This window comes from Pseudofrankia saprophytica (genome assembly GCF_000235425.2).
Taxonomy (GTDB): Bacteria; Actinomycetota; Actinomycetes; order Frankiales; family Frankiaceae; genus Pseudofrankia; species Pseudofrankia saprophytica.
Map to the genome: position 1 here is coordinate 6,864,035 of NZ_KI912266.1, position 114,931 is coordinate 6,978,965.

General features: G+C 72.3%; 95 protein-coding genes (1 of these 95 only partly in view). 48 read left to right on the forward strand and 47 right to left on the reverse strand.

Translation table 11 applies throughout. The features are described from left to right. Positions 1–497 precede the first annotated feature (497 nt). Complete coding sequence (locus tag FRCN3DRAFT_RS0228935; RefSeq protein ID WP_232794181.1) at positions 498–1,355, forward strand: L,D-transpeptidase; 858 nt, start codon at positions 498–500, stop codon at positions 1,353–1,355. A 98-nt stretch (positions 1,356–1,453) separates the two neighbouring features. On the opposite strand, the gene FRCN3DRAFT_RS0228940 is transcribed toward FRCN3DRAFT_RS0228935, so the two are convergent. Together FRCN3DRAFT_RS0228940 and FRCN3DRAFT_RS0228945 are read right to left on the reverse strand one after the other, a co-directional pair. Then, positions 1,454–1,594: a hypothetical protein gene (locus FRCN3DRAFT_RS0228940; RefSeq protein ID WP_232794182.1), complete on the reverse strand. Its 141-nt coding sequence runs from the start codon at positions 1,592–1,594 to the stop codon at positions 1,454–1,456. A gap of 295 nt (positions 1,595–1,889) precedes the next feature. Then, positions 1,890–2,093: a hypothetical protein gene (locus FRCN3DRAFT_RS0228945; RefSeq protein ID WP_007518207.1), complete on the reverse strand. Its 204-nt coding sequence runs from the start codon at positions 2,091–2,093 to the stop codon at positions 1,890–1,892. 253 nt (positions 2,094–2,346) lie between these two features. Between FRCN3DRAFT_RS0228945 and FRCN3DRAFT_RS0228950 the strand changes: the two genes are divergently transcribed. The 3 genes from FRCN3DRAFT_RS0228950 (at position 2,347) to FRCN3DRAFT_RS0228960 (ending at position 5,959) form a co-directional block, all read left to right on the forward strand. Then, entirely contained in the window at positions 2,347–3,117 is a 771-nt protein-coding gene (locus FRCN3DRAFT_RS0228950; RefSeq protein WP_232794183.1) for a neutral zinc metallopeptidase, read from the forward strand. A gap of 172 nt (positions 3,118–3,289) precedes the next feature. Continuing rightward, a complete protein-coding gene (locus tag FRCN3DRAFT_RS0228955; RefSeq protein WP_007518209.1) occupies positions 3,290–4,246 on the forward strand; it encodes a tRNA-dihydrouridine synthase in 957 nt (318 codons plus the stop codon). 348 nt (positions 4,247–4,594) lie between these two features. Further along, the gene (locus FRCN3DRAFT_RS0228960) at positions 4,595–5,959 is read left to right on the forward strand and encodes a VWA domain-containing protein (protein WP_007518211.1); all 1,365 of its coding nucleotides are present in this window, start codon (positions 4,595–4,597) and stop codon (positions 5,957–5,959) included. Between the two features lie 171 nt (positions 5,960–6,130). Here the strand turns inward: FRCN3DRAFT_RS0228960 and FRCN3DRAFT_RS0228965 are convergent, their stop codons facing one another. Continuing rightward, a complete protein-coding gene (locus tag FRCN3DRAFT_RS0228965; RefSeq protein WP_007518213.1) occupies positions 6,131–6,406 on the reverse strand; it encodes a GlsB/YeaQ/YmgE family stress response membrane protein in 276 nt (91 codons plus the stop codon). Between the two features lie 244 nt (positions 6,407–6,650). Then, entirely contained in the window at positions 6,651–7,229 is a 579-nt protein-coding gene (locus FRCN3DRAFT_RS0228970) for a TerD family protein (RefSeq protein ID WP_007518214.1), read from the reverse strand. 280 nt (positions 7,230–7,509) lie between these two features. On the opposite strand from FRCN3DRAFT_RS0228970, the gene FRCN3DRAFT_RS0228975 reads away from it, so the two are divergent. From FRCN3DRAFT_RS0228975 to FRCN3DRAFT_RS0228995, 5 genes are all read left to right on the forward strand, one after another. Beyond that, on the forward strand, positions 7,510–7,923 hold the full coding sequence (locus FRCN3DRAFT_RS0228975) for a TOBE domain-containing protein (protein WP_027141042.1): 414 nt from the start codon (positions 7,510–7,512) through the stop codon (positions 7,921–7,923). 251 nt (positions 7,924–8,174) lie between these two features. Continuing rightward, a complete protein-coding gene (gene modA, locus FRCN3DRAFT_RS0228980) occupies positions 8,175–8,960 on the forward strand; it encodes a molybdate ABC transporter substrate-binding protein (RefSeq protein ID WP_051467262.1) in 786 nt (261 codons plus the stop codon). A 349-nt stretch (positions 8,961–9,309) separates the two neighbouring features. Further along, a complete protein-coding gene (locus FRCN3DRAFT_RS46880) occupies positions 9,310–10,089 on the forward strand; it encodes an ABC transporter permease (RefSeq protein ID WP_007518217.1) in 780 nt (259 codons plus the stop codon). Next, entirely contained in the window at positions 10,086–10,934 is an 849-nt protein-coding gene (locus FRCN3DRAFT_RS0228990; protein WP_007518220.1) for a sulfate/molybdate ABC transporter ATP-binding protein, read from the forward strand. The genes FRCN3DRAFT_RS46880 and FRCN3DRAFT_RS0228990 overlap by 4 nt, the downstream gene beginning before the upstream one ends. 204 nt (positions 10,935–11,138) lie before the next feature. Beyond that, positions 11,139–11,699 (forward strand): hypothetical protein, encoded by a 561-nt coding sequence (locus FRCN3DRAFT_RS0228995; protein ID WP_007518221.1) that lies wholly within the window; start codon positions 11,139–11,141, stop codon positions 11,697–11,699. Here FRCN3DRAFT_RS0228995 and FRCN3DRAFT_RS0229000 read toward each other — a convergent pair. From FRCN3DRAFT_RS0229000 to FRCN3DRAFT_RS0229015, 4 genes are all read right to left on the reverse strand, one after another. Continuing rightward, positions 11,696–12,007: a putative quinol monooxygenase gene (locus FRCN3DRAFT_RS0229000; protein WP_007518223.1), complete on the reverse strand. Its 312-nt coding sequence runs from the start codon at positions 12,005–12,007 to the stop codon at positions 11,696–11,698. The two genes, FRCN3DRAFT_RS0228995 and FRCN3DRAFT_RS0229000, sit on opposite strands and share 4 nt — an antisense overlap. A gap of 79 nt (positions 12,008–12,086) precedes the next feature. After that, positions 12,087–13,736, reverse strand: a complete 1,650-nt coding sequence (locus FRCN3DRAFT_RS0229005; RefSeq protein WP_007518225.1) for an AMP-binding protein — start codon at positions 13,734–13,736, stop codon at positions 12,087–12,089. Next, positions 13,733–15,550: an AMP-binding protein gene (locus tag FRCN3DRAFT_RS0229010; RefSeq protein WP_007518226.1), complete on the reverse strand. Its 1,818-nt coding sequence runs from the start codon at positions 15,548–15,550 to the stop codon at positions 13,733–13,735. Before FRCN3DRAFT_RS0229010 ends, FRCN3DRAFT_RS0229005 begins: the two co-directional genes overlap by 4 nt. 45 nt (positions 15,551–15,595) lie before the next feature. Next, positions 15,596–17,068, reverse strand: coding sequence for an ABC transporter substrate-binding protein (locus FRCN3DRAFT_RS0229015; RefSeq protein WP_007518227.1), 1,473 nt, complete (start codon positions 17,066–17,068; stop codon positions 15,596–15,598). A gap of 450 nt (positions 17,069–17,518) precedes the next feature. On the opposite strand from FRCN3DRAFT_RS0229015, the gene FRCN3DRAFT_RS0229020 reads away from it, so the two are divergent. Beyond that, positions 17,519–19,321, forward strand: a complete 1,803-nt coding sequence (locus tag FRCN3DRAFT_RS0229020) for an N-acyl-D-amino-acid deacylase family protein (protein ID WP_232794327.1) — start codon at positions 17,519–17,521, stop codon at positions 19,319–19,321. Positions 19,322–19,984: 663 nt separating this feature from the next. Then, positions 19,985–20,350 carry a transglycosylase family protein gene (locus tag FRCN3DRAFT_RS0229025; protein ID WP_007518229.1) on the forward strand — a complete coding sequence of 122 codons (366 nt, stop codon included), beginning with the start codon at positions 19,985–19,987 and terminating at the stop codon, positions 20,348–20,350. A 160-nt stretch (positions 20,351–20,510) separates the two neighbouring features. Here FRCN3DRAFT_RS0229025 and FRCN3DRAFT_RS56650 read toward each other — a convergent pair whose 3' ends face one another. From FRCN3DRAFT_RS56650 to FRCN3DRAFT_RS0229040, 3 genes are all read right to left on the reverse strand, one after another. Continuing rightward, positions 20,511–22,424, reverse strand: a complete 1,914-nt coding sequence (locus tag FRCN3DRAFT_RS56650; protein WP_007518230.1) for a patatin-like phospholipase domain-containing protein — start codon at positions 22,422–22,424, stop codon at positions 20,511–20,513. Positions 22,425–23,042: 618 nt separating this feature from the next. Continuing rightward, entirely contained in the window at positions 23,043–24,125 is a 1,083-nt protein-coding gene (locus tag FRCN3DRAFT_RS0229035; RefSeq protein WP_007518231.1) for a Zn-dependent alcohol dehydrogenase, read from the reverse strand. 44 nt (positions 24,126–24,169) lie between these two features. Then, positions 24,170–25,630: an aldehyde dehydrogenase family protein gene (locus FRCN3DRAFT_RS0229040; protein ID WP_007518232.1), complete on the reverse strand. Its 1,461-nt coding sequence runs from the start codon at positions 25,628–25,630 to the stop codon at positions 24,170–24,172. Positions 25,631–26,053: 423 nt separating this feature from the next. Here FRCN3DRAFT_RS0229040 and FRCN3DRAFT_RS0229045 point away from each other — a divergent pair, with 423 nt between their 5' ends. Continuing rightward, positions 26,054–27,193: an LLM class flavin-dependent oxidoreductase gene (locus FRCN3DRAFT_RS0229045; protein WP_232794184.1), complete on the forward strand. Its 1,140-nt coding sequence runs from the start codon at positions 26,054–26,056 to the stop codon at positions 27,191–27,193. Positions 27,194–27,370: 177 nt separating this feature from the next. Here the strand turns inward: FRCN3DRAFT_RS0229045 and FRCN3DRAFT_RS0229050 are convergent, their stop codons facing one another. The 3 genes from FRCN3DRAFT_RS0229050 to FRCN3DRAFT_RS0229060 all read right to left on the reverse strand — a co-directional run bounded on the left by FRCN3DRAFT_RS0229050 (position 27,371) and on the right by FRCN3DRAFT_RS0229060 (position 30,919). Further along, entirely contained in the window at positions 27,371–27,736 is a 366-nt protein-coding gene (locus FRCN3DRAFT_RS0229050; RefSeq protein ID WP_007518229.1) for a transglycosylase family protein, read from the reverse strand. A 602-nt stretch (positions 27,737–28,338) separates the two neighbouring features. Next, positions 28,339–30,048 (reverse strand): MFS transporter, encoded by a 1,710-nt coding sequence (locus tag FRCN3DRAFT_RS0229055; protein ID WP_007519769.1) that lies wholly within the window; start codon positions 30,046–30,048, stop codon positions 28,339–28,341. A 223-nt stretch (positions 30,049–30,271) separates the two neighbouring features. Next, positions 30,272–30,919 carry a TetR family transcriptional regulator gene (locus tag FRCN3DRAFT_RS0229060; protein ID WP_007519768.1) on the reverse strand — a complete coding sequence of 216 codons (648 nt, stop codon included), beginning with the start codon at positions 30,917–30,919 and terminating at the stop codon, positions 30,272–30,274. A gap of 496 nt (positions 30,920–31,415) precedes the next feature. Between FRCN3DRAFT_RS0229060 and FRCN3DRAFT_RS0229065 the strand changes: the two genes are divergently transcribed. After that, complete coding sequence (locus FRCN3DRAFT_RS0229065) at positions 31,416–32,327, forward strand: SAM-dependent methyltransferase (protein ID WP_007519766.1); 912 nt, start codon at positions 31,416–31,418, stop codon at positions 32,325–32,327. Positions 32,328–32,414: 87 nt separating this feature from the next. Here the strand turns inward: FRCN3DRAFT_RS0229065 and FRCN3DRAFT_RS0229070 are convergent, their stop codons facing one another. The 4 genes from FRCN3DRAFT_RS0229070 to FRCN3DRAFT_RS0229085 are packed head-to-tail and all read right to left on the reverse strand — an operon-like array spanning position 32,415 to position 35,912. Beyond that, positions 32,415–32,993, reverse strand: coding sequence for a hotdog family protein (locus FRCN3DRAFT_RS0229070; protein WP_007519764.1), 579 nt, complete (start codon positions 32,991–32,993; stop codon positions 32,415–32,417). Then, a complete protein-coding gene (locus FRCN3DRAFT_RS0229075; protein WP_007519762.1) occupies positions 32,990–34,135 on the reverse strand; it encodes an NAD(P)H-dependent flavin oxidoreductase in 1,146 nt (381 codons plus the stop codon). Before FRCN3DRAFT_RS0229075 ends, FRCN3DRAFT_RS0229070 begins: the two co-directional genes overlap by 4 nt. After that, positions 34,132–35,001, reverse strand: a complete 870-nt coding sequence (locus FRCN3DRAFT_RS0229080) for a CoA-transferase subunit beta (RefSeq protein ID WP_007519761.1) — start codon at positions 34,999–35,001, stop codon at positions 34,132–34,134. The genes FRCN3DRAFT_RS0229075 and FRCN3DRAFT_RS0229080 overlap by 4 nt, the downstream gene beginning before the upstream one ends. Further along, positions 34,998–35,912, reverse strand: a complete 915-nt coding sequence (locus FRCN3DRAFT_RS0229085) for a CoA transferase subunit A (protein ID WP_007519760.1) — start codon at positions 35,910–35,912, stop codon at positions 34,998–35,000. Before FRCN3DRAFT_RS0229085 ends, FRCN3DRAFT_RS0229080 begins: the two co-directional genes overlap by 4 nt. A gap of 297 nt (positions 35,913–36,209) precedes the next feature. Here FRCN3DRAFT_RS0229085 and FRCN3DRAFT_RS0229090 point away from each other — a divergent pair, with 297 nt between their 5' ends. From FRCN3DRAFT_RS0229090 to FRCN3DRAFT_RS0229120, 7 genes are all read left to right on the forward strand, one after another. Further along, complete coding sequence (locus FRCN3DRAFT_RS0229090) at positions 36,210–37,118, forward strand: SDR family oxidoreductase (protein ID WP_007519758.1); 909 nt, start codon at positions 36,210–36,212, stop codon at positions 37,116–37,118. A gap of 162 nt (positions 37,119–37,280) precedes the next feature. Continuing rightward, entirely contained in the window at positions 37,281–38,291 is a 1,011-nt protein-coding gene (locus FRCN3DRAFT_RS0229095; RefSeq protein ID WP_007519756.1) for an LLM class flavin-dependent oxidoreductase, read from the forward strand. Positions 38,292–38,847: 556 nt separating this feature from the next. Next, positions 38,848–40,230, forward strand: a complete 1,383-nt coding sequence (locus tag FRCN3DRAFT_RS0229100) for a sensor histidine kinase (protein ID WP_027141043.1) — start codon at positions 38,848–38,850, stop codon at positions 40,228–40,230. An 8-nt stretch (positions 40,231–40,238) separates the two neighbouring features. Next, positions 40,239–40,685 carry a roadblock/LC7 domain-containing protein gene (locus tag FRCN3DRAFT_RS0229105; RefSeq protein WP_007515172.1) on the forward strand — a complete coding sequence of 149 codons (447 nt, stop codon included), beginning with the start codon at positions 40,239–40,241 and terminating at the stop codon, positions 40,683–40,685. Positions 40,686–40,778: 93 nt separating this feature from the next. Then, positions 40,779–41,165 carry a DUF742 domain-containing protein gene (locus FRCN3DRAFT_RS0229110; protein ID WP_035925355.1) on the forward strand — a complete coding sequence of 129 codons (387 nt, stop codon included), beginning with the start codon at positions 40,779–40,781 and terminating at the stop codon, positions 41,163–41,165. Between the two features lie 132 nt (positions 41,166–41,297). Then, a complete protein-coding gene (locus FRCN3DRAFT_RS0229115; RefSeq protein WP_083401637.1) occupies positions 41,298–41,939 on the forward strand; it encodes an ATP/GTP-binding protein in 642 nt (213 codons plus the stop codon). Next, positions 41,932–43,158 (forward strand): styrene monooxygenase/indole monooxygenase family protein, encoded by a 1,227-nt coding sequence (locus FRCN3DRAFT_RS0229120; RefSeq protein WP_007515168.1) that lies wholly within the window; start codon positions 41,932–41,934, stop codon positions 43,156–43,158. Before FRCN3DRAFT_RS0229115 ends, FRCN3DRAFT_RS0229120 begins: the two co-directional genes overlap by 8 nt. Here the strand turns inward: FRCN3DRAFT_RS0229120 and FRCN3DRAFT_RS0229125 are convergent. The 4 genes from FRCN3DRAFT_RS0229125 to FRCN3DRAFT_RS0229140 all read right to left on the reverse strand — a co-directional run bounded on the left by FRCN3DRAFT_RS0229125 (position 43,140) and on the right by FRCN3DRAFT_RS0229140 (position 47,046). After that, a complete protein-coding gene (locus FRCN3DRAFT_RS0229125; protein ID WP_232794185.1) occupies positions 43,140–44,030 on the reverse strand; it encodes a hypothetical protein in 891 nt (296 codons plus the stop codon). The two genes, FRCN3DRAFT_RS0229120 and FRCN3DRAFT_RS0229125, sit on opposite strands and share 19 nt — an antisense overlap. A 172-nt stretch (positions 44,031–44,202) precedes the next feature. After that, on the reverse strand, positions 44,203–45,051 hold the full coding sequence (locus FRCN3DRAFT_RS0229130) for an SDR family oxidoreductase (protein ID WP_007515166.1): 849 nt from the start codon (positions 45,049–45,051) through the stop codon (positions 44,203–44,205). Then, entirely contained in the window at positions 45,044–46,243 is a 1,200-nt protein-coding gene (locus tag FRCN3DRAFT_RS0229135; protein ID WP_007515165.1) for an acyl-CoA dehydrogenase family protein, read from the reverse strand. Before FRCN3DRAFT_RS0229135 ends, FRCN3DRAFT_RS0229130 begins: the two co-directional genes overlap by 8 nt. A 134-nt stretch (positions 46,244–46,377) precedes the next feature. After that, positions 46,378–47,046, reverse strand: a complete 669-nt coding sequence (locus tag FRCN3DRAFT_RS0229140) for a TetR/AcrR family transcriptional regulator (RefSeq protein ID WP_007515164.1) — start codon at positions 47,044–47,046, stop codon at positions 46,378–46,380. 152 nt (positions 47,047–47,198) lie between these two features. On the opposite strand from FRCN3DRAFT_RS0229140, the gene FRCN3DRAFT_RS0229145 reads away from it, so the two are divergent. Both FRCN3DRAFT_RS0229145 and FRCN3DRAFT_RS0229150 read left to right on the forward strand, forming a co-directional pair. Then, a complete protein-coding gene (locus tag FRCN3DRAFT_RS0229145) occupies positions 47,199–47,870 on the forward strand; it encodes a BlaI/MecI/CopY family transcriptional regulator (protein ID WP_232794186.1) in 672 nt (223 codons plus the stop codon). Then, a complete protein-coding gene (locus FRCN3DRAFT_RS0229150) occupies positions 47,871–48,971 on the forward strand; it encodes a M56 family metallopeptidase (RefSeq protein ID WP_007515162.1) in 1,101 nt (366 codons plus the stop codon). Between the two features lie 177 nt (positions 48,972–49,148). Here FRCN3DRAFT_RS0229150 and FRCN3DRAFT_RS0229155 read toward each other — a convergent pair whose 3' ends face one another. Then, positions 49,149–49,574, reverse strand: a complete 426-nt coding sequence (locus FRCN3DRAFT_RS0229155; protein ID WP_007515161.1) for a PPOX class F420-dependent oxidoreductase — start codon at positions 49,572–49,574, stop codon at positions 49,149–49,151. Positions 49,575–49,692: 118 nt separating this feature from the next. Beyond that, the gene (locus FRCN3DRAFT_RS0229160) at positions 49,693–50,391 is read right to left on the reverse strand and encodes a TetR/AcrR family transcriptional regulator (protein WP_063630307.1); all 699 of its coding nucleotides are present in this window, start codon (positions 50,389–50,391) and stop codon (positions 49,693–49,695) included. Positions 50,392–50,518: 127 nt separating this feature from the next. Here FRCN3DRAFT_RS0229160 and FRCN3DRAFT_RS0229165 point away from each other — a divergent pair, with 127 nt between their 5' ends. The 3 genes from FRCN3DRAFT_RS0229165 to FRCN3DRAFT_RS0229175 all read left to right on the forward strand — a co-directional run bounded on the left by FRCN3DRAFT_RS0229165 (position 50,519) and on the right by FRCN3DRAFT_RS0229175 (position 53,765). Further along, positions 50,519–52,012: an NAD(P)/FAD-dependent oxidoreductase gene (locus FRCN3DRAFT_RS0229165; RefSeq protein WP_007515158.1), complete on the forward strand. Its 1,494-nt coding sequence runs from the start codon at positions 50,519–50,521 to the stop codon at positions 52,010–52,012. Between the two features lie 102 nt (positions 52,013–52,114). Next, positions 52,115–52,693: a GNAT family N-acetyltransferase gene (locus FRCN3DRAFT_RS0229170; RefSeq protein ID WP_007515157.1), complete on the forward strand. Its 579-nt coding sequence runs from the start codon at positions 52,115–52,117 to the stop codon at positions 52,691–52,693. Between the two features lie 709 nt (positions 52,694–53,402). Then, positions 53,403–53,765 carry a hypothetical protein gene (locus FRCN3DRAFT_RS0229175; protein WP_131803554.1) on the forward strand — a complete coding sequence of 121 codons (363 nt, stop codon included), beginning with the start codon at positions 53,403–53,405 and terminating at the stop codon, positions 53,763–53,765. A gap of 88 nt (positions 53,766–53,853) precedes the next feature. On the opposite strand, the gene FRCN3DRAFT_RS52010 is transcribed toward FRCN3DRAFT_RS0229175, so the two are convergent. The 5 genes from FRCN3DRAFT_RS52010 to FRCN3DRAFT_RS0229200 form a co-directional block, all read right to left on the reverse strand. Further along, positions 53,854–55,080 carry a helix-turn-helix domain-containing protein gene (locus FRCN3DRAFT_RS52010; RefSeq protein ID WP_007515155.1) on the reverse strand — a complete coding sequence of 409 codons (1,227 nt, stop codon included), beginning with the start codon at positions 55,078–55,080 and terminating at the stop codon, positions 53,854–53,856. A 1,401-nt stretch (positions 55,081–56,481) separates the two neighbouring features. Next, a complete protein-coding gene (locus FRCN3DRAFT_RS55450) occupies positions 56,482–56,934 on the reverse strand; it encodes a hypothetical protein (RefSeq protein ID WP_007515154.1) in 453 nt (150 codons plus the stop codon). Continuing rightward, the gene (locus tag FRCN3DRAFT_RS46890; RefSeq protein WP_007515153.1) at positions 56,931–57,833 is read right to left on the reverse strand and encodes an ABC transporter ATP-binding protein; all 903 of its coding nucleotides are present in this window, start codon (positions 57,831–57,833) and stop codon (positions 56,931–56,933) included. The genes FRCN3DRAFT_RS55450 and FRCN3DRAFT_RS46890 overlap by 4 nt, the downstream gene beginning before the upstream one ends. Further along, positions 57,830–58,651, reverse strand: coding sequence for an ABC transporter ATP-binding protein (locus FRCN3DRAFT_RS0229195; protein ID WP_007515152.1), 822 nt, complete (start codon positions 58,649–58,651; stop codon positions 57,830–57,832). The genes FRCN3DRAFT_RS46890 and FRCN3DRAFT_RS0229195 overlap by 4 nt, the downstream gene beginning before the upstream one ends. After that, positions 58,638–60,866 (reverse strand): ABC transporter permease subunit, encoded by a 2,229-nt coding sequence (locus FRCN3DRAFT_RS0229200; RefSeq protein WP_007515151.1) that lies wholly within the window; start codon positions 60,864–60,866, stop codon positions 58,638–58,640. The genes FRCN3DRAFT_RS0229195 and FRCN3DRAFT_RS0229200 overlap by 14 nt, the downstream gene beginning before the upstream one ends. 493 nt (positions 60,867–61,359) lie before the next feature. Here FRCN3DRAFT_RS0229200 and FRCN3DRAFT_RS0229205 point away from each other — a divergent pair, with 493 nt between their 5' ends. The 6 genes from FRCN3DRAFT_RS0229205 to FRCN3DRAFT_RS0229230 all read left to right on the forward strand — a co-directional run bounded on the left by FRCN3DRAFT_RS0229205 (position 61,360) and on the right by FRCN3DRAFT_RS0229230 (position 69,983). Then, positions 61,360–62,412, forward strand: a complete 1,053-nt coding sequence (locus FRCN3DRAFT_RS0229205; protein WP_007515150.1) for a Zn-ribbon domain-containing OB-fold protein — start codon at positions 61,360–61,362, stop codon at positions 62,410–62,412. Beyond that, a complete protein-coding gene (locus FRCN3DRAFT_RS0229210; RefSeq protein ID WP_007515149.1) occupies positions 62,412–63,626 on the forward strand; it encodes an acetyl-CoA acetyltransferase-like protein in 1,215 nt (404 codons plus the stop codon). Before FRCN3DRAFT_RS0229205 ends, FRCN3DRAFT_RS0229210 begins: the two co-directional genes overlap by 1 nt. Continuing rightward, the gene (locus FRCN3DRAFT_RS0229215; RefSeq protein ID WP_007515148.1) at positions 63,623–64,777 is read left to right on the forward strand and encodes a thiolase domain-containing protein; all 1,155 of its coding nucleotides are present in this window, start codon (positions 63,623–63,625) and stop codon (positions 64,775–64,777) included. The genes FRCN3DRAFT_RS0229210 and FRCN3DRAFT_RS0229215 overlap by 4 nt, the downstream gene beginning before the upstream one ends. Before the next feature lie 54 nt (positions 64,778–64,831). After that, positions 64,832–65,758, forward strand: coding sequence for a cyclase family protein (locus FRCN3DRAFT_RS0229220; protein WP_007515146.1), 927 nt, complete (start codon positions 64,832–64,834; stop codon positions 65,756–65,758). A gap of 131 nt (positions 65,759–65,889) precedes the next feature. After that, positions 65,890–68,958 (forward strand): helix-turn-helix transcriptional regulator, encoded by a 3,069-nt coding sequence (locus tag FRCN3DRAFT_RS0229225; RefSeq protein ID WP_007515145.1) that lies wholly within the window; start codon positions 65,890–65,892, stop codon positions 68,956–68,958. A gap of 191 nt (positions 68,959–69,149) precedes the next feature. Next, positions 69,150–69,983, forward strand: a complete 834-nt coding sequence (locus FRCN3DRAFT_RS0229230) for an alpha/beta fold hydrolase (protein WP_198536049.1) — start codon at positions 69,150–69,152, stop codon at positions 69,981–69,983. Between the two features lie 78 nt (positions 69,984–70,061). Here the strand turns inward: FRCN3DRAFT_RS0229230 and FRCN3DRAFT_RS0229235 are convergent, their stop codons facing one another. The 4 genes from FRCN3DRAFT_RS0229235 to FRCN3DRAFT_RS52020 form a co-directional block, all read right to left on the reverse strand. Then, the gene (locus tag FRCN3DRAFT_RS0229235; RefSeq protein WP_007515143.1) at positions 70,062–71,795 is read right to left on the reverse strand and encodes a PhnE/PtxC family ABC transporter permease; all 1,734 of its coding nucleotides are present in this window, start codon (positions 71,793–71,795) and stop codon (positions 70,062–70,064) included. Next, positions 71,792–72,670, reverse strand: a complete 879-nt coding sequence (gene phnC, locus FRCN3DRAFT_RS0229240; RefSeq protein WP_007515142.1) for a phosphonate ABC transporter ATP-binding protein — start codon at positions 72,668–72,670, stop codon at positions 71,792–71,794. Before phnC ends, FRCN3DRAFT_RS0229235 begins: the two co-directional genes overlap by 4 nt. A 41-nt stretch (positions 72,671–72,711) precedes the next feature. Next, entirely contained in the window at positions 72,712–73,707 is a 996-nt protein-coding gene (locus FRCN3DRAFT_RS0229245; protein WP_007515141.1) for a phosphate/phosphite/phosphonate ABC transporter substrate-binding protein, read from the reverse strand. 686 nt (positions 73,708–74,393) lie between these two features. Next, the gene (locus tag FRCN3DRAFT_RS52020) at positions 74,394–74,522 is read right to left on the reverse strand and encodes a hypothetical protein (protein WP_007515140.1); all 129 of its coding nucleotides are present in this window, start codon (positions 74,520–74,522) and stop codon (positions 74,394–74,396) included. Positions 74,523–74,663: 141 nt separating this feature from the next. Between FRCN3DRAFT_RS52020 and FRCN3DRAFT_RS0229255 the strand changes: the two genes are divergently transcribed. After that, on the forward strand, positions 74,664–76,094 hold the full coding sequence (locus FRCN3DRAFT_RS0229255) for an aminotransferase-like domain-containing protein (protein ID WP_007515139.1): 1,431 nt from the start codon (positions 74,664–74,666) through the stop codon (positions 76,092–76,094). A 409-nt stretch (positions 76,095–76,503) separates the two neighbouring features. Beyond that, complete coding sequence (locus FRCN3DRAFT_RS0229260) at positions 76,504–78,174, forward strand: S8 family peptidase (RefSeq protein WP_007515138.1); 1,671 nt, start codon at positions 76,504–76,506, stop codon at positions 78,172–78,174. Positions 78,175–78,285: 111 nt separating this feature from the next. On the opposite strand, the gene FRCN3DRAFT_RS0229265 is transcribed toward FRCN3DRAFT_RS0229260, so the two are convergent. The 3 genes from FRCN3DRAFT_RS0229265 to FRCN3DRAFT_RS0229275 form a co-directional block, all read right to left on the reverse strand. Next, positions 78,286–79,920: an AMP-binding protein gene (locus FRCN3DRAFT_RS0229265; RefSeq protein WP_007515137.1), complete on the reverse strand. Its 1,635-nt coding sequence runs from the start codon at positions 79,918–79,920 to the stop codon at positions 78,286–78,288. A 270-nt stretch (positions 79,921–80,190) separates the two neighbouring features. Continuing rightward, positions 80,191–81,969 (reverse strand): TIR domain-containing protein, encoded by a 1,779-nt coding sequence (locus FRCN3DRAFT_RS55455; protein ID WP_007515136.1) that lies wholly within the window; start codon positions 81,967–81,969, stop codon positions 80,191–80,193. Between the two features lie 263 nt (positions 81,970–82,232). Further along, entirely contained in the window at positions 82,233–83,459 is a 1,227-nt protein-coding gene (locus FRCN3DRAFT_RS0229275) for an amidohydrolase family protein (RefSeq protein ID WP_007515134.1), read from the reverse strand. A 177-nt stretch (positions 83,460–83,636) separates the two neighbouring features. Between FRCN3DRAFT_RS0229275 and FRCN3DRAFT_RS0229280 the strand changes: the two genes are divergently transcribed. The 4 genes from FRCN3DRAFT_RS0229280 (at position 83,637) to FRCN3DRAFT_RS0229295 (ending at position 87,040) form a co-directional block, all read left to right on the forward strand. Continuing rightward, positions 83,637–84,716 (forward strand): alcohol dehydrogenase catalytic domain-containing protein, encoded by a 1,080-nt coding sequence (locus FRCN3DRAFT_RS0229280; RefSeq protein WP_007515132.1) that lies wholly within the window; start codon positions 83,637–83,639, stop codon positions 84,714–84,716. 203 nt (positions 84,717–84,919) lie between these two features. Beyond that, positions 84,920–85,174, forward strand: coding sequence for a type II toxin-antitoxin system Phd/YefM family antitoxin (locus FRCN3DRAFT_RS0229285; protein ID WP_027141052.1), 255 nt, complete (start codon positions 84,920–84,922; stop codon positions 85,172–85,174). Continuing rightward, entirely contained in the window at positions 85,171–85,608 is a 438-nt protein-coding gene (locus FRCN3DRAFT_RS0229290; RefSeq protein ID WP_007515128.1) for a type II toxin-antitoxin system VapC family toxin, read from the forward strand. The genes FRCN3DRAFT_RS0229285 and FRCN3DRAFT_RS0229290 overlap by 4 nt, the downstream gene beginning before the upstream one ends. 76 nt (positions 85,609–85,684) lie before the next feature. After that, positions 85,685–87,040, forward strand: a complete 1,356-nt coding sequence (locus FRCN3DRAFT_RS0229295) for an MFS transporter (protein WP_232794187.1) — start codon at positions 85,685–85,687, stop codon at positions 87,038–87,040. Here FRCN3DRAFT_RS0229295 and FRCN3DRAFT_RS0229300 read toward each other — a convergent pair. The 3 genes from FRCN3DRAFT_RS0229300 to FRCN3DRAFT_RS0229310 all read right to left on the reverse strand — a co-directional run bounded on the left by FRCN3DRAFT_RS0229300 (position 87,037) and on the right by FRCN3DRAFT_RS0229310 (position 90,703). Beyond that, the gene (locus FRCN3DRAFT_RS0229300) at positions 87,037–88,128 is read right to left on the reverse strand and encodes a Gfo/Idh/MocA family protein (protein ID WP_007515124.1); all 1,092 of its coding nucleotides are present in this window, start codon (positions 88,126–88,128) and stop codon (positions 87,037–87,039) included. The genes FRCN3DRAFT_RS0229295 and FRCN3DRAFT_RS0229300 overlap by 4 nt on opposite strands. A gap of 36 nt (positions 88,129–88,164) precedes the next feature. After that, a complete protein-coding gene (locus FRCN3DRAFT_RS0229305; protein ID WP_007515123.1) occupies positions 88,165–89,409 on the reverse strand; it encodes a flavin reductase in 1,245 nt (414 codons plus the stop codon). A gap of 175 nt (positions 89,410–89,584) precedes the next feature. Beyond that, positions 89,585–90,703: a nitronate monooxygenase gene (locus tag FRCN3DRAFT_RS0229310; protein ID WP_232794188.1), complete on the reverse strand. Its 1,119-nt coding sequence runs from the start codon at positions 90,701–90,703 to the stop codon at positions 89,585–89,587. 366 nt (positions 90,704–91,069) lie between these two features. Here FRCN3DRAFT_RS0229310 and FRCN3DRAFT_RS0229315 point away from each other — a divergent pair, with 366 nt between their 5' ends. Then, positions 91,070–91,825, forward strand: a complete 756-nt coding sequence (locus tag FRCN3DRAFT_RS0229315; RefSeq protein ID WP_007515121.1) for a sulfite exporter TauE/SafE family protein — start codon at positions 91,070–91,072, stop codon at positions 91,823–91,825. A 54-nt stretch (positions 91,826–91,879) separates the two neighbouring features. Here the strand turns inward: FRCN3DRAFT_RS0229315 and FRCN3DRAFT_RS0229320 are convergent, their stop codons facing one another. The 3 genes from FRCN3DRAFT_RS0229320 to FRCN3DRAFT_RS0229330 all read right to left on the reverse strand — a co-directional run bounded on the left by FRCN3DRAFT_RS0229320 (position 91,880) and on the right by FRCN3DRAFT_RS0229330 (position 95,499). Beyond that, a complete protein-coding gene (locus FRCN3DRAFT_RS0229320; RefSeq protein ID WP_131803555.1) occupies positions 91,880–92,761 on the reverse strand; it encodes a hypothetical protein in 882 nt (293 codons plus the stop codon). Between the two features lie 95 nt (positions 92,762–92,856). Beyond that, complete coding sequence (locus FRCN3DRAFT_RS0229325) at positions 92,857–94,089, reverse strand: cytochrome P450 (RefSeq protein WP_007515119.1); 1,233 nt, start codon at positions 94,087–94,089, stop codon at positions 92,857–92,859. Between the two features lie 417 nt (positions 94,090–94,506). Then, the gene (locus FRCN3DRAFT_RS0229330; RefSeq protein ID WP_007515118.1) at positions 94,507–95,499 is read right to left on the reverse strand and encodes a hypothetical protein; all 993 of its coding nucleotides are present in this window, start codon (positions 95,497–95,499) and stop codon (positions 94,507–94,509) included. A 98-nt stretch (positions 95,500–95,597) separates the two neighbouring features. On the opposite strand from FRCN3DRAFT_RS0229330, the gene FRCN3DRAFT_RS0229335 reads away from it, so the two are divergent. Beyond that, complete coding sequence (locus tag FRCN3DRAFT_RS0229335) at positions 95,598–96,560, forward strand: TIGR03619 family F420-dependent LLM class oxidoreductase (protein ID WP_035925364.1); 963 nt, start codon at positions 95,598–95,600, stop codon at positions 96,558–96,560. Between the two features lie 116 nt (positions 96,561–96,676). On the opposite strand, the gene FRCN3DRAFT_RS0229340 is transcribed toward FRCN3DRAFT_RS0229335, so the two are convergent. The 3 genes from FRCN3DRAFT_RS0229340 to FRCN3DRAFT_RS0229350 all read right to left on the reverse strand — a co-directional run bounded on the left by FRCN3DRAFT_RS0229340 (position 96,677) and on the right by FRCN3DRAFT_RS0229350 (position 99,403). Then, positions 96,677–97,645, reverse strand: coding sequence for a COG1361 family protein (locus FRCN3DRAFT_RS0229340; protein WP_232794189.1), 969 nt, complete (start codon positions 97,643–97,645; stop codon positions 96,677–96,679). Between the two features lie 59 nt (positions 97,646–97,704). Beyond that, positions 97,705–98,199 (reverse strand): hypothetical protein, encoded by a 495-nt coding sequence (locus FRCN3DRAFT_RS0229345; protein ID WP_007515115.1) that lies wholly within the window; start codon positions 98,197–98,199, stop codon positions 97,705–97,707. A 187-nt stretch (positions 98,200–98,386) separates the two neighbouring features. Further along, positions 98,387–99,403, reverse strand: a complete 1,017-nt coding sequence (locus tag FRCN3DRAFT_RS0229350; RefSeq protein WP_007515114.1) for an LLM class F420-dependent oxidoreductase — start codon at positions 99,401–99,403, stop codon at positions 98,387–98,389. A 287-nt stretch (positions 99,404–99,690) separates the two neighbouring features. On the opposite strand from FRCN3DRAFT_RS0229350, the gene FRCN3DRAFT_RS0229355 reads away from it, so the two are divergent. From FRCN3DRAFT_RS0229355 to FRCN3DRAFT_RS0229375, 5 genes are all read left to right on the forward strand, one after another. Next, positions 99,691–101,217 carry an aldehyde dehydrogenase gene (locus FRCN3DRAFT_RS0229355; RefSeq protein WP_007515113.1) on the forward strand — a complete coding sequence of 509 codons (1,527 nt, stop codon included), beginning with the start codon at positions 99,691–99,693 and terminating at the stop codon, positions 101,215–101,217. Then, a complete protein-coding gene (locus FRCN3DRAFT_RS0229360; RefSeq protein ID WP_007515112.1) occupies positions 101,214–101,936 on the forward strand; it encodes an EthD domain-containing protein in 723 nt (240 codons plus the stop codon). Before FRCN3DRAFT_RS0229355 ends, FRCN3DRAFT_RS0229360 begins: the two co-directional genes overlap by 4 nt. A 56-nt stretch (positions 101,937–101,992) precedes the next feature. Continuing rightward, the gene (locus tag FRCN3DRAFT_RS0229365) at positions 101,993–103,111 is read left to right on the forward strand and encodes an NDMA-dependent alcohol dehydrogenase (protein ID WP_007515111.1); all 1,119 of its coding nucleotides are present in this window, start codon (positions 101,993–101,995) and stop codon (positions 103,109–103,111) included. Between the two features lie 14 nt (positions 103,112–103,125). Further along, positions 103,126–104,292: an NAD-dependent epimerase/dehydratase family protein gene (locus FRCN3DRAFT_RS46900; protein ID WP_007515110.1), complete on the forward strand. Its 1,167-nt coding sequence runs from the start codon at positions 103,126–103,128 to the stop codon at positions 104,290–104,292. A 95-nt stretch (positions 104,293–104,387) separates the two neighbouring features. Then, positions 104,388–105,269, forward strand: a complete 882-nt coding sequence (locus tag FRCN3DRAFT_RS0229375) for a TetR/AcrR family transcriptional regulator (RefSeq protein WP_007515109.1) — start codon at positions 104,388–104,390, stop codon at positions 105,267–105,269. Between the two features lie 265 nt (positions 105,270–105,534). Here the strand turns inward: FRCN3DRAFT_RS0229375 and FRCN3DRAFT_RS0229380 are convergent, their stop codons facing one another. Continuing rightward, positions 105,535–106,014: an Hsp20/alpha crystallin family protein gene (locus tag FRCN3DRAFT_RS0229380; RefSeq protein WP_007515108.1), complete on the reverse strand. Its 480-nt coding sequence runs from the start codon at positions 106,012–106,014 to the stop codon at positions 105,535–105,537. Between the two features lie 451 nt (positions 106,015–106,465). Here FRCN3DRAFT_RS0229380 and FRCN3DRAFT_RS0229385 point away from each other — a divergent pair, with 451 nt between their 5' ends. From FRCN3DRAFT_RS0229385 to FRCN3DRAFT_RS46905, 3 genes are all read left to right on the forward strand, one after another. Continuing rightward, entirely contained in the window at positions 106,466–109,189 is a 2,724-nt protein-coding gene (locus FRCN3DRAFT_RS0229385) for an ATP-binding cassette domain-containing protein (protein WP_007515107.1), read from the forward strand. Positions 109,190–109,473: 284 nt separating this feature from the next. Then, positions 109,474–110,655 carry a ferritin-like domain-containing protein gene (locus FRCN3DRAFT_RS0229390; protein ID WP_007515105.1) on the forward strand — a complete coding sequence of 394 codons (1,182 nt, stop codon included), beginning with the start codon at positions 109,474–109,476 and terminating at the stop codon, positions 110,653–110,655. A gap of 75 nt (positions 110,656–110,730) precedes the next feature. Further along, positions 110,731–111,660 (forward strand): exodeoxyribonuclease III, encoded by a 930-nt coding sequence (locus FRCN3DRAFT_RS46905; RefSeq protein WP_007515103.1) that lies wholly within the window; start codon positions 110,731–110,733, stop codon positions 111,658–111,660. Positions 111,661–111,767: 107 nt separating this feature from the next. Here the strand turns inward: FRCN3DRAFT_RS46905 and FRCN3DRAFT_RS0229400 are convergent, their stop codons facing one another. Then, positions 111,768–112,379: an Hsp20/alpha crystallin family protein gene (locus FRCN3DRAFT_RS0229400; protein ID WP_007515101.1), complete on the reverse strand. Its 612-nt coding sequence runs from the start codon at positions 112,377–112,379 to the stop codon at positions 111,768–111,770. A 586-nt stretch (positions 112,380–112,965) separates the two neighbouring features. Between FRCN3DRAFT_RS0229400 and FRCN3DRAFT_RS0229405 the strand changes: the two genes are divergently transcribed. Then, positions 112,966–114,931 carry the 5' portion of an alpha/beta fold hydrolase gene (locus tag FRCN3DRAFT_RS0229405; protein ID WP_007515099.1) on the forward strand. It continues 947 nt past the right edge of the window, so the window shows 1,966 of its 2,913 coding nt (coding positions 1–1,966); its start codon is at positions 112,966–112,968; its stop codon lies beyond the right edge, outside the window.

The following is a 114,931-nucleotide window of genomic DNA, read 5'->3' on the forward strand; positions in this document are numbered from 1 at the left end:
GCGGCGGCGAACGCGGCGGCGGCGGCCAGCGAGGCGGCAGTGGCGGCGGCGGACGTGGCGGCCAGCGGGGTGGGCGTTCGGCGCCCCCGCCGACCGGCGCGATCGCTGACGCGCTGCGCCGTGCCGGCCTCGTCGACGAGAACGGCGTTCCCCGCACCGGTCGCTGACCGGAGGCCGCCGCGCCCGACCCGTCGGCGCGGATACCCGCACCGACACCCTGATGGCGCCCGGACCGGCTCACACCCCGGTCCGGGCCGCCCCCCAGTCCGGGCCGCCGAACGGCGGGGAAGGGGTTGTCCCGGCGGTTCACGCCCGAACACCACGGCTAACCCGAACGGACGACTACGCACAGTAGTCTGCGCGAGGCGAGCGGTGAGGCGACGGGCGGGAGGGCCGGAGCAGTGCTGGGACGGCGAGACGACCAGGCGGCGACGGCCCAACCGATCGGGTGGGGAGCGCCGCGCTCCACCCGATCCCGCGCCAGGCGTCGGGCCGGCGTGCCCGTGGTGCTCGCGGTCGTCGCGGCGCTCGGCGCGCTCGCGACCGGCTGCGGGAAGAGCCATGACGAGGCCAAACCGGCGGCGCGGCCTGGCCCGACGGCGAGCCCGCCACGGCCGGCGGCCACGGCGGGTGCCGATGACGATCTCGACCCCGCGCACCTGCCGAAGGGATGGAGCCTCGTCGCCTGGCCGCTGGATCACGACGTCCCGATCTTCGCCGAGTCGGCACCCGACGACGAGGCTGGCGGCGAGGCGGGCGGCGGCTCCGGCGCGCGGGCGACGGCTGCGCCTTCGACCTCGCCGCCGACCGGCGCGGCCGCGCAGATGGCTACCCGCACTCTCACCAACCCGAACGCGCAGGGCGCCCCCTTGGCCCTGCTCGTCGAGCACTACGACGCCGACTGGCTGCGGGTCTCGCTACCGGTACGGCCGAACGGGACGAGCGGCTGGATCCGGCGAGCCGGTGTACAGCTCGGGGCGACCCCGTTCTCGCTCGCCGTCGACCGGGCGAGCCACGTCCTCACGGTCTTCAAGGACGGAAAGCCGGTGCGGGCATACCCCGTCGGCATCGGCACCGGAAGCACCCCGACCCCGGCGGGACGGTTCTACCTGGCCGAGCTGCTGAAGCCCGCGAGCCCGGCCGGGCCGTGGGGACCGTATGCCTTTGGCCTTTCCGGTTTCTCCGACGTCGTGACCACCTTCAACGGCGCTGACGGAATCATCGGACTACACGGCACCAACCAGCCGGAACGCGTCGGCACCGACGTGAGCATGGGCTGCATTCGGCTACGTAACGAGGACATCACCGAACTGGCCGACCTGCTTCCGGTCGGAACGCCGATCACCATCACCTGACTTCCCTCCCCACGCACGCCGCGGGGCCCCGCCGCTGGTCCAGGTAAGGCGGACCGGCGGCGGGGCCATGGCGGGCTGAGGCAGGAATGCTCAGCGGTTCATCGCTGGGTGAGAATGAAGTTGTAGAACAGCGCGATCGGCCAGAGCACGGTGGCGACGAGGGCGGTCAGCAGGCTGGACCAGAAATGCCCGTCCCACCGGTCCACGTGCCAGTATCCCTGGTTCACCGTTATGATCAAGCCAATGACTAGGTATACGAGCGTCGCGAGCGACGCCCTCGTGTAGCTACGAACCGCGACCATTGTCACTCCCGGAGAGAGCCCCATAATGTGGCTTGTTTCCGGAATTTACCCACAATCGACTGGCCATACACCCCCGAGGCACGATGAGTTGGGCGGAAAGCGCGGGCCGACCTCGCCCGCGGCGGTACGGACGACCTCGCGGGCGCGATCCGGTTCGTCTCTGGGCCGATCGGCTGCCCCGGCAGCACGGACATGACCCGCATCGCCAATTTCGGCGCGGGAGAGAAGCTGCTCAGGTGCTGGTGAGAATGAACGTGTAGAACAACGCGAGCGGCCAGAGCACGGTGGCGACAACGCCGGTGAGCAGGCTGGACAGGAAATGGCCGTCCCAACGATCCGGATGCCAGTAGCCCTGGTTCACCGTGATGATCAGGCCGACGACTAGATAGATAAGTACCCCGACGGTCGTTCTTTTGTACGTCCGAGTGTCGGCCATCGATTCTCCCCACCGGAAGGCCATGCGGGCGGTCGCCCCCGGGCTGGAAATTACCCACTATCGGCGGTTCTACACTCCCGAGGCACGATGAGTCGGGCGTCGCCGGACCCGTGAGCGCCTGCCCACCAGGCGTCCTGTCGGGCCAGGTTCGGTGTCGCCGGGCCGACGGGGCCACCGCGGACGGGTCCCAAACCGGTACGGTCGCGACGTGCGTACGAGATGGGCGACAATCGCCGCTATTACGGTTTCGGTGGTGTTGACGGCGGGAATGCTAGCTGCCTGCCAGCCGACGGACACCGCGACGCCGGACCCGACTACCCCGGCGACAGCCGCGGGCGGCGGCGGGGGTGGCGGGGGCAGCGCCGAGTGCGGCGGCTCCGCGGACACCGCGGATGGCGCCCTCAAGGTCATCACAGGACCGATTGGCTGCCCGGGCGGCGTCAACACGTTCTGGGCGCAGAAGCTGGGCAGCGTCTGGACGGTGCCGCGCTTCATCGAGTACCACGACGGCGACATCCCGCCGGACGAGTGCGGGGCGCAGAGCGATGACCCGGACGACTTCGCCAGCAACGCGTTCTACTGCAGCCTCGACGACACGGTCGCCTACAGCGCCGAGTTCATGGCCTCGCTCTCCGAGCAGGACACGGCCTACCCAATGCTGGTGCTCATGCACGAGCTGGGCCACCGGGTCTCGACGCTGACCAGCAAGGAAGGCGTGGTCTCCCGGTCCGAGGAGAACCAGGCCGACTGCCTGGCCGGCGTCCAGGCCAAGTTCGCGCGCGACGCCGACCGGCTACCCCTCTCCGATGCGGTCGAGGGCATCGGCCTCTTCTTCCAGCTCGGCGACTCCGGCGGCTCCTGGTTCTCCGTCGGCGAGCCGAACGCCGACCCGAACGCGCACGGGAACCCGTCCCAGCGCGTCGCCGCCGCCCTTCTCGGCTACGGCAAGGGTGCCGACACCTGCTTCAAGATCGGCAAGTCGCCCACCGGCGGGATCTCGCTGTCCGACACGATCGGCGGCTGACGGCCGCCGGACCCATCGGTCGGCGGGAGGCGCCAACCACACAGCTCCGCTACCCCCGCTACTTCCCCGCCGGGCGCCCCTTGGGCTTCCGGCGGGGATTGGCGCCGCCGCGAGGCAAGATGGAGCCGCCGCGGGCGGCGGGCGCCGGCGGCTCGCCGAAGGGACTTCGCGGATGCCGACGCTGTGCGGGATCGACCTGGAACACCCGGTCATGAACGCGGCAGGCACGGGCAAGTCGCTCGAGGACGTCTCGCGGCTCGCCCGCTCGGCCGCCGCCGCGGTCATCGTCGGATCGATCACCGTCGCCGCCCGGACCGGCAACTCCGGGACCACCTACCACGCCGGTGACGGCTTCTCGCTCAACGCGCTCGGCCTGCCCAACCGAGGCCTGGACTACTACGTCGAGCACCTGCCCGCGATGACACGCCTCGCGCACGATGCCGGCAAGCCGCTGGTGCTGAGCATCGCCGGTTTCTCCGTCGAGGACTATGCCCGGGCCGCCGCCGCGGTCGCGCCGACCGGCGTCGACCTGCTCGAGCTCAACCTCGCCTGCCCCAACGTCTGGGACGGCGGCACCCAGAAGCGCATCGCCTGTTTCGACCCGGGCCAGACCGCGACGATCTGCGCCGCCGTCGACGACGTGCTGCGCGCCACGCCGGCCCCGATCCCCTACGGGGTGAAGATCTCGCCTTTCTCCGACCCGGAGGCGCTCGCGAGCCTGGCCGACGTACTCGGCAAGCCGGCCAGCGGCGCGACGAGCGGAACCGTTGCCACGAGGGGGGCAGGGCGCGGCGGTCCGCGCTATGTCTGCTCGACCAACACCTTCCCGAACGCGCTGGCCTTCGACGAGGCGGGGCGGCCGGTGATCGGGGTGGAGCTCGCCGGGCTCGCGGGGCCGGCGCTGCGCCCGGTCGCCCTCGGCCAGGTTCGCCAGCTGCGCCGGCTCCTGCCCGCCGACATCGAGATCGTCGGCGCCGGCGGGGTGACGACCGGTCGCGACGTCGCCGACTTCCTGCGGGCCGGCGCCACCGCCGTCCAGGTCGCCACCGCCTACTGGAACCGCGACGGCGACCCGGCCGTCTTCGGCGAGATCGCCGCCGACTGGGCCGAGAATCTCGCCGAGTACTGAGCCGCGATCTCGAACCGTGGCGGCTGGGCAGGCCTATACGCACGCTGAGGCACCACGGTTGCTCACCAGTGATGGGAACTGTGGCTGGGGAGCGAGTCCATGGACTCGCTGGCCAACCACGGTTCGCGTTCGCGGCGGCGGGCCGGCCGGAACACGCCCGCCTGGTGACGTCGACGGTGCAGGGGAGCACTCCGGCCTGCCCTCGCGAACGCGCCTACGGCCCTTCCAATGGCGCACGTACTGCACACTTATGGCGCTAGCTAGCGAGAGACCGTCGCGCTCAGCGGTGTGGGTTCCGGTGGGGACCAGCCTGCGCGGCTACTCCCCGACGGGGGCACTATTACGCGCGTGGAGTTGACCAAAGGCGCGAATGCCGCGCTTCCGGACCGGGCGCTCGAGATCACGGTTGGCTGGCGGCCGACGGACTCAAGCGGCGCCAACACCTCGCTGGATGTCTGCGCGCTGCGGCTAGGAGCGAACGGCAAGGTCCGCGTGGACACCGATATGATCTTCTTCAACGCGCCGAGCAGCCCGGACGGGTCGGTCCGCCACATCGGCCGCACGCCGGACGGAGCCGCCGAGGTGGTCACCGTCGACCCGCCGGCCCAGCCGGCGGACGTGCAGTCGATCGTCGTGACCGCGACGATCGACGTCGTCACCCCTCTGCTGACCTTCGGCGGCCTGGGCGTCTGGGCGACGGTCAGGGACCTAGCGAACGGCACGGAGGTCGCGAGTTTCACCGCGCCGCCTCTCGGCCCGGAGAAGGCACTGGTCGTGGTCGAGCTCTACCGGCGCGCCGGTGCCTGGAAGGTCCGGGCCGTCGGCCAGGGCTACGCCTCGGGCCTCGCGGGCCTGGCGACCGACTACGGCGTGGACGTCGGCGGCGACGAGGACATCTCCGCGCCCACGCCGGCCGCCGCCGCGGACCTGCCCGCGACCGGGGACCCGAGGATCGACATGCGCAAGCGGCTCGACCTGCGCAAGAAGACCGTCCAGACGATCCTGGCCAAGCAGGGCATCGCCGGCCGGCAGGCGCGGGTCGCGCTGGCACTCGACGCCAGCGGGTCGATGCGCGGGCTCTACAAGGCGGGCACCGTGGCGCGCGTCGTCGAACGGGTCGCCGCCGTCGCCGCGACCATGGACGACGACGGGACGCTGGACGTCTGGTCCTACGCGACGGAGCCGCTCGCGCTCCCGCCGCTGCGCGTCGACTACCTGGCCGACTGGATCCCGCTCTACGTACGGATGCGCAAGGCGACGACCGGCCAGGGCGGGGCGGACGCGACACTCGCCCGGGAGCAGGCGGCACGGGCCGCGGGCTGGCCGATCCCGAACTGGGACGGCATCGGCGGGCAGAACGAGGAGCAGAAGGTGATGGCGCTCATCGTGGAGCACTTCCGCCGGTTGCCCTCGCCGCCGCCGGCGCTCGTGCTGGTGCTCACGGACGGTGGCCTCTACCGCGACCGGCTGATCGCCGACCTGCTGCGGCGGGCCGCCGACCTGCCGATCTTCTGGCAGTTCATCGGAGTCGGAAAGGCGCGGTACGGCATTCTCGAGAAGCTGGACACACTTTCCGGCCGGCTCGTCGACAATGCCGGGTTCTTCGCGGTGGACGACCTCGACGCGATCGACGACGAGACGCTCTACCGCCGGATGCTTGGCGAGTTCCCTGCCTGGCTGAGCTCGGCCCGCGCCGCCGGCGTTCCGGTCTGACGGGCTCGTTCCCTGGCCGGCACCGCCGTCGGGAATGGCCTTGTCATTCCGAAACGCCGCTCGGGGTGTGGCCTTTGGCCACACCCCGAGTCTGCGTAACGCCTCTTGCTCCCGTCAGAAGTCGCCCCGGCGGGACGGACGGGCCGGCACCGTCGGATATTCGCCAGTGGCTCAGCGCAGCACGCGCCCGCGGCGGGTCGCCCGGACAATCAGCACCAGGATGATGGCGCCGACGATGGAGCCGACGATGCCGGAGGGCTGCAGCGCGCCCTCCCCAAGGTCCTTGTCGAACAGCACGTAACCCAGGAAACCGCCGACGAACGAGCCGGCGATACCGAGCAGGATCGTCGCCAGGATGCTCATCGGGTCCGGGCCCGGAACCAGCAGGCGGGCAACCGCGCCGGCGATGAGGCCAAGAATGATCCAGGAGATGATGGTGACTAGCACGGGAATCCCTCCGACGGGAGACAGTGGATCGGTCGCTATCTACCTCGTCTCGCGCCTTCCCAAACAAGGACAAGGAAGACGAACAGCCGACAGGTCCGACTCGGCCGCGCGACTCGGCCGCGCCGGGGGTCAGAAGATCCGAGCGGCCAGGAGACTCTGGCGACTCAGGTGACAACGACCGCCGGCGTCTGTCCAGCGCGGTCGCGCGCGAGCGCGCCGCCAGGGGGCGTGAAGGTCGCCAGGCTCAGACGTCGAAGCCGAACTGGCGGGCGATGCCGGCGAGGCCGTCTTGGCGGCCCTGGCCGAGCGCGCGGAAGTGCCAGCCCCTGTCGTCGCGGTAGAGCTCCCCGAAGAGCATCGCGGTGTCGGCGGCCGCTTCGTGCGTGAGGTCGTAGCGGGCGAGCTGGACACCCCGGACGGCGTCGACGACCCGGATGAACGCGTGCTGGACGTGTCCGAAGTCCTGGCGGCGGTAGTCGGCGTTGTGGATGGTGACCGCGAAGACGACGCGCTCGACCGTGGGGGGCAGCGCGTCGAGCTGGACGTCGATCTGCTCGTTGTCGCCGTCGCCCTCGCCGGTGAGGCTGTCGCCGCGGTGGGTGATCTCGTTGTGCGTGCTGGACAGATTGTTGAAGAAGACGAAGTAGTCCCGGGACACGATCCGGCCGTCGGCGCGCAGCGCGAGCGCGCTCGCGTCCAGGTCGAAGTCCTCCTCGGAGCCCCGCGGAGCGGGATCCCAGCCGAGACCGACGGTCACACGGGTGAGGTCCGAGCCCTCTTTGGTGAGCGCGATGCTGGCGCCCTTGGTGACGTCGACGGTCATCGACGGTCTACCCCCACAGCGTAGGGGCCGCCGGGAACACGAATGCGAACGAAGCACACCAGCCTGGCCAAAGGCGTGTGGACGTCGCTGTCGTGCCTCCTTCGGCCAGTTCGGATCAGGGAAACCTGGAGATACCAGGCAACCACACCCAAGTGGCCTATGCGGCCGGATGGTCCACTCCACGGCCCTGATCATGGCGGCGAGCGTTTGCTGGCGCCAGTCCGCGCTTGCGGCGCCAACTGGCAGGCAGCTCCGTTAATGCGTCGGTATGGTGACCATCGTGCCGAACTTTCGGATCAGCGAGGCCGCCGCCCTGCTCGGGGTCAGCGATGACACGGTTCGCCGGTGGGCGGACAGCGGCCGGCTGCCGACGGTCCGGGACGATGCCGGGCGGCAGGCGATCGAGGCGGCGGAGCTGGCCCGGTTCGCACGCGAGGTCAGCTCGTCGAGCGAGCCGGCGCTCGGCCGGGCGCCGATCGCGGGCGAGTCGGCCCGCAACCGCTTCCCGGGGATCGTCACCCGAGTCCTGCGTGACGGCGTGATGGCCCAGGTGGAGCTGCAGTGCGGCCCCTACCGGGTGGTCTCGCTGATGAGCCGGGAGGCGGCCGACGAACTGGGGCTGGAGCCCGGCGTGCTCGCGGTCGGGGCGGTGAAGGCGACCAACGTCGTCGTCGAGCTGCCGGTCAGGCGGTAGGCGGTAGACGCGCCGCTCCGGCGCGGGTCGCTGGTGACGGCGCGGTCACCCGGCAGCCAGTCACTCAGCAGCACAGTCACTCGGCGTCGGCGGCCCGTCCGGCCGGCCGGCCTCTTCTCGGGACAGGCGGGGGCAAAATGATCAGACTGTGGACTGACACGAGAGGTCTGGCTGCCGGGCCGTCGGCGGCCGAGCCGCGACGGCGGCGAGGACTCCGGGGCCGCGACGCGCTGACCGTGTTCCTGGCCGCCATGACGCTGGCGCTGGGCGCCGCCGCCTGCGGCGACGACACGACCGGCTCGGAGGCGTCCACCGGGGCATCGACGGCCGCGTCGGCGTCACCGACGAAGGACCCGGTGGCGACGTCGGTCACGGTGTTCGCCGCCGCCTCACTGACCGAGACGTTCACCGCGCTCGCGGACCAGTTCGAGGCCGCGCACCCCGGCGCCGATGTGAAGCTGAACTTCGCGGCCAGCTCGGCGCTCGCCCAGCAGATCATCGCCGGCGCCCCGGCCGACGTGTTCGCCGCCGCCAGCAACGCCACCATGAAGCAGGTCACCGACGCCAAGCTGACCGCGGGCACCCCGACGATCTTCGTCCGCAACAGCATGGAGATCGCCGTCCCGCCGAGCAACCCGGCGCGCATCACGAGCCTCGCCGATCTCGCCAAACCCGGCGTCAAGGTCGCCCTGTGCGAGGAGCAGGTGCCCTGCGGCGCCACCGGCCTCGCGGCGCTGAAGAAGGCCAATGTGACGGTCAAGCCGGCCACGCTTGGCCAGGACGTCAAGAGCGTGCTGTCACTCGTCCAGCTCGGTGAGGTCGACGCGGCACTGGTGTACAAGACCGATGTCGCCTCGGCCGGTGACAAGGTGCTCGGCGTCGAGATCCCGGACGCGCAGAATGCCTCGACGGACTACCCGATCGCCACCCTGACCGGCGGCGATCACCAGGCCACCGGCAAGGCGTTCGCCGACTTCGTCCTTTCGACCACCGGCATCGACGTCCTCGGCAAGGCCGGCTTCAGCAAGCCGCAGTAACCCATCCATGACAGCTTCCGGAGCCGGCGGCCGCCGCCGCGCTGCTGGGCGGCCCATGCCGCGCAGCAGCGGACCGGGCGACGCGTCACCCAGCTCCCCGGAACCCGGCCTCCCGGAATCCAGCGCCCCCGGACCCGGAGCCCCGGAGCCCAGCGCCTCGGCCGCCACGCCGGCGGTCGAGGCCCCCACGGCCGGCCCTGGCCCTGGCCGTGGGGCTGGCCTTGGCCGTGGGGCTGGCGCGGGTGCTGGCCGTGGCCGTGGTCGGGCCCGCCGTGCGCCGAACCGGAGGGTGTGGCGGCTGCGACGGCGGCGTGGCCACCGGGATGGCGGGCTGCCGTGGCCTCTGGTCGTGCCGGCGGCGCTCGGCGCGTTGTTGCTGCTGCTGCCGCTGGTCGGGCTGGTGTGGCGGGGGCCGTGGGACGAGCTGCCCCGGCTGCTGCGCGAGGAGGGCGTCCGCCAGGCGCTGTGGCTGTCGATCCGTACGGCGACCGCGGCGACCGTGCTTTCCCTCCTGCTCGGCGTCCCGCTGGCGTGGCTGCTCGCGCGGGTGGAGTTCCCCGGGCGGGGGTTGGCCAGGGCGCTGGTGACCCTGCCGATGGTGCTGCCGCCCGTCGTCGGCGGCGTCGCGTTGTTGCTGGCCGCCGGCCGGCGCGGCGTCGCGGGGCGCTACCTGTACGACGCGTTCGGCGTCAGCCTGCCGTTCACCACCGCCGCCGTCGTGGTCGCCCAGACCTTCGTCGCGATGCCGTTCCTCGTCGTCGCCGTCGAGGGCGCGCTCCTCGGCGCCGACCGGCGTTACGAGGACGCAGCGGCGACGCTCGGCGCCTCCCCCTGGTACACGTTCCGCCGGGTCACGCTGCCGTCGGTCGCGCCGTCGGTCGCCGCGGGGGCCGTGCTGTGCTGGGCGCGGGCGCTCGGCGAGTTCGGCGCGACGATCACCTTCGCGGGCAGCCTCCCCGGCACTACCCGCACGATGCCGCTGGCCGTCTACTCGGCGATGGAGAGCGACTCGGACGCCGCGATCGCCCTTTCCCTCGTCCTGCTCGTCACCTCCGTCGTCGTACTCTCCGCCCTGCGCGGGCGCTGGCTGCCCACCGCGCGCGACGCCGTCAGCCGGGCGGCGGCATGACCGCGGAGGCGCGCGACGCGGAGGCGGGGGCCGTGGAGTCGGGGTCCCTGGAGCCGGCGGCCATGGAACTGGGATCCCCCGAGTCGACGGCCGTGGAGTCGAAGGCGGCGGGGCTGCGGGCACGGGTGGTCGTCGGCCGCGGGGCGTTCACCCTGGAGGTCGCGCTGGACGTCGCGCCGGGTGAGGTCGTCGGGGTGCTCGGGCCGAACGGGGCCGGCAAGAGCAGTCTGCTGGCGGCGCTCGCCGGGTTGCTGCCCCTAAGCGACGGCCTGGTGACACTCGACGGCGAGGTGCTCGACGACCCGGCGACCGACCGGTTCGTCGAGCCTCGTCACCGGCCGGTCGGCGTCGTCTTCCAGGACTACCTGCTGTTCCGGCATCTGTCGGTGCGCGACAACGTCGCCTTCGGCCTGCGCGCCCGGCGGCTGGTCTCCCGCCGCGACGCGCCCGCGGCGGCGGACACCTGGCTCGACCGGATGGACCTGTCCGGCTTCGGCCCGCGCAGGCCGGCGACCCTGTCCGGCGGGCAGGCGCAGCGGGTCGCGCTGGCCAGGGCGCTCGCGACCGGTCCCCGCCTGCTGCTGCTCGACGAGCCGCTCGCCGCCCTCGACGCGACCACCCGCGTCGACCTGCGCGCGTTCCTGCGCCAGACGCTGCCCGCGACCGGCGCCGCCGTCCTGGTCGTCACCCACGACCCCACGGACGCGGCCGCCCTCGCCGACCGCCTCGTCATCCTCGACGCCGGCGCCGTGGCCGCCGAGGGAAAGCCCGCCGATCTCGCCGAGAACCCGCCGACCCGCTACGTCGCTCAGCTCTTCGGCGCCGCCGAGCCCAGGCGACGGTAGCCGCAGCGGGCATCATCGACATCAAGATCAGCCAGACGGCCCGCGTCACCAACGACCCGCGACGCCCGGCTGATGACGCGACCGCCAGCGCCGGCCCGTTGACATGATCGCCGGTCGTGCACTCTAGTGGTCATGGAACGGCAGCAGGTGCAACCGCCAGAGGGCTGAAGTCGCGATCATGCCGGCGTCACCGAGGAGGTGCGGGTGGACGACGTCTTCCGGTCCTACCTCGACCCGTCGATCCGCTACGTCTTCTCCCAGAGCCCGGCGCGGGTCCGCGACCGGAGGGACGCCGAGCGCGACGGGCTCAACTGCGTCACGCTGGCCCACCTGGTGATCCGTGACCTGTTCGGCTACGTGCTTCCCGCCGAGTTCCAGTCCTTGGAGCTGTTCTACGACCTGGATCGCTTCGAGCCGGTCCCGGCGCTGGCAGGACTGCGTGCGGGCGACCTCGTCTGGCTCGGCACGGACCGGCCGCGGGTGCGCCTGGAGGAGTTCGTGCCGCGCTACCAGGGCGGTGAGCTGCTGAACTTCGGGGACTTCCCGGTCAACCACGTCGCCGTCTGCACCGGCGTCCGTGCGGCCGGCCACGACCTGCTGCTGCACGCCAGCCCAGTCGAGGGCACCACCGCCCTGTGGCCGCTGCACCGCTTCCGCGGCCACGCCAGATACCGCGTGATCTACGCGATCCGCCGTCTGCGCCCGGATTTCCGCTCTCAGCACGGAGGAGCCCAGGAGCGGACGGCCCTGGGTGACGCCGGCTAGGGGCGCAGCTGGCCCTGTTCGGGGGTGCCGGCCGGGAGGGGGTTGAGGATGGCGAGGTCGAAGGCGCCGTCGGTCAGGCCGTCGAGGCGCTTGACCATCTCGACGAGGGCGGGCGACTTGGAGTGGGCGGCAAGCGCCGCGTCGTCCGCCCACTCCTCGATGAAGTAGAACTTCCCGGGCGCCTCGTGCACCGAGTAGAGCTTGCAACCCACTTCCTTGTGCACCTCGGGCACGGCTGCCAGCAGGGCCGCGCGCACCTCGTCGACGTGCTCCGGCTTCGGGACGACGCTGGCGACGATGACGGGCATGACGCTCCTTGGCTCGGTCCGGTGGTCTGTTTGTACCGCGACCGCGCGGGGCCGCGCTCGGCACGCGTGCCCCGCGCGCTCAGTTGACCTGGCGGGCGGTCGTGGACCAGTACTGGGCGCGCAGTGCCTTCTTGTCGGGCTTGCCGAGGGCGCTGACAGGGATCGAGTCGGCGAAGTCGACCGTCTTCGGCGCGTGGTGGGAGCCCTTGCGGTCGCGGACGAGCGCGGTCAGCTCCGCGGCGAGCTCGTCGTCGGGGGTGGGGACACCCGGCCGGCGCACGACGATGGCCTTCACCGCCTCGCCCCACTTCTCGTCGGGGACGCCGATGACGGCGGTGGCGGCGACCGCCGGGTGGGCGGACAGGACGTCCTCGACCTCGCGCGGGAAGATGTTGAAGCCGCCGGAGATGACCATGTCCTTCTTGCGGTCGACGATGTAGAGGTAGCCCTCCTCGTCGCGGCGCGCGATGTCCCCGGTGTGCAGCCAGCCGTACCGGAACAGCTCGGCGGTCTGCTCGGGCAGTTTCCAGTAGCCGCCGCAGTTCAGCGGCCCGCGCACGCAGATCTCCCCCGGCTCGCCGTCCGGCACCTCGTTGCCCTCGTCGTCGAGCAGCGCGAGCCGTACCCACGGCACCGGGCGGCCGCAGCTGGCCAGCCGCTCCGGCCGGGCCAGGTCGTGCTCCTCCCGGCGCAGCACGGTGATCGTCATCGGCGACTCGGACTGGCCGTAGTACTGGAAGAAGATCGGGCCGAGCCGATTGATCCCCTCGATCAGCCGGGTCGGCGACATCGCGGCGGCGCCGTAGTAGATGGTGCGCAGGCTGGAGACGTCGGCGGTGGCGAGCTTCGGGTGGTCGAGCAGCACGTAGATCATCGTCGGGACCAGCATGGTCGCGCTGATCCGGTACTTCTCGATCGCGTCGATCACCGCGCCCGGCTCGAAGCCGGGCAGCACCACCAGGCAGCCGCCGCGCAGCAGCACCGGGATGAAGAAGGCCGCGCCCGCGTGGGACAGCGGGGTGCACATGAGGAAGCGGGGCTCATCGGGCCACTGCCACTCGGTGAGCTGGATGTGCGTCATCGCGGCGGCGTTGCGGTAGGTGCCGAGCACGCCCTTCGGGCGGCCGGTGGTGCCGCCGGTGTAGGTCAGGCCGCCGACATCGTCGGGGCCGACGGCCGGGGCGCGCAGCGGTGCCGGGGTGAAGCCTCCGGCGAGCGCGAGCAGGTCGGGCCCCAGATCGGTCGGGCCGAACGTGAGGACCTGGCGCAGCGTCGGCACCCGCTCCAGGTACGCGGCGGCGCGGTCGGCGAACTTCTCGTCGACGACGAGCGTCTCCACCTCGGCGTCGGTGAGCACGTAGACGTGGTCGTCGATGGAGCCGAGCGGGTGCAGCGACGTCGAGCGGCAGCCGGTGATCATGTTCGCGCCCATGGCGAACAGGACCTCGGGCCGGTTCGGCGCGAGCATCGCCGTGCGGCTGCCGACCCGCAGGCCGACGGAGGCGTAGGCCTGCGCGTAGCGGCTTATCTCCGCGGCCACCTCGGCTGCGGTGAGCGCGACGTCGCCGATGTAGACGGCCGGCCTGTCGGGGTTGCGCCCGAGCGCGGCGATGAGCAGGTCGGGCAGGAACGACGGCCGGTAGAGATCGCCGGACTGCGGCGCCTGGGTCGTGGCGGTGGCCGTGGCGGTGGCCGCGCCCGCGGTGGACGTCTCGGCGGTGGTGGTCACGTGTTCACATCCTCCGGAGTCTGCGCCGCCGCTACCGGCTCAGCCGCGGTCGCGGTCGCGGCGCGGGCCGCGGCGGCCTCGTCGGACAGGCGCCGCGCGGTCTCCCGGCCCCAGACCGTGTCCGGCTTGCCGGCAGGGTTGCGGACGATTGTATCCAATATATATATCTCCTTGGGCGCCTTGTACCCAGCGAGGTGCTGACGGGTGTGAGCGATGAGCTCCGCGGCGCTCGGCGGCGCCGTCGCCGGCGCGCGCAGCGCGACCAGCGCCACGACCCGCTCGCCGTACCGCTCGTCCGGCACGCCGACGACCGCGACGTCGAAGACCGCGTCGTGTGTCTTGAGCGCGTCCTCGACCTCGTCGGGGAAGACCTTCTCGCCGCCGGTGTTCACCACCGTGCTGCCGCGGCCGAGCAGCTGGACGGTGCCGTCCTCACGAGCCAGGGCGAGGTCGCCGGGCACGACCCAGCGGACGCCGCGGGTGTCGCGCAGGAACGTCGCGTCGGTCTTCTCGCTGTCCTTGTAGTAGCCGAGCGGGATGGCGCCGCGCCGCGCGATCCGCCCCGGTTCCGGCGAGCCCGGCGGGACCGGGTCGAGGTTCTCGTCCAGCACCGCTGTGTCCCCGGTCAGCTGGAACACCCGCTTCCCGCCGTTCGCGCTGCCGTTGTGGCCGAACTCGGACGCGCCGTAGGAGTCGAGCAGGAACACGTTCGGCAGCGCGGCGGCGAGGTCGTCGCGGACCTGGCCGGACATCGGCGCGCCCGTGTTCGAGAACGCCAGCAGCCCGGACAGGTCATAGCGGCCCGGGGCCGCCAACAGCGCGTCGGCGATAGGCCGGGCCATCGCGTCGCCGACGACCGTCATCGACGTCGCCCGTTCCTCGGCGGCCAGGCGCAGCACGCCGTCGGCGTCGAAGTGGCGGCCGCACCAGATCACGGCCGTCCCAGCGGTGCCGACGCTGATCAGCAGGCTGAGCTCGGCGGCGCCGTGCATGAGCGGCGCCATGATCAGATAGTTCAACGGCGGGTTCGCGGTGTGGGCGAGGATGTCGGCAAGCGCCCGCGGCGTGGACCCGTCCGGCAGCGGGCGGCCGATCGCGGCGTGGAACAGGTCCTCGTGCCGCCACAGGACGCCCTTGGGCATACCGGTGGTGCCACCGGTGTAGAGGACGAACACGTCATCCCCGCTGCGGGCGGTGCGCACCGGGCCGTCGTCGGCCGGCTCGTCCTCGTATCCGACCAGCCGGATCCCGCGGTCGGCGAGCGCGCCGCCGGGGCCGGCGAGCGTGCCGAGCCCGCCGTCGTCGGCCGGGTCGGTGCCGTCCTCGAGGACGACCAGCACCCGCAGGTCCGGCGCGTCGGCCAGGATCTCGGCGACGGTCGGCAGGTAGCGGCGCTCGACGACCATCGCCACCAGGTCCGCGTTGACGGCGAGATAGCGCAGCTCGGCGGGTACGTAGCGAAAGTTGATGTTGATCGACGACGCCCGCAGCTTCATGCAGGCGAACATCGACTCGACCCACTCGGCCCGGTTGACCGCGTAGATCCCGACGTGCTCGCCGGCGCGCACGCCGGCCCCGCGTAGCAGCCGGGCCGCCCGGTCCATGCGGGCGTCGAGCTCGCCGAACGTCAGCCGGACCGGCGGGGCCACCAGCGCGAGCCGGTCGGGCACCGCGTCGGCCATCAGCTCGAGCATGTCCGCGAAGTTGATCGGCTCGGGCTCGGGCTCCGACCCGGTCCCCGGCCCGGCGCTCCGGCTGAGCTCCGACCCGCTTCCCGACTCGTTCTCCGGCTCGTTCTCCGGCTCGATGCTCACGCCACCGCTCCAAAGTAGATCATGCCGACGCCCACGCGGGACCGCTCAGCCGGAGACGTCGGTGAAGGTGTTGGCGAGTGTCGCGACGTTCTTGTCGTCGCAGTTGAAGAAGCCCTTGTTCGGGCCGGTGGCGTCCTTGTCGTAGACGAAGCCGTCCGGCGTGACCTTCATCAGCAGGTAGCAGTTCGTGGTCTTCTGCTGGCCGGCGACGAGGTTGCGCTCCGGGTAGAGGCCGCCGGCGGTCCAGGCACTCTCGGCGCCGGCCTTGCCGAGCACGCAGTCCACGGTGAGGTCGTCGCCGCAGGCGGTCGCCGACTTGGCCCACAGCACCCAGGCGTTGAGGGACAGCGCGGTGAAGTCGGTGAGCTTCGCGTTCGGGACGGTCGCGTGCACGAGGTCGACGGCCTCCTTGGTCACCGGGCTCTGCGAGGCCAGCTCCCAGGGGATGTGGTCGATCACGACGTACGTCGTCGGGAACTTGGTCGCCTTGGCGGCCTGGATCGTCAGCGGGTCGTACAGCTGGTTCTCGAAGATCATGAACTTGAGCGACAGGCCGACGTCGTTCATCGCGGTGACCAGCGGCGACGGGTCCTGCAGGCCGATCGGCTGGTAGCCCTGCACGCCCTTGTTCTTGAGCTGCTCGACGAACGGGCGGAAGTTCGTGACCAGCGGCGGCAGCTCCTGGTAGTCGGCCACCGTGTAGCCGGTCTGGGTGAGCGCCTCCTGCAGCCGCAGGCCCTGCGGGCGCAGCGTCCCGAGCGTGCTGCCGCCGACGCCGAGCGACTTCATCGCGTCCGGGTACAGCCGGGCCATCGACTGGAAGCCGCCGATCGGGTACCGCGCGGCCGTGTTCGGCTGGGCGCGCACCTGCAGCTTCGCGTTCAGCGCCTCCGGGGAGACGCCGTAGGCCGGGACCGAGCCGAGCTTGCACTCCTCGCGCGGCTGGACGCCGGGGGCGTCGACGGCGTTGCCGCCACCGACGATCATGAAGTCGGTCTGGCAGGCGTCGATCATGCGGGCGGCGACGTCGGTCAGCTTGCCGTCGTGCTTGTTGAGGACCAGCTCGCGGCCGTTGATGCCTCCGGCCTTGTTGCACCAGGCGACGAACGCCTCGCCGACGTCGAAGAACTCCTGGCCGAGGCCCGGCGTGATGGTGCTGCCGGGGTCCCCGAAGGTACCGAGCGTGATCGAGCTGGCGGTGACGCCGCGGCCGGTCGCCTTCGAGGCGGTGCCAGGGCCGCAGATGCCCTTCTCGGTGCCGAAGTCGCCGGCAGCCGCGGCGGCCGGCGCCGACGTGGCCGGGGCGCCTGAGCCGCCCCCGCCCGTCTCGGTCTCGTCCGTCGAGCGGGTGCAGCCGGCGACGACGACCAGCAGCACGCTGGCCGCGGCGAGAACCGGGACGAGCCGTGCGCGCCGGCGGTCGGCTGGCGGGCCAAAGGGCGTGCGAAAATGATCTTTCTTCGCACGCCCGGCGGCCGTTGTCCCGAGCAACACCGGGAGGACGTGTCTGCGGGCCATCGGACCTCTCCGTCGTCAGTCCTGCGGTCGTGTTCGTTCCAGCGGTCTGTTCGTTCCTGGGAGCGCTCGCCGCCGGGCGCGGCCTGCGGGGCCAGGTCGGTCCGGTCGATCTGGCGGTCCGGTCGGCGCGGCGGTCCGGTCAGGCCGGGCCGCGCCCACCGGGTGGCGGGCGCCGTCGGCCTGCCGTGTCGGGCCATGGCCCCACACGGGTGGTCGAGGCAATACTCCCTGGTGACGTGAGCGCCGCCACAGACTAGAACAGGTTCCCCTCCAGGCGAAAGCGAATCCGGCGAACTCCTGACCGATCGTCAGGGCACGGTCCACCCGGCAGCACGCACCATCGGCCACCAGCCGGGGACGTCGTGCCAGCATCGGCCCGATGACCTGACGGGTCGTCAGATTCAGCGCTACTGTCGGGACGTCGCGTGGGAGGAGAGCGCAGTGCTCGAGATGGTCGTGCGGGGTGGGTTGCTCGTCGACGGCACCGGGGCGCCGGCACGCGCCGCCGACGTGGGCATACGAGACGGGCGGATCGTCGAGGTCGGCGCGCCCGGCACCATCGGGACCACCGAGGCGCCGGCCGGCGGCACGACCGTCGACGCCACCGGTCTGGTCGTCTGCCCCGGGTTCATCGACGTGCACACGCACTACGACGCCCAGCTGTGGTGGGACCCGTACGCGACACCATCGAGCCAGCACGGGGTGACGACGGTCCTCGGCGGCAACTGCGGCTTCACCCTGGCTCCCCTGCGCCCGCGCGGTGCTGGGCCAGCCGGGCCCAGGGGGGTGGACGGGCAGGGCGGGCCGGACGGGTCCGGCGGGCAGGACGAGGCCGACTACCTGCGCCGGATGATGGCGAGGGTCGAGGGCATGCCGCTGGAGGCGCTCGAGTCGGGTGTCGCATGGGGCTGGGAGTCCTTCGCCGAGTACCTGGACGGGCTGGACGGCCGGACCGCCGTCAACGCGGGCTTCCTGGTCGGGCACTGCGCGCTGCGCCGCTACGTGATGGGCCCGGCGGCGGTCGGCTCGGCGGCGGACGAGGAGGCGGTCGCCGCGATGACAGCCATCCTGCACGCCGCGCTCGAGGCGGGGGCGCTGGGCCTGTCCACCACCCTGTCCGGGTCCCACAGCGACGGGGACGGTCAGCCGGTCGCCTCCCGCTGGGCGGACCGCGCCGAGCTCACGGCGCTCGCCAGCGCGGTGGGCGGCCACGAGGGGACGTTCTTAGAGGGCATCGTCCCCGGCTGCCTGAACATGTTCAGCGACGACGAGATCGAGCTGCTCGCCGGGCTGTCGGCGGCGGCCGGGCGGCCGCTGAACTGGAACGTGCTGACCATCGACGCCGCCGCGCCCGAGCGGGTGCCGCGCCAGCTCGCCGCCTCGACCCGGGCTCGTGAGCTGGGCGGCCGGGTGATCGCGCTGACCATGCCGACGCTGGTCCCGATGAACATGAGCCTGCGGACGTTCTGCGCCCTGCACCTCATCCCCGGCTGGGGCGATGTGCTGAGCCTGCCCATCCCCGAGCGGATCGCGGCCCTGCGCGGCGCGGACGTCCGGGAGCGGTTGCTCACCGCCGCGAACGCCCCGGAGGCCGGCGTCCTGCGGCGCCTGGCGAACTTCGGCCGCTACGTCATCGGTGACACCTACTCCCCCGCGAACGAGGGCCTGTCCGGCCGGGTCGTCGACGACATCGCCGCCGAGCGCGGCCAGGACCCGTTCGCCACCCTGGTCGAGATCGCCGCCGCCGACGAGCTGCGCACCGTGCTCTGGCCGATGCCGACCGACAACAACCCCGAGTCCTGGGCGCTGCGCGCGGAGACCTGGGAGCACGAGGACGTGCTGCTCGGCGGCTCCGACGCGGGCGCCCACCTGGACCGGATGGCCGGCGCCCCCTACCCCACCCGTTTCCTCGCCGACTGCCTGCGCGGGCGCGGCCTGGTCAGCCTGGAACGGGCGGTGGCGATGATGACCGGCGAGCCCGCCGCGGCGTTCGGCCTGCGCGGCCGCGGCGTCGTCGCCGAGGGCAACGCCGCCGACCTCGTGATCTTCGACCCGACGACGGTCGACTCCGAGCCCGCGCGGCTCGTGCACGACCTGCCGGCCGGCTCCGCGAGGCTCACCGCGGGCTCCGTCGGCGTCAACGCGGTCTTCGTGAACGGCGTCCAGATCGTCGCCGGCGGCCAGCCGACCGGCGCCACCCCCGGAACCCTGCTGCGCTCCGGCCGCGACACCGTCACCGTGCCCACCCGCTGACCCAGCGGCCGAACGCGCCGAACGCGCCGAACGCGCCGGGCGCAGGGGCGCAGGGGGCTGATTCTGCTCAATAGCCCCAAGACGGGCGGGCGCCAGCGGAAGTCGCCGGGATTGGCCCGGCCCAGAAGGCCGGCGAGTCCGCCGGCAAAATGGGGCTAATAACGTCGATGTCGGATGCCGGCCGTTAGCCGTGGCGCTCGTCACACCCGCCGACGGGGCGTGGCGGGTGAGTGGACGGATTGCACAGGCCCGCGGCGGGCCGGTCACGCGGGCGAGGTATTGCCACGCCGCGACGGCGACCGGATGCGCGGGGCGACGAATACCAGCTGGTTTCCCAGCCGAGCCGGGATTGTTTTTGGTTTCCCGTGCCAGGTGGGGTGGGTCACGTTGTTGTTGGGGTTTGCCAGCCCGCCGGCTGGCTGTCATGGTGTTTGCAGTGCCCGATCGGGGCACACGCCGGGCGGGACGCCGTATCACTGCCCCCGCCACACACGGCGCACAGGCTTCGGACCCGATGGCAGGGACCGAAGACGGACCGTCGGACACCTTCAGCGTGTCCCGGCCAGCGCAGCATTTTCACGGTCTCCGCCGAACCCTTTCCATCCGGTGGTGGCCTGCCGTGCGTGTCCGTCTTCGTAGGCGTGGGAAAGGACCAGAAGACTCTTGGCTCGTCGTGGCATCTCCAACCGCGTCCGCGCGCTCGTCCTCGGCCCGGCCCTGGCCGCCGCCGTCGGCACCGGCATCGCCGTCACAGCGCCCGCCCACGCGGCCAGCCACCCTGCCTCGGCCCAGCGGTTCCTGTCCGCCGTGATCCCGTGCGAATCCGGCGGCAACCCCCGCGCGGTCAACTCCATCGGCGCCGGAGGCCTCTTCCAGTTCCTGCCCTCCACCTGGCACGGACTCGGCGGCTCAGGCCTCCCCCAGAACGCCTCCACCAGCGAACAGTGGGCCAAGGCCATGAAGCTCTACAACCAGCAGGGCACCAACCCCTGGTACGCCTCCAAGGCCTGCTGGGGCAAGCGAATCTGAGCTCCACCAGGCCTGGGCGAGGCTGAATAGCCGCGCCAGCGGCACGCTGAACACGCACACGAGGCCCCGCGCCAGCCGGCGCGGGGCCTCGGCGTGTTCCAGTCCAGCTTCGGCCGTGTCAGGCGGCAGGCCCGGCTCACTTTTCGGGTAACGACTGGCATCAGACCTTCGGCGTCATGCGCATGACCGGAGGCGGGGTCGGGTCATCGCCCTGGATGAAACTCAGCGACGGAGCGGCGGCCCAGCCCTGGGCGAATCCGAGCAGAGCGAGCGTGCGGTCACGCGCCGAGACTCCCCAGGCATTGTTGTAGAGGCCCGCATCGCCGTCCCCGAACCGCTCACCCAAGGTCGCGAGCATCTCCTGGAACTCGGGCGTGAAAGCCTTCGACATCGCTGTCGATTCGGTGGTCCCCACCAGGTTCTTCTGCAGTTGGCGCATGAGCAGGGTGAAACGGGCGAAAAGGTGGTCCTCCCAGCTGAAGGTGCTCAGGAAATCCTCACCCACGGCCCCGCCACTCGCGGCCAGGTGCGCGATCTGGTCCGGCGACATGGTGATGTGAATACCGCCCGTGCCGTCGGGCAGCTGGATGGAGCGGATCCGGTCCCGGAAGCCGGGCAGCTCGGCTTGCAGCGTGTCCCGCCAGTTCAGCGACGTGTCGAGAATCTGCAGCAGGAACCCGACGAGACTCCGGATCTGCGCGACCGTCCGCACCCGCTGGCCGGCGTTCGCGACGACCACCGCCGGGGCGAGCGTCACGGGCGCGGCGGCGGCCGTGGGAGCCTCGGCGGAGAGCGCCCCAGACGCGGCGGAGGGCACGGAGGACGCGGACGGGGTCGGCGGCGTTGACGATGCGGGCGGCGCTGAGAACCCCGCGGGCACGTCCGCCGTCGGCGCGGCGCGGCGCGGCCGGCGGACCCGCTCACGCCTGCCCTTCTCGCCGCGCGGCGACGGGACCAGGTCGATCCCGAAGGTCGGGCGGCTGGGCAGCCAGGCGTCGAAGAAGTGCACCGGGAAGTTGCTGGCGATCCCGCCGTCGGAGAACCAGTGCCGGATGGGCCCGGCGCCGCCGGACCCCTGTACCCACAGCGGAACAGCGCAGATCAACACGGGGAAGCTCAGACTCATCCGGGTGGCGACGATGACCGGCAGGTCCCGGGCCGGGAAGGTGCGCAGGTCGGTGGGCGCGCCCGGCACCGGAACCGTCGTCACCGGGGCGCTGACCCGCTCCAGATGCCTGAGCACCTCGAGCGGGAACAGGCGGGCGAACTCGGTCGGCGAGTAGAGGAACGCCTCGCCGACAAACGGCAGGTTCAGCGGACGAGCCGCGCTGACGTCCGTGGTCATCATCTCAAGGACGATCTTCTCGTTCGCCCGGCGCGGATGGCCAAGGTCGGCGAAGGTCAGCGGGGCGTCGCCGACGTCGTGGCCGGCACACGTCTGGATCTGCCGGTGCAGCCATTGCGTCAGCGCCTCCGGGCCGTCCTCCGCGGCCGGCATGCCGGAACAGGCACCGTAGAAGGCCGCGGGTAGGCCGCGCGCGGTCCACAGCACCCTGGCCAGGATCGCTCCGACCAGGCCGAGCAGCGCGGTGACGACGACGCCCGGTACGAGCAGCGGCCAGCCATACCAGCGCTGATCGCCCAGCCTGCCGCCGAACCCATACAGGACACCGAGAAGGCCGCCGAATGCGATCCCGGCCGCCACCAGCATCGGCAGCCAGAAGTAACGCGCCGCCCACACCAGCGCGACCCGGACGCGGCCTAGCCACGACCCGCCGACGCTCTGTAGGCCGAACACCAGGCAGAACAACCAGCTGGTCCCCCGACTCGGTTGGAAAAGACCCTCCAGCACGCCCGGCCCGGCGATCTGCTCGCTCGCCGCCGTCAACGCACCGAACCCGCCGGGCCGGCCCGGATCGCGGCGCTGCTGGTATTCGCCGTACTGCGCGGCGGCGGTCAGTGCCGCCCCGATGGCGCCCGCCGACGCGCCGCCAATGCTGTGGAAGTCGTACCTGTTGTGCAGCTCGGCGACCGCCCGGGGATACACGATCCCGCTGGTGATCCCACCTTTCATGATCAGATCACACTGCTCCCGCGAGCCGAGGGCGCCCGGGTTCGCACCAGAGCCCTGGCCCGAACCTGGGAGCGGACTCGAATCAGGGCCTTGGCCCTGACCCTGGCCCGGGAGCGGGCTCGGACCAGGGCCAAGGCCTGGGCCCGAGCCGCCGTCGGGTGTTCCCCCGCCAGGGCTCGCTGGATCGTCCGCACGGGTGCTCGGTGCGCTCATCGCGGCCTCCCCGACCGCCGGCAGGCCGCCTCCCGGCCCACGATCGACGATCACTACCCAAGCTAGCGTGCCGCCACCCACCGGTCTTCCGGGGCGTCGCACCGCGGCGGGCGCCCGTGGCGTCGGCTGTGGCACCTGAGCAAGCCCATGGGCTTCTTCATCCGACACGCTTTCACTGGCCGATGAGTGACCGTGTCGGTTGAGCGTGTTCATAGACGTGCTGATCCGACACGGTCTGGGTTGGCAGGGGCAGCGCGGTCGGGGGGACACCGCGGGCTGGCACGGACCGGGGCAGGCCAGGACACCGGGAACCCAGTTCGGCGCCGCTGCGGCCAGCTCAGCCGCACCCGCTCAACTACTCTCCGTACCCCTACTCGGTGGGTCCCGCGGCGCGGCGCCCGGACGCTATGAGGCGAGCGTGAGGACGCCGCGGGCCAGATCGCCGTGCTCCAGATCCTCGATCGCGCGGTGGAAGTCGGCGACGGGGTAGGTGCGGGTGACCAGCTCGTCCAGCAGCAGCCGGCCGCCCCGGTACAGGTCGACGTACTGGCGGATGTCGGCCTGTGGCCGCGACGAGCCGTACCGGCAGCCCATGATCGACTTGTCGAGGTAGAGGTCGAACGGCGAGAACGTCGACTGCGTGTCCGCCGGCGCCACCCCGAGCAGGACGGCCGTGCCGCCCCAGCCGAGCGAGCCGATCGCCGCCTGGATCAGCGCCGGGTGGCCGACGCACTCGAAGACGTAGTCGTAGCCGAGCGGCGCCGCATCCTCGACGGCGGCCTTCGCCGCGACCGCCGTGTCCTGGCCCGCGGGGTTGACGAAGTCGGTCGCGCCGAACAGCCGCGCGGCCTGCTCCTTCGCCGGGTTCACGTCCACCGCGACGATGCGCGCCGCGCCGGCGATCCGCGCGCCCTGGATCACGTTGAGCCCGATGCCGCCGACCCCGAGCACGGCGACCGTCGACCCCGGTTCCACCTTCGCCCGCCGCAGCACGGCGCCGACGCCGGTGACCACCCCGCATCCGACCAGCGCCGCCGACGTCAGCGGCACATCGGCCGGGATCGGCACGCACTGGTTGGCCTTCACCACCACCTGCTCGGCGAAGCAGGAGATGTTGGCGAAGTTGTAGGCCGGTTCGCCGCGCCAGGTGAACGGCTGGGGCCGCAGGCCGAAGGTCGACCGGCACATCGTCGGCCGGCCGGCGTCGCAGTGCTCGCAGGCCCCGCAGTTGCCGAGCGTCGAGAGCACCACGTGGTCACCGGGTCGCACGTTGCCGACCGAGTCGCCGACCGCCTCGACGACCCCGGCGCCCTCGTGCCCGAGCACGACCGGCACCGGAAAGGGAATCGTTCCGTTGACCACCGACAGATCGCTGTGGCATAAGCCCGCCGCGGCGATGTTCACCAGCACCTCGCCGGGCCCCGGGCCGCGTACCGCCAGATCGTCGACCAGCTCGGCCTTCTGGCCGTCCCACACAACACCCCTCATCGTGCGCCCCTCTCCTGGAACTTGGATCAGCTGGTGAACGTGGTTCAGCCGGGCCAGACGACGCTCTGCAGCTCGCTGTAGGCGTGCAGCGCGAACACGCCGCAGTCGCGGCCGACGCCGCTGTGCTTGAAGCCGCCGAACGGCGTCTCGTGGTTGCGGGCGACGGTGTTGACGCCGACGTTGCCGGTGCGCAGCCGGGTGGCGACCCGGTAGGCGCGCGCGGTGTCCCGGGAGAAGACGTAGTCGTACAGGCCGAACGGCGTGCCGTTCGCGATCGCGAGCGCCTCGTCCTCGTCGTCGAAGGGGAGCACGACGACCACCGGGCCGAAGAACTCCTCCTGGGCGACGGTCATGTCGGGCCGGACGCCGGTCAGCAGCGTCGGCTGCGCGTAGAAGCCGCGTTCCATCGCGGGACGCTCGCCGCCGACGGCGACGGTCGCGCCGGCGGCGACCCCATCGGCCACCAGTTCCTCGACGCGGGTGCGCTGTGCGGCCGAGATCAGCGGACCGACGACGGTGGACGGCTCCATCGGGTCGCCCACCTTGCAGAACCCCGCGTAGGCGACCAGCTTCTCGACGAGCTGGTCGTGGACCGAGCGGTGGACGAGGGCCCTGGTCGGCGCGGTGCAGATCTGGCCGGAGTGGAAGGCCCAGGCGCTGCCGATGCCGGCGGCGGCCTTGTCGAGGTCGGCGTCCTCGAACACGATCGCGGCGCCCTTGCCACCGAGCTCCATGAGCTGGCGCTTGATGTCGCGGCCGGCGGCCTCGCCGATCCGGCGGCCGACGGCGGTGCTGCCGGTGAAGCTGACCATGTCGACGTTCGGGGAGGCGACGAGGGCGGCGCCGGTGTCGGGGGTCGAGCCGGTGACGACGTTGATGACGCCCGCGGGGACGCCGGCCTCGTGGGCGATCTCGGCGAACCGCAGCACCTGCAGCGGGTCCTGCGGAGCCGGCTTGATGACGACCGTGTTGCCCATCGCCAGCGCCGGCGCGACCTTGCCGGCCATGTTCACCAGCGGGAAGTTGTACGGGGTGATGCAGGCGACGACGCCGACCGGCGCGCGGCGGGCCACCGCGCCGACCAGCCCGCCCGGGGCCAGCGGGGTCGCGTCGATGGCCTGCGGCGGGAGCGGCACGAGCGCCGACTCCAGGGCGTGGCGCGCGTAGCGCTGGAACCGCTCGACCGCGACCGGGACCTGCATCGTGGACGCGACCCGCATGGTCGCGCCGGTCTCGGCCTGTACCAGCGGCACGAGGTCGTCGTTGTACTTGGTGAGCAGGTCGCCGATCCGGGCGAGCACCTCGGAGCGGTGCGCCTGGCTCGCCGACGCCCAGCCGTCGAAGGCGGCCCTGGCGGCGGCGGCCGCGTCCTCGGCCTGGGCGGCGCTCGCCTCGGGTGCCTCGCCGACTAACTGCTCGGTGGCCGGGTTGATGACGCCGTAATGGCCGCCGGCCGGTTCCACCCACTCGCCGCCCACGTAGATCCGGCTGCTCGGGACGCCCATGGCGTGTCCCCCCTTGTGCTCGGGGTGAGCCGACGGCCGCGCGTGCTCGGCAAGCCTGGTCGCGCGGCGGGCGGCCCTTGGTCCTCATGCTCCTGACGGCCCGCTGCCTGGTGTCCCTTGGCCGGTACGCGTCCAGAGTTGCGGGCTGACGGTTTCTGACGGTACGTCAGGCCCGCTTGCGCGGCAGCCCGTCGCGGCTAGAGTGTAGAACAGGTTCTAGTCTGAAGCCGACCGGTCGAAGCACGCGATCGGCGGAAGGCTGTTCGCGCGCGGAGCGCGCTCCCAGGCTCCCGCGTGATGTTGCTCCGGGGCCGAGCTCCGGACCCACGTCCAGGGGCTTCGCCCCCAAACCCCGATGGGCGGGGCGCGCGGACACCGCGCCGACGCCTGCCCACGCACCAGACACCAGACACCACGCGAAGGGTGGCCGCGCTCATGGAGTTCGGGATCTTCAACTCGCTCTACCTGCCGAAGCGGCTGTCCGAGGCGGACCCGGTGGGCGCGGAGCACAGCCGGCTGATGGACGAGGTCACCTGGACGCAGGCGGCGGACCGTTCCGGCTTCAAGTACACGTGGGCGACGGAGCACCATTTCCTGGAGGAGTACTCACACCTGTCGGCGAACGAGGTCTTCCTCGCCTACGTCGCCGGCACGACCAGCAACATCCACATCGGCAGCGGCATCATGAACATCACGCCACCGGTCAACCACCCGGCGCGGATCGCCGAGCGCGCCGCGATGCTCGACCACCTCTCCGGCGGCCGCTTCGAGCTGGGCATGGGCCGTGGTTCCTCGAGCACCGAACAGCAGGGCTTCGGCATCGAGGACCCGGCACTGACGAAGCTGATGTTCGACGAGGTCGTCGCCGAGCTGCCGAAGATGTGGAAGGACGAGCCCTACTCCCACGAGGGCCGGTTCTTCACGATGCCCGAACGCAATGTGCTGCCGAAGCCCTTCACCAAGCCGCACCCCCCGCTCTGGGTCGCGGCCGGCAACCCCAGCACGTTCGAGAAGGCCGCCCGGATGGGCCTGGGCGTGCTCTGCTTCGCGAACAGCTCGCCCGATGAGCTGGCCCCGCTCATCGAGCTCTACAAGAAGAACATCGACAAGGCTGAGCCCGTCGGCGGCTACATCAACAACAACATCATGGTCACCAGCCAGATGCTGTGCCTGGAGGACGGCGCCCGGGCCAGGCAGATCGCCACCGACATCACCATGAGTTATCAGCACACCCTGGTCTACCGGTACCTCGACACCTTCCCGAAGCCCGACTGGGTGCCCGCCTGGCCGGCGACGCTGCCCGAGCCGACCGTCGAGGTCCTCGAGCTGGGCGTGCGCGCCGGCACGATCCTCATCGGCGACCCGGACGAGTGCGAGCGCGCCGTCCAGACCTACGTCAACGTCGGCGCCGACCAGCTCACCTTCGGCATGCTGTCGACCACCATGCCGATCGACGTCGCCGTCGAGGCGGTGGAGACGTTCGGCCGCCATGTCCTGCCGAAGTTCGACACCGACCCGGTTCACAGCACCACCCGCCAGCGCGAGGCCCAGCTCGGCGCCTAGGCCGGCCCGGTCTCGGTCGCGCCTCGGTCGGGTCTCGGTCGGCCGGTCGGGACAGGGCGAGGCCCCGCGTCAGCGGACGCGGGGCCTCGTGGTGTGGCGGGACCTGGGTGGTGGCAGGCCGGCCCCGATCCGCGCGGCGGGTGGGGTCGGCGGCTGCTCGCCCAGGCCTGGTGGAGCTCAGATTCGCTTGCCCCAGCAGGCCTTGGAGGCGTACCAGGGGTTGGTGCCCTGCTGGTTGTAGAGCTTCATGGCCTTGGCCCACTGTTCGCTGGTGGAGGCGTTCTGGGGGAGGCCTGAGCCGCCGAGTCCGTGCCAGGTGGAGGGCAGGAACTGGAAGAGGCCTCCGGCGCCGATGGAGTTGACCGCGCGGGGGTTGCCGCCGGATTCGCACGGGATCACGGCGGACAGGAACCGCTGGGCCGAGGCAGGGTGGCTGGCCGCGTGGGCGGGCGCTGTGACGGCGATGCCGGTGCCGACGGCGGCGGCCAGGGCCGGGCCGAGGACGAGCGCGCGGACGCGGTTGGAGATGCCACGACGAGCCAAGAGTCTTCTGGTCCTTTCCCACGCCTACGAAGACGGACACGCACGGCAGGCCACCACCGGATGGAAAGGGTTCGGCGGAGACCGTGAAAATGCTGCGCTGGCCGGGACACGCTGAAGGTGTCCGACGGTCCGTCTTCGGTCCCTGCCATCGGGTCCGAAGCCTGTGCGCCGTGTGTGGCGGGGGCAGTGATACGGCGTCCCGCCCGGCGTGTGCCCCGATCGGGCACTGCAAACACCATGACAGCCAGCCGGCGGGCTGGCAAACCCCAACAACAACGTGACCCACCCCACTCGCGCATTTCCGGCCTCACCGAAACGCGCGGTGCCAGAAATCAGCCGGAAATTCTCGCGCGCCGTGCAGGGGGGTTTTCGCCATGCACCGGTCGCTCGTTTACGTGACCGGTCGGTTCCCACCTGGTGCGTGGCGTTCACGGGTCCCGCACGCTGCGTTCATGGATGTGACGGCCCCCACGCACCGGCGGGCCAGTCCGGCATAAAGCGATATGTGGACCTCTCGAATGCGGGCCTCCCCGACCGACGTCGCCGGTCGGGGAGGCCGGGATACCTCGATACCTCGATACCTCAGTCCGCGGTCAGACCGATCAGTCCGCGGTCAGACCGAGGCGTGCGGTCTCGGCGGCCACGGCACGCTCATGGGCCTGTTCGCGTTCCCGTGCCTTACGGGGGTTCCACTCACCGGCCATCGTGAAGATCAGCGGGATGAAGACGACCTGGCCGCCCAGGCAGATCCAGAACCAGGTCCGCCACTGGTCCGGGGCCTTCCGCTGGGCGTCGACCACCTGTTGGCCGTGTTCCTGGAGGAAGGCCAGGTCGGCGGCCGGGACCTTCTTCGCGTCCAGGAGCCGCTGGATCGCCTCGGCCTGGGTGAGGTGCGCTCCGGCGGCGACCTCGTTCGCGGCCTTGAGCCCCGCCGTCAGGTCGTTCGGGTTCTTCGCGAGCGCCGCGGCCGTGTCGGGGTCGATGAGCTGGATCGTCGCGAGCTGGGGCCCGTACTGGGCCTGGATGGCCTGAGCCCGCGGCCCGTTGTCCACCAGCGGGTCCAGCGCGTTGACGACCAGCGGCGCGGTGAACGCGAGCGCCGCGACGATGAGGCGCAGGATCAGGCCCCACACCGCCAGTCCGGTGGCCGTCAGCGCCGGGTTACGCCGTTCCACCGTCTCGGTGAAGCTCGCCATCCAGGGCGCGTAGGTGACTCCCAGGAACGCTCCCAGGCCCATCAGGATGAAGGCCAGGTGGTAGTAACCCGTGTGTGCCTGGCCGGTCTGGTTCAGCAGGACGAGGGTCATGGCGATCGTGCCGAGCGCGCCGACCAGCATGAACGGTTTACGCACCCGCAGCCTGTCGGAGGCGAACCCGATTCCTACCAGCAGGATGGCCTCGAATCCCCACATCCAGTTCCCCACGCCGTTGGCGTCCTGGTCCGTAAGGCTGAAGGTGGTCTCGAAGTAGACGACGAAGAACCCGACCGCCGTGTAGTAGATGAGCAGGAAGACGGCGATGGCGAACGCCGATCCGATGACGTCGGGCTTCAGCACCTGGCGCCACGGATTCCTGCGCGCCGCCTCGACATCGAGCCCGCGTGCCCGGGCCTCGACCAGCGCCCGGTCGCGCAGCGACATCATCAGCTGGTCGCGCAGGGGCGGGGACAGCTCCCGCAGCCCGACGAGGGCCACGACGAACACGACCAGGCCGGCCACGCCGCAGATGTAGAACTGGTCCTGCCAGGCGTGCAGGTGGCGCAGAGTGTTGCTGGCCACCGCGGAGACGACGAGGCTGCCGAGCACGGGCCCCAGCGTCCAGAAACCCATCGCCGCGGCACGGCCGACCTGCGGCGAGAAGTCCCGCACCAACGCCGGGGTCGCGACCAGGATCATGCCCTCGACGAGACTCAGCAGCGCGACCAGGACGCCGAACGTCATCTTGTTCGGCGCGTTCGGCAGGCCGAAGAGAATGATGGCCCCGGTGAACCCCAGGCCATAGGCGACGAGGTTCGCCCGGCCCCACCGGTCCGCGAGGCCCGCGACCAGCGAGGCGAGCGCGCCCACCACGCTGGCGACACCGGTCGTGTAGACGTAGAACATGAACGACATGTCGTACTGCCGCAGGATCGCGGGGGCGACGGCGCCCTGCACATAGAGCTCGTAGTACTGGACGATGGTCGCGACGACGACGATGCATAAGTAGAGGTATCGCCGCGCGTTTGCCGGATAGCTGTGGAGCTGCCGGCGCCACAGGCGGTGCAACGGGCTGATGGACGACCGGGAATCCAGGGGGAAAGCGGCGGTTGTCACGGTTGGCGTCCCTTCTCCGCGCAGGCGGAAAAAACCGGGCTCGCCACCGGCCTGTGCTCGTTTCCGGTGTCAGGTTGCCTCGTCGAACCGAAGGGCTCGCGGATCGTCTCCAGATGTGTTCATGGCCGGCGGGGTACTCATCGGACACGGCTCGGTTACTTGATCGTAACGGTGCGGTTGTCGAATGCAACCCCTCACGTCAGGGGTCGGCAGGCGCCGAGAACTACCTGCTGAGAGCCTGCTGGCCGGCGAGAACGACGGTGACGGTGTCGGCCAGCGAGGCGCGGACGCCGTCGAGGGTCATCCGGTCGCCCAGCCAGTACCGCAGGTCGCTGAGGAAGACCTTGCCGATGATGTTGGTGATCAGCTTGTCCCGCTCGTCGATGACGTGGTCCGGGCCGAAGGCGGCCACACCGATGAGGCCGATCATGGCCTCGTCCACGTCGTCGATCTCGGTGCCGATCGTGGCCGACGCCAGCGTCATCGCCTGGATCAGCGCCTCGGCCACCAGCCGGTCGCGGCTGAGCTCGTCGACCATCCGGTTCATCATCGCGAGCACCCTGGTCGCCGGGTCCTCGAAGCCGGTCGGCTGGGGCAGCACCGCCTCGCGCAGGCCGGAGAGATGGCGTGCCAGCGCCGAGGCCAGCAGATGCACCTTGGACGGGAAGTAGCGGTAGAGGGTGCCGAGGGCGACGCCGGCCTGCTCGGCCACCTCGCGCATCTGCACCTCGTCGTAGCCGCCCCGGCTGGCCAGGGCGAGCGCGGCCGTGAGCATCCGCTCCCGGCGCGCCTGCTGGGACGGCGTGGCCGTCGTCGCCGGTACGCCCTTGGGCGACGGCGACGCGGCCGCCGAAGTCACGGCCTCGCTCACCGCAGCCTCCTCGCCGCCAACCAGTCCGCCGACCGTCAAGAAACTAGATCCTGTTCTACTCTAGGCCCGCGCCCCACACCCCGCAGGCGCACGCGCCGTATCGGAGCATCGAACCGACCGAAACCAGCCAGCCAGTCGGGCGGCCACGGTGCGGCGGAGCAGCCCGACCAGATCGGAAAGGGCGATCTCCCATCGTTACCGGACGGTCGGGCGAGATGTCCAATTTTGTTACGTAGCTCGCGCGCCTACACCGTCCATCGCCTGCCAGGTATCACCAGCCGGCCTGGACGAGTCATGACCTCGGCGCCACCGATGCACCCGGTGTGGCGCCTGTCACTCGCGATCGTTACTATTCGCGGCAACTGTTCAGGATGCGTTGCATTGGCCCGCTTCAGATCTGTTCGCGGATGTCGTCCGCCAGCGCCAAGCTACGAGCCGGCCTTCCAGGCCCGCATCCACGTTGTCCACTCTGTAGGGATGGAGATCGGGGGGTCCCATGGCCGACAGCGACGTCGCCCAGAACACGACGGGGAACACCGGATCGGCTCCCACCGACGAGCCCACTGGACGCTCGGACGGTGAACCCGCGGAACCCGCGGAACCCGCCGATTTCGTCGACCTACGCATCGACATCCCGCACGGCGCCCGCGTCCACGACTACTTCCTGGGCGGCAAGGATAACTACCCCGCCGATCGCACGGCAGGCGAGGCGATCCTTGCCTCGGCGCCCTGGATCACCGAGAACGTCCGCGCTGGTCGGAACTTCCTGGGCCGAGCCGTGCACCTGCTGGCCACCGAGCGCGGAATCCGCCAGTACCTCGACATCGGCGCGGGCCTGCCGACCGCCGGCAACACCCACGAGGTCGCCCAGCGGGCGGCGCCGGACGCCCGCGTCGTGTACATCGACCGCGACCCCATCGTGCTCGCGCACGGGCGGCCGCTGCTGACCAGCACCCCCGAGGGGACCACCGACTACCTGCTGGGCGACGTCCGCGAACCCGCCGACATTCTCACCCGCGCGGCGGACATCCTCGACTTCACTCGACCGGTCGCGCTGGTCCTCGCCGGGATCATGCACTATCTCCACCAGGCAGATGGTCCCTGGGCGGCGGTACGAACCCTGTCCGCAGCGCTGCCCGCCAACAGCTACCTGGTGCTCACCCACCTGGGCATCGCCGACGAGATCCCGAGCCTGGATGGCGCCGTCACCACGCTGGACGCGTCGGGCTACTCGCGGCCGCTCACGTCGATGGTCGAGCACTTCTACCCGCGCCCGCTCGACGAGATCAAACGGTTCTTCTATGGGTGGGAGCTGCTCGACCCCGGCGTCGCACTCGCGCCACACTGGCGCGCCGAAGATCCGGACCTTGCGGGCGTCTGGGCCGCCGTGGCCCGCAAGCCGGCCTGACGGGCATCCTCACGCCGGTCGTGCCCAGCTGCCAGCCGCCCTGGTCGGGGCCGTCGGGGCCGTCGGGGCCTGTCGGGGCCTGCCCCCTCACACCAGGTAACGGGCGAGAGCGTCGGCCACACAGACGGGCTGGCCAGTCGTCTCAGCCGTCAGGGTGACGCGGTAGGTGGCCTGGAGGCCGCCGGGGACGTCGGCCACGTCAAGGATGACCAGCCCACCGCGGACGGCGCCGCCGACGGGAAGCGCCGACGGGAAGCGCACCGCGCCGGTGCCGTAGTTGACACCCATCGCGAAGCCGCGGACGTCGACGAGCCTGGGCAGCACGAAGTTCACCAGCGAGAGCAGGAGCAGCCCTGGCACCGGCCGCTCGGCCCCCGACCCGGGCCGCCCGGGCGCGCCCAGCGCGCCGGCCGCCCAGCCGGGTCGCGGACCGGCGGTGGCGGCCTCGAACCCGTCGACCCGGTCGGCGCCGACCACCAACAGGTCCGTGGGGCCGACCATCCAGCTCGCCGAGGTCCGCAGCTCGTCCGGCCCGGTCAGCGTCAGCGGCCCCGGCGCGGGCTCTCGCCCCGGCGGCATCTGCCCCGGCGGCGTCCGTCCTGGCGGCGAGGCCGGCTCGGCGAGGGGCGCCGACTCGACGGAACGCGCCGGACGCCCCGTGGTCATCGGGCGCGCCCGTCCTCGGTCGACGCGCCGGCCCCGGATGACGCGACCGCCTCGACGGCGCGGAGCTGACCCATCCCGCCGAGGCGGTCGAGCACCCCTGTGGCCTCCGCGATGATCCTCTCGACCAGCTCGGCGACCGACGGCGTGTCGTCGATCAGCCCCGCGACCTGTCCGGACGTCATCAGGCCGAGGTCGGCGCGGCCCTCGACCATCGACGCGCGCAGCAGCATCGGGGTGTTCGCGCTCATCAGGACCTGGCTCCACGACAGGCCGCCGTGGGCCCGCGACGCCCGGCCCTCGCGCAGCAGCCCACGCCAGCTGGCGCCGGTGTGCCGGCGGAACGCCGCCGCGTTGCGGACCGCGCGCGGCAGCCGGGTGAGCGGGCTGGCCGCCGTCAGCCCGTCGACGAGCGGCGTGCGCAGCACCCGGTGGGGGACGCCGTCGACCCGGGTGGTCACGACGGTGCCGTCGAGGCCGGCGGCGAGGTAGTGGGCCTTGACGTTGTCGGCGACGGTGCTGTCGGCGGTCAGCAGGAAGCGGGTGCCCATGCCGATGCCGGCCGCGCCGTAGGCGAGGGCGGCGACCAGGCCGCGCCCGTCGAAGTAGCCGCCGGCGGCGACGACCGGGATGTCGACGGCGTCGACGACCTGCGGCACGAGCAGCGACGTGGGGACGGCGCCGGTGTGGCCGCCGCCCTCGCCGCCCTGGACGAGCACCGCGTCGGCTCCCCAGGAGGCGACCTTCTCCGCGTGCCGGCGGGCGCCGACGGACGGCATCGTCACGATGCCGGCATCGTGCAACCGGAGAAAGAGATCCTTGCGGGGCGCGAGCGCGAACGACGCGACCCGCACCCCTTCGGAGATCATGAGGCTGACCCGGTCCTCGACGTCCTCGGCGTCCGAGCGCAGGTTGACGCCGAACGGCGCGTCCGTGCGCTCCTTCACCGAGCGGATCGCCGTGGCGAGCTCGTCGAGGGTCATCGTCGCCGAGCCGAGGATGCCCAGCCCCCCGGCGGCGGCGGTCGCGGCGGTCAGCCGCGCGCCGGAGACCCAGCCCATCCCGGTCTGCACGATCGGGTACCGGACGCCGGTCAGCTGGGTGAACGCCGTCTGGAGCCTCGGGTCCGCCGCCGGGGCCGTCATGCCGGCACCTCCCGGAAGCGCAGGCCCGTCGGGTCGAACGCGTCGAGGAGGTCCAGCTCGGCCGAGGTCGGAGTCGCGGTCGTCGGGACGGCGCCAGGGCCGCCGTCGGGCAGCGCGAGCGCGAAGCCGGTGGCGGCGAGGACCTCGTCGACGGTGACGCCGGGGTGCACCGAGGCGAGCCGCAGCCGGTGCTGACCTCCCCGATCGGCTTCGTCGATCGGGGAGGAACCCTGGGGGGCGGCGAAGTCGAGCACGGCCAGGTCGGTGACGACGCGGCCGAGGCCGTGGAAACGGCGCGCGGCCGGCCCGGCGGCCTGCGCCCGGTCGTAGCCGACGCCGCAGACGACGTCCACCCGTTCGACGAACACGCGCGGGCTGTGGCGCGCCACCCAGTAGCTGGTGCGGTGGTTGACGGTGTTGCCCGGGGCGCCGCGGGTGCCGATGAGCTGAACCTTGGGACGGCCGTGCGGCCCGACGGCGGAGATGTTCATGTTGCCATGGGCGTCCAGCTGCGACGGGATCATGATGACGTGGCGGCGGCCGGAGGCGACCACGTCGAAGACCGAGCGGAACGGCAGCCAGCCCTCGACGACGGCGCCGGCCGGAGCCGCGCCGAGCGGCGGCGGGTCGGCCAGCAGCATCGCCTCGCCGTCGGAGAGCAGCAGGTCAGGGGCGAAGGTGCGCCGGGCCAGGCGCACGCCGAGCGCTGGCGCCGTCCCGAAGGCGCTGGCGAGGATCTCGCCGTCGCCGCGGAACGCCTCGGCGCACGCGAGCGCGCAGACGTCCGCCCGCCGGGCGGCGCGCGCCGCGGTCCCGGCGGCGTCATCGGTCCCGGCGGCGGCCGTCGTCGCGTCGAGCTGGGTCATCGCGCGCCCTCCTTCTCCTGCGTCTCCGGGGTGCGGTCGCCCGCACCCCGCGCCGGACCGTGGTCGGCGCGGACGGCGGCCTGGTATGCGGCCTCGTCACCGGCGAGATAGCGGTCCTGGAACGCCGCCCAGCTGGAGCCGTTGCCGCCGGCGGCGGTCACATATGCCCGCTGGAAGGCCTCGTCCCGGTCGTAGTCGGGCACGCAGCTGGTGAAGTGTGCGCCGTTCGGCGTCTCGACCACGGCGTCGACCATCATCCGGTTGATCCGCAGGGCCTGGACGGGGGCTTCCTTCGTCAGCTCCGCGGTCTCGACGACCCGTTCGCAGGAGAGCACCCGATGCCGGGCGGCCAGGCAGAACAGGTCGTCGAAGTACGGGTCCGGGCCGAGGAATGCGGCGTTGCCGGCCGCGTCGGCCCGGTTCGCGTGCACGAACGCCACGTCGAGCGACAGCGCCGGCATCGCGAGGAGCTCCTCACCGTCGTCGTAGGGCGAGGTGACGGTACGCAGGCCGGCGAACGTGGCCGGAACGTCGGAGCCGAGGCCGGCGCGGATCGGCAGGAACGGCAGCCGGTGCGCGGCGGCGAGCAGGCCCCACTGCAGCATGCCCTCGTCGAGCTCGGCGAACTCGATCTCGCCGCGCTGGCGGGCGGCGCGGAAGTGCGGCTCCAGCGGGACCGAGTCGAGCGAGACGAAGCCGCTGACCAGCTTGCGGACCTTGCCGGCGGCGGCGAGCAGGCCCACGTCCGGGCCGCCGTAGGTGACCAGCGTGAGGTCGGTCGCCGGACCGCGGGCGAGCGCCCTGACCAGGGCCATCGGTTTGCGGCGCGATCCCCAGCCACCGATGCCGACCGTCATGCCGCTCTCGACCACCGCCACGGCGTCGGAGACTGTGGCCAGTTTGGCGCCCATCAACCGTCCCTGTGTCGTCGGTCAGTGATCTGTCATCTGGCCAGACATGTGCCGTCTGGTCAGTCATCTGTCGTCCGGTCGGTCCGGGCGCGGGTCAGGCGCGGCCAGGTACCGGCCCGCGCCCCGCGGGCGGATCGGCCGGATTCCGAGAGGAACATCTACACAAGCGCTTGCTTGGTTGGGTAAGTTACCAGCCGTCGACGGCCACCGCGAGAAACTCCGACCGGGCTCGGGCTCGGGCTCGCGCCGGGCCGGTGGGCAATCGGCGATCGGCGCCGAGGTGAAGGGTGGGCCAGGGTGAGCGAGAGCGGGATCTGCGCCGGCCGGGTGGTGATCGTGACCGGCGCCGGCCGCGGCATCGGCCGTGGGCACGCGCTGGAGTACGCCCGCCAGGGTGCGCGCGTCGTCGTCAACGACGTCGGCGTGGCCCGCGACGGGGCGGCCGCGGGCGAGCCGGTGGCCCGGGCCGTCGTCGAGGAGATCAGGGCGCTCGGCGGCGAGGCGGTCGCGAACACCGACGACGTCGCCGACTGGGACGGCGCGAAGGCCCTGGTGGCGAACGCCCTCGACGCCTTCGGCCGGCTGGACGTGCTCGTCAACAACGCGGGTTTCGTGCGCGACCGGATGATCGTCTCGATGACCGAGCAGGAATGGGACGCGGTGGTGCGCGTCCACCTCAAGGGGCACGCGGCCCCGCTGCGGCACGCCGCCGCCTACTGGCGTGACGAGGCGAAGGCTGGCCGGCGCCCGGACGCCCGGGTCGTCAACACCAGCTCCGGCGCCGGCCTGCAGGGCAGCGTCGGGCAGGCCAACTACGGCGCGGCCAAGGCCGGCATCGCCGCGCTCACGCTCACAGCGGCCGTCGAGCTGGCCCGCTACGGGGTGACGGTCAACGCGATCGCGCCGTCGGCGCGCACCCGGATGACCGAGGGCGTGTTCGCGTCCATGGACCGGCCGGAGTCCGGGTTCGACGCCATGGACCCGACGAACATCGCGCCGCTCGTGGTGTGGCTCGGCAGCGAGCTGTCGGCGCACGTCACCGGGCAGGTGTTCGAGGTGGAGGGCGGCAGGATCGCGGTCGCCGCCGGCTGGCACCACGGCGTGCCGGTCGACCGCGCCGCCCGCTGGGACCCCGCCGACGTCGGTCCCGCCGTCGACAAGCTGCTCGCCGCCACACCCCCGGCCGAACCTGTCTACGGAGCCTGATGGGCCTCCAGGCGCGCGAGGCTCCGCCATCGTCGCGCACCCTTCGGCCAAGGCGCCTGATGGGCCTCCAGGCGCGCGAGGCTCCGCCATCGTCGCGCACCCTTCGGCCAGGCGCCTGATGGGCCTCCAGGCGCGGCCGACCTCCCACGAAAGGCTGTCCTCATGCTGTCCGTGCTTCGGTTCAACTTCGCGGTGCCTGGCCTCGACCGGGGCGCGCTCGCGGCGTCCTACCAGGCGGGCGTCGAGATGGCCCGGTACGCCGACGAGAACGGGTTCGCGATGGTCTCCCTCGAGGAGCACCACGGCGCCGACAACGGCTGGAGCCCGGCGCCATTGACCAACGCGGGACTCGTCCTCGGAGCGACGAAGAAGGTCCACGTCATCGTCCAGGCGCTGCTGGTGCCGCTCTCCGACCCACTGCGGCTGGCCGAGCAGCTCGCGGTGCTGGACCTCGCCGGCCGGGGACGGCTCACCGCCGTCGCGGGCCTCGGGTACCGACCAGAGGAGTACGCCGACGCCGGGCTCGACTGGTCGCGGCGCGGGGCGCTGCTGGACGAGTCGCTGGCGGCGATCCTGGCCGCCTGGACCGGCGAGCCGTTCGAGTACCGCGGCCGCACGGTGCGCGTGACGCCGCCGCCGGCCAGCGCGCCGGCTCAGCTCATGTGGGTCGGCGGGTCGGTTCGGGCGTCGGCACGCCGGGCCGCCCGGCTGGGGCTGCCGCTCTGCCCGCCGAACACCCTGCCGGACCTGGAGGCCTACTACTACGAGCAGTGCGCCGAGCACGGCACGTCCGGGTTCGTCATCATGCCGCCGGCGGACACGGCGTTCGTGCATGTCGCCGAGGACCCGGAGAAGGCCTGGGCCGAGCTCGGCGAGTACTTCCTGCACGAGGCGCTGCTCTATTCGTCCTGGCAGCCGGCGGGGCAGACGTCGGCGGCGCACTCGCACGCGGCGACACTCGAGGAGCTGCGCGCCGAGGGCCGCTACCGCATCCTCACCCCGGACGAGTGCGTCGAACGGGCGGGCAACGTCGCCGAGGGCGGAATGCCACCGGTCACCGTCCTGCATCCGTTGTGCGGCGGGATGCCGCCGGAGAAGGGCTGGGAGAGCCTGCGGCTCTACGCGGAGGCGGTACTCCCCCGGCTCGCCGCCGGGGCGCGGCCGGTCGGCTGAGCCCGTCCGGCCGGCCGTGGGGCGCCGGGCACGCTACGCCACGGCCTACCCGTCGGCCGGTCGGCGGGTGTGGTCGGCGCGGCAAGCTCGCGGCCTGCACAGTTGGTGACGAAAGACTGGCGAGTAGCGGGGCGCGCTGGCCGTGCCCGGCTGGGACTGTGAACGCGCGAATGCCGGCTGCCGGGACTTTCGACCCGGTATTTTGCGACCCGAGTCCCGTTGGGGACGCTTTGTCGTGTTTTGGTTGTCGATGCGTGAACGCGGCCTTCCCCCTTGCGTCGCAGCCGCGCCAGCGCGGCATGTACGCCGCGTGTTGTCCCACGTGGTCTGTCCGATGCGCGCGATACGCCAGGGATGACGACCGGTAGGCTCATACGGAACGCACCGGACAATAACGGTCAGTAACCCTGAAAGCCGCCAACGGGGGAAAGTCGGCGAGGGCGAGCGCGCGGGCACCACGGAGGGACGCCACCCTGGCGTCCGTCCTCCGCCGCTTTCCGTGTCGGCGAGGGGACGTGGGGAACGCCGGACACGACGAGAGAGCGCTCGGGGTGGGATGACGACGCGGGCTCGGGAACTCCTGAACCGATCACGTGCGCTGCTGGGCGGCCCCCGCGCGGCGGCCTCGCAGCTGCTCGGCCCGCAGCAGCCAAGACCCGGCCCTCCCCGGACCGGCACGCCGGCCGGCACGGGGGCGCCCCGCCGGGCCGACGGGGCCGGCGGCCGGCCGACGGAGGCCGAGGAGGCGCTGGGCGCCATCTGCGCCGATCTGGCGCTGCGTGATCTGAACCTGGTCGACTCGCTGCTCGCGCAGCTGGAGGAGATGGAGTCCCGGGAAGAGGACGCCGACCGGCTGGCGGAGCTCTACCGGCTGGACCACCTCGCCGCCCGGCTGCGGCGCAACGCCGAGAACCTGCGGGTCCTCGCGGGCCGCGACGCCGGGGACAGCACGTCGGACACGTCGTCGCTGGTCGACGTGATCCGCGGCGCGATGTCGTCCATCGACCACTACCAGCGGGTCACCGTCGGGAGGGTCGTCGCCCTGGGCGTCGTCGGGTTCGCGGCCGAGGACGTCAGCCGGCTGGTCGCGGAGCTGCTCGACAACGCGACGAAGTCGTCGCCGCCGCACTCGCCGGTGCGGATCGGCGCCCACCTCACCGAGCAGGGCAGCGCGCTGCTGCGGATCGAGGACGAGGGCATCGGGCTCCCGCCGGACCGGCTGAGCCAGCTCAACGCGCGGCTGGAGGCCGAGCCGGTCCTCGACGACGACGCGGTCCGGCACATGGGGCTGGCCGTGGTGCGCCGGCTCGCGGCCAGGTACGAGATCAGGACCTGGCTGGACCACCGCCACCCGCACGGCACCACCGCGACGGTCCTGCTGCCGGCTCCCCTCGTCTGCGAGCTGTCCGACATCGGCTGGTCGGGACTGCGGACCGTGGTCACCCCGCCGTCCGCCCCCGGCGAGGAGCCGGTCGAGGCGCACTCCGCCGCCGCACCCTCCGTCGAGGCGATCTCCAGCAACGGCAATGGCAACAGCGCTGTCACCGCGTTGCCCAGCCGGGCGGGGCCGAACGGCCGGGCGGGCTCGCGGACCGCCGCCGCGGTCGCGGGGGCGCGCGAGGGACGGCCGGCGGGCACGGTCGAGCGCCCGGCCGGCGGGCTCACGGCGTCGGCCACCGGCCCGATGCCCGCGGCGACCGCGTCCGGGACGACGGCGAGCGGGCTGCCGCGGCGGGTGTCCCACAGCCTGCGCGACCCGAGCGGCGAGGGGGACGGCCCACGGACCGCCGCGGCGGGACCGGTCGGCGCGCCCGGCGCCGGCGCGGCCCCGGCACCGACGGAGGCCGACGTGCGTGCCGGCCATCAGAAGCTGCTGGCGGATCTCGGCGCGTTCTCCGAAGGAGAGCAGGCTGCCCTCGACGAGTTGCGACGGGACTGAGGCCGACGATGGTTACCCAGGAGCACAACCGCCACGCCAACCCGGACTTCACCTGGCTGATCGACGACTTCGTCCGGAAGGTGCACGGCGTCACCCACGCCCTGATCATGTCGTCGGACGGGCTGGCGCTGACCTCGTCCCAGTCGATGAACACCGAGGAGGGGGAACGTCTCGCGGCCATCGCCAGCGGGATGCTCAGCCTCGCCCGCAACAGCGCGGTCCTCTTCGGCAAGGGAGACTGCGAACAGATCATCGTCCGGCTCTCGCATGGCTACTTCCTCTTCATGGGAATCGACGCCGGCGCCGGGCTCGCGGTGCTGACCGGACCGGACTGTGACATGAAGGTCGTCGGCTACGAGATGACCCAGTTCGTGCTGCACGCCGGGCACGCCCTCACGCCGGAGCGGCGCGCGGACCTGCGGCGCGTCCTCGTCGGGCGCCGTCCGGCCGGCTGAGCCGCCTCGAGTGATCTGGGACAACGGCCTCCGGGCGCGCGAAGGAAGATCCCTTTCGCACGCCCTTCGGCCTTCGAGGAGACAGGGATCGTGATGGCGGTGCCGCAGGATTCGAGGCCGGCGAGGCCGGTCCACACCGCGCGCAGCAAGCGGGTTCGGCCGTACGCGCTGACCGGCGGGCGAACCAGGTCGCGCTACCACCTGCTGGTGGAGACCCTGGTGTCCGTACCGCGGTATGACCCGGCACTGAGCGAGGCGCTCATGCCGGAGTCGCAGGCGCTGTACGAGCGCGCCCGCTCGCAGCTGTCGATCGCCGAGCTGTCGGCCCTGCTGGCGATTCCGCTCGGTGTCGTCCGCGTTCTGATCAGTGACCTGGCGACGCAGGGCGCCGTGCTCATCCACCCGACGGCGCATGCCTTCCGCGACGACCGCAACGTGCTCGAACGCATCCTCAGCGGCCTGCGGGAGCTTCCCGTCTGACGGCCCTCGCCGCGCCGGTGCCCTCTCGCGGACGGGAGGCCGGCCGCGGCCGCCGCCAGGTGCGCCGCCACCAGACCGCGCCGGACATCCAGGCGCCACGACTACAGGAACGCGGACGTGAGCTCTGCCGACATGACCATCAGAGATCCGCGCCGCCCGGGCGCGAGGCATAAGGACGACGCAAGCAGCGGTTCACTGACGATCTCGGCGAAGATCGTGGTCGCCGGCGGTTTCGGCGTGGGGAAGACGACCCTTGTCGGTTCGGTGTCCGAGGTCGCCCCGATCAACACCGAGGCGTGGATGACCGAGGCGAGCGAGGGCGTCGACGACCTCCCGCCCGGCGGCGGGAAGACGACGACGACCGTCGCGATGGACTTCGGCCGGATCACGCTCGACCCGGACCTCGTGCTCTACCTGTTCGGCACGCCCGGGCAGGCGCGTTTCTGGTTCATGTGGGACGACCTGTCGCGCGGCGCACTGGGCGCGATCGTCCTGGTCGACACCCGTCGCCTGGACCAGTCCTTCGCGGCGATCAACTATTTCGAGAACGACTCCGACGTGCCCTTCATCGTCGCCGTCAATCTTTTTGATGGAAAACTGTGGCACGACCTCGCCGAGGTGCGGGAGGCTCTTGCGCTGAGCCCGCGAACCCCGCTGGTGACCTGCGACGCGCGCGATCCCGCTTCCGCCGTCGCGACACTGCGCGAGCTTGTGCTCTACACGATGTCGCTGACCGAGACAACGGAGCCTGGGAGGGCACGAACACATGCGTAAAGTGCTGGTCGTCGGGGCTGGCCAGTCCGGGCTTCAGCTCGCGCTGATGCTTCAGGAACGTGAATACGACGTCACCGTGATGTCGGCACGCACGCCGGAGGAGATCCGGGGCGGCCGCGTCATGTCCACCCAGGCCATGTTCCACACGTCGTTGCAGCATGAGCGCGACCACGGCCTGAACCTGTGGGAGAAGGACGCCGTCCGCATCGAGGGCCTCGGCGTTTCGGTCGCCGCGCCCGACGGCGGCCGCGCGCTGGACTGGTTCGGCCGCCTCGACGACTACGGCCAGTCCATCGACCAGCGCGTGAAGATGGCGGGCTGGGCGGAGCTCTTCGAACAGCGCGGCGGGAAGCTGCTCATTCACGGCGTCACCACCGCCGATCTGAACTCGCTCACGTCGCTCTATGACCTCGTCGTCGTCGCGGCGGGAAAGGGCGAGCTGGTCCAGCTGTTTGACCGCAACCCGGAGCGCTCGCCGTTCACCAGCCCGCAGCGTGCGCTGTCGCTGGCCTATGTGCACGGCCTCGCACCTCGCCCCGAGCATCCCGACCACCCGGGCGTCCGGTTCAACATCGTCCCCGGCGTCGGCGAGCTGTTCATCATTCCGGCGTACACGACCAGCGGAAACTGCGACATCCTCTTCTTCGAGGGCATTCCCGGCGGCCCGCTGGACTGCTGGTCCGACCAGCCGGGCCCGGACGAGCACCTCGCGCGCCTGCTCGACCTGGTGCGGACCTTCCTGCCGTGGGAGTACGAGCGCTGCGCGGACGTGGAGCTCACCGACGCGCGCGCCACGCTCGCCGGCGGCTACACCCCGGTGGTGCGCAGGCCGGTCGGCGAGCTGCCCGGCGGCGGCATCGTGCTCGGCATGGCGGACGTCGTCGTCGCCAACGACCCGATCACCGGCCAGGGCTCGAACAACGCCTCGAAATGCGCCGTGTCCTATCTGGACAGCATCCTCGAGCACGGCGACAAGCCGTTCGACCGCGTGTGGATGACGGCGACCTTCGAGAAGTACTGGGACTATGCCCAGTACGTGACCACCTGGACGAACGCGCTGCTCGGCCCGCCCCCGGAGCACGTGCTGCAGATCCTCGGCACCGCGCAGGCCAAGGACGCCGTCGCCCGCCGGTTCGCCAGCGGCTTCGACAACCCACCCGAGTTCTTCGAGTGGTTCATGGACCCGGCGAAGACGGCCGCCTACCTGGCGACCGTCTGACCGGTGAGCAGGGGCATGACCCTGCCCAGCAGCGGCCCGAGCTGGTCCGCCAACGGCGCGAGCTTGCCGAGCAGCTCCGGGCCGAGCGCCGGCGCATCCGCGCCGCCGTTCAGCGAGGCCAGCATCGGCGCGAAGATCGGCCCCAGGGCCGGCCCGACGACGTCCATGAGGCTGATGCCGACGTCCGCGCCGGGCCACTCGGCGGCGCCCGGGTCGAGCAGGCCAAGCCATGGGTCGTTCGCCGCGTAGGTGACCGGTCGAGGCGGGCCGGCCGGCCACATCGCGCGCAGGATGAGCGCGAGGTAGGCAGGGTCCAGCCCGGTGAACAGGCCGCGCACGGCGGTCCGCGGGGCCATCGCGGCCGGCACGTGCGCGGCCACCTCGACGGCGCCCCACGACGGGAAGACCGCGACCCGGTACTGCGGCCGGGAGAACAGGTAACCGGGTGTGCCCGGCACCACCACCTCCCAGGAGCCGTCGCCGAACACCAGGTGCCCGGGGCCCGGCAGGTACGGCGCCAGCTCGTCGATCGGTCCGACGTGGGCGATCTCGGCGATCGCGGTCCTGATGCTCACCCTGCCGTCGAGGGTCCGGATCCCGTGGGCCTGCAGCCGCCCCACCGTGTAGAGCTCGCCGGGGCCGGCCGGCACCTGGTCGAGCGCGGCGACCAGCGGCCCGGTGGCGAGGAACCCGGGAACGTCGAGTGTCCCGAGCGGGATGGTCACCCGTTCGAGCCCGATCGGCCCGAACGGCGGCAGCCGCCCCGCGTCGGAGGCCGCCGGAACCGGCACCCCCACGAGGGCCGACGCGGCGGGCGTGCCGGCGACCCCGGCCGCTCCGACGCATCCGACGGCGACCAGGGACGCGGCCACGGCACGAACAGCCCGGCCAGCCCAGCCAGCCCAGCCAGCCCGGCCATGTCGACTACGCACAGTAACCATCGGCACGTAGGCTAACGGCGGCACGCCGGCCCTCCCGTCCGCCCGCTCCCCGGGCGTGGCGTCAGGGCCGTGGCCTGGTGGCGCCGCGGACGCGGCGGCGCGGCTATGGGTGCTGGCTGCTCACCGAGACGATCTCGCCGGTCATGTAGGTCGAGTAGTCGCTGGCGAGGAAGGCGATGACGGTGGCGACCTCCCAGGGCTCGGCGGCCCGGCCGAACGCCTCCCGGCGGGAGAGCTCGGCGAGGAGGTCCTCGTCGCTGACCTTGGCGAGGAACGGGTGCATGGCGAGGCTCGGCGCGACCGCGTTCACCCGCACCCCGTGGGGGGCCGCCTCCATGGCGGCGCACCGGGTCAGCGCCATGACGCCCGCCTTGGCGGCGGCGTAGTGCGCCTGGCCGGACTGGGCGCGCCAGCCGACGACGGAGGCGTTGTTCACGATCACGCCGGCACCGGCCGGCAGCATCCTGCGCAGGGCGGCCCTCGTCGCCCGCATGGTGCCGGTCAGCGTCACGTCGAGCACCGTCGACCACTGGTCGTCGGTCATCTCGGTCAGCGGCACGTCGCCACCGAGGCCCGCGTTGTTGACGAGCACGTCCAGCCGGCCGTGGGTGTCGTGGACGGCGTCGAACAGCGCGCCGATCTGCTCCTCGCTGCGCACGTCGCACGGCACCGCCAGCGGCGGCGCGCCGGTCAGCTCGCCGAGCTTCGCGGCGGCCTCGCCCAGGCGGCGGACGTGGTGGTCGGAGACGACGACGGTCGCGCCCTCCAGCGCCGCGCGCCACGCGGTGGCGAACCCGATGCCGGTGCCGGCGGCGGCGGTCACCAGGACGACCTTGCCGCGCAGCAGGTCCCGCCCCGGCGGCGGCTCCGGCGCGGGGCGCGGGCCCGCGGCCAAGGGCGCGCCGGCAGCCGTGGCCGGGGACGTGGTCTCGGCGATCTTCGGGTCAGGCACGCGGCAGCCCCAGCGTTCTCTCGGCGATGATGTTGCGCTGGATCTCGCTCGACCCGGCGTAGATGGTGTCGGCCCGGCTGAACAGGAACAGCGACTGCTCAGGACGCAGCTCGTAGGGCTCGCCGCAGGTGAGCATCGCCTCGGCGCCGAGCACGTCCATCGCGAGCTCACCCAGCTGCTGGTGCCACGTCGACCAGTAGAGCTTCCCGATCGACGACGCCGGGCCGGGCGGGATGTCGGCGGTGGCGTCCGCGAGCGTGCGCAGCGCGGTGAAACGCATGATCTCGACGCCGATCCACGCGCGCACCAGGCGGTCGCGCAGGTGCGGTACCTCCCAGCCGCCGTTGCGCTTGGCCAGGGCGATGATCCGCTCCAGCTCGCGCTTGAAGCCGACCTGCTGGCCGAGCGTGAAGGTGCCGCGCTCGAAGCCGAGCGTGGCCATCCCGATCCGCCAGCCGTCGCCCTCGGCTCCGACCAGGTTGGCCGCCGACGTGCGCGCGCCGTCGAAGAAGACCTCGTTGAACTCCGACGTGCCGGTCATCGACACGATCGGACGAATGTCGATGCCGGGCTGGCGCATCGGGACCAGCAGGTAGGACAGGCCCTTGTGCCGCGCGGAGCCTGGCTCGGTGCGCACCAGCGCGAACCCCCAGTCGGCCTGATGGGCGAGCGAGGACCAGACCTTCTGCCCGTGGATGACGTAGTCGTCGCCGTCCCGGCGGGCGCGGGTGGACAGCGCGGCAAGGTCGGAGCCCGCGCCCGGCTCGGAGTACAACTGGCACCACAGGGCCTCGCCCGCGCGGATCGGCGGCAGCAGCCGGCGGCGCTGGTCCTCGGTGCCGAAGGCGATGAGCGTCGGGCCGACCATGCCGTCGCCGATCAGCCCGACCCGCGCCGGCGCGTCCGCCCGCGCGTACTCCTCGTGGAAGACGACCTGCTCGGCGACCGACAGCCCCCGGCCGCCGTACTCCTTCGGCCACGACAGACAGATCCAGCCAGCCGCGGCTAGCTGGCGCTCCCAGTCGAGGCGCAGCTCGAACGCCTCGTGCTCGCGGCCGGGTCCGCCGAGGCCGCGGGCCTTCGCGAACTCGCCGGTCAGCGCGTCGGCCAGCCACGCGCGCACCTCCTCGCGGAAGCCGGGCGCCTCCGCGCCCGCCGCGCCGGTCGGCCCTGACGTCTCGCTCGACACCACGTCCGACAGGTTAGCGCCCAGACCAAGCTAGCGCTTGGTTTGCCGTGGGCCCCGCGACAACGCGGTCACCGGCCCGAGGCACAGGGCACAAAACGCAAGGCACCAGGCACCAGGCACCGGCCGCTGGTGTCGCGCTAGCCGGCCGGGCGGACGCGGATGCCGTCGAAGACAGTGGTGAGGAACTGCTCGGCCAGCTCCGCCGGGCCGAGGGGCCCATCAGGGGAGTACCAGTGCACCGACACCCAGATCGCGTCGCGCAGGAAGCGGTGCGTGAGCCTGGGGTCGAGGTCGGCGCGCAGCTCACCGGCGGCGACGCCGTCGCGCAGCGCCGCGAGCCACAGCCGCTGGCTTTCCGCCTCGGAGGCGCGCAGGTAGGCGAACCGCGGCAGCGTCGCCAGGTAGCCACGCTCGTTCTGGAACACGGTGACGGCGGCGCGGTGCCGCGCGATCGTGACGAACGCGGCCCGCACCAGCGCGGCGATCGTGTCACTCGGGCCCGCCTGGTCGGCGGCTATCGCGGCGTGCCGGGCGTGCAGGTCGTCGAGGAAGCTCGACAGGAGCTCGTCGACGATCGACTCCTTGGAGTCGAAGTGGTGGTAGAGGCTGCCGGAGAGCATGCCGGCGGCGTCCGCGATCTCCCGGACCGTCGTCGCCCGGTAGCCCCGCTCCGCGAACAGGCCGGCGGCGATCTCGACGATCGCCGCGCGCCGCTCCGACTCGCCCCCCGCCGCCGCTCGCCCACTCCCGGCGGCGCGGCCGCCGGAACGTCCCCGGGTTCGACCACGCGTCGGTGAGGTGTCCACCTCCGCATTATCGCCCGTCAACCAAGCGCTTGGTCGGTTCGCTTCCTCACAGCCGCCCGAGCGCGGCGACACGCCGGGGATTCAGGTGGCTCGGCGCGTCAGGGGCGCACCTGCCCTCCCGTCACCGCATCCGGATACGTATGGTCGTGGGCGTGGTTCCCGATGCCGACGGATTCGCGGACGATACCGGTGACGACCGCCTGGGCGCTGGTGGCCTCCTCGACGAGGCCGTGACCGACGCCGACCTCTTCGGCGGTGACGTCCTGACAGACCAGACAGCGGGGGACACGGTCCTCACCGCCCGGATACGGCGGCGCTCGCCGGGCTCGTTGGAGGCGGAGATCCTCAACGTGCTGCACACCGCGCGCCGCGAGCTCTCCCCCGGCCAGGTGCGCGAGCGTCTTGCCAGCGGCGCCACGCTGTCCTACAGCGCCGTGGTCACGACACTGACCCGTCTGCACGGCAAGGGGGTCGTCACCCGCCGCCGGGCCGGCCGCGCCTTCCTCTACCTGGCGGAGTCCGACGCGGCGAGCCTGGTCGCCTGGCGCATGAACCGCCTGCTCGACGAGCAGGCCGACCACCGCCCGGCGCTCACCCACTTCCTCGCCGCGCTCTCCCCCGGCGACGAGGCGGTGATCCGCCAGCTGCTCGCCGAAAGCCCCGCCGACCCGGTCGAGCCGGCCACCGGCCACGCGCCGGGCGAGGACGAGCCGGACGGCGCCGCCGGGCGCGTCCCCCAGGACGGGCGGGGCGCTGGCGAGACGACAGGCCCGTGGGACGGGAGGCACGGCTCCGGCAACGGCCGCGCACCGGCCGGACGCTAGATGGTCGGCGAGCTGGTCCTCTGCGCGCTGGTCGCTCCGTTGCTCGGCACGTTCGTGATGCGCCTGCTGGCGGACCGGGTGGCCGCGGGCATCGCCGTCGTCGCCTTCACGGTCTCCGCCTGCCTGCTCGCGCTCGGGACGGCCCTGGTGCTGCTCGCGGGCGGCATCCACACGACGACGGCCCTGGTCAACACCGGTAAACGGGGATGGACCGCCGAGGCCTGGGCCGACGCAGGCCAGGACATGTGGCTGTCCGGGCCGTGCGCGCTCGTCGCCGTCCTGGCCGGCGTCTCGGCGGGGCGGGCGTGGCGCCGGCAGCGGACCGCCCTGCGGGCCGCCGGGGTCGAGGCGGCCGCGCTACCCGGCGAGGACGTCGTCGTGGTGGTCCCCGGCAAGCACCCGGACGCGTTCACGCTGCCCGGCTCACCCGGCCGGATCGTGGTCACCGAGTCCATGCGCGCGGCGCTGAGCCCGGACGAGCTCGGGGTGGTGCTCGCGCACGAGCGCGCCCACCTGCGCGGCCGCCACCATCGCTACGTCGACGCCACGAGGCTCGCCGCCGCCGGCCAGCCGCTGCTGCGCCCTGTCGCCCGGCTGGTCGAGTACGGCGTCGAGCGCTGGGCCGACGAGCGCGCCGCGGTCGAGGTCGGCGACCGGGTGCGGGTCGCCCGCGCGATCGGCACGGTCGCGCTGGTCACCGCCGCGACCGGCCCGCCCTCGTCCCCTGGCTCCGCCTCGACCGGCTCCCGCTGCCCGGCCGGTCACACGTCGCTGGGCGCCGCTCCCTCCGCGCTGCGCATCGCCACTCCCGACTGGCTGGCGGAGCCGGAGCCCTCCGCGGCCACCGTGTCCCGCCGCGCGCGGCGGGGCGATCCGGTCCGCCGCCCCCCGCGTGCCAGTCGCACCGGTCGGGCCCCCCGGCCGGGTCCGGTCCCGCGCCGGGTCCGCGCCCTGCTGCGCCCGCTGCCCGCCTCCAGCCACCTGATGCTGCTGACGATCCCGGCCTTCCTGTCGCTCGGCTCCTGCTTCTTCGCCGGCAACATCTGCTACGACCTCCACCTCCCCCTGGCCATGGCCCTCGAGCTCGAGGCCCAGTTCTAGGAGAGCCTCGGCGAAGGCGTGGCCGGCCGTGTCCGCGCCATGATCACGATTTCGGCCCTCGGGTGGTTGCGACTGCCACCGTTCCGCGACCAGCAGAGGGCAGGACCGGCGATCACGCCAACGGGCGGGGCTTGGCTGAGGCGAGGCTTGGCTGAACGGCGCTGGTCGGCGACGGCGCTAGTCGGCGACGGCGCGCTGCGCGGTGATGCTGGTGGGCGTGAGGCGGACGAGTAGCTCGCCGGGTACGCCGTTGCGGCGGCCGAACTCCTCTGCGCGGTCGGCGCCCATGTAGCGGCCGCCGATCGCGGTCGCCCAGCGACGGACCTCGGCCAGATCCTCCGACAGGGTCACGGTGCCGCTCACGATCACGAACGCGTACGGCGGCGTGTCGTCGTCGACGCACAGGCTCGCCCGGCCGTCCCTGCGCAGGTTGCGCCCCTTGACGGTGTCGGCGCCTGTGTTGAACAGGATGTCGTCGCCGTCGAGCACGAACCAGATCGGCGCGATGTGCGGCCGCCCGTCCGCCCGCACGGTGGCAAGCTTCCCCGTCCGTGTCCCCGCCGCCGCGAACTCCCGCCACTCCCCCGCACCCATCGCCACCATGCCCCCACCCTCGCACACGCCGCGGGAGGCCAGGGAGAACCTCCACCGGCCCCGGCCCAACGGCCCCGCCAGGCCGAGCCTGGCTGGCTGGCTGGCTGGCTGGCTACCGACGGTCGCGTCAGCGGTCGCGGCGGGCGGTGACACCCGGGGCGTAGGCGCGGACGAAGAGGCTGACATTCGAACGGATGGCCAGGTCCAGTTCGTCGGAGTCCTGAGCCGGTGGTGGGGAGATCGCGAACGTGCCGAGCTCCGTCATCGCCCACGAGACCCCGGTGACCAGGGTGACGAACTGGCCGGCCGCGCGGGCCGGGTCGTCGATGTCGAGGGCTCCGGCGTGGGCGAGACGGGCCAGGCTGCCGATGAGGGTGGGCCAGACGGGCGTCGCCGCCCGGGACCGCCACAGCGCCTGGAGGGCGGCATGGCGTGGCGCCTCCGTCTGAACGAGCAGGCGCAGCGACGCAGTGCCTGGGCTGGCATAGACGTCGTTGATGCGCCGGGCGAGGTCGACGAGGTACTTCTCGGCTTCGTCGGTGCCGTCCACCCGGTTGGGAAACGCGAGTGTCGCTTCGCGCAGGGCCTGCAGGTTCGCCGTGATCCGCTCATCCACGACCGCGAGGAAGAGCTTTTCCTTGTCGCCGAAGTGGTTGTACACGGTCTGGCGTGAGGCGGGAGTCGCCGTCGCGATGTCGTCGAGGCTGGTCGCGGCGTAGCCCTGGCGGGCGAAGACCTCGAACGCCGCCTTCATGATCGCCTCTCGTTTGGCCTGCGTGCCGCGGCCTGACGCCCCCGCGCCGACACCGCCTGCGTCGCCAGCCACGGGCACAGGCTACTCTCCTGGACCCAGGCGACTGAATCTCTGGACAACGATGTCCAATTTGATGGTCGTACTTGTCTCGCCGGGTTACGTACCCGGCTGCCAATCAAGGAGAGGTCGAGGAGAGGCTGTGTCCACACCCAGGGTTCCGCACACGGTGGTCATCGGAGCCGGGCCGGCCGGCCTGACCGCCGCGTACCAGCTGGTGGCACGTGACGCCGCCGTCACGGTCTTCGAGTCCGACGACGTGGTGGGCGGCATCAGCCGCACCGTCGAACGTGACGGCTGGCGGTTCGACATCGGCGGCCACCGGTTCTTCACCAAGGTCGCCGCCGTGGAGGCCCTGTGGCGGGAAATCCTGGCCGCCGACGACTTCCTGGTCCGGCCCCGGATGAGCCGGATTTACTACCAGGGCAAGCTCTATGACTACCCGCTGCGGGCACTCAACGCCCTGCGCAACCTCGGGCCGGGCCAGGCGGCGCTCGCCATCGGGTCCTACGCCCGGGCACGCGTCCGCCCGCCGAAGAACCAGGCAGACAACTATGAGGCCTGGCTGGTGGCGCGGTTCGGCTGGCGCCTCTACCGCAGGTTCTTCAAGACCTACACCGAGAAACTGTGGGGTATCCCGGTCAGCGAGATGCCGGCCGACTGGGCCGCGCAGCGGGTGAAGAACCTCTCGCTGTCCTCGGCCATCGTCAACGCCGTCCTGCCCAGGCGGAACCAGAAGGAGATCACCAGCCTCATCGAGGAGTTCCACTACCCCAAGTACGGTCCCGGCATGATGTGGGAGGAGGCCGCCCGCAAGGTCGAGAAGATGGGTGGCACGGTCACGATGAACACCTCGGTGACGGCCGTGCACCGCGCGGACGGCGGCGCCGTCGCCGTCACCGTGACCACGAGTGCCGGCGACCGGAGGCGGGTACCCGCCGACCACGTCATCTCGTCCACGCCGCTGTCGACGCTGGTGCTGGGCATGGACCCGCCAGCGCCTGCCCGCGTGGTCGAGGCGGCGCGTGACCTGCGCTACCGCGACTATCTGACGGTCGCGCTCGTGGTCCCGGCGGAGTTCAGCTTCCCTGACAACTGGATCTACATCCACGATCCCGGGGTCCGCGTCGGCAGGATCCAGAACTACGGATCGTGGTCCCCCTACCTGGTGAAGGAGGGGAGGACGTGCCTCGGCCTCGAGTTCTTCGTCTTCGAGGGCGACGACATGTGGACGAAGCCGGACGACGAACTGATCGCCCTCGGCACCCGGGAGCTCGAGACGCTGGGACTGGTCCGACGAGGGGTCGTGGAGAAGGGCTACGTCGTCCGGGTCCCCAAGGCATATCCGACCTACGACCAGTACTACCGAAACAACGTCGCGATCATGCGGAAGTGGCTGGCGGAGAACGTCCCGAACGTTCACCCCGTGGGCCGCAACGGCATGCACCGGTACAACAACGCGGACCACTCGATGCTCACCGCCATGCTGACGGTGGAGAACATCGTCGACGGCACCAGCCACGACGTCTGGACCGTCAACGTCGAGGAGGAATACCACGAGGAGAAGCGCCCGGCCGGCCGCGCGCGCCCGACGGGCACCGGCCGCGACGCCCCCATCATTCCTCGACGGTCGTGACGGCGGGCCCTGGCCGGATCAGCGGCGACCCACAGTAGGCCGGGCCCAGGCTGGTGGACACCAAGGGCGGCGCGGTTCTGGCTGGGCCAGGTCGAGTTGGATATGGGTGTGAAAAACGAGGTTCGCCGTATCACCGAGTCCGACGGCACGCGGCTGCGCGAGGTGCGGCTGGCCGCGCTCGCCGACGCGCCCGCGGCGTTCTGGCAGACGTTCGACGGCGAGGCCGCGCGACCACACGACGACTGGCACCGCCGGGCCGTCCGGGCCGCGACGGGGGACGGGCACGCGACGTTCCTGCTGGAGCGCGACGGCGAGCCGGCCGGGATGGTCGACGTCCACCGGCCGTCGATGGCCCCGGAGTTCCGCGAGTTCGCCGCGATGTGGGTCGCGCCGGCCGTGCGCGGCACCGGCGCGGCCGACCTCCTGATCGAGGGCGCGCTGGCCTGGGCGCGCTCGGTCGGCGCGATCGGGATCCGGCTGTGGGTGGAGGTCGCGAACCACGCGGCGCAGCGGGCGTACCGCCGGCACGGGTTCCAGCAGATCGGTGGTCCCGACCGTGACCACGCCGACCCGGCCGGGAAGTCCTACCTGCTGATGGCGCTCGCGCTGAACGCCGAGGCGGCGGCGTCGCCGACCTTCCTCGCCCGCGCGAGCGCCCCCTGGACCGACGAGTCCGCCTGAATCACCGCCGGCGCCGCCAGGGCCCGCGGTGTCGCACTTCATGATCTGGTGGGATTTTCGGAGCCATGGATATGCGTGTCTCAGGACATACAGTCATACGACTGTCCAGACCTGCGCTTGCTTGACGCTTGCTAGAGCAAGCGCCGCTCGGGTCGATCCGTTGGCGATCTTAGTGCGTGCTGCTGTCGGCGGGGCGTGACAGTCGCTGTAGGCGGGGCGTGGTGGAGGCATCCAGGTGGGTCCAGAGAGGCAGTTTGAGGGCTGCGGCCCATGTCCCCCGCTACCTGCTACAGAATGCGGTGTGTGGTGGTCGGTGGGGGTGCGGGGTGTAGCGGCGGGTGTAGCGCTGTCGCGACCCCGCCGCATGTCGCTCCACGTCGGCGCGTTCGCGTCGCGGACTGGACCAGCGTAGCGGCCGCTGTTGCATTCGGTTCGCTTTAATAGCCGGAGCACTTGCGCCACAGCGGAGGTCTTCGACGGCCGGAGCGATCGCATGCCGATACCGCGAAGCATAGAATGACACTCCGAGGCGGTCTGAGCGAAATTCTGACGCGAACCCGGCCCTGAAGGGGTCGAGAAATAGGCCAACGCCGTACAGCCCTCCGCCCGCAGCCACCAACCGAACAACCCTCCAACTCACCCAGCAAGACTAATTACCGAAAAGCATTGTCATCGAGAATCGCCTATAGCGAGGGAAAGGTTAAACCTAGTGGCCATACGGCCGGGGAAAAGGAACGGAATAATTCTGAAACTCGAAGTGGAGCGTACGCTCATCGAGGCAGGTCTTCTCATGGCGCCGCCGCTCCAGATGGCTCTCTGCTCTGGGTTCTATATCGAGCCGTCCGATCTCCGGCCGCTGGAGGAGATCCCGGACCCGAGTATCGCCGTAACGTGGCTGGTTCACCCAAATCTGCGAGAGAAATATCCCACGGCATGGCCAGAAGCGCGCGAGATGCAGAGCGCGCGAGATACTATGCTCGTCGCCATAAAAAGTATTTTGGAGTTTGCGGGCTTCGAGGTTGAGGTGGACGACAATGAAATGCCCGACTTTCTCTTTGTGAGCTATCCGTGATGGATGCCATCCGGGCGTGATGGAGCGATCGAATCGGCACGTGACTGCCACCGGGTCGGGCGCCCTGGGTGCGGCGCTTTCGCTGACGCTAGTCCTCCCCCCTTGGGCGCCGCATCGCTTCGTAAACAGCTTTTAGATCGCTGGCCCTGGAAAAACGCTCCTCCTGCATGGCGTCCGCTACTTCCAATATTCGCCAGAAATGCGAAGGCACGATCTTTCCTGATTCGACTGCTCCCATTGCCGCGTGGAGCGCCTCATCACTTTTTCCCATGTAGGTAAGCGTCAGTGCAAGGTCGATGCTTGCCATCGCGGCCCGCCGTGGCCAACGAGCGGGAGCGGACATCGGGGCGCCAATCTTGGTGATCACTTCGCGGGCGAAGTCCTCGGCGGCCGAGTCACGTATCCATGTCAGTGTCGTGGCCGTGTAGGAAACGGCTTTCGCAGGATCGTACCGATAGTGATGTTCCGGGCGGGTAGGATCACTGAGCGATGATGCCATCTTCTGAACGCGGCCGATCGCCCTGTACGTATCGCCGCGTGATCCCAGGCGTGCCCATCCTCGGCCTTCCTGTGCTGCCGCTTGTATCATGATCGAACTTCCGTGTGGAGCGAAACTTTGCGCTGCGCGTGACAGGTCGACGGCCATGCGGAAGTCGCCGGAGGTCAGCGCCTGCCACGCTCGCGTTTCATAGCACCATGCGATGATCTCGGGGTTCTCTGCCTGCTCCGCAAGGCTCATCGCGGTGGCCAGATAGGTGGACGCGGCACGGTCGCGTTTCAGGTCGATAAGAACCGTCGCGCCCAACAGCGACAGCCAGCCCCCGACCAGCAGAAGCCGACGGTGCTCATGAAGCGTTTTCCGAGCATCCAGCAGTTTCCCGACGTTGCTTAACGACTGGTTGATCTCCAGCAGGATCCGGCTGGGGTGCTCGAACTGATACCGGCACGCCAGATCGTCGAATCCGGACTCAAGATAGGTGAGCGTCGCGTCTCCTACGTCGCTCGCCGCGACCCGTCGAGCAAGTTCTCCCGCTTCATCCGAGTCTTCCTGCGCCGAGGCCACGGCGATAGAAAAGACGTCCGATGTGTGCCGCGTAGGTGGCGCCGCCGAAATAAGCCGGTCAAGTTCGTGGTAGTCGACGCCCAGCGCCTTGGCTAGTCCGCTTCGGTGCTCGGGGTAGGGTTCCGTTCTTCCTTGTTCCCAGCGTGCGACTGTCGATCGATCGACGCCGACGGATTCGGCTAGCCCTTCCTGGCTGTAGCCCATGGCCTTCCGCCGCGCGGCAAGCGCGGGTCGCTTCTGGGGAGTCGGCACGCTGGTCCTCCGCGTCGGCTGCCGGGCTCATGGAACGGTGCTCGCCTCAGTATGCGCCGAACGCATGCCCTGCACCGAGGATGCGCCACAGACGCCCTCGCCGCACTCGCGCGGATACCTGACGCTCAGTGACAAGCCCCCGGGCCGGCCAAACCACCACCCGACCGGCCCGGGGTGCCCGAACGGATGACAGCCACGCTCAGGTCCTTGGGCACGTCAAAGGTGGATGTGTGAAATGGGCAGTAGGTATCGGCGCAGACGTCGCCCTCGGCGTCAGCTTGGCTCGTGGACCGTCGCCATCGTCGACAACGGAAAAGGCCCAAGACTCACATGGGTGCGGCTCTACCACCCCCATGAACACAATCATCGAGACACCGCGAAGGCCGCTGGTTTAACCCGCCCACTTCAACCCTGAAGCCATTCATCGCGCCCATGGCCACGCCGCGCGCGCCGCGCGCCGGGACGGGCAAGGGGTGTAACCGCCGGCCCACAGCGTAACCGCAGGGTTACCCCCCTGGTTACCTCCCGTACCATCCCTGACCAGCGCAGATGCCACCGTGTAACCGGTAACCGCGCAGCCCGACACTCGCTCCGAACCGCCTCTAACGCGGTCCAGCCCACCGCCGACGTGGTTACCCGCTACCGCCCGCACGCGCTACCGCACGGTGTTGGGGGTGCATACCTCGTCAACCATAACCGGATTCATCAACAGCACGGATCACTTCAGTTCGCACCACAATTATGATCTTCATATGGTCCCATGCCCCTGCCCCTGCCCCGGCGGCGTCCGCCTTGGACCGTCGGCGAGATCGCGTTCATCCTGTCCGACGTCGCGGCGAATCCTGTCCGACGTCAGGGGCGCGGCCGGTGCGATCTCGTGCCCCTGACGTCGGACAGGAAATCACGATTGCCTCAGACGTCTGACACGACGCGAGACAGGAAGGGCGGGCGGGCATTGCGAGGCGGCGCTAACTCTTGTTAGCAATTCGCTTGCGCCAGCTAGCATTTTGGCCCGGTGGCTCAGTCGGGATTCCATCGCCTCACCTGCGCTTGCTGAAGTAAGCGCAGGTCAGAACCCCGCTTCTCACTGTATGTGCCGAGACACGTAACGCTATGACTCCGAAGATCCCACCAGATCATGAACGGCTCGCGTGTCTGGGGCAGGGGCGCGGGGGCGGTGGGCAGGAAGGGAGCAGGAGAGCGGGAGAGCAGGAGAGCAGGAGCGGGAGCGGGAGAGCAGGAGCAGGAGCGGGAGCGGGAGAGCAGGAGCAGGAGCGGGAGCGGGAGAGCAGGAGCAGGAGCGGGAGCGGGAGAGCAGGAGCAGGAGCGGGAGCGGGAGAGCAGGAGCAGGAGCGGGAGCGGGAGAGCAGGAGCAGGAGCGGGAGCGGGAGAGCAGGAGCGTCAGGCGGGTGGGTTCTGGCGGTCGAAGAGGATGCGGGCGAGCCAGAAGCGCAGGAACGCGGCCATCGAGTAGCGCACGAACAGCGCGGCGCCGACGACGCTGAGCGACACTCCGACCGTGCCCAGGACGATCGCGTCGCGTTGCTGCAGCGGGTTCGTCGTCCCGTGCGAGATCACGTACGCGATGATCCCCAGCACGGGCCCGGCCGCCAGCAGCAAGGCGCCCAGCCGCAGCAGCGCCCCCTCGGTCCGAGTCCGCGGGTCGCGGATGCGCAGCGCCGCCATCTGGGCCCGGAAGTCGTCGGCTCGGCCGGCGCCGCCCGCGTCACCCGCCCGTCTGGCCACGGCCGGTGGCGGCTGCCCGGCCTCCCCAGCGGGGCCGGCCGTGCCGGCGGCGCCGGTGGTGTCGGCGGTGCCGGTGGTGTCGGCGGTGCCGGTCGTCTCGATCGTCACGATCTCACCTCGTCGATCGTCGTCATCGCGTCATGCCTGACCGCGGGCGCCCGGGCCACGCGGTGCCGCACCTGGCCGGGGGCGGCATCGGGACTGCTCTCGTCGCGGGCGGACCGGCCGCCCAGGTAGGCGCCGGAGAGACCGCCGGCGATGTCGGCCGGCCGGCCGGCGGCCGCGATCCGGCCCTCGACCAGCACGGCCGCGGTGTCCGCGACCTCCAGGACCGCGGCGGCGAACTGCTCGACCACGATGATCGTCACGTTCTCGGCGGCGATCGCCCGGACGGACGCGTACAGCTCCGCCACCACCAGGGGCGCGAGCCCCATCGACAGCTCGTCGAGCAGGAGCACCGCCGGGTCGGCGACGATCGCCCTGGCGAGCGCGAGCATCTGCTGCTCGCCGCCGCTCATCGTGCCCGCCGGCTGGTGCAGCCGTTGGCCCAGCTTCGGGAACCGGGCGACCGCCCGTTCCTCGACGTCGGCCCGCGACCGGCCGCCGCGGTAGGTCATCATCCGCAGGTTCTCCCGGACGGTCAGGCTCGGGAAGACTCCCCGTCCTTCCGGGATCAGGCACAGCCCGCGCCGGGCCAGGTCGACCGGGTCGGCGCCGGTCACCCGCCGGCCGCCGAGCACGACCTCGCCACCGCTCGGCGCGTGCAGACCGGCGACGACGCGCAGCAGGGTCGACTTGCCGGCGCCGTTCGGGCCGAGGACCGCGAGCACCTGGCCCGCGCCGACGGCGAGGTCGACGCCGTGCAGCACCTCGACCCGGCCGTAGCGGGCGCGCACGCCGCGGGTCTCGACCAGCGGCGCAGGCGCGCCGCCCGCAGCGGCGCCGGGCACGGCACCCGCGCCCGGCCGTGGCCTGGTGGTCGCTCCGGCCGGTGGGACGACGGTCATCGCGGTTCCTTCCCGCCCGGACCGGCCGTGGCGGTGAGACCCGCACCGCCCGGGTCAGCACCGGAGGCGCTGGCGGCAGCGCCGATCCCGGCGGTCGCGGCGTCGGGGACGGTGCCGAGGTAGGCCTCGCGGACGCGGGGGTCGGCGCGCACCGTCGCCGGGTCGCCCTCGGCCATCAGGGTGCCGAAGTCGAGCACGTAGAGGTGCGCGCAGACGCCCATCACCAGCGTCATGTCGTGCTCGACGAGCAGGATGGCCAGGCCCTCGCCGGCGAGCTCGCCGAGCAGGTCCGCGAAGGCCGCCGTCTCCTCCTCGTCCTGGCCGGACGCCGGCTCGTCGAGCAGCAGCACCCGCGGGCGCACGGCCAGCGCGCGGGCGAGCTCCAGGCGCCGGCCGAGGCCGGTGGGCAGCGTGTCCGCGCGGCGGTCGGCGAGCGCGGCGAGGCCCACTCGGGCGAGCAGCTCTCGCGGGTCGGCGCCGCCGCCGGGCGCCGAGCGGCGGCGCAGCCGGGCTGCGAGCTGCACGTTCTCCAGGACGGTGAGCTGCCCGAACAGCTCCAGGATCTGGAAGGTCCTGGCGAGACCGCGCCGGGCGCGCCGGTAGGGGGCAAGCCGGGTGATCTCCTTCCCGTCGAGCAGCACCTGGCCGGAGCTGGGTGGGAGCAGGCCGGTCAGGACGTTGAACAGCGTGGTCTTGCCGGCGCCGTTCGGGCCGATCAGCCCGGTGACCCGGCCGGCCTCCACACCGAGGTTGACGGAGTGCAGCGCGACGTGGCCGCCGTAGCGGACCGTCACGTCGCGGACCTCAAGCAGCGCCAACGCGAACCTCCCCGAGGCTGGGCTCGTCGACGCTGGCCAGGGCCAGCCGGGCGTCGAGGACGTCGAGGTCGGCCTGGCTGACCGGGGCGTCGAAGCCGAGCCATTCCAGCGGACCGGACAGGCCCTCATCCGGCCCGGCGGGGGCGGTGGCCGCCTCGGACAGGGCGGTGGGCACTCCGGACGCGCGGTCGGCGAGGGAGCGGGCGAGCAGGGGCGCCGCGACGGCGACCACCAGGATCCCCAGCAGGAACACCCCGCCGTCGACCGCGTGCACCAGCCGCAGCACCCACAGCCCGGTGACGACGCCCAGGGAGCCCACCAGTACCGCCGGCACCCGGCGCACCGGCTCGTAGGCCGGCCGCAGCACCGACGGGATCAGCCCGTTCGGGTTGGCCGCGAGCGCCAGCGCGGCGAGGCCGGCGAGGGTGGCGGTCACCCGGGCGGCGGAGTCGCCGGCGGCGCTGCTGACCGCGGCGGTGCCGAGCAGCAACCCGGCGGCCAGGCCGCTGCCGATCGAGCTCACGCCGGCGACGACGACGAGCAGCAGCAGGGTGAGCCCGGTGAAGAAGCTGAAGGAGTCCGCGGTGGTGGAGCGCACCGCGGAGGCGTAGACGCCGCCGCCGAGCCCTGCGAGCCCGGCCGACAGGGTGAACACGGCGAGCGTCGTCAGCCGGACGTTCATCCCGAGGGTCGCCGAGGCGGCCGGGCTCTCCTTGACGGCGATGAGCCGCTGGCCGAGCTCGCTGCGCCGCACCGCCACGACGACGAGCGCGGCGAGCACGAACAGCACCGCACCGGTGATGAAGAACGCCTTCGCCGAGTCGGTGTGGAAGCCGCCGACGCGGAACCGGTCGGCGGACAGCGTCCCGCCCTGGAACAGGTCGAACCGGTGGCCGGCCACGGTGAACGACGGCAGCTGGAAGATCCAGTTGTCGAGGGTGACGGCGAACGCGCCGGTCAGCAGCGCCAGGTAGATCCCGGAAAGCCGCAGCGCCGGCAGCGACACCACGGCGCCGACGACGGCGGCGACCGCGACCGCGAGCAGCAGCGCCGCCGGGTTGCCGCCGTTGCCGGCATGGGCGACGACGGCCGCGCCGATGCCGGCGAAGCTCAGCTGGCACAGCGAGATCCGCCCGGCGTAGCCGACGAGTGGGACCATCGACACGCCTACGATCGCGAGCCCCCACATGGACGTGGAGGCGTAGAGGTCGGCCTTCGACAGGGTCGTCGCCGCGATGACCGCCCCGAAGACGACGGCGGCGCCGAACCACAGCCCGCCGCCCCAGGTGGGTGTCGGGGTGATCTCGCGCACGGCGAGCGCCGGCCGGCCGCGCAGCCGGGAGGCGCGCAGCACCAGCAGCGCGACGAGCAGCACCAGCACCGGCACCACCGGCAGCGCGCCGCGCAGGTACTGCTGGCCGTAGTGGACCTTCGGCAGGTAGCCGACGGAGTAGTCGGCGGCGAGGCCGACGGCGAGCGCCCCGACGAACGTCATCGGCAGGCTGCGCAGCCGGCCGATGACGGCGGCGGCGTAGGCGTTCACGATCAGCAGCGTCAGCGGGATCGCCGACATGGTGAGCTTCGGCGCGATCAGGATCCCGGCGAGCGCGGCGAGCGCGGTGCCGGCCATCCAGGCCAGGCGCGCCGACGTGCTGGGGCGCGCGCCGTTGAGGGTGGCCAGCCCCGGGTCGTCGACGCGGGCGCGCATCGCGATGCCGGCGCGGCTGTGGTGCAGCAGCAGCCACAGGGCGAAGGCGACCGCCGCGGCGACGCCGAGCACGAGCACGTCGTTGTAGGGCACCGAGATGGTGCCGAGGTGGAAGCCCTTGCCGGCGAACAGCTCCTGGCTGCGCCGGAACGTGCTCGGGTCCCAGAGCCACTGGACGAGCGAGACGAGCACGACGAGGACGGCGACGGTGACGACCAGCCTGGTCGACTCCGGGGCGCCGGCGAGGCGGCGCATCACCACCCGCTCGAGCAGCAGGCCGAACAGCGGGGCGGCGACGAGGACGCAGAGCGGCAGCGCGAGCGGGGCCGGCAGCCCCCAGCCGACGGCCAGCTGCCAGTAGGTGAAGGCGGCGAGCATCCCGGTCGCGCCGTGGGCGATGTTGAACACGCCGGTGGTGACGTAGGTGAGCGTCAGCCCGGACGCGCTGATCGCGTAGATGCCCGCGGTGGTCAGGCCACTGATGGTGAAGACCAGGAACTCGTGCACGCGCGACCTCCCGTCCCCCTGCCCGCCGGCTGGCGGTCTCCAGCCGGCCTGGGTCGCCGGGCGACCACGGCCGCGCCGCACGGCGCGGCCAGCCCGGCGATCACGGCCGCCCGCACGGACGGCCGGCAATCGCTGTGGCCTACGCCACAGGACGCTCGGGGACATAGAACACGTTCTTAATCGATCATGCAAGGTTTTCACCCGAGTCGCCCGCCAGCAGCCACGAGCCTCGCCGAAAGGCGGCACATAGTAATCATGCAAATACTATGCGCGATATGAGGGCAGTCCGAGATGCCCGTCTCGCGCGGACGACCGGCACCGTCACCGCCAGCGCCCTACCGAGGCATCACTAGAACACGTTCTCGTTGTGCGGTAGAACGCGGTAGAAGTAGGAACACGTTCTCGTCGCGGCGCACTCGTCGCGGGGTTCTCGTCGCTCTCCCGCCCGGCAGGTCCGCGCGGGTGGGCGCGACGCCGGGAGGCAGCCTTGCCTGTGTCAGCTGGTGCCAGGTCTGGACCAAGGATTGTCACCAACACCGTCGAGTTCCCCTACCGCCGCAGCCTCGGGCCGGTGGTCGGCACCTTCGTCGCCGCGCTCGCCCGGGGCCAGATCCTCGGGGTGCGCAGCGGCGAGCGGGTGCTCTGCCCACCGCTCGAGTACGACCCGGACACCGGCGCCGCCACGTCCGGCGAGTTCGTCGCCGTCGGGCCCGCCGGCACTGTCCGCTCGTGGACGTGGGTGGGCGAGCCGAGCACGCGCCACCCGCTGGACCGGCCGTTCGCGTTCGCCCTCATCCAGCTCGACGGGGCCGGCACGAGCCTGGTGCACGCGGTCGACGCCGGCGGTGAGGACGCGATCCGCGCCGGCCTGCGGGTCGTCCCCCGCTTCCGCGCCGAGCCGGCCGGGCGCACCGACGACCTGGCCTACTTCGTCCCCGAGGGTGTCGAGACCGTCCACGCGGGCGTCGTGGACGGCGCCACGCTCGCGGCCGCCGCCGGCGAGCCGCGCGCGCCACTCGAGCCCGTGGAGACGATGGAGTTCTGGTCGTCGCTGACCTACAAGGAGGCGCTGTCGGCCGCCACCGAGCGTTACGCGCGCTCCCTGCTCGCCGGCCAGCTGCTCGGCCAGCGGTGCCCGACGTGCGGGAAGGTCTACGTCCCGCCGCGCGACTTCTGCCCGATCGACGGGATCCCCCTGGACGAGGGCGACGACCTGGCGCTGCCCGACCGCGGCGTCGTCACCAACTTCACGATCGTCACCCCGGTGAAGTACCCGGGCCAGAAGGAGACCGAGCCGTTCGTAAGGGTCTCGGTGCTGCTCGACGAGGTCGATGCCCTCATGGGCCTGCAGCCCGTCGTCGACGTCTCCAACGAGGAGGTACGGGTGGGAATGCGGGTCGAGGCGGTGTGGGTGCCGATGGCGGAACGCAACTCCGACGAGATCGGCAACCGGGGGTGGGGATCCGCGTCCGGCGCGATCACCGGGTGGCGACCGACCGGCGAGCCTGATCTGCCCGCCGAGCGCTACATCGACCGGGTCTTCTGATGGGCACCGATCTGGGCTCGAACGGAACCAGGGAACCGGTCTTCGGCGAGCCGATCGCCATCGTCGGTTACGCCATCTCGCCGATGACCGAGTTCGCCGAGGACACCGAGGTGCGGCTCTGCCTGGACGTCGTCACCCGGGCGCTCGCCGCCTCGGGTCTCGGCCGCAAGGAGATCGAGTTCACCTGCTCGGGCAGCGCCGACTACCTGTCCGGCGGCACGTTCACCTTCGTCGCCAATCTCGACGCCGTCGGCGCCTGGCCGCCGATCCGCGAGTCCCACGTCGAGATGGACGGCGCCTGGGCGCTGCACGAGGCGTGGGTGCGGCTGCTGATCGGCGAGGAGCGCACCGCGCTGGTGTTCGGCTCCGGCAAGTCGTCCACCGGCGACCTGTCCCGGGTGCTCGCCCTGCAGACCGACCCCTACTACCTCGCGCCGCTGGGAGCCGACCCGCTCTCGCTGGCCGCACTGCAGGCGCGGGCTCTGCTCGACACCGGCCGGGCGACCGAACGCGACCTCGCCACCGTCGCCGCGCGGGCGCGCCGGGCGGCCGCGACCAGCCCCCACGCCCTGCCCGCCTTCGCCGCCGCCGGCGCCGCCGGCTCGGACGGCGGGAGCGGCGGCGACAGCGAGAGCCTGGACACCCAGGTCGACGCGCTGCTCGCGGCCGACTACGTGCGCTCGCCGCTGCGCGCGCACGACACCCCGCCGGTGACCGACGGCGCGTGCGCGCTGGTGCTCGCGACCGCCTCCGTGGCCAACCGGCTCGCCGCCGAGAAGGGCATCACCCCGGTGTGGATCACCGGCCTCGAGCACTTCGTCGAGCCGCACCAGCCGGGCATGCGGGACCTCACCGACTCGGTGTCGACGAGGCGCGCGGCCCAGGCGGCCGGGCTCGCCGACGGCGGCCCGGTCGAGGTGGCGGAGCTGTCCGCGCTCTACAGCCACGAGGAGATCATCCTGCGGGACGCCCTGGGCCTCCCGGACGACTGCGAGATCAACCCGTCGGGCGGGCCGCTGGCCGCGAACCCGACGATGGCCACCGGGCTGGTGCGCGTCGCCGAGGCGGCCAGGGCGATCCACGAGCGCGGCGTGAGCCGGGCGCTCGCGCACTCCACCTCCGGCCCGTGCCTGCAGCAGAACCTCGTCTGCCTGCTGAGCGGCCAGCCCTTCGGCCAGGAGGCAACCACCAGCCAGGAAGGAGGGGCGCGGTGAGCGGCGAGCCGTGCGCGGTCATCGGGATCGGCCAGACCCATCACAAGAGCAAGCGCCTGGACGTGTCGCTCGCGGGCCTCGTCCGGGAGGCGGCGGCCCGCGCGCTCGAGGACGCGGGCCTGGACTGGCCCGACATCGACGCCGTCGTCATCGGCAAGGCACCGGACGCGTTCGAGGGCGTCATGATGCCCGAGCTCTACCTCGCCGACGCGCTCGGCGCCGCGGGCAAGCCCATCCTGCGGGTGCACACCGCCGGCAGTGTCGGCGGCTCGACCGCGATCGTCGCCTCGCACCTGATCCACGCGCGGCGCCACCGCCGCGTGCTCGCGGTCGCCTTCGAGAAGCAGTCGGAGGGCAACGCCCAGTGGGGCCTGGCCGGCGGGAAGTCCGGCGGCATGGGAGCGGGCGGCATCTTCGCGCCGTGGATCCGCTCCTACATCCGCCACTCCGGCGCTCCCGAGCACATCGGCTGGCAGGTGGCGGTCAAGGACCGGCTCAACGCGCTGAAGAACCCGTACGCCCACCTGAAGATCGCCGACATCTCGATCGAGAAGGTCCGCGACTCCTTCATGCTCTGGGACCCGCTGCATTTCCTGGAGTCCTGCCCGAGCTCGGACGGCGCCTGCGCGATCGTGCTGACCGACGAGGCCGGCGGCCGGGACGCGGCCGCCGCGGGCCGCTCCCCCGCCTGGGTCGCCGCGACGGCGATGCGCAGCGAGCCGACGTCGTTCCCCGGCCGCGACCCGGTGCGCCCGCGGGCGGGCGTCGACTGTGCCCATGACCTGTACCGGGCGGCCGGCATCACCAACCCGCTCGCCGACATCGACGTCGCCGAGCTGTACGTGCCGTTCAGCTGGTACGAGCCGATGTGGCTGGAGGGCCACGACATCACCGGCCCGGGCGGCGGCTGGAAGCTCGTCGAGAGCGGCGAGACCGAGATCGGCGGCTCGTTCCCGGTGAACCCGTCCGGCGGCGTGCTCTCGTCCAACCCGATCGGTGCCTCCGGCATGCTGCGCTTCGCCGAGGCGGCCCTGCAGGTCCGCGGCCGGGCCGGCGAGCACCAGGTCGAGGGCGCCCGCACCGCCCTCGGCCACGCCTATGGCGGCGGTGCCCAGTACTTCGCCATGTGGATCGTGAAATCCTCGCTGTGAGCCGGGCGGCCACGGGCCCCGCCTAGCAGCGGTTGCGATCGAAGGAGATCACCGGTGCCGTTACCCGACGAGTTTCACGCGCTGGCTCGGAAGGTCAACAACTGGGGCCGGTGGGGGCCGGAGGACGAGCGGGGAACGCTGAACCTGCTCACCGACGAGGCGATGCGCCGCGGCGTCGCGTCGGTGCGGTCGGGCAGGCGCTTCCCGCTCGCGATCCCGCTGTCCCAGAACGGCCCGCAGGTGGGGTTCATCCCGGGGCGGATCAACCCGATCCGCACCATGATCTCCCTGAACGAGCCGCTGACCGGCGACCCCGCCCAGGTGTGCTTCTCCGACGACATCTTCGTGATGGGGGCGCAGGCCGCGACCCACTGGGACGCGCTCGCGCACGCCTCGTACGACGGCCGGATCTACAACGGCTTCGGGTCGGCCAGCGTCACCGCGGCGGGCGCCGCCCGCTGCGGCATCGACAAGGCCGGCCCGGTCGCCGGGCGCGGGGTGCTGCTCGACGTCGCCCGGGCCAAAGGCGTCGAACGGCTCGACGGCGGCTACGCCATCACCGGCGACGACCTGGACGCCGCCGCCGACCTCGCCGGCGTCACCGTCGAGCCGGGCGACATCGTGCTGGTCCGCACCGGCCAGATGCGGCTCCTGCACGCCGGCGACAGGATGGGCTACCTCTACCCGGTCGCCGGGCTGTCGCTGCGCTCGGTGGAGTGGATGCGCGGGCACGACGTCGCTGCCGCGGCCACCGACACGATCGTCTTCGAGGTCTACCCCTGCGAGCTTCCGGACGTCGAGCTACCCGTCCACCTGCTGCACCTGGTGGAGATGGGCCTGACCCAGGGCCAGAACTTCGACCTGGAGGCCCTCGCCGCCGACTGCGCCGACGACGGCGCCTACACCTTCCTGCTGGCGGCGACCCCGGAGCCACTCACCGGCGGCCTGGGCGGCCCGGTGGCTCCCATTGCCATCAGGTAACCCCTGAGGCGCGCCACGCGCCGCGGCAACAGGCACGGCCCGGGAGAGCGAGTCCCCTGCCGCGCTCGGCGTCTCCGGTGTGGCGTCGCGGTTGCGGGTTTCGCGGCCCTGGCCGTCCCTATTCTGGCGTCGTGGGACGCCCGCGGTTCTGCCTATCGCTGGTCGGCCGGGACGCCGAGGTGCGTCAGCTGCGCGCGGCGCTGGCGGCGGCTCGCGGCGGGGCAGGGCGGGCGGTCGCGGTGGTCGGGCCGGCCGGGAGCGGCAAGTCCCGGCTGGTACGCGACGTGCTGGCCGAGGACGCCCGCGGCGCACGGGTCCTCACCGGCCGCTGCGTCGACCGGGAGGAACGGGCGAGCCTGCGCCCGCTGGTCGAGGTCCTGCTCGCGGTCACCCGCGCCGGGCCGTGGCCGGCGGACGCCGGGCTCGCGCCGTTCGTGCCGGTGCTCGAGCACCTGCTCGCCCAGCCGACGGTCTCCGCGCTCGGTTCACCCGGCGAGAACGCGGCCGTGCTGGTGGGCGAGGGCCTGCTGCGGCTGCTGCGCGGACTCGCCGAACACCCGGCGGGCCCGGCGGGCAGGCCCGCCCCCGACGACCCGCCGGCGCCGGCGGGCTACACGGTGCTGGTCGTCGAGGACGTGCAGTGGGCGGACACGGAGACGCTGACCGTCCTCGACTACCTCAGCGACCATCTCGCCGACCAGCCCGTCCTGGTCGTGCTGACACAGCGGTCGGAGGTCACGGGCCCGGGCGCCGGGCTGCTGGACGCGATGCGCCAGCGGCGCGCCCTCGACGTGCTGGAGCTCGGCGAGCTCGGCCCGGCCGAGGTCCACGCGATCGCGGCCGACTGCCTGGGCGGCCAGCCGCCTCCGCCGGGATGCGACCGGCTCCTCGCCAGAGCCCAGGGCCTGCCGTTCCTCATCGAGGAGATCCTGGTCGCCGCCTACGAAGACGGGCTGCTGCGTGAGACGGCGGACGGCTGGGCGCTCACGGACGCGGACGCGAGCGTGCTGCCCGCCGGCTACACCCGGGCGGTCGAACGACGGCTCGCCGCCCTGGGCCCGTCCGTCTCGACACTGGTGCGCGCCGCGGCCCTCTTCGGGCAGCTCAGCGACTGGCCGCTGGTGGTCGCCGCCGCCGGGGCCGACCAGGACGCCGGGCTGCGCGCGCTGCGGGCGGCGGCGAACGCCGGGCTGATCGTCTTCCGGCACGATCCACCGGGCGTCGCCTTCCGGCACGACCTGGTCCGGGAGTCGGTGCTGGCCACGTGCCCACCCGGCGAGGCCACGCGGCTCGCGCGGGCGGCGCTCGCGGCGCTCCAGGCGGCGCGCCCGCGGCCGGCGGGCCGCTGGCTGGAGACCGCTGTGGCGCTCAGCCTGCGCGCCGGCGAACAGGCGGGCGCGGCGCGGATGACGGTCCAGCTGGGCCGTGACGCTCTCGCGGACGGCGGAACGGCGAGCGCCCGGGAGGCGGGGCTGCGCGCGATCGCGTGGACCGACGACTCCGACGTCCGGGTCGAGGCCGCCGGCCTGCTGTTCGACGTTGCCCAGCGGGTCGGTGACGTCGGTCTGGCCGAGACGGCCGCGGCTGGCCTGGCCGGCGCCGAGGTCGAGGCAGGGATCCGCGGCGGAGGCCGAACGGCGGTGCTGGCCCACCTCGGGGTCGCCGCCGCGGCCGTCGCCGCCACCGACTGGCGAGCGGCGACGTCCCGGCTCGCCGCGGCGGCTCTCCTGCTGGCCCCCGCCGCCCTCGACATGCCGGACGACGCCGCTACGGACGACGCCGCCCTCGACCAGCCGGCGGTCGTGAGGTCGGCGCACGAGGCCAGCCGTTACCACGCCCTGCGCGCGGAACTCGCCGCTGCGCGCGGCGACGAGGATGGTGCCCGCCGGCACGCCGCGGAGGCGGTGCGGCTGGCGGACGCCGGCGGCAGCCCCGTCGCGGTATGCCAGGCGCTGCGGATGCTTGGCCGGCTGACGCGCAGGTCCGATCTGGACGGGTCGGTGGCCGCCTTCACCGAGGCGTTGCGGATCGCCCGGGCGCACGGTCTCGTCGACGACGAACTGCGCTGCCTGTCCGAGCTCGGCATCGTCGACATGCTGCGGCGCGGGGACGTCGACGGCCTGCTCGCCGCCCGTGAGCGGGCGGCCGCGTTGGGCGCGCTCGCCACCGCGGCGCTCGTCGACCTGCAGATCGCCGGAGCGGCGGCGCTGTGCTTCGACCCGGCGACGGCTCTGGAAGCCGGGCGGCGTTGCCTGGACGTCGCGCGGCACTATCCTCTGCCGTCGGTCGTGCCGATGGCGCTCGTGCAGGTCGCCACCGCGCACGTCGTCGCGGGGCGGGCGCGGGACGGCGAGGCGGCGCTGCGCGAGGCGTTCGGGCTGGCGCCCGACGAGCCCGACGTCGCCGCGTCCGGCTGGGGCCATGCCCGCCTGCTGGGCGCGCTGCTGCGGGACGACCGGGCCGCGGCGCTGGACGCGGCCGACAGGGCCGTCGCCGCGAGCCGGCTCGCGGGCCGCACCATCCCCGGCCTGTTCTGGGCGCCGTGGGCCCTGCTGCACCTGGCGCCGGGCAGGGCGCGGGAAGGCGGCCGGGTGGCGAGCCGCCGCCGGGCGGACGAGGCGCGGGTCGCGGCAGTCGTCGGCGCGGCGGACGCGAGCGGGATACCGGCGAACCTGGCCCTGCGGCGTCTCCCCCAGGCCGTGCTCGCCGCGGCGCGGGGCGATGTGGGCACCGCGGACGAGCTGGTGGCCGAGGCGGACGACGCGATGCGCGCGCTCGGGAGGTTCGAGGGCTGGTACCAGCTCTGCCGCTGGCTCACCGCCGAGGCGGCGCTCGCCGGCGGCTGGGGCGATCCGGCGAGCTGGCTGCGCGGCGCGCTGGGGTTTTTCGAGGACGGCGGGCACACCCCGGTCGCCGCCGCCTGCCGCGGCCTGCTGAGCCAGGCCGGAGCCGCGGTGCCTCGCGGCGGACGGCGTCTGGCCGCGCTGCCTTCCGCGCTGCGGGCGGCCGGCGTCACGAGCCGGGAGGCGGAGGTCCTTCGCCTCGTCGCGGGCGGCCTGTCCAACCGCCAGGTCGCCGCCGTCCTCGTCCTGTCACCACGCACCGTCGAGAAGCACGTCGAGCGGCTGCTCGCCAAGACCGGCGCGGCCAGCCGCACCGGGCTGGTCGCCTGGGCCAACACCCACCACGTCGTGGGGTAGGGCGGCACGCGGGCGAGGCGGCGCGACCAGGCGGCGCGTCGGCACCGGTGAAGCAGGCCCGGGTCGCGGGCGCTACGTACCGGACCGTCCAGGGCGGTGGCGCTGCGGGCGCTGAGTACGTGGTCGGCCGCCGGAAAGATACGTGATCTCACCGCTGTGGTGGACCAGCGCCGGCGGCGACAGTCATGGCCATGACGAACATGCCTCCCGCTGCTGATCGGACCGTCGACCATGACGACCTCGGCGTCGACGCCGGACCGGGCGAGCCGGCCCTGCTCTACCTGAGTGGTCTGGGCTCCCCCCGCTCGATGTGGCGCCCCCTGGCCGGGACGACCGCCTTCTGGCGGCGCAGCGTCGCCGTCGACTGGCGCCGCCATGGGACGAACCCGCCCGGGCCCCACGACTACGAGTGGGACGACCTGTTGGCCGACGCCGTCGGTGTCGTCGACGCGCTGGGCGTCGGGACGTTCGTCCCGGTGGCGAACGCGCATGCCGGCTGGGTCGCGCTCGAGCTCGCCCGCCGGTTCCCCGACAGGGTGCCAGGCGTCGTGCTCGTCGACTGGATGGTGCTCGGCCCGCCGGCGCCGTTCCTCGGTGGTCTCGCGGCGATGCGCGACCCGGCCCGGTGGGAGGCCGCCGTCGCGGCGCTCACCGCGTCGTGGGTTCACGGCCACGAGGACGTCCCTGGGCTGGTGGACCTCGTCGAGGGAATGCGGGCGAACGGTTTCTCGACGTGGTCGCGCGCCGGGGAGCTGATCAGCGGCGCGTTCGCGCGCCACGGGAGCCCGCTCGCCGCCTTCGGCCGGCTGCACCCACCGGTGCCGACGCTGCACCTGTACGGCGACCCCGCCGACGAAGGCTATCTCGTCGCCCAGCAGGTCTATGCCCAGAGCAACCCGTGGTTCCACGTTCGCCGGCTCGAGGGGGCACGCAGCCACTTCCCGATGCTCGAAGCCCCGGGCGAGATCGCCGCCAGCGTCGAGGACTTCATCAGGACGTGCGTCCTGGCGCCCGCCGCGGGCTGACCGGCCGGGTCGCACCCTGGGCGACGAGCGCGGCCTCCCGTCAGCAGGTGGAGAGAATCCGCGCCTGGGCCGCGCTCGTCAGCGGAACACCCGACGCAGCCATTGTGAGATGCCCTCGAGGAGGAGCGTGGTGACGACGATCATGATGACGAGCGTCGTGACCTGGCCGTGCAGCTTCAGGACGGGCGAGGCGACCGTCAGGAAGTAGCCGATGCCGCTGCCGCCGACGATGCCGAGGATCGTCGCCGCCCGCAGGTTCGTGTCGACGAGGTACAGCGAGTTGCTCAGCAGCGACGGCAGTCCCTGTGGCCAGGTCGCGGCGAGGTAGCGCTGGCCCCTCGTCGCGCCCGCGGCGGTGAGGGCGCGCTCCGGTCCGGCCGGCACCTCCTCGAAGGAGTCTGCGATGAGCTTGCCGAGCAAGCCGACGCCGCCGAACGCGAGCGCGACGACGCCCGCCTGGTTGCCGAGACCCGTGACCATGATGAGGAAGATCGCGAGCACCAGCTCCGGCACGCCACGGAAGATCACCAGGATGACGCGGAACACGCTGCGCACGCGGCTGTTCGGGGCGACGTTGCGGGCGGCCAGCGACCCGAACAGCAGCGAGAAGAACAGCGAGAGCACCGCGGCGGCGAAGGCGACCTCGATGGTCACGAGCAGGGCGTGCATGTACTCGCTGAAGGTGTGGCTGCCGAGGTTCGGCGGCCAGAAGCTGTCGAGGGTCGGCCGGACGTACTCCCACGTGATGTCGCTGAACTTGACGTCCGCCATCCAGTAGCTGCCGATGATGAGCGCCACGGCGGCGAGCGACCAGGTCAGGTTGCGCACCCGGGGGCGGGTCCACGGGCGCTTCATCATCGACTCGGCAGCCGTGGTACCCGTAGCCGTGCCGAGCTTCGGTTCTGGCGCCGGCGCGTTCTTGGTCGCCCGGCGCACGATGCGGTCGCCGAGGCCCTTGCCGGTGGGCTGGATGCCGAGCAGGTTGCGCCGGATGGTCGACGAGACGATCTCGAGCACGACGCAGAGCACGAAGATGACGATGGCGATGCCGAGGCCGCGGCCGTATCCCTCCGGAAACCTCTCGAAGGAGATCTTCATCGCGTAGCCGAGGCCGCCCACGCCGGCGTAGCCGAGGATGGCCGAGCCGCGAAGGTTGATGTCGAAACGGTGCAGGACGGTCGCGATCCACGACGGCAGCACCTGGGGGAAGACCCCGGACCAGAACTCCTGCGCCCGCGACCCGCCCGCCGCCCGGATCGCGAGGCGCGGGCCGTCGTCGATCTGTTCGATCGCGTCGGCGAACAGCTTCGAGATCATGCCGATCGAGTGGATACCGATCGCCAGGATGCCGGGCAGCGGGCTGCCTAGGACGAACATCAGGGCGAACGCGAGGGCGAGGACGACGTCCGGCAGCGCGCGGGTGAGGACGCCGATCGCCCGGCCGACCGGGCGCAGCCAGCGCGCCGGAGTCGTGTTGTGGGCCGCGATCCACGCCACCGGGACCGAGATGAGCGCGGCGATCACGGTCCCGAGGATCACGATGCCGAGCGTGAGCCCGATGAGGTAGAACAGGTCGCTCGGCCCCGGAACGCTGATCGGGTCCATCTGCCCGAACACCTTCGCGGCGTTGTCGAAGCTCGAGACGGTGTTGCTCCACGAGAAGTCGAGCGTCGTCAGCGAGTAGATCGAGAAGCCGAGCATCGCCAGGATGAAGGCGCCGCCGATGATCTTGCTCACCGGGACGGGCCGGCGCGGCGCCCGCTGCGCGACGTCCGGCGCGGCGGTTGCCCGGGCCGCCTCGACAGTGGTCATACCGTGCCGTCCTGCACCGGCACCGAGGGGTGCGCCGCGCCGTCCCGGACCGGCAGGTCGATCGGCACGTCGGACAGCTCCGTCGCGATCGCCTTGAGCTCGGCGGTCGAGGTCGCCACCCGCCCGTAGATCTCCATCACCTGGGCCTTGCTGAGGCCGTCGGTGGTGGTGTCGAGGACGACCCCGCCCTGGCGCAGGCCGACGATCCGGTCGCCCCAGTCGAGCGCGAGGTCGACCTGGTGCAGGCTGCAGACGACGGTCAGGCCGTCGTCGGCGGCGATCTCCCGGATGAGCCGCATGACCTGTTCACTCGACTCGGGGTCGAGGCTCGCGACGGGCTCGTCGGCGAGCAGGATCTCGGGGCTCTGCATCAGCGCGCGGGCAATCGCGACGCGCTGCTGCTGGCCGCCGGAGAGCTGGTCCGCACGCTGGTAGGCCTTTTCGAGCAGGCCCACGCGGTCCAGGTGGGCAAGCGCCGTGAGTCTCAGGCTCTTCGGGTACGACCACAGGCCGATGCGCGGGCCCGAAAGACGCGAGAGCGCGCCGGTCAGCACGTTCTCGAGCACCGTGAGGGAGGGAACGAGCTCGAACTGCTGGAAGATCATGCCCACGCGTCCACGCAGCGCGCGCAAAGCCTTCGTCTTCAGGGCGGGAACGTTCTGCCCGAGGACCTCGACCGTCCCCCTGGTCGGGAACTCGAGGCCGTTGAGATGCCGGAGCAGCGTCGATTTTCCCGAACCAGAAAGTCCGAGTAGCACGACGACCTCCCCGGGCTCCACCGTCAGATCGACATCGCGGAGTGCTCGCGTGGAGGAGCCGAAGTCCTTGATGACTCCGCTCACGGAGATGATCGGGGAGGTCGCCGTGCCGCTCATGAGCTACCTGTCTCTTCTATCCGACTAGGTGACGCAGTCCGTTACTTGGCGCAGTCCGCAGCGGTGACCTTCGAGCAGATGTCGCGGATCGTGTCGTAGTAGGAGTCGTCCTCGGGCTTCGCTCCCTGGAAGGCATCCTTGAAGCCGTCGGTGACGGTGATGCCGGCCTTGGTGATGTCGTCGAGCGTGACGCTGCCCAGAACCGACTTGAGCTTGGTCTGGACGCTCTGGGGCAGGGCGGTCGAGTAAGTCAGCGGTCCGCCAGGCACGTACTGCTTGTCCACCGACACCAGCGCGCCGTCCTTCACGCCAGGCTCGACTTCCGAGTCCTCGGCGAAACCCGCGTCGCACTGCTTTGAGGCCACGGCCTGGACCGACTTGTCGTGGGCGCCGGCGAAGGACGCCTTGAAGTCGGCGAAGGTCGGGTTACCGCTGGCGTCCGTGCCCGACGGGGTGATGTTGAGGCCCGCCTTGCTGAGCGCGAGCATCGGGAAGAGGAACCCGGAGGTCGAGCTCTTGGAGACGAAGCAGACGGTCTTGCCCTTGAAGCCGGCCACCGAGGTGATGTCCGAACCCTTCGGGACGATCGCCTCCGAGTAGTAGCCCGGGTCGGTCAGGCCCGCCGAGGCGATGACGGCCGACGCGACCGTCTGCTTGGCGCCCTTGTTGGTGGCGTTGACGTAGGTGAGGCCCGAGAACGCCGCGACGTCGACCTTGCCGGCGACGGCGGCGGCGATGAGCGCCGTGTAGTCGGCGGTCGGGAAGTACTCGACCTTGAGGCCGGTCTGCTTGGCGATGTACTCCTCGAGCGGCTTCCAGTTCGAGTCCGAACCGGCCTGGTCCGGCACCGTGCCGAAGATGAGGGTTCCCTCGCTCTTGGCGAACTTGCCCGCCTCGGCCGGGCCGCTGGCCCCGGCGGTCGCGCCGGCCGCGTCCGTGGAGTCGTCGTCAGAACCACAGCCCGCGAGTGCCACGACGGCGAGCAGCGCGCCGACGACGGCGCCAGCCATGGCCCGCTTGGTGCCGATGAAACGCATGTGGACCCTTTCGATGTTTTTTGTTGGTTTGGCCCGTACGAGTGCCCCAGCGGGTTCGCCGCGCTGGATGCGTGACGGTTCGGGGGCGGATGGTGGTCGTGGATGCGTGGGTCTTCTCGGGACCGGGTCGCCGGTCCGGGTGGGGTGGCTGGCTGATCAGGGAGGAGCCGCGGCCCGGTGGGCCGCGGAACGGTCAGCGGGTGGTCAGGGGACGACCGCCAGGACAGGCGCGCCGGCCGGGACTCGTATCGCCACGGCAGGATTCGCAGGATTCGCTCCCGCGCTCACGCCGCCGCCCCGGGAACGCGAGGCCGTCGATATCGGCGCGCAACTCGTCATCGGCGCGCCGCTCGCCGGCGCGGGATTCCGGTGCGCTCGATCCGCGGAGAGCGGCCCCGGCGTGTGCCGATGCGGCGCCCCGCCTTCATCCGGGCAGCCTCGCGGGACCCCTCGTCCGTCCACGTCGAGAACCTTGATGGCCCTCTCTGAACGGGCTGTGAACCGTAAGCGTTGCGCCAGCAACGTTCATGTGTCGCCGGCAAGGCGATTTGCGCATGCTAGGCGTGACCGTCTGCGCACGTTACGAACAGATTTCCACCGCGAGGCGCAGCCGCCAACCGTGACGCAACGATGACGCTACGACGCCAAGATCCGGCCGTTCACTCGACCGGATTCACGTAAAGGGTTCAGCGCCCAGTGGGCGGGCGTCGAGCGCGCGCCCGCATGGAGTAGTCCGGGTCCCGCGTGTCCGGACCGGCGAACCAGCCGAGCACCCCGGCCAGGGTCAGCACACCCAGGACCACAAGGGCGATCATCGCCGTCCACCCAGCGACCGTCCGCCGCGGAGCGGGGCCTCCACGAGAACAGGCGGGGTCGCGGGGACGGGCCACCCCACCGGGGCCGATGTCCCGAAAGCGCCTGACGGGTCCGGAACGGTAGCGCTATCCTCTGTCCTCATGAAAAATGGTAGCAGTAGGGATGCCGGCGGCGTCGAGAAAGTCGCCGACGAGCTGCGCTCCCTGGCTGATGCCCGGGCCGTCGGCGCCCGCCTGCCCAGCACCCGCGACCTGCAGCACAGGCTGGGTGTCGGCCCGGTGACCGTGCAGCGAGCGCTCGCCCGCCTCGTCACCGAGGGTCTGCTGGTCACCCGGCCGGGTGCCGGCACGTTCGTGGCGGCGCGCCGGGCCACCCGCGCCGGCGACACCGACTGGCAGCAGGTAGCGCTCGGCGCGAGCCCGGTGTCGGCGTCTGGTGTAGACGTGCTGCTGGCGAGCGCCCACTCGACCGGTTTCCAGCTGGGTGCCGGCTACTTCGACGCGACGCTGCGCGCCGACAGCCGGCTCGCCGCCGCGGCCAGCCGCGCGGTGCGCCGGCCGGACGCCTGGAGCGCGCCGCCAGCGGCGGGCGTTCCGGAGCTGCGCAGCTGGTTCGGCCGCCAGGTCGGCGCCGATCCCGACCAGGTGCTGATCACCCCGGCCGCTCAGGGCGCCCTCTCCGCCGCCTTCCGCGCGCTCCTGCCGGCCGGAAGCCCGGTGCTGTTCGCGGTGCCGACCTACCCCGGCGCGCTGGCGGTCGCGCGCAGCGCCGGCCACGTGCCGGTGCCGGTGCCGACCGACGCCGACGGCATCCGCCCGGAGCTGCTCGAGCGGGCGCTGGCGGCGACGTCGGCGCGGCTGCTGTTCCTGCAGCCGACGTTCGCCAACCCGGACGGCGGGGTGCTCGCGCACACGCGCCGCCGCGAGGTGCTCGACATCTGCGAGCGGGCCGGCGCGTTCATCCTCGAGGACGACTTCGCGCGCTGGCTCGGCCACGGGCAGGTCCCGCCGCCGCCGCTGTGGCGCGACGACGACCAGGGCCGGGTCATCACGGTCTGCTCGTTGACAAAGATTCTGGCCCCGAGCCTGCGCATCGGCGCGATCGTGGCGCGCGGGCCGGTGATGACCCGGCTCGCCGCGATGCGCCAGGTCGATGACTCCTTCGTGCCCATGCCGTTGCAGCACACCGCCGTGGAGATGGTGGCCGGGCCGGGCTGGTCGGCTCAGCTGCGCACCGTTTCGGCGGCGCTGCGCGCCCGGATGGCCACGCTCACGACCGCCCTCGCCCTCGAGCTGCCGGAGTGCTCGTTCGAGAACCCCCGGGGTGGGGTCAGCATCTGGCTGCGGCTGCCCCGGGGCACCGACGACCTCGCGGTCGCCACCCGCGCGGGGCGGCTCGGGGTGGCGGTGGTGCCCGGTCGGTACTTCGTGATCGGCGAACAGGACGTCAGCCACCTGCGGCTGTGCGTCGCCGGGGTCCGGGAGCCCGATATCCCCACCGCGGTCGCGCTGCTCGCCGAGGCGGTGCGCGCCAGCGCCGGCACGGCCGCCGACCACCCGTTCGTCGGATGACCGGACAGGCCGGTGCCAGGTGGCCGGCGCCAAGTGGCCGGTGACCGATTGCCGGTCACCGGCACCGGATCGGCCCCGAGGTGGTCAGAGCCGGGAACGTCGCGAAATTCCTGAAACAGTGGAAACCGCGCCGTTACCGGCCGACGAGGCGCGGGCGGGCGGGCGGAGTGCGGCCGGTGGTAATAGCCCGGCAAACCCTCAAAACGACGCCAAAGCGTCTGTTGTCATTTGATAGATCCACTAGGGTGCCCTGAGCAGGATCCGCCGGGTCCAGCGCATTTCCCCCGCACCCCGCAAGGTGAGTGAGTACATGCGCCGAGCGCTCAGATCCCCCACCCCACCCGCAGAAGGAAAGCGCCGCTCTCGCCGGTCGCGCAGGCTGGCACTGCTGGCCGCGCCGGTCGCCGCCATGGTCGCCGTACCGCTCGCGCTCACGCTGCCGGGTGGCCCGGCGAGCGCCGCGAGTACCAGGACCTTCCTCGTCGTCTACTCGGGTTCCGCGGAGGCGGGCCGGGCGGCGGTCGCGAAGCTCGGCGGCACGATCGAGTCGGAGAACGCCGAGACCGGGCTCGCGGTCGTCACGTCGACGGACGCGTCCTTCGAGACGAAGGCTGGCGCCAACGCGGCGCTGGTCGGCGCGGCGCCGAACGCGCCGATCGGCTACGCCGTCCCCGACATCGCCGGCGGCTCGGGTGCCGGCAAGGACCAGTCGTTCACCCAGCGCGAGCGCGACCTGAGCCGGGCCGGCGGCGGCACCAAGCCCGGCAAACCCGGCAAGCCCGCGGCCGGCGCCGAGCCGCTGTCGAGCCTGCAGTGGGACATGCAGCTGATGGGCGCGACGCCGACCGGTTCGTACAAGTACGAGCCAGGCGACAAGGGTGTGCTGGTCGGCGTCATCGACACCGGCATCGACGGCACCCACCCGGACATCGCCCCCAACTTCAACAAGGGGCTGTCGCGCAACTTCGTCACCGACATCCCGACCGACCCGGCCTCCGGCGAGGAGGTCGACGGCCCATGTGAGCACCCGAGCTGCAAGGACCCGGTCGACGAGGACGACGACGGCCACGGCACCCACGTCGCGTCCACGATCGCCTCGCCGATCAACGGCCTGGGCATCGCGGGCGTCGCCCCGAACGTGCAGCTGGTGAACGTCCGGGCCGGCCAGGACTCGGGCTACTTCTTCCTGAAGCCGACGATCGACGCCATCACCTACGCCGGTGACGCGGGCATCGACGTGGTCAACATGTCCTTCTACACCGACCCCTACCTGTTCAACTGCAAGGCGAACCCGGCGGACTCCCCCGAGCGGCAGGCCGAGCAGCGCACGATCATCGCCGCGACCCAGCGCGCGGTCGCCTACGCGTCCAGGCGCGGCGTCACCCTGATCGCCGCGTCCGGCAACGAGGGGTTCGACCTCGGCCACCCCACCGGCGACGACACCAGCCCGGACTACCCGCCGTCGGGCAGCGCCGCCTACCCGCGCGTCATCGACAACTCGTGCCTGTCGATGCCGTCGGAGGCGCCGAACGTGCTGGACGTCAACGCGATCGGCCCGTCCAAGCGGCTGAGCTACTACAGCAACTACGGCCTGGAGCAGACGGTCGTGGCCGCGCCGGGCGGTGACGCCTACGACGGCTCCGCCACCCGCAAGGTGACGAACGAGATCCTCGCCGCCTACCCGAAGAACGTCGCCGTGGCCAACGGTGACATCGACGAGAACGGCGACCCGACCAGCGAGTTCGTCATTCGCGACGACAGCTTGGGCAAGGCGTCGTACTACCAGTACCTGCAGGGCACGTCGATGGCCTCGCCACACGCCGTCGGCGTGGCCGCGATCATCGTCAGCGCGCTGGGCCGCAAGGACCTGAGGCACGGCGGGCTGACGCTGGACCCGGCGATCGTCCAGCAGCAGCTGCAGAGGACGGCGGTCGCGACGCCCTGCCCGACGCCGAACCCGTACGTCTACCCCGCGCCGGTGCCAGCGAGCTACACCAAGACCTGCGAGGGCAGCACCAAATTCAACGGGTTCTACGGAAACGGAATCGTCAGCGCGCTGAACGCGTCCAAGCTCCACTGATGTTCCGGACCACCGGAAAAACAACTGAATGAGGAGCGGCCCGGGCGGCGTCTGCCACCCGGGCCGCTCCGTCGTCGGCGACAGGTCCGAATGTCCACGTGAGCGTGGGTGTCAACGACCGCCGAAACGGGCGCGCAGCTCGTGTTTCAGGATCTTCAGGGTGGCGTTGCGAGGAAGCGCGTCGAGTATCTCCAGGCGCTCCGGGATCTTCTGCGTCATCAGCCCGGCGCCGCGCAGGAAGGCGGCGAGCTCGGCGAGCGTCGGCGGGGCCGCGCCGGGCGCCGGCTCGACGACCGCGCAGACCAGCTCGCCGCGCTCGGCGTCCGGCAGCCCGACGACGGCGACGGCGACGACCTTCGGATGCTGGTAGAGCAGGTCCTCGACCTCCTTGGCGGAGACGTTCTCGCCCTTGCGGATGATCACGTCCTTGAGCCGACCGGTGAGCGTCACGTGACCGTCGGGGCGCAGGAAGCCGAGGTCGCCGGTGCGGAACCAGCCGTCCTCGTCGAAGGCGGCGGCGGTCGCCTCGTCGTCGGTGTAGCCGGCGCAGACCGTGGCGCCGTGGACCCGGACCTCGCCCTCGACGCCGGCCGGGGCCACCGCGCCGTCCGCCGTGACGACGCGCACCTCGACCCCGGGCAGCGGGGCGCCCTCGGAGTACATCAGCGCGTCGTCGCTGTCCGCCGGCGAGCCCTGGGTGATCATCGGGACCTCGGTCATGCCGTAGCCGTGCGCGATCGGGATGCCCATCTCACGCCGCACGTCGGTGAACAGCTCCGGCGGCTTCGGCGCGCCGCCGCCGGCGAGCATCCGCAGGGTCGGCACGAGCGGCCCGGCGGGCGCCGGCAGGGCGCGCTGGGCCGCGAGCAGCGCGGAGTAGAAGGCGGTGGAACCGCCGGCGATCGTCACCCCGTGGCGACGGAAGGCGTCGATCGCGTCCGCCGGCACGAAGGCCTCCAGCAGCAGCGCCGGGAAACCGACCGCGAGCATCATCGCCAGGTAGTCCGGGCCGCCGATGTGCGCGACCGGGAACGCGATCGAGCCGACGTCGTCCGGCCTGGCCGCGAGCGCCAGCGCCAGTCCCACGCCGGCGGCGATGAGCGACGAGTCGCGGTGGCGCACGCCCTTGGGCTGCGACGTCGTGCCGGAGGTGTAGTAGATCCAACGGATCTCCTCGCCGTCCGTCGGCGGGGGCGGCAGCGTCGACGGGTCGCCCTCGGGCAGCCCGTCACCGGCGCCAGCGCCGGCGCCGACGACCAGTAACCGCGGCGGATCGGCGAGGTCCCTGGTCGCCGCGGCGGCGAGCGCGCGATAGTCGGTGCCACGCCAGACGCCCGGGACGCAGAACAGCCGGGCGCCGGTCTGGTGCAGCGCGACGGAGACCTCGCGCTCGCGGTAGATGTGGATGATCGGGACCTGGACCGCGCCAAGCCGGGCGAGCGCCATCGACAACACGACCGTCTCGACCCTCGTCGGCAGCTGCCAGCACACCCGCGTCCCCGGCCCGACGCCCTGCGCGAACAGGCCCGCCGCGACCCGCTCGGCGCGAGTCGCGAGATCCGCGCAGGTGAGGCGGACGGAGCCGGCCGCGGAGCCAGAGGCCGCGCCGCTCGGAGGGTCCGCAAGTAAGAGCGGGGCGTCCGGGGTGAGTGCGGCCCGGCGCGCGACGAGGTCCCACAGGGTGGCGACGCTCGATGCCGTGATCATCGACGACCCCGCGGCCGGCGCGGCTTCGGAGCTGGGCATGGGGCTGCCTCCCTCACTCGGATGCGGCCCGACCTGACCGCGGTGCAACCTGACAGGCGCGTCGCGGGGTCGGCGGAGGACCGGCACGGCGCCGCCACCGGACGGTGCCGACGGCCTCGCGTCGGCGCCCGATCGCCCGCGCCAATATAGAACGCGTTCTATATTGGCCGCCATACCGCGCGCTGGCGGGTCGAGGCCGGCCAGCCGTCGGCCCCGGTTACCGGTCGGCGCCGCGGGCGAAATCCCGGCCCGGCCGCGTGCGGATGGACGTCAGCCAGGCTCGGTGTAGTTCTCGCGCCACTCGCTCATGGGCCCGTTCGTCCCGTCCGAACGCGCGGCAGAGACGCGCCACCGGACGGCGCCGTAGCCCTGCCAGGTCATCGAGTAGGACGGGGCGGTTCCCTGGTATGGCGCCAGCATCTGCCAGCCGCTGCCCGACGACTGCTCGAACAACAGCACATAGCTGTCCGCGCCCGCGACGGCGTTCCACGAGTAGGTGACCTTGTCACCCGGGAAGAAGGTGGCTCGATCCGCCGGGCCGATGAGGACGGGCGCGGTGAGCGGCTGACGCACCGTGACGGTGACCGGCTGGCTCGTCGCGCGTGTCCCGGTCGCGTCGATCACCGTCAGCGTGACGGTATAGGTGCCTGGGCTCTCGAAGGTGTAGCTGGCGCTGCCGTCACCCGACTCGCGGACGACTCCGCCGAAGGAGAAGTCGTACGTCGACAGCGGATGTGAGCCGGCGCGGGAGCCGGAACCGTCGGCCGCCACCGTGAGCGGCGCGTCGCCACTGGTCTTGTCGAGGCGCAGCGCCGCCGTCGGCGGGTCGTTCTTCAGCGAGGTGGTGATGGACGCGGTGGTGTGCGTGCCTGTTGTTCCGGTCGGGCCGGACCCGCTGGGCGACGCCCTCGCGGTCTCGGAACCAGTCGGGGCCGGCGGCGTCGAGACGACGCCCTCGCTGGGCGACGCCCCGCCATCACCAGGCGTGGCCGTCGAACCCCGGCCCGGCAGCACGAACGCGGCCAGCATTACCACAGCGGCCGCCAGGGCCGCCGCCATGATCACCGTCACGACCGGCCACCGGCTCCGGCGCGCGGCATCCGGCCGACGGATCGCGCCGCCGTCGTCATCGCCGTCCTCGGCGGCGGCGCCGCGGCCGGACCTGGCCGGCGGCAGCGCAAGGACGACTGTCCCGCCAGGAGGTTCGGGCGATTCAGGGGAGCCGGGAGACCGAGGGGATTCGGGAGCTTCAGGGGATTCAGACACGCCGGGGGTCCGCGCGGCGGGAATCGCCGCCGCCGGCCCGGGCGAGTCCAGGCCGCCCGCTCCGGCGGGGCCACGCTCGGCCGGACCGTCCGCAGGCCCACCACCGGGCGCCGCCTCCGCTCCCCGCGCCGAAGGCGTGTCGGCTTCCGGAGCCGGTTCGGGTGGTTCGGGATAGGCGGGTGGCTCGTCTGGAACGGGATTCTCGGGCGCTACCAGGTCGCGCAGCGCGACGGCCCTGGGCCGGCCCCCCGCGGTCCGGTCCGGGAACGTCGGCTCGGCGGCGGGCTTGGCGCGCCCGCTGACGGCCTCGCCGATGCGGGCCAGCAGGAATTCCCTGGCCTCGCCTTCGGAAAGCGGGAAGAGGTCCAGGGAGACGATGTGGCGCAGCAGCGCGGGGCGGTCGCAGTCCTCCACCCGGACCGGGATCAGCCGGCGTGCGAAGCCGTCGGGGTCCTGCCCGTAGGCCGCCTGCCACTCCGTATTGCCGTACACCGACTGCAGATATGCCCCGGACAGGACGGCGAGGATCCTTCTCGCCCCCTGCATGCCCTCCTGCATCCGGGCCATCCAGTGGGTGCCCGGTACGAAGTCCCAGGCCTGCACGAGGACCCGGTAGCCGGCGGACTCCAGCTGCCAGGCGATCCACTCGGCCCAGTCGCGATCGGCCTGCGTATAGGACACGAAGAAGTCCCAGAGGCCTTCCGGCGGCCGCGCCGCGGTACCACCATCCGTTTCCGCGCGCCGCCGGGTGAGGACGTCCGAGGCGTCGTCCTTCTGCTCCACGCCGCCGGCTCCTGAACCGGTCGTCTGGGTATGCATTCCCGGCGGGCCGCTCGGCGCCGCGTCAGGATTCCGTTTGTCCAAGGCCCCCGCCACCTGCCGTGCCCCCGCCGGACCGAGACGGATTCTATCGGCGCGCGAGCCGGATTCCCGATGTGTCGGCGACGGCACGCCGACGGGCGCGGCGGGACAGCAGGCGGCCGCGGTACCAGGCCGGGAGACGGCACCGGCCACCGCCCCGGCTGGCCGAGCCTGGTCCGTGCTTCCTACCGGAGGTCCAGCCCCAACATCCGGATGGCGTTACCGCGAACGATCTTGTGTACGGTGTCGGCGTCGAGGCCGGCCATCATCTCCTCGGCGACCTTCTTCGTGTGCGGCCAGGTCGAGTCGGTATGCGGGTAGTCGGTCTCGAAGGTGACGTTGTCGACGCCGATCTCGGCCAGCGACGCGAGGCCGTGCCGGTCACGGAAGAAGCAGCCGAACACCTGCCGGTGGAAGTAGGTCGACGGCGGCTCGGGGACGATGTCGCGTACGCCGGCCCAGGCACGGTGCTCACGCCACACGTCGTCCGCCCGCTCCAGCGCGTACGGCAGCCAGCCGATCTGGCCCTCCGAGTAGGCGAGTTTCAGCGTCGGGAAGCGCACGAGCACGCCGGAGAACAGCCAGTCGGCGAGCGAGGCCATCGCGTTGTTGAACGACAGCGTCGCGGCGACGGCGACCGGCGCGTCTCCTGACGTGGCGGGCATCTGGGACGAGGAGCCGATGTGCATGCACACGACCGTCCCCGTCTCGGCGCAGGCGGCGAAGAACGGGTCCCAGTAGCCGCTGTGAATGCTCGGCAGCCCCAGCTTCGGCGGGATCTCGCTGAAGCAGACCGCCCGCACGCCGCGGGCCGCGTTGCGGCGCACCTCGGCGGCCGCCGCCTCGGCGTCCCACAACGGGATGATGCACAGCGGGATCAGCCGGCCGCCGGAGTCGCCGCACCACTCCTCGACCATCCACTCGTTGTAGGCCGTGACGCAGGCGGCGGCGAGATCGCGGTCCGAGGCCTCGGCGAACGTCTGGCCGCAGAAGCGCGGGAAGGTGGGGAACGACAGCGACGCCTCGACGTGGTTGAGGTCCATGTCGGCAAGCCGGGCGACCGGGTCGTAGCAGCCGGCGCGCATCTCGTCGTAGGTGATCGGCGACATCGTCATGTCGTCGCGGTCGAAGCCGACGGCCGCGACGTGCCGCTTGTTGATGTAGACGAGGTCCTCGTAGATCCAGCAGTCGGCCTTTGGCCCGTCCGGGTCGAAGGTCTGCCGGTAGGCGCCGCCGCCGACGTGCTCCATCGTCCCGATGCCGCGCCGCTCGACCCGGGGCCCGGCGTCGCGGAAGCGGGCCGGCAGCCACGTCCTCCACAGGTGCGCGGGCTCCACCACGTGGTCGTCCACGCTGATGATCTTCGGTAGCTCGCCGAAGGAGTGTCCCTCGCCGCCGTCGCCGGTCGCCATGCCTCGTCCTCCCTCGCCCCCGCAGCCACTGCCCGGCCACCACGGCCACCGCGGCCACCGCGCGACCGCCAGGCGGCCGCGGCGCGGCGGCCTGACCCGCTCCCCATCCCGCGTCCGTCATCCGACGCTAGCATCCGACCTGACGGACCGTCAGGTTATCTGCCTCCGGGAGACCCCATGACCAGCACCGGCGCGACGACCATGCCGGCCTACCGGATCGACGACTGGCTCAGGAAGCCTCGTCTGATGGATGTTCCCGTGCCGCGGCCTGGTCGCGGCGAGGTGCTGGTCGCGGTGGCGGCGAACGGGCTGTGCCATTCGGACCTGACGATGAGCCAGATTCCGGGCGAGATAGGCGAGCTGATCGGCTGGCGGATGCCGTTCACCCTCGGCCACGAGATCGCCGGCACCGTCGCCGCGCTCGGCGAGGAGGCGACCGACGCCCCGCTGGTCGGCACCCCCGTCGCGCTGGTCTCGCCGACGTCCTGCGGTCGCTGCGCCTACTGCCTGGCCGGCAGGGACAGCGCCTGCCCGAACGGCCTGGCCGGCCGCGGCTACGGCCGCGACGGCGGGCTCGCGCCGTACGTCGTCGCGCCGGTGCGGGCGCTGATCCCGCTGAACGGGCTGGACCCGGTGGCCGCCGCGCCGCTCACCGACGCCGGCGCCACCTCCTACCACGCCGTCCGCCGGGTGCTGCCCGTCCTGGACCCGGGCGGTACCGCCGTCGTCATCGGCGCCGGCGGCCTCGGCGGGTTCGCCATCCAGCACCTGAAGGCCTGCTCGCCCGCCCGGGTCGTCGCGGTCGACACCTCGCCCGCCCGCCTGGCCACCGCCCGGGAGCTGGGCGCCGACGAGACCGTCAGCGGCGTGGGTGGCGAGCGGGGCGACCCGGCCCGGGCGGCGGGAGCGCTGAAGGAGGCCTGCGGCGGCGACGGCGCCGCCGCGGTGCTCGACTTCGTCGGCACCGACGCGACGATCACCGCGGGGATCGGCGCCGTCCGCCCGTGCGGCGCCTTCGGCCTGGTCGGCTCCGGCGGCGGCCGGCTGCGCGCCGCCTGGTACGGCGGCCTGCCCCGCGAGGCAGACGTGTTCACCTTCCAGGGCTCGACGATCGCCGACGCCCATGCCGTCGTCGCCCTGGCCGCCGCCGGCAGGATCCGCAGCCTCGTCGAGGTCTTTCCGCTCGACGCCGTCGCGGACGCCTACCGCGCCCTCGACGAGACGACCCTGCGCGGCCGCGCCGTCATCACGCCATAGACCGGGGCGGGGCCCCGCCTCCGACGCTGCCAGGCCAGTTGTCCACAGGTCCGGCATGTCCGATTGACGCTGATCCGTCGACCATGGGGAGTCGCCTCAGACAGTGTCGGAGACAGCAGTGGTCGTTCCGACAGAAGGACTCGACCGGGGAGGACTTAGTGGCCACAATGATCTATGAAAATGTAGCCACCAAGGAGGCCACGATGGACGTCGGCATCCGCGAGTTGCGGGACAACCTGAGCCGCCACCTTGCCGAGGTACGCGCAGGTCATACGCTGACCATCACCGATCATGGCCGCGCCATCGCCCGGCTGGTACCCGTCACGGAACCCACGCCGCTCGAGCGGTTGATCGCCGAGGGCCTAGTGGAACCAGCCCGGTCGCGTACCCGCGCTACACCCAGGCCGGTCGACGCGAACGGCCCGGTCAGCGACCTCGTGAGCGAGCAGCGCGGATGATCTGCTATTTCGACACCTCCGCCTTCATCTCGCTTCTGGTCAGCGAATCTGGCTCGGCGGCGGCGACGCAGGTCTGGAAAGCAGCGGACCGTGTGGTGTCGTCGAGGTTGCTCTACGTCGAGGCCGCTGCCGGGCTAGCGCAGGCGCATCGGCTCGGACGGCTCAGCAGGATCACCCACGAGGCGGCGCTGTCTCAGCTTGACGAGCTGTACGCCAACGTCGACGTCGTGGCCGTGAACGACCGTCTCGTGGCCAGGGCGGCGACGCTTGCCAGGAGGATGGCCCTGCGAGCCTATGACGCGGTGCATTGCGCAGCCGCGCAGATGCTGGCATCGGATGACCTTGTGATCGCCAGCGGCGACAAGACACTCCTGTCGGCCTGCCGAACCCTGGGCCTGGCCACAGCCGATACCAGCGTCATCAGTCAGGCCTAGGCCCTCGGCTGGTGCGCGGCTCGGGGCAGGGGATTTCCGGATGTTCCGGTGTCGCGTCCGCGCCTAAGATCATGGCGTGTCCGCTCCGCCCGCCGATGCTTTCGGCCATCCTGGTGAGGTAGTTCCGACCGGCGGGGTGCTGCCCGACCCGAAGGCGCCGGCTCCGGCGCTGTCGGGGGCGACTCCCGGGGCCGCCGGTGAGGCAGCCGTGCGCGGCCCGTCGCGGCTGCCCTATCTGCTCTCGACGGTCGGGCTGGAGAGCATGACCGCCGTCACCGCCCCGTTCCTCGGCCGCACGCTCGGGGCGGCGCCGTTCGCGCTCGCGGGGGTGGAGGCCGCCGGCCGCGCCGGATCGGCCGCCGCCAGGTACGGCCGCAACCAGCTCTCCGACCGGCAGCCGGGGCTGCGCGGGTTCCTGGACCTCGCCGGCTCGACCGGGCTCGCGCTCGCGGCCGGGTTCCTCGCCGCCAGCAGCGTGCTCTGGCAGGCCGGCGCCTGCCGGGCCGGTTCCTGGGCGGCGCGCGGGCTGGGGACGCCCGCGCTCGAGGAGCACGCGAGCGCGGCGGCCCCGGCGCACCAGCTCGGCCGGCGGATCGGGTTCGAGCGGTCCATCGGCGCGCTCGGCGCGGCGGTCGGCGCGCTGCTGGTGGCGGTGCTGCTGGAGGTCACCGACACCCGCGGCGTCATCGGCTACGCCCTGGTTCCCGTCGCCCTGGCGGTGGTGGTGAGCATCCTCGGCCTGCGGCGTACCCGGGCCGACGCGCCGCCGCCCGCCCCCACCCAGATCAAGATCACGAAGCTGCGCGGCGGGCCGCTCGGCATCCTGCTGCTCGGGATCGTCTGCTACGAGGCGTCCAACATCGCGGTCGTGCTGCTCCTGCTGCGAGCTTCGAAGATCGTCAGCGTGAGCGAGGCGCTGCCCGTCGTCCAGCGAGTAGCCCTCTGCTACGGGCTCTACCAGCTCAGCGCCGCCGCCTGCGCGGTGGTCGCGGGCCGGCTGACGGACCGCGCCGCCGCGAGCCTGGTGCTCGCCGCCGGCGGGCTGAGCCTCCTGGGCGCCTACATCGGCCTGGCGTGGGCCAGCGCGGGCGACGACGCGATCGTGGTGCTCTGCCTCCTGCTCGCCGGGGCCGCGGCCGGGGCGGTCGACACCGCGGAGTTCACCGGCGTGGCCCGGCTAACCAGCCCGGACTCGCGGCGCGCCGCGTTCGGCGTGCTCGCCGGGCTGCAGAGCGGCGGCCGGGTGTTCGCGACGCTGACCGCGGGCGGGCTGTGGACCCTGATCGGCCCCAAGGCCGGCCTGCTGGTCTGCGGGCCGCTGCTCGTCGCCGCCATCGTCATCTTCGCCGTACGGGTGGACCGCCCCAGCCGGTCCGAGCGCGCGGCGAGCGCGGCGGCCGCGGCGCCCGGCACCCCGCGATCCCGGCCCTAAGGCGCGAGGATCGGGGCTTCGCCCGGGTAGCGGACGCCGAGGACGGCGCGGACGCGGTCGAGGGTGGTCGCGACTCGGATGCTCTCGGCCGGCGGCATCACGTCGCTGTCGAGGTGGCCGGCGCGCAGCCGGTCGTGGACGTGGCGCACCTGGTAATGCAGGCCGATCCCGGTCAGCGGCGTCTCGATCCTGCGTTCGCCGGCTGAGCCGTCCGCCTCGCCGCCGATGCGGACCGGCGCCGCCCGGGTACGCACCAGCAGCACCTCCGGTGCCCACATCGACGCCGGGAACTCCAGCGACCCGCGGGTGCCGGTGACCCGGGCCGTCCCCGGCAGGTCGGCCCGCAGCGACGACGTCGCGACGGCGAGGGCGCCCGCGTCGTAACGCAGCACCGCGACGACATGCTCGTCGACCCCGGTGGAGCCGACGATGCCGCCGGCGGTGACGTCGTCCGGGGCGCCGAGCAGCAGGTGGGCGAACTGCACGGGGTAGATGCCGATGTCCAGCACGCTGCCGCCGCCGAGCGCCGGGTCGAACAGCCGGTGGGCCGGATCGAACGGCGCGCGGAAGCCGAACTCGGCCTCGACCAGCAGCACGTCGCCGATCTCACCGTTCCCGATCAGGTCGCGCATCACCCGGTAGCCCGGCGTGAACCGGCTCCACACCGCCTCCATCAGGAATCGGCCGGCGGCGGCCGCCGCGGCCGCCATCTCGCCGGCCTGCGCGGCGTTCAGCGCGAGCGGCTTCTCGCAGAGGACGTGCTTGCCCGCGCCGAGGAACAGCAGCGTGTGCGCGAGATGGGCCGGGTGGGGCGAGGCGACGTAGACGATGTCGACGTCCGGGTCCGCGGCGAGCGCCTCGTAGCTGCCATGACGGCGCGGCACGGCGAACTCGGCGCCGAAGGCCTCGGCACTCGCGGCGCCGCGTGAGCCGACCGCGACCAGCTCGGCGTCCTCGACCAGCGTGAGGTCGCGGGCGAACTCCCTGGCGATCATGCCGGTGCCCGCGATACCCCACCGGAACCGCGGGCCGGCGGCCGGGAGGTTCGCCGGCGCGGACGGTGACGACGACGCTGAGGGCTCTTCCACGTCGGCCATCCTGCTCCAGCGCGTGCCCGGGTGTCCTCAGCCGGGGTGGGGGCCGCCGAGTGCGGTGGTCACGGTGGTCGCGGCGGCGCGCAGGGCCGCGACCGGGTCCTCGCCAGTGGCGGCGGCGCCGAGCGGGCCGTGGACACCGATGAGCGTCAGGACCAGAACCACTGTCCCGTCACGGCCGAACACGGGCACGGACACGGTGCGCAGCTCGTCCTCCTGGCCGCCGGGAGCCGCCCGCCCGTTCTCGAGGCCCGGCTGGCCACCGCCGGGCCAGGGCGGCGCCGACGGCGACTCGTAGCCGGGCGGAAGGGCGCGGATCAGCCGGCGCACCGCGTCGTGGCCGGGGTCCGCGGGGTCCGTCGGGTCGGCCTTGGCCAGCACGGTGTTCAGCTCGCCGTGCCAGCCGGCTCCCCGCCCGACGGCGTAGCCGGCGGCCCGGACCTCGGCGAGGGTCGCCTCCAGCGCCTGGGCGGTGCCGGGCGGGCAGTCCCGGCCCGCCCGGTCCAGCCAGGCGCGCCGGGCGAGCTCGCCCGCCCAGGCGACGAACGCCGTGCCCAGCGGCGGCAGGAACGGGATGCGCTGCCCGACCCGGGTCGGCAGCTCGCCGGACGGCGACGAGCCGGGGGCCGCGTTCGCGACCAGCACCATCTCGTCACCGACTGCGGCGCTGGCCACGCACTCGGCGCCGAGCCGGGCGGCCAGCTCCTCCATCTGCGGGCGGGCGAGGTCGGCGGTACGCAGCTGGACGGCGAGGTCGCCCTCCCAGGCGGCGAGCGACAGCGGCGAGAACCGGCCGTAGCCGCCCTGGAAGAAGACCAGCGGCAACGCCGATCGGCCGACGTCGAGGACCCGCACCCGGCCGAGCACCAGGTCATGGTCGCCCGCCGGATGGATGGCCGCGAGGTCGCAGTCGATCCAGGCGACGGCGCCGTCGAGGATCGGCGCCCCCGACGGCGCCGGCCGCCAGGACAGCTCGGCGAACTTGTCACCGCCGCTGACGGCGAACGTCCGGCAGACCGACTCCTGGTCGTAGCCGAGGATGTTCACGCAGAAGCGGCCGGTGGCCGCGATGCGCGGCCAGCTGCTCGACCGGCGATCCGGGAAGAACGCGACGAGCGGCGGGTCCAGCGACGCCGACGAGAACGAGCCGACCGCGAGCCCCACGGGCGCGCCGTCCCGGTCGAGGCCGGTGATCACGGCCACGCCGGTGGGAAAGTTCCCCAGCACCTGCCGGAACCAGCCGGCGTCGATCGCGTTCGGCGGTTGCGGTGCCATCAGGCTCAGCTCCCTGCGACGTTCGTCGTTTCCCAGAAGACCGAAGAGACGCCATCATGCGGCGGGCGCCGCTTCCCGAGCGGCGATGTCCCGAGCGGCGATGTCCCGGCCGGAGGTCGGTGTGACCGGCCACGGGTCCCGGCCTGGCCTCGCGCCAGGCCGGGACCCGGCCGTCCTACTCCTCGATCAGGCCCGACAGCCGCTGGGTCGTCGCGATCCATTCCTCCACCAGGCCGTGCACGACCTCGGCGGCGGGGCGGCGGGCGTTCATCCGCCCGACGATCTGGCCGACCGGGAACCCGTTGAGCTCAGGCGTGCCGGCCCGGGTGAACCGGCGGGCGGCCTCGGCCCAGACCACGCCCTGCAGCGGCATCGGCAGCGTCTTCGGCGCGTCCGGCCGTTCCCAGGCGTCCGTCCAGGCGTTGCGCAGCAGGCGAGCGGGCTTGCCCGTCATCGAGCGCGACCGGACGGTGTCCCGCGAGGTCGCCTTCAGCAGGTTGTCGACGGCGGCCAGGTTGGTGTCCGCCTCGGCGACCGTGAGCCAGATGGAGCCGGTCCAGGCACCCTGCGCGCCGAGCGCGAGCGCCGCCGCCATCTGGCGCCCCGAACCGATCCCGCCGGCCGCGAGCACCGGGATGTTCGGCCCGACGGCGTCGACGACATCGGGGACCAGCACCATCGTCCCGATCTCGCCCGTGTGCCCGCCGGCCTCGGTGCCCTGCGCCACGATGATGTCGACGCCCTGCTCGACCTGCTTGACGGCGTGCCGCGGGCTGCCGACCAGCGCGCCGACCAGGATGCCGTGCTCGTGCGCCCGGTCGACGACCTCCTTCGGCGGCGGGCCAAGCGCGTTGACGAGCAGGCGGGTCGGGTGCTTGAGCGCCACCTCGACCTGGCCTGGGCCTTCGAGGTCGACGGCGAGGCCCGCGGCCTTGATGTCACGGCCGTCCTCGGCGTCCTCGGGCAGCGGTGGGACACCGTACTCGGCGAGCACCGAGTCGACGAACGCCCGGTGTTCCGCCGGCACGAGACCGGAGATCTTCTCCCGGGTGAGACCCTCGCCCTTGCCCATGTACGCGTTCGGCATGACGATGTCGACGCCGTAGGGCTTGCCATCGACGTGGTCGTCGATCCAGGACAGCTCGACCTCGAGCTCCTCGGCGTTGAACGCCAGCGCGCCGAGCACCCCGAACCCGCCTGCCCGGCTCACCGCGGCGACGACGTCGCGGCAGTGCGAGAACGCGAAGATCGGGAACTCGATGCCGAGCCGGTCACAGATGGGTGTTCGCACCACGACCCCTTCGTTCGGTTACCTGGGGGCTGGGCCCACCGGGCCGTCGCCCATGGCCTGCGGTTCCAGTCGCGGGCGGCGGGCTCCTCCGCACCTGCCGCCCGTCGGTGTAGGCATACAAGCATCTTTCAGCCCGAATTGAAACCAGTTCTATTTTTTAGGCGGCGGGCTTCAGACGCAAGCCGAACCGACGGCGACAGCCGTGACCGCGCCCGGACCCGCGCCCGGATCCGTTGCTCACATCCACGTCGCGGCCTGGGGAAGAGGTCCGGTGGGCGGATAGCGTCGCCGCGTGCCACGCCGGTCCTTGTCGATGCCAGACCGGCTGGCTCGTCCCGGCCTCCGGCGCGCCTCGGCCGGGCCGGTGCGGTGAGCACCGCCGACCTCGCGCTGCTGGTCGTCGCCGGTGTGCTGGCCGGGATCACCGGAACGGTGGGACTCGCGTCGCTGGTCTCCTACCCGGCGCTGCTCGCCGCCGGGCTGCGCCCCCTGGACGCCAACGTCACCAACACGGTCGCCCTGGTCTGCGTCGCCGTCGGCGCGGTCGCCGGCTCCCGGCCGGAGCTGGCCGGCCAGACGCGGCGGGTGCTGCGGTACGGCACGCTGACGCTGCTTGGCGGCTCGGCGGGCGCGGCACTGCTGCTGACGACGCCGCCGGGGGTGTTCAGGCTGGCCGTGCCATGGCTGATCGCGGGCGCCGCGGTGCTGCTCGCGCTGCAGCCGCGGCTGGTGAGCAGGCCGACCGGCGTGATCGACGAACGCGGGCTCCCGGTGACCGCCGCGGTGCTCGGCGTGGGTGTCTACCTCGGCTACTTCGGCGCCGGCGGCGGGGTGGCGCTGCTGGCCGTGCTCGCGGTGGCGCTGCCGGAGCCGCTGGCCCGGGTGAACGCCGTCAAGACCGTGTCCGGCGGGTTCGCGAACCTGCTCGCGGCCGTCGCGTTCGCGCTCGCCGCCCCGGTGCACTGGGCGGCGGCCGGGGCCCTCGCGGCCGGGCTGCTCGTGGGCGGAACCGTCGGACCGGCGATCGTCCGCGTCCTGCCCGCGACGGCCGTCCGGCTCGCCGTGTCCGCCGCCGCCCTGTGCCTGGCCGTCAGCCTCGGCGTCGACGCCTACCGCGCCGGCTGAGGCCTGCCCGCCGAGACGGGCCCCCGGCCGAGGCAGGCCGGCCGGCGCGGGCGGTCAGCCGAGGGCGGTCAGGTCGAACAGGCGGGGGTCGGGGGTGTCGCCGATGGTGAGGCGGCGCAGCGCGCAGCGCTCCGCGAGCCGGCCGAGGTAGTAGGCCGCGAGCTCGACGATGACGCCGGTCTCGTCGTCCACGACGACGTCGAAGCGCTGCGCGCCGTCGGCGAGCCCTTCGAGCGCCGGCGGGCGCGGGCCGGGGCGGGGCACCATGGCGAGGCGGGTGGAGGGCCGGCCACCGACGTGCACCGACGCGACCAGCCTCGGCCGCAGCCAGGACAGCAGCAGCCAGGGCCGGACGAGCAGCTGCTCGCGCACGATCAGGCCGGGCCGCCGCGGCGGGCCCGCCTCCCCGACGGTCCCGGTGCCGCTGACGGCCTCGCCGCGGCGGCGGCGCCAGTGTTCGCCGACGACGACCGTCACCTCGTCCTCGTCGGGCCACTCGACCCGCAGCCTGCCGTCGGCGGCGAGCAGCCGGCCGCGACGGACCACCGGGTCGGTGGCGTCCTCGCCGCGGGCGGGCGGGGCGGGCACCGGCACGAACGCCGCCGGCGCTGCCCCGCCCGGGACGCGCGAGGCCGCTCCCCCGCCGCTGAGGCTGGGCGTTCCCGCGTCGCCGAGATCCGCGGCCCAGGCGTCGAGAATCGACTCCCAGTCGGAGCCCGACGCGTCCCAGTCGCCGAGGCCGTCGTCGGCCGCGCCCTGGCCGCCGCTCGTGGCTGGTTCGCCGCTGGTCCTGGCCCTGGGGTCACGCACGAACGCCGCGCGGCGCGCGTCCGCGATCGTGCCCGGGTCGTAGCGGCGTACCAGCTCGGCATGGACGGACGGCCACCCCTCGCCGCAGGCGACCATTACCGCAAGTGCGTCACCCAACGACCTCATGTCGTGATGTTGACACAGGTCGCCACGAACTGTTGGGCCTTTGTTCACGGTCGGTCTCCGCGTTCAGGCGCCCAGCGACCGAGGGCGGGGCGCGCTCAGTGCTCCGCCGCCACGAGGCGGACCTGCATCTCCTTGACGCCGTTGATGAAGTTCGAGCGGAGGCGGCGCGGCGCGGCGGTCGGCACGACCTGGGCGACGCGACGGGCCAGCGTCCGGTACATGATCTCGATCTCCAACTGCGCGAGGTGGCGGCCCAGGCAGAAGTGCGGGCCACCGCCGCCGAAGCCGACGTGCGGGTTCGGGTCGCGGCCGATGTCGAACACCGAGGGGTTCTCGAAGACCGTCTCGTCGAAGTTGGCCGCCGTGTAGTACATGATGACCTTGTCGTTCTCCCTGATGAGCTGGCCGGAGAGCTCGACGTCGCGGGTGGCGGTGCGCCGGAAGCCCATCACCGGGCTCACCCAGCGGACCATCTCGTCGGCGGCGAGGCGAGCCATCCGGTCCGGGTCGGCGCGCAGCCGCTCCCACTGCTCCGGGAAGTCGATCAGAGCCTGCATGCCACCGGAGATCGCGTTCCGGGTGGTCTCGTTGCCGGCGACCATCAGCAGGATGAAGAACAGGTCGAACTCCAGCTCGGAGAGCGAGAGGCCGTTCTCGTCCGGGACGACCAGCTTGCTGACGATGTCGTCGACCGGGCAGCCTCGCTTGGCCTTGCCCAGCTCGTTGGCGTAGGCGTACGCCTCCATCGCGGCCACCAGGCCCTCGTCGGGGGCCGGGCTGAGCTCCGGGTCGTCGGCCGCGAGCATTCGGTTCGACCATTCGAAGAGCTTGTAGCGGTCGGCGTTCGGGACGCCCATCAGCTCCGCGATGACCACGAGGGGCAGCTCGGCCGCGCACAGTGCCACGAAGTCTCCGGTGCCTGCCGCCAGCGCCTTGTCCACGATCGTGTCGCAGGCACTCTGGATCTTGTCGGTGAGCCGGCCGATGGTGCGCGGCGTGAAGCCGCGGTTGACCAGGGCGCGCAGCCGGGTGTGGTCCGGCGGGTCCATGTTGACCATCATCAGCTGCTGCTCGGCCAACCGCTCCGGATCCTGCTCGTTGAGGAAGCAGGTCTGCCGGTGCGAGGAGAAGATCTCCGGGTTGCGGGAGACGTACGTGACGTCGGCGTGCCTGGTCAGAGCCCAGAACCCCTCCGGCAGCTCGTGGTCGGCATGGTGGAAGACCGGGGCCTCGGCTCGCAGCACGGCGAACTGGTCGTGCGGGACACCGGTGACGTACAGCTCGGGGTCGTAGACGTCGATGGTGTCGAGGCTGATCTGCGATGCCATGGGGACCTCCGGGTACGGCGCGACCGGCCGGGCGGGGCAGGCAGGGCTGGCAGGTGCTGGCGGCAGGGCAGTGGGGGCGACCTGACCTGAGCACCCGTCAGGTTGCGTGCCCTACGGGACTTTCAGTCTGGGACAAGTTTGTAAAGTTGCCAACCCCCAACGCGCCTTTCAGTGAAGGGAAATTCTGTAAAGAGGCGATGGACGCGGGAGTGGGCGTCCGCCCAGGCCGTGGGTCGCGACCCGGACGGCGAGCACCCTGGCCCCAAAGCGGCGTCGCCGAGGCTCCGGCCCGGCGGTGCCCGGGTGGGATCCTCGGCGACGGCGAATCAGCCGATCAGACCATGAGAAATGACAGGTCGTCAGGAACGGCCGCGACCTGGGCCGAGCGGCCGCGAGCCGGGCCGGGCGGCGGTGAGCTCAGCGGAGCTGGTCGACGTAGGTATCGGTGCCGGGCAGCGTGGGGACGAAGGGCGCGACGAGCTCGAGGCGGCCGGCGCCACCGGCCTCGGCCTCCTCGGCCGCGCGCCCGAACGCCTCGCCCCACACCGAGCGCGGGTCGGACTCCAGGAACCACAGCACGGTCACCCGCCGGCCGAGCCCCTCGACCTGCTTGACGTAGGACATCCGGTTCTCCGGCAGCGGCAGCGGCGTGAAGTACAGGCCCATCGCGACGCCGGGCACGCCCAGCACCCGCGGGGCCCGCTCGGCCCGCAGCCACTCGAGGACACCCGCGACCCCGGTGCCGCCCGGCTCGGCGGCCTCGGCCGGCGCGTCGACGACCTCCACCACCAGGCCCTGGTACGGGTAGTCGAGCGCGTGGACGTCGCGCGGCCTCGACGGCCCGCCCGGCCCCGACGCGTCCCGATACGACGCCCCCAGATAGCGCTGGAACGCGGTGAAGATGTGGTCGCGGTCCAGGTAGACCCGCCCGTCCGGCAGAAGGCGCTGGTTGGTGGCCACCGTCCAGCGCATGTGCTCCTCCTGGCGGCCCTTCGTGATCCAGTAGACCGCGAGGTAGCAGCCGTTCGTGACCGGCTGGGCGATCACGGAGTCCGCCGGGCGGCGCAGCAGCTGCAGGTCGCGGGGGGCGACCCAGCGGCGGCCGGCGAACATCCACGGCATCGCCATCGCGCCGGCGTAGAAGTGGTCGTCCTCGTACCAGCGGTTGTAGGCGTGCTCGTGGCCCGGCCGCGGCTCGACCATCGTGATCAGCGCCGAGCCGATGTCGACCGCGTACGGCCCGACCGCCGCGAGCCCGGTGTAGGCCGGGTCCGGGTCGGCCCACGCGACGGGCTCGGCCGGGTCCCTCGTCACGGTCACCGGTTGACCGGCTCCGGCTCCGGTTCCGGCCGCGCCGGGCTCGGCGTCGGCGGGTGTGGCCATCCTGCCGGGTTCGCTGGTGGTCGTCATGGCGGATCCCTCCTGTCGGCTGGCAGCGGGCAAGCCTAGGCCACCACCGCGGCCGGAATCTGTCGACCCGTCAGAAAATCTTCTAGACTCCAGTGCCCGTGACCTCGACCGCGCCGCAGCCGGCGCCCGCCGCCACCCCAGCTCCCGGCTCGCTCGCCTACGGCATGCAGCTGCCCGTCCAGGCGCAGAGCGCGCTGTTCGCCGAGCCGTGGGAGCGCGCGGCGGGTCCGGCCGAGCTGGCCGCCGTCGCCGCCGCAGCCGACGCGGCCGGCTTCGACTACGTTGGCGTGTGCGACCACGTCGCGATCCCCCGCCGGCTCGCCGCCGCGATGGGAACCGTCTGGTACGACACCGTCGCCACGCTCGGCTGGCTCGCGGCCCAGACGACGCGTACCCGCCTGCTGTCCCACGTCTTCAACGTCACCTACCGCCATCCGCTGGTGACGGCGAAGTCGTTCGCCACCCTGGACGCGCTCTCGGGCGGCCGGTTGATCGTCGGGGTCGGTGCCGGCCATGTCCCCGAGGAGTTCGCCGCGCTGGGCGTGGACTTCCACCGCCGCGGCCAGCTCCTCGACGCCAGCCTCACGGACGTCGACGCCGCGCTGCGCGACGAGTTCGCGCTCACCGACCCGGCCGGCGGCGGCCTGGGACAGGCTCCCAGGCCCGTCCAGTCCCCGCGGCCACCGATCTGGGTCGGTGGGTCGGCTCCCGCCGCCGTCCGCCGCGCCGCTCGCTACGACGGCTGGCTCCCCCAGGGCACCTCCCGCGCCGAGATGCGCCCGCTGGTGGAGCTGTTCGCCAAGGAGCGGGCCGGCGCCGGGATCGAGGCGCCGGCGGCCGTCGGCGCCGTCACGGAGTGGCTGTACGTCGGCACGCCCGGCTGGGAGGTCGACCGTCCCTGCGTCAGCGGCACGCCGGCCGAGCTCGCCGAGAACCTGCGCGAGTACGCGGCGATCGGCGTCACCCACCTGCAGGTCCGCTTCCCCAGCCGCACCCTGGCGGAGCTCACCGACCAGATCGCCGCGTTCGGCGCCGAGGTCGGGCCGCTCCTCACCAGCTGAGGGCCGCCCAGCCCTCGGCCCCGCGCCGGTTCGCCGAAGCCGGCCACCGTGACGCCGTTGGGGACGCGTTACTGTCCCATGCTCCCCGGTTCCCGGCCTCGGTCAGGGGCGCGGCTTCAGTCTGAACGGCGCTTCCGGCGCAGCAGGGTGAATGTCAGACCAACAAGCACGACCAGGACGACCGCCAGGGAGGCAAGGAGGACGGGCCCAGGCCGGGAGGTCCTGGTGGCCGGGTCGGTGCCGGTCCTGCCGGGCAGCGTGACGGTGGCCTGAGTGGTCCGTTCGAGAAGGCCACTCCTGAGTCGGATCTTGACCGTCCACCTGCCCTCGGGTAGCCGGCTGTCGAGGACCACCTCGACCGGTCCGGCCTGACCGGTGCCCACGGTGGTGCCGAGCCGGGCAGGGAACGGTCCGGCGCTGAGTCCGCCGGGGCCGTCGGTCAGGGTCAGATCGCCGCTGAGATCCAGTGCGCGGCCGCCGGTGTTGTGGACCCGCGTGGTGACGGCCGGTCGGCCGTTCGCCAGGCGCTTCGCGGTGATCCTGTCGATGACGAAGTCGGATGGAGGGGGTCCGCCGGGGCCGACGGCCAGGTAGACACGCACACCTACGCGGCTGACTTCGAGGATGCCTTTGCTCTGCTCCGGTGTGGAGGAGGCGGCGACCTCGGCCCAGATGCCGGCGTAGCGCTCGCCTGGGGAGGCGTCCCGAGGTACCGCGATGGTCACGGTGACAGGTGCCGACGCACCGGGCGGCAGGGTCAGGACGTGCCGGTCGAGGCTCATCCAGCTCGTCAGCTCGTTGGGGGTATGTCCTGGAGCGACGTCGAACGATCCGTTCTTGACGGACGCCGCTCCGGGGTAGATCGACACGTGCGCCTCGGCGTCGGACTTGTTGGTGACCTCGACTCGCCTGTGGATCACGGCACCGAGTTTGAGGTAGTCGACGATGTAGAGCCGCGCGCGGGGGTCGTCGACATCGTCAGCCGGCACGTCGACCAGGCGGATCCCGACGCTTCCCGACGTGGAACCACTGGCCCGCGCGGGCTGGGTGAGCGCGGTCGTGGCCGGGATCAGAGTCCCGGCCACGACCACTGCGAGTGCGGTGAGAACACGTCGCACGCTGTACACAGCCGGATGTCGTCTCGTCAGATGACCGAGTGGGTGACGACCGAGCTATACGTCCCCGCGGTGGCGTTGGGCGGAATCGTCGCGGTAATCGTGGGATCCCACGTCGCGGTGTTGTTACCGCCACCAGGCCAGGTCGGATTGAGCGTCACGATCTGCTGCGGGTTGGGTGTGAGCGTCACCGGCGTGTTGATGGTCCACTGGCTGATCGGGATTCCCGTGGAACTGACCACTCCGGTGTCGTACGACGCGCTGAGGACATGCGTCCCGTTTTGCAACGGTGTCGCCGAGACCGACGCCGCCCAGGCGGCGGGGTCCGCGCTGCGGTTGTCGGTCACGGTCACCGGGCCTAGCGGGCCGCTGGCGGACGAATCCGTCACGGGCTTGATGCCAAGGCTCACCGGCAAGGTTGGCACGGTGATGTCCAGCGTTCCACCCGTGAGTTCAAGGGTGACCGCGGTGTCTCCAGAACCAGCCGCACTGGCCGGCAGCGCCATTGCGGCGGCGAGAATCACGGAACCTGCAAAGATGGGGACAGTTCTACGCAAAGCACACCTCTTTGGACATCGCAAAGTCGGCGAAACGAGCCGGATTTGGATCACGCTCCTCGAGGATTATCACTCTGAGTAACTATTCAAGGGCAGCAAGTGACCGTGTGTTCCGGCCCTGTGGCCCGGAGCATCCGGGACCTTGGAACGGCCGTCAGAGCAGGTCGGCGAGGGCGCGCAGGTGGGACGGGTCCTTGACGCCGCCGACGAGCAGGGTGGTCACCGGGGAGTCACGCCAGAGCTGGAGGCGCTCGCGGATGCGAGCGGGCGGGCCGACGAGGGCGATGCCGTCGGCGAGGTCGTCGGGCACGGCGGCCGCGGCGGCGGCCCGGTCGCCGGCGAGGAAGAGGCGCTGGACCTCGGCCGCCTCGTCGGCGTAGCCGAGCCGGCCGATCAGGTTGAGGTGGAAGTTCACCGTCCTCGCACCCATCCCGCCGATGTAGAACGCGAGCGTCCACCTGACCACCTCGAGCCCCGCCGCGACGTCGTCGGTGACGGTCACCGTCACCGGGCAGGCGATCTCGAACCCGGGCGGAGCACCCTCGAGCACGTCGGCGTAGGCCTTCGGGCCGCGCTCGGCGTGGTAGAAGATCGGGACCCAGCCGTCGGCGATCTCGGCGGCGAGCGCGACGTTGCGCGGGCCCTCGGCACCGAGGTAGATCGGGACACGGCCGCGCAACGGATGGACGATCATCCTCAGCGGTTTGCCGAGGCCCGTGCCGCCCGGGTAGGGCAGCGGGTAGTGCGGGCCGTCGTTCGTCACCGGCTCCTCGCGGGCCAACGCCTTGCGGATGACCCCGACATACTCGCGGGTGCGGGCGAGCGGTTGGGGGAACGGCTGGCCGTACCAGCCCTCCACCACCTGCGGCCCGGAGACACCGAGGCCCAGGATCACCCGCCCGCCGGAGAGGTGGTCGAGCGTGGCCACGGTCATCGCCGTACAGGCCGGGGTGCGCGCCGAGAGCTGGATCAGGCCGGTGGCCAGCTTGATCCGGCTGGTGTGCGCGCCGTACCAGGCCAGCGGGGTGACGGCATCGGAGCCCCAGGCCTCGGCGGTCCACAGGGAGTCGTAGCCGCAGGCGTCCGCCTCCTTGACCAGCTCCAGCTGGCCGGGCGGCGGGCTCGCTGGCCAGTAGCCGAGGTTGAGGCCCAGCTTCAGGTCCGCGGTCATCGCGTCCTCCTGTCGTCGCGTCCAGCCGGCCGGCCGTGTCCCCTGGCTGACGGGCCATCAGTGCCTCTGGTAACCGGGCCGCCGGAGGCGCGAAGGAAGAGCATTTTCGCGCCTCCTTTGGCCGACTGGAAGCATTGCGGATTTCTAGAACTCGTACTAGTTTTCGGGCGTCCGATCCAGTGAGCCAGGCCACTCGTCCAGCCGGGGCACGCGCGTGACCGCGACGACGCCAGATCCCGGACGACACCGACCCAGCGGCGCCGGGCGACCGGCGGACGGAGGCGACGATGCAGGTCCACGACCGGCTGTTCATCGGGGGCGCGTGGGTGGCGCCCGCCGGGACCGGCACCATCGACGTGGTCTCGCCACACACCGAACAGACCATCGGGCGGGTGCCGGAGGGCACCACCGCCGACCTGGACGCCGCGGTCGCCGCGGCCAGGGACGCCTTCGACAACGGCCCCTGGCCGCGGATGTCGCCCGCCGAGCGGGCGGACGCCATCGGGCGGATCGCGGCGGCGCTGACCGCGAAGGCCGACGAGGTCGCCCGCACGATCAGCACCGAGATGGGCAGCCCGGTGAGCTGGGCGCTGTTCGGGCAGGTGTACTCGACGACGTTCGCGCTGGACTACTTCGCGAACCTGGCGCGGACGTTCGCGTTCACCGACGTGCGCGCGGGGATGCTCGGCCCCGCCCTGGTCCGCCGGCTGCCGATCGGCGTCGTCGGGGCGATCGTGCCGTGGAACGTGCCGCTCTACGTCACCGCGCTCAAGCTGGGCCCGGCGCTCGCGTCCGGCTCGACGATCGTGATCAAGCCGGCGCCGGAGACGCCGCTGTCGGCCTGGCTGCTCGCCGAGGCCGTCGAGGAGGCCGGCCTGCCGCCGGGCGTCGTCAGCATCGTGCCGGCGCACCGCGAGGTCGCCGAGCACCTCGTCCGCCATCCGGGCGTCGACAAGGTCAGCTTCACCGGCTCGACGGCCGCCGGGCGGCGGATCGCGTCGATCTGCGGGGAGCGGCTGGCCCGCTGCACGCTCGAGCTCGGCGGCAAGTCCGCCGCGCTGCTGCTGCCGGACGTCGACATCGAGGCGGCCCTGCCGGCGCTGCTGCCGGCGGCGCTGATGAACAACGGGCAGGCCTGCGTCGCGCAGACCCGGCTGCTCGCGCCCCGGGAGCGGTACGACGAGATCGTCGAGGCGCTCGTGGCCAAGGTCGGGGCGATGAAGGTCGGCGACCCGCTCGACCCCGCGACCGAGGTGGGCCCGCTGATCGCCGCCCGCCAGCGTGAGCGGGTCGAGGGCTACATCGCGGCCGGCCGGGAGGCCGGCGCCAAGGTCGCGCTCGGTGGCGGTCGGCCGGCCGAGCTGGATCGGGGCTTCTACGTCGAGCCGACCGTGTTCACCGAGGTCGACAACGGCATGAGGATCGCCCAGGAGGAGATCTTCGGCCCGGTGCTGTCGGTCATCCCGTACTCGGGGGTCGAGGAGGCGGTGGCGATCGCCAACGACTCCCGCTACGGCCTGTCCGGCTCGGTCTGGACGGCGGACACCGACCGGGGCCTGGAGATCTCGGCCCGGATCCGCACCGGAACGTTCAACGTCAACACGTTCATGCTGGAGAACTCAGCGCCGTTCGGCGGCTTCAAGGAGTCCGGGCTCGGCCGCGAGCTGGGGCCCGAGGGCCTGTCGGCCTACCTGGAGTACCAGTCGGTGAACCTCCCGGCCGGCTGGACCCCGCCGGCACCAGCCGCCGAGGCGGGCGCGGCCGCGGACGCAGCGGGTACGGACGCAGCGAGCAGGGACGGGGCGGGCGCGTGAGCGGCGAGGGGGCCGGCGCGTTAGCCGGCGCCGGCGGGGCCGGCTCCAAGGAGCCGTCCGCCGGCGAGGTTCTGCTGTTCCTGTTCACCCGCAAGGCTGGCGTGTCCGAGGACCAGTTCCGCGACCACTACCTCGGCGTGCACGCCCCGATGAGCGTGGCGCACTCGACGGCCACCGGCCGCTACGTCGTGCGCCTCGTCGAGGGTGGCCACGGGCCGCTGCCGCTGGACGCGGTCACCGAGATCCACACCGAGTCGGTCGACGCGTTCGTCGACCCGGCGAAGGGCTGGGACTCGGCGGAGAACTGGAAGGCCGTGATCGACGACGCGGCGAGCTTCCTCGACGGCTTCCACATGTACCGCGTCAGCCGCGAGATCCTCGTCCCCGCGGAGACGGCCACGCAGCCCCCGGGCGCGGTGGCCGGGGCGGCCGAGGCCGCCGCCGGCGCGGTGGGGGCGCGCGGACGCTCGCCCGGCGTCGTGCTCGCCCGGCTCTTCCTCACCGACGACACGGGCGAGGAGGCGGCCGACGAGCCGGACGGCCCGGACGCCATCCCCGGCGCCGTCCGCTACCGGGTGCTCGACACGCTGAGCCCGGGCGCCCCGCCGCTGCACGCCGTCGATCTCGTGACGCTGCCGGACGCCACAGCGGCCCGTTACCGTCCGAACACTTATCTACTCGGCGAGTACGTGCAGAAATGGCCAAAGGAGGTGCGATGATGATCTTCCATCGCACCTCCGGAGGCCTCCCAGGCGATGAGGAGGTCTGACGGACCATGCGCACCAAGGCAGCGGTGATGTGGGAGCTGAACCAGCCCTGGACCGTCGAGGAGATCGAGCTCGACCCGCCGAAGGCCGGCGAGGTGCTGGTCCGCTGGCACGTCTCCGGCATGTGCCACTCCGACGACCACCTGCGCACCGGCGACATGGGCGCCGGCACGCCGATCGTCGGCGGTCACGAGGGCGCCGGCGTCGTCGAGTCCGTCGGGCCCGGGGTCACGAGCATCGCCCCGGGCGACCACGTGATCTGCACGTTCATGCCGTCGTGCGGCCAGTGCCGCTGGTGCGCGAGCGGCCGCTCGAACCTGTGCGACCTCGGCGCGAACCTGATGATGGGCTACGGCGTGGACGGCACCGCCCGGTTCCACGCCCGCGACCAGGACTGCGCGGCGATCTGCTTCCTCGGGACCTTCAGCGAGTACGCCGTGCTGCACGAGCGCAGCGTCGTCAAGATCGACGATGACATCCCGATGGACGTCGCCGCGCTCGTCTCCTGCGGCGTGCCGACCGGCTACGGCTCCGCGGTCCACACCGCGCGGGTCGTCCCCGGCGAGACGGTCGTCGTGGTGGGCGCCGGCGGGGTCGGGATGAACGCGGTCCAGGGCGCGCGGATCGCCGGCGCCGAGCGGATCATCGCCGTCGACCCGGTCGAGTCCAAGCGGGATGCCGCCAAGATATTCGGCGCCACCCACGCGGCGGCCGACCTGGAGGCGGCGACCGCGCTCGTGCGCGACCTGACTCACGGGGTGATGGCCGACGCCGCGATCATCACCGTCGGCGTCGTCAAGGGCGACCAGCACATCGCGCCGACGATGGCGCTGGTCTCCAAGGGCGGCCGGGTCGTCGTCACCGGCGTGTCGCCGGTCCAGGACAGCGACGTCAAGCTGTCCCTGTTCGACCTGGCGATCTTCCAGAAGGAGCTGCGCGGCACCTTGTTCGGCGCGTGCAACGCCCGCTCGGACCTGCCGACGCTGTTCCGGCTCTACCGCTCCGGCCAGCTCAAGCTCGACGAGCTGATCACCAACCGCTACCCGCTGGAGGAGATCAACACCGGCTACGCGGACATGCTGTCGGGCCGCAACATCCGCGGCGTCATCGTCCACGACGTGAGCTGACGGAGGCGCACGCGATGTCCGACACCGCGCAGGCCCCCGCCGGGGGCACGGGCTACGACCAGCTCGCGGGCGCCACGGGCGTGGGCGCCGGCGACGCGGACGCGTATCCCGAGGCGACGAAGGGCGCGGCGGGCCCGTCTCGCCGGGTCGAACTGGTGGACCTGACCGACCGGACGATCATCGTCACCGGCGTGACCGGTCAGGTCGCCCGCCCGCTCGCGACCGCGCTCGCGCGGAACAACACCGTCTACGGCGCGGCCCGGTTCAAGGACGCGGCGCTGCGCGAGCAGCTGACCGCGGCCGGGGTGCGCTGCGTCCCCGCCGACCTCGTCACCGGTGACCTGTCCGGGCTGCCGGAGCGGGTCGAGTACGTGCTGCACTTCGGCGTCGTCAAGAGCAACCGCTGGAACGTCGACCTGGACGGCAACGTCGGCGGGACGCTGGCGCTGGCCGAACGCTACGCCGGGATCGCGCGGGCGTTCCTGCACTGCAGCTCCGGTGCCGTCTACGCACCCGACCACGAGGGGGTGCTGGCGGAGGACCACCCGTTCGGCGACAGCCACGCCGTGTGGCCGTTCCTGCACACCTACAGCGTCTGCAAAATCGCCGCCGAGAGCGCGGCGAGGTACGCGGCCCGCCGTTTCAGCCTGCCAACGACGATCGCGCGGCTGAACGTCCCCTACGGCTCCGCGGCCGGTGGTTTGCCCGACTACCACCTGCAGATGATGATCGCCGGGATGGCGGTGCCCGTCTATGGCGAGAGCGAGGCGGCCGCGACCCCCACCCGGTACCAGCTGCTGCACGACGACGACACCGCCGCCATGATTCCCGGGCTGCTGGCCGTGGCGGACGTGCCGGCGACGGTGCTCAACTGGGCCGGGCCCGAGACGGTCGCCGTCCAGGAGTGGTGCGCCGAGCTCACGGCGCTCACCGGCGTCCCGGCGACGTTCGAGTACACGAAGGCCACTCTGGGCAGCGTGGTCATGGACCTGGCGACGCTGCACGAGCGGGTCGGCCGGGCGAAGGTCCCATGGCGCGACGGCGTGCGCGCCATGGTCGCCGCCCGCCACCCGCACCTGCTCCGCGCCGACGCCGACGCCACCGCCCAGGCCCAGGCCCAGCCGCGCCCGGCTTCGAGGGAGGAGGACCGCGGGAGACGGCGGCGAGGTCAGCTGACCTGACCAAGCGTCAGGCGCGCGACGTGACGATGTTCGGTGAACATGGTCACATGGCCCGCTTCTGACGCCCCGTCGGGTCGTCGCCTTACGCTTACCAGGTGTCCCCAGCCGACGCCCCTGCCCTCGACAAGACCGCCAAGGCCGCCAGCCGCCAGAGCCGCGGCCGTGGCCGCGCCGCGAGCGCCCGGCTCACGGTCGACGCCGGCGACGGCCCGGTGGCCGACGGCGAGGCGGGCGCGACGCCCATCGCGGACGCCGAGACCGGCGCCAGCTCGGCCGGCGACGCCAGCTCGGGCGACGACGCCAGCTCGGCCGACGCCAGGTCAGCGGCCGCTGCGCCACGGGCGGCGGACGGCCGGGTGCCGGGCCGCCGGGGCCTCGCGACCAGGGCCCGTCTGCTGGACTGCGCCGCCGCGATGCTGGAGACCACCCCGTACCGGGAGCTGACGGTCACCGACGTCGCGCGCGAGGCGGGCACCTCACCCGCGACCTTCTACCAGTACTTCGTCGACATGGAGACGGCGATGCTCGCGCTCGCCGAGCAGGTCGCCGACCAGGGCTCCGAGCTGTCGGACCTCGTCGGCGCCCGGCCGTGGCGGGGCGCGGCCGGCTGGCACGGCGCCGAGTCGCTGGTCGACGGGTTCCTGTCGTTCTGGCAGGCGCACCAGCCGGTGCTGCGGGTCGTCGACCTGCTCACCGAGGAGGGCGACCAGCGGTTCCGCCGCGCCCGGGTGCGCATGCTCAACGCGATCACGAGGTCGCTCGCCGGCGTGGTCGAGGAGGCGCAGACCCGCGCCGGGCGCACCGCCGAGGTCGAGCCGATGGCGATGGCCGGCGCGCTCGTCTCGATGCTCGCGCACGTCGCCGCGCACCAGCCCGGCTTCGAGGCCTGGGACATCCACGTCGCCGACCTGCGCCAGGCGATGATCCGCCTCGTCTTCTGGGGCGTCACCGGCCCGAAGGTCCCCCGGGTGATCTAGCGCCGCCCGTCGGCGTTCGCCGACCAGCCCGCCGCCGCCAGGGCGACCAACCTCCAACGATCCGTATTGCCCGCAGCTTTTCACCCGATTATCCGATTCGCCCGTTTCACGGCCTCTTGGCTCAGTCGGCCGGCCGGCCCACCCGCCGTTCGTCCGGCCGCCCGGGCGTTTCCGGCTCATCGACGATTTCCCGCCTCGGTGCCGGGAGAGCGGGGCGCCCCATGCCCCATACGGTTCGGACTTTCCCGCTTTCCGCCGATCGGGTTCAGGCGGCTTCGATTTCGATACGACGAGGGTGGGTGGCGCGCTGCTTCGCGCAGCGGATGGTCAGGACACCGTCACACAGTGAGGCGCGGACCGAGTCGGGATCGACGTCGCCCGGCAGCGCGATGCGGTGCTCGAACAGACCGGTGCGGCGGGTCTGGCGGCGCAGCTTGCCGGTGCGCTCTCGTTCCTTGATCTCGCCAGTGACGATCAGCTCGTTGTCCTGCAGATCGATGGTGACGTCCCTCCGGGGAACGCCGGGCACATCGATCTCGACGATGAGCTCGTCATCGGTCTCCTCGATGTCGACCGGTGTGATCATGTTGGCCAGGGTGCCGAAGGTGCGGCCCTCCGGAGCCCCGCCCGTGACCACGTCGCCGAGCAGGCTGCCCATCTTCGCCCAGGCGTCCTCGATCTCCCGGAACGGATCCCACCTCGCCAGCATCGGGCGGACGTCGCCGCCACGCGTAGGAAGTGCCATTGCTCCTCCTTGGATTTCGTCATCGAGCAGGTGGATCGCCGGCCCGATGGTGTGACCGGTGTAGGACGAGGGAACGCGCCGCGGACCCACCGACCGGGCTACGCGGCCCGCCGCGCCGTCGGCCGCGGGCCGCGGTCAGGCCTCCGGCCCGCCCGAGGTACCCGCCCGTAATGCCTTGCCTACCCACTGCGTTTCGAGACATGTGCGGTCGGAAATTCGACACGGCTGTAAGGACCCGCCCGTTCCGCGCGGTACCTGGGCGCACTAGCGTGTTTGCCAAACGGCGGGTCGAAACGCGTGGGCCAGATTCGCGCGCCTCGACCCGTGGGCGATGGCCGGGCCGGCGATGGCGCGGTGCTTCGGCGGCGCGATCGTCGCGCGGCCAGGCATCGGCACCGCCGTACCCAGGTGCGGACGAGCAGTGACGAGCAGTAAAGCGGAGGGGGACGGGGTGGTCAGCACCGCGCTTCGGGTGACGACATCGGCTGGGGAGGCGCTGCTTACCGGTCCGGAACCCGCGGTGATCGGCAGGGCTCGGTCCTCGACCGTCGTGATCAGCAACAGTCAGGTGTCGCGCCAGCACGTGCTGCTCACACCGTCGGCGTCCGGCTGGCGGGTCGCCGACAACAGCGCCAACGGGATCTGGCAGGATGGCCGACGCGTCACCGAGCTGGAGCTCCGGCTCGGCGAGGTGGCGAGCATCCGCCTTGGCGGGGTGGACGGCCCGGAGGTCGTGATCACCGCCGTCCCGGCCGCCGGCGCGCCCGCGGCGTCGGCCGCCCCGAGACCGGCGACCCCGCCGGCGCGGGCCCCACGCCCGCCCGCGGCCCAGCCCGGTCCGCCGGCCCAGCCCGGTCCGCCGGCTCAACCCAGTCCCGAGATACCGCCCACCCCACATCTCTTGCCCGCCCTGGCCGGCCAGTCGGTGCCCGGGGGGCGGACCGGCACGATCGACCCCGCGACCACCGCGAACCCGTCGGTGCCGGCCGCGCGCAAGGTGCACCCGATCTCCGGCGGCCGGATCCGGCTCGGCCGGTCCCGCGACAACGACGTGTCGGTTCCGGACCTGCTCGCCTCCCGTCACCACGCCGACCTGTTCCTGCACCCCGGCGGCGGCGCCGAGGTCGTCGACCTCGAGTCGGCGAACGGCACGTTCGTCAACGGCCAGCGCGTGCAGCGCGCCCCCGTCGGGCAGCGCGACGTGATCGCGATCGGCCACCACCTGTACCAGCTCGACGGGGCGACCCTCGTCGAGTACCGCGACTCGGGCGACGTCGCGTTCGAGGCGCAGAGCCTCAACGTCTGGGCTGGCACGAAGCAGCTGATGCACGACATGACGTTCCGGCTGCCGGCCCGCTCGCTGCTCGGCGTCGTCGGCCCGTCGGGCGCCGGCAAGTCGACGCTGCTCAATGCGCTCACCGGTTTCCGCCCGGCCGACGCCGGCACCGTCCGCTACGCGGGCCGCGACCTGTACGACGAGTACGACGAGCTGCGCCGCCGGATCGGCTACGTGCCGCAGGCCGACCCGCTGCACGCCCAGCTGACCGTCCGCCAGGCGCTGGAGTACGGCGCCGAGCTGCGCTTCCCCGCGGACACCACCAAGGACGAGCGGCGCTCGCGCGTCCAGGAGGTGATCGGCGAGCTGGGTCTCACCCAGCACTCCGACACGCCGGTCTCGCGCCTGTCCGGTGGCCAGAAGAAGCGCACCAGCGTCGCGCTGGAGCTGCTGACCCGGCCGTCGCTGCTGTTCCTCGACGAGCCGACCTCGGGCCTCGACCCCGCCAACGACCAGGCGGTGATGGACACGCTGCGGGCGCTGGCCAAGGGCGGCGGCGCGGGTTCCGCCGACGAGCAGGGCCGCACCGTCATCGTCGTCACCCACAGCGTGCTGTTCCTCGACCGCTGCGACTACGTCCTGGTGCTGGCCCCAGGCGGCTACATCTCCTACTTCGGCCCGCCGGAAGGGGCGTTGGGCTACTTCGGCAAGCGGGACTTCAAGGACTTCGTCGACGTCTTCCGCGAGCTGGAGAACACGCCGGGCGAGGAGATGGGCGCCCGGTTCCGCGCCTCCGAGCACTACGTGCCATCGGCCATGGTCGCGCCGTCCGTGCGGACCGCGCCGCCGGCGCTGCCGAGCATCCGCCAGCAGCCGGTGGCCAAGCAGCTGTCGACGCTGACCCGCCGCTACCTGAAGGTCATCCTCGCGGACAGGTCGTACCTGCGCCTGATCGCCGCCTTCCCCGTCTTCCTGGGAATCATCCCGCGGGTGATTCCGGCGCCGGACGGGCTGGGGGTGCTGGCGAACGGCCGGCCGAACGGGGACGCGACGAAGGTACTCGTCGTGCTCATCCTGTGTGCCTGTTTCATGGGCATGGCCAACTCGGTACGCGAGATCGTCAAGGAACGAGACATCTATCGCCGAGAACGCACCATAGGCCTGTCCAGATCGGCCTACCTCGGCTCGAAGATCGTCATCCTGACCGGCATCACGACGCTGCAGTGCATCATCTTCACGCTGATCGGCCTGGTCGGGCGCACGCCAGAAGAGGCGGTGGTGGTCGGTTCGCCGCTGCTGGAGTGCCTCATCGCGATCGTCGCCGCCGCGCTCGTGTCGATGATGATCGGCCTGCTCGTCTCGACGCTGGTCGACAACGCCGACAAGACGATGCCGTTCCTGGTGCTGATCACCATGGCGCAGCTGGTGCTCTCCGGCGGCCTGATCACCGTGTCCGACGGGCTCGGGTTGCAGCAGGTCAGCTGGCTCGCCCCGGCGCGCTGGGCCTTCGCCGCCCTCGCCGCCACCGATGATCTCAACAACGCCGGCAAGCTCGGCGACGAGCGGATCGGCACCGCGCCCCGCGACACGCTCTGGGACCACAACGCGCCCACCTGGGTGCTCGACATCGCCGTGACCCTGGCGATCGGCGTCGTCCTGCTCTACCTGACGTCGGTCATGCTGCGCCGCATCGAACCGAAGGTCGGCCGCCCGGCAGCCGCCGGCGTCGCCGCGAACGCCGTCGCCGCCTACGGCCCCGCCGGCGCGGCGGCACCGGGCGGGCCCGCCGGCTACCCTGCCCCCGCGGGCTACCCGCCGGCCGGCGGCGCCCCGTGGTCACCCCAGCCCGGCGCCCAGCCCCCGCCCGCTCCCGGCTCCTGGGGCTCCCCCGGCCGCTGATCCGAGCTGACGGCCGTCCGTGGCCCGCCGCGTCGCGGCGGGCCACACCCATGTCCGGCCAGGGGGTGTGCGCAGGCGCCTGGTTTGGCACGATCGTGGGGCTGACTGCCTGACCGTCCTTGGCCGCCGGAGGCCGACACCAGGGCCGACCACCTGCCAGCGCGACCAGACCGGCCGCGACCACACCCGCGCGGCCGAACCAGACCGATCCGCCCTCCGCCCACCGCCCGCGCGCCGCCCGCGCGGGGGCGGCGCCGGTGGGTTGGGAGAGGGGGCCGAACCTCATGTCCACCTACCCGCGGTACGTCGAACCCGTCGAGCGCACGACCTGGGACGTCCCGTCCGCCGGGGCGGCCCGGTTCAGCTGGGAGTACGACGAGGGGCGCGAGCGGTTACTCGCCCTCTACCAGAAGGGCAAGGACAAGCAGTGGGACGCCGGCACCCGGATCGACTGGTCGCTCCAGGTGCCGTACGGTCGGCCGCTCGGCCTGCCCAATGAGACGATCGCGATCTACGGCACCCCGGCGTGGGACAAGATGTCGGACGCGAACCGGGACGAACTGCGCCACCACCTGGCTTCCTGGCAGTTCAGCCAGTTCCTGCACGGCGAGCAGGGAGCGATGATCTGCAGCGCCCGGATCGTCGAGTCGGTGCCGGACATGGACGCGAAGTTCTACGCGACGACGCAGACCATCGACGAGTCCCGGCACGTCGAGGTCTACTCCCGGTTCCTGCACGAGAAGCTCAGCCTGATCTATCCGATCAACGAGCACCTGAGGCTGCTGCTCGACCAGACCCTGTCCGACAGCCGCTGGGACATCCCCTACCTCGGCATGCAGGTGCTCATCGAGGGGCTGGCACTGGCCGCGTTCGGCCTGCTGCGCGACATGACGCCGCTCCCGCTGCCCAAACAGATCCTGGCGTACGTCATGCAGGACGAGGCCCGCCACGTCGCGTTCGGCCGGCTCGCGCTGCGTGACTACTACAAGGAGCTCACCGACGCCGAGCGCGCCGAGCGGGAGGAGTTCGCCGCCGAGGGCTGCTTCCTGATGTACGAGCGGCTCAACGGCTCCGAGGTCTGGGAGAACATCGGGCTGGACCTCGCCGAGAGCACCGAGCTGGTCAAGAAGTCGGACTACTACCGGACGTTCCAGACGCTGCTGTTCAGCCGGATCGTGCCCTGCATGAAGGACATCGGCCTCTGGGGCCCGACGATTCGCGACGCCTACGCGAAGCTCGGCGTCCTGGAGATGGCGAACGTCGACCTCGGCGCGCTGATGGCCGCGGACGAGCGCGTCGCCGAGGACGTCGACGACGAGCGCCGGCGTGCGGCCGCGCGCGAGCGGTCCGAGCTCGCCGGCCGCCGCGCCGAGGTCGCCGCCACCATCGCCACCGCGGCGGGCACGGCCTCTCCGGCCGAGGTCGCCGACGCGCTGCCGGCCGTACCCGGGGGCACGGCGCCCTAGCCCACCGGCCGGCCGGGGCGGAACAGGGACGGGAGGATCACCGCCCTGTCGGACCGGGGTACTAACGTCTTCGATGTGCGGATCGCGACGTGGAACATCAACTCGGCCAAGGCCCGGCAGGCACGGCTGATCGAGTGGCTCGACCGCGCCCAGCCCGACGTGGTGTGCCTGCAGGAGACCAAGCTCGACGACCAGTCGTTCGCCGAGGCCTTCGACGAGGACCTGTTCCGCCGGGGCTACCGCTACGCGCATCACGGCGACGGCCGGTGGAACGGGGTGGCGCTGCTGTCCCGGCAGGGCCTCGACGACGTCGAGCGCGGCCTTCCCGGCGACCCGGGCTTCCCCGCGGGCGCGCCCGAGCCGCGGGCCATCGCCGCCACCTGCGGCGGCATCCGGATCTGGTCGCTCTACGTGCCCAATGGCCGCACTCCCGAGGATCCGCACTACGCCTACAAGCTCGAGTGGCTCGCCGCGCTGCGCGGCCTGCTCGCCGAGGTGGCGCCGCGGCAGCCGATCCTGGCCTGCGGCGACTTCAACATCGCCCCCACCGACGCGGACGTCTGGGATCCGGCCGACTTCGTCGGCGCCACCCACGTCACCGCCCCGGAGCGAGCCGCGCTGCACGCGGTGACCGAGGTGGGCCTGGTCGACGTGCTGCGCGCCCGCTGGCCAGACGACGTCGTCTACACCTACTGGGACTACCGGGCGCTGTGCTTCCCGAAGAACATGGGCATGCGCATCGACCTGACACTGGCGAGCGCCGACGTCGCGGGGCGGGTCGCCGCCGTCTGGGTCGACCGGGCGGCCCGCAAGGGCACCGGCACCTCCGACCACGCCCCGGTCGTCGTCGACCTGGACACCGCCCCGGACGGTGACGTCGGCCCCATGGTCCCACCGCCGTCCGCCAGGAGCTCGTCCGGCCGCGGAGGCTCAGCGCAGCGCGGCCGCGCCGCCGCCACGATCCGCCGCACGTCCACTCCGAAGCCGCCGGCGTCGGCCGAGTAACGCGGTGAGGCGGCGGCCAGCGCCGGACGTGCCAGGTGTTGGCTATCCGGTAGCTACCGGATAGCCAACACCCCTGGCACAGGCGGGTCCGCTCGCCCACTCCGCCGTCAGGCGGCGTGCTGGGCGCTCGCGGCCCCGTCGGCCCCGGCCTGCGCCGGCCCGCCCTCGGCCGCGCCGGCGACGGGGAGCTCGGCGGACGACGCGGCCGCGGCGGTCACCGGGATACGGGTGCTGACCGGCCTCGCGGCGGCACCTGGCAGCCGGATCGACAGCACGCCCCTGTCGTAGGTGGCCGAGACCCTGCTCGCCGCCGCGCTCTCCGGCAGTGAGAACTCGCGGCGGAACGAACCGCGCCAGCGCTCGCGGCGGATCCGGCCGCCCTCGCTCGTCTCGGACGAGTCGCCGCGCTCGCCGCGCACGACCAGCCGGCCGCGGTCGATCTCGACCGTCACGTCCTTCTCGACGTCCACCCCCGGCAGCTCGACGTTGACCACCACGTCGTCGCCGTCGGTCACCACGTCCGCCGACGGCATCACGTCGCCGAACCTCGCCGAACGGGCGGGCGCCGCCCCGTCACCCGACGCCGGCCGGGCCAGCGCCGCGGTCGCGCGCGGCGCCCGCGCGCGGTCCCACGGGCCGAACGAGGCACGGACGACGCCCTCGAACTCACGGTCGAGCCGCCCCAGCACGGCGAACGGGTCCCACAGGTAGGCACTCATCAAGATCGCCCCTTTCCGGTGCCCGGCGATCCCGGGCTCATGCTTGTTGAGTCTACCCGACTCATCCTTCCGAACGAACCTCGAGTCATGACGATTCCGCGCCCTCGGCAGGTTCGCGGGTCGACGTCGCGACCACTCCCGGCCGCGATCGGCGTCGGCGACCGCAGCCGTCAGCCGCCGTCCGACCACTGGGACCCGGCCCCACTTCGACCCCCCTCCCCGGCCCCAGCCCCAGCCCGGATGAGAGATCGCGGACACCACCGCGGCCGACGACCAGGAAACGGCGCGGGAAACGGCGCGGACACATAACGCGCAACCGGTGGCCGACCGCGAGCCCACCAACGACTCCCATAAGTCGACGTCGAAACAATCAGTGCACAACATGTCAATTGCCAAGTCAATTGCTCTTCAGCAGCCCACCCGGCGGCGGCGCATTATTTGGACGGTAGGAAAATCGCGGACATATAACGTGAGGCAGGAACGGGGGGCACACGTGAACGGGCCGCGCAACAGTGACGTAGGTGTCGGGTTCGCGCGGGTCGGTACAGATCAGACAAACGATCGACCATCACGGGACGGTGCGGCAATGACGACGTCGGCGGCGGGGGCTGCGGCGGACTGGGACGACGCCACACCGCGGAGCACACCACGCACCGGGTCACGCGCACGGCCAGCGGCCAGGACCACGCTGGAGACCACGGCCCGGTCGCTGGCGCCGGTGGTGACCGGGAAAGGCACGGCCGGGGGACGTACGGTCGCCGCACCCGGCGCGGTGCCCTTCCGTCCGTTGGAGCCGGCGGACCTGGAGAGCTCGATCTCCGCGCGGTTCCGCGCGGTCGCCCGCATGCTGCCGGACACACCGGCCCTCGTCTCCCCCGGCCAGTCGCTCACCTTCGCCGAGGCCGACGCCCGCGCCGACCAGCTCGCCGCGCTGCTGCTCGCCGAGCTGGGTACCGGCGACGAGCCGGTCGCCACGCTGCTCCCGCACAGCGCGGCCGGCCTGGTCGGTCTGCTCGCCGCGCTGCGCACCGGCCGCCCGGCGGTTCTGCTCGACACGATGCTCCCGACGGCGCGGATCGGGCAGATCCTGCGCCAGTCCGGCGCCGTCGGCTGCCTGGTCGACGCCTCCACCCGCCCGGTCGTCGACGAGCCCGGCACCACCGTCCGCGTCGTCGACGTCGCGGACGCCGAGCGCCACCCCGACGCGGCCACCACCGCCGGCATGCTCGGCCCCGACGGCGCGCCGTTCCCCGGCGACCTGGGCGGGGCCGACGCCGTCGCCTGCATCGTGTTCACCTCCGGCTCCACCGGCGAGCCGAAGGGCGTCGTCTGGACGAACGGCACCTTCGTCAACGACTGCTACGCGGGCATGCTCGCGCTCGGCTTCGCCCCCGGCGACCGGTCCGCGCTGGTGTTGCCGTACTCGTTCGCCGCGGGCCTGACGGTCGTCGGGTTCGCGCTGCTGAACGGTGTCGGCGTCTACGCCTACGACCCGCGGTCGCTGGGCATCCGCGACCTGCCCGAGTGGGTCACCACGAACCGGCTCACCACCCTGCACACCACCCCGTCGCTGCTGCGCTCGTTCGTCGGCGCGCTCGTGCCCGGAGACGTCCTTCCCGACCTGCGGCTCGCGACGACCTGCGGCGAGGCGGTGTACGGCGGCGACATCGCGGCGCTGCGCCCGCACCTGCCGCCGACCGCCACGTACACCAACTGGTCGGGCTCGTCCGAGGTGGCCTCGCTCGCGTTCTTCCAGATCGCCCCGGGCGACCAGATCCCCGACGGCACGATCCCCACCGGCTGGCCGGCCGCCGGCAAGGACGTGACGATCGAGCGCGAGGACGGCACGCCGCTGCCGACGGGCCAGACCGGCAACGTCGTCGTGACCTCGCACTACCTGTCCGCCGGCTACTGGAAGGCGCCGGAACTGACGGCCGGCAAGTTCACCGAGCTGCCCGACGGCCGGCTGCGCTGCCCCACCGGCGATCTCGGCCGGTTCGAGCCCGACGGCCGGCTCGTCCTGCTCGGCCGGGGCGACGCCGCGGTGAAGGTTCGCGGCTACCTGGTGGAGCCGAGCGAGATCGAGTCGGCGCTGCTGTCCCTCCCGGACATCAGCGAGGCGGTGGTCGTCGCGGTGCGCAACCCGCCGGAGCCGAACCGGCTGGTCGCCTACGTCGTCCCCCGTTCGGGCAACGCGACCCTGGCGGCGGCGACGATCCGCCGGCTGCTGCGCGCGAAGCTGCCGAGCTACATGGTCCCGGCGACGATCATGACGCTGCCCGCGCTGCCGCGCACCGAGCGCGGCAAGGTCGACCGGGCCGCGCTGCCGGCACCGCTCGCGGCGCCGGCCCGCTCCGGCGTGCCGCGTACCCAGTGGGAGGTGCTGCTCGCCGACCTGTGGACCCGGGTCCTCGAGCTCGAGGAGGTCGGCGTCGACGACGACTTCCTCGAGCTCGGCGGCGACTCGCTGGCGGCGGAGGAGCTGCGGGCGCTGGTCCGCGAGGAGCTGGGCGTCCACCTGCCAGCCACGGCGGTGATCGACGCGCCGACGC

Excerpts from the sequence above, each read along its gene's own strand:
- FRCN3DRAFT_RS0228945 (WP_007518207.1), bottom strand. The coding sequence starts at position 2,093 with ATGGCCGACACTCGGACGTACAAAAGAACGACCGTCGGGGTACTTATC.
- FRCN3DRAFT_RS0228955 (WP_007518209.1), top strand. The coding sequence starts at position 3,290 with ATGCCGACGCTGTGCGGGATCGACCTGGAACACCCGGTCATGAACGCG.
- FRCN3DRAFT_RS0228970 (WP_007518214.1), bottom strand. The coding sequence starts at position 7,229 with ATGACCGTCGACGTCACCAAGGGCGCCAGCATCGCGCTCACCAAAGAG.
- modA (WP_051467262.1), top strand. The coding sequence starts at position 8,175 with ATGACGCTGGCGCTGGGCGCCGCCGCCTGCGGCGACGACACGACCGGC.
- FRCN3DRAFT_RS0228990 (WP_007518220.1), top strand. The coding sequence starts at position 10,086 with ATGACCGCGGAGGCGCGCGACGCGGAGGCGGGGGCCGTGGAGTCGGGG.
- FRCN3DRAFT_RS0229000 (WP_007518223.1), bottom strand. The coding sequence starts at position 12,007 with ATGCCCGTCATCGTCGCCAGCGTCGTCCCGAAGCCGGAGCACGTCGAC.
- FRCN3DRAFT_RS0229015 (WP_007518227.1), bottom strand. The coding sequence starts at position 17,068 with ATGGCCCGCAGACACGTCCTCCCGGTGTTGCTCGGGACAACGGCCGCC.
- FRCN3DRAFT_RS0229020 (WP_232794327.1), top strand. The coding sequence starts at position 17,519 with ATGGTCGTGCGGGGTGGGTTGCTCGTCGACGGCACCGGGGCGCCGGCA.
- FRCN3DRAFT_RS56650 (WP_007518230.1), bottom strand. The coding sequence starts at position 22,424 with ATGAAAGGTGGGATCACCAGCGGGATCGTGTATCCCCGGGCGGTCGCC.
- FRCN3DRAFT_RS0229035 (WP_007518231.1), bottom strand. The coding sequence starts at position 24,125 with ATGAGGGGTGTTGTGTGGGACGGCCAGAAGGCCGAGCTGGTCGACGAT.
- FRCN3DRAFT_RS0229040 (WP_007518232.1), bottom strand. The coding sequence starts at position 25,630 with ATGGGCGTCCCGAGCAGCCGGATCTACGTGGGCGGCGAGTGGGTGGAA.
- FRCN3DRAFT_RS0229065 (WP_007519766.1), top strand. The coding sequence starts at position 31,416 with ATGGCCGACAGCGACGTCGCCCAGAACACGACGGGGAACACCGGATCG.
- FRCN3DRAFT_RS0229070 (WP_007519764.1), bottom strand. The coding sequence starts at position 32,993 with ATGACCACGGGGCGTCCGGCGCGTTCCGTCGAGTCGGCGCCCCTCGCC.
- FRCN3DRAFT_RS0229075 (WP_007519762.1), bottom strand. The coding sequence starts at position 34,135 with ATGACGGCCCCGGCGGCGGACCCGAGGCTCCAGACGGCGTTCACCCAG.
- FRCN3DRAFT_RS0229080 (WP_007519761.1), bottom strand. The coding sequence starts at position 35,001 with ATGACCCAGCTCGACGCGACGACGGCCGCCGCCGGGACCGATGACGCC.
- FRCN3DRAFT_RS0229085 (WP_007519760.1), bottom strand. The coding sequence starts at position 35,912 with ATGGGCGCCAAACTGGCCACAGTCTCCGACGCCGTGGCGGTGGTCGAG.
- FRCN3DRAFT_RS0229095 (WP_007519756.1), top strand. The coding sequence starts at position 37,281 with ATGCTGTCCGTGCTTCGGTTCAACTTCGCGGTGCCTGGCCTCGACCGG.
- FRCN3DRAFT_RS0229100 (WP_027141043.1), top strand. The coding sequence starts at position 38,848 with ATGACGACGCGGGCTCGGGAACTCCTGAACCGATCACGTGCGCTGCTG.
- FRCN3DRAFT_RS0229105 (WP_007515172.1), top strand. The coding sequence starts at position 40,239 with ATGGTTACCCAGGAGCACAACCGCCACGCCAACCCGGACTTCACCTGG.
- FRCN3DRAFT_RS0229110 (WP_035925355.1), top strand. The coding sequence starts at position 40,779 with ATGGCGGTGCCGCAGGATTCGAGGCCGGCGAGGCCGGTCCACACCGCG.
- FRCN3DRAFT_RS0229115 (WP_083401637.1), top strand. The coding sequence starts at position 41,298 with ATGACCATCAGAGATCCGCGCCGCCCGGGCGCGAGGCATAAGGACGAC.
- FRCN3DRAFT_RS0229120 (WP_007515168.1), top strand. The coding sequence starts at position 41,932 with ATGCGTAAAGTGCTGGTCGTCGGGGCTGGCCAGTCCGGGCTTCAGCTC.
- FRCN3DRAFT_RS0229150 (WP_007515162.1), top strand. The coding sequence starts at position 47,871 with ATGGTCGGCGAGCTGGTCCTCTGCGCGCTGGTCGCTCCGTTGCTCGGC.
- FRCN3DRAFT_RS0229155 (WP_007515161.1), bottom strand. The coding sequence starts at position 49,574 with ATGGTGGCGATGGGTGCGGGGGAGTGGCGGGAGTTCGCGGCGGCGGGG.
- FRCN3DRAFT_RS0229170 (WP_007515157.1), top strand. The coding sequence starts at position 52,115 with ATGGGTGTGAAAAACGAGGTTCGCCGTATCACCGAGTCCGACGGCACG.
- FRCN3DRAFT_RS46890 (WP_007515153.1), bottom strand. The coding sequence starts at position 57,833 with ATGACCGTCGTCCCACCGGCCGGAGCGACCACCAGGCCACGGCCGGGC.
- FRCN3DRAFT_RS0229210 (WP_007515149.1), top strand. The coding sequence starts at position 62,412 with ATGGGCACCGATCTGGGCTCGAACGGAACCAGGGAACCGGTCTTCGGC.
- FRCN3DRAFT_RS0229230 (WP_198536049.1), top strand. The coding sequence starts at position 69,150 with ATGACGAACATGCCTCCCGCTGCTGATCGGACCGTCGACCATGACGAC.
- FRCN3DRAFT_RS0229235 (WP_007515143.1), bottom strand. The coding sequence starts at position 71,795 with ATGACCACTGTCGAGGCGGCCCGGGCAACCGCCGCGCCGGACGTCGCG.
- phnC (WP_007515142.1), bottom strand. The coding sequence starts at position 72,670 with ATGAGCGGCACGGCGACCTCCCCGATCATCTCCGTGAGCGGAGTCATC.
- FRCN3DRAFT_RS0229245 (WP_007515141.1), bottom strand. The coding sequence starts at position 73,707 with ATGCGTTTCATCGGCACCAAGCGGGCCATGGCTGGCGCCGTCGTCGGC.
- FRCN3DRAFT_RS52020 (WP_007515140.1), bottom strand. The coding sequence starts at position 74,522 with ATGATCGCCCTTGTGGTCCTGGGTGTGCTGACCCTGGCCGGGGTGCTC.
- FRCN3DRAFT_RS0229255 (WP_007515139.1), top strand. The coding sequence starts at position 74,664 with ATGAAAAATGGTAGCAGTAGGGATGCCGGCGGCGTCGAGAAAGTCGCC.
- FRCN3DRAFT_RS0229260 (WP_007515138.1), top strand. The coding sequence starts at position 76,504 with ATGGTCGCCGTACCGCTCGCGCTCACGCTGCCGGGTGGCCCGGCGAGC.
- FRCN3DRAFT_RS0229265 (WP_007515137.1), bottom strand. The coding sequence starts at position 79,920 with ATGCCCAGCTCCGAAGCCGCGCCGGCCGCGGGGTCGTCGATGATCACG.
- FRCN3DRAFT_RS0229275 (WP_007515134.1), bottom strand. The coding sequence starts at position 83,459 with ATGGCGACCGGCGACGGCGGCGAGGGACACTCCTTCGGCGAGCTACCG.
- FRCN3DRAFT_RS0229280 (WP_007515132.1), top strand. The coding sequence starts at position 83,637 with ATGACCAGCACCGGCGCGACGACCATGCCGGCCTACCGGATCGACGAC.
- FRCN3DRAFT_RS0229285 (WP_027141052.1), top strand. The coding sequence starts at position 84,920 with ATGGACGTCGGCATCCGCGAGTTGCGGGACAACCTGAGCCGCCACCTT.
- FRCN3DRAFT_RS0229290 (WP_007515128.1), top strand. The coding sequence starts at position 85,171 with ATGATCTGCTATTTCGACACCTCCGCCTTCATCTCGCTTCTGGTCAGC.
- FRCN3DRAFT_RS0229305 (WP_007515123.1), bottom strand. The coding sequence starts at position 89,409 with ATGGCACCGCAACCGCCGAACGCGATCGACGCCGGCTGGTTCCGGCAG.
- FRCN3DRAFT_RS0229320 (WP_131803555.1), bottom strand. The coding sequence starts at position 92,761 with ATGAGGTCGTTGGGTGACGCACTTGCGGTAATGGTCGCCTGCGGCGAG.
- FRCN3DRAFT_RS0229325 (WP_007515119.1), bottom strand. The coding sequence starts at position 94,089 with ATGGCATCGCAGATCAGCCTCGACACCATCGACGTCTACGACCCCGAG.
- FRCN3DRAFT_RS0229330 (WP_007515118.1), bottom strand. The coding sequence starts at position 95,499 with ATGACGACCACCAGCGAACCCGGCAGGATGGCCACACCCGCCGACGCC.
- FRCN3DRAFT_RS0229350 (WP_007515114.1), bottom strand. The coding sequence starts at position 99,403 with ATGACCGCGGACCTGAAGCTGGGCCTCAACCTCGGCTACTGGCCAGCG.
- FRCN3DRAFT_RS0229355 (WP_007515113.1), top strand. The coding sequence starts at position 99,691 with ATGCAGGTCCACGACCGGCTGTTCATCGGGGGCGCGTGGGTGGCGCCC.
- FRCN3DRAFT_RS0229365 (WP_007515111.1), top strand. The coding sequence starts at position 101,993 with ATGCGCACCAAGGCAGCGGTGATGTGGGAGCTGAACCAGCCCTGGACC.
- FRCN3DRAFT_RS46900 (WP_007515110.1), top strand. The coding sequence starts at position 103,126 with ATGTCCGACACCGCGCAGGCCCCCGCCGGGGGCACGGGCTACGACCAG.
- FRCN3DRAFT_RS0229380 (WP_007515108.1), bottom strand. The coding sequence starts at position 106,014 with ATGGCACTTCCTACGCGTGGCGGCGACGTCCGCCCGATGCTGGCGAGG.
- FRCN3DRAFT_RS0229390 (WP_007515105.1), top strand. The coding sequence starts at position 109,474 with ATGTCCACCTACCCGCGGTACGTCGAACCCGTCGAGCGCACGACCTGG.
- FRCN3DRAFT_RS0229400 (WP_007515101.1), bottom strand. The coding sequence starts at position 112,379 with ATGAGTGCCTACCTGTGGGACCCGTTCGCCGTGCTGGGGCGGCTCGAC.